111 protein-coding genes and 3 tRNA genes are annotated in these 115,343 nt (G+C 45.0%); 31 read left to right on the top strand and 83 right to left on the bottom strand.

Annotated features, from left to right (window positions below):
- The first annotated feature begins 43 nt into the window (after positions 1-43).
- Complete coding sequence (locus HFD99_RS11920) at positions 44-247, top strand: hypothetical protein (protein ID WP_123797066.1); 204 nt, start codon at positions 44-46, stop codon at positions 245-247.
- A 109-nt stretch (positions 248-356) separates the two neighbouring features.
- Here HFD99_RS11920 and fabV read toward each other — a convergent pair whose 3' ends face one another.
- Together fabV and HFD99_RS11910 are read right to left on the bottom strand one after the other, a co-directional pair.
- The gene (fabV, locus tag HFD99_RS11915; RefSeq protein WP_123797064.1) at positions 357-1,535 is read right to left on the bottom strand and encodes an enoyl-ACP reductase FabV; all 1,179 of its coding nucleotides are present in this window, start codon (positions 1,533-1,535) and stop codon (positions 357-359) included.
- A gap of 215 nt (positions 1,536-1,750) precedes the next feature.
- Complete coding sequence (locus HFD99_RS11910) at positions 1,751-2,107, bottom strand: winged helix-turn-helix transcriptional regulator (protein WP_017425873.1); 357 nt, start codon at positions 2,105-2,107, stop codon at positions 1,751-1,753.
- Positions 2,108-2,304: 197 nt separating this feature from the next.
- Here HFD99_RS11910 and HFD99_RS11905 point away from each other — a divergent pair, with 197 nt between their 5' ends.
- On the top strand, positions 2,305-2,835 hold the full coding sequence (locus HFD99_RS11905) for an NAD(P)H-dependent oxidoreductase (protein ID WP_123797129.1): 531 nt from the start codon (positions 2,305-2,307) through the stop codon (positions 2,833-2,835).
- Between the two features lie 92 nt (positions 2,836-2,927).
- Here HFD99_RS11905 and HFD99_RS11900 read toward each other — a convergent pair.
- A tRNA-Leu gene (locus tag HFD99_RS11900) sits at positions 2,928-3,012 on the bottom strand.
- Between the two features lie 379 nt (positions 3,013-3,391).
- Between HFD99_RS11900 and HFD99_RS11895 the strand changes: the two genes are divergently transcribed.
- Entirely contained in the window at positions 3,392-3,826 is a 435-nt protein-coding gene (locus HFD99_RS11895) for an N-acetyltransferase (RefSeq protein WP_123797062.1), read from the top strand.
- Between the two features lie 101 nt (positions 3,827-3,927).
- Here the strand turns inward: HFD99_RS11895 and HFD99_RS11890 are convergent, their stop codons facing one another.
- Together HFD99_RS11890 and HFD99_RS11885 are read right to left on the bottom strand one after the other, a co-directional pair.
- On the bottom strand, positions 3,928-4,437 hold the full coding sequence (locus HFD99_RS11890) for a GNAT family N-acetyltransferase (RefSeq protein WP_123797060.1): 510 nt from the start codon (positions 4,435-4,437) through the stop codon (positions 3,928-3,930).
- Between the two features lie 72 nt (positions 4,438-4,509).
- The gene (locus HFD99_RS11885) at positions 4,510-5,025 is read right to left on the bottom strand and encodes a hypothetical protein (RefSeq protein WP_090887418.1); all 516 of its coding nucleotides are present in this window, start codon (positions 5,023-5,025) and stop codon (positions 4,510-4,512) included.
- Positions 5,026-5,336: 311 nt separating this feature from the next.
- Between HFD99_RS11885 and HFD99_RS11880 the strand changes: the two genes are divergently transcribed.
- A complete protein-coding gene (locus tag HFD99_RS11880) occupies positions 5,337-5,834 on the top strand; it encodes a hypothetical protein (protein WP_104495881.1) in 498 nt (165 codons plus the stop codon).
- A gap of 198 nt (positions 5,835-6,032) precedes the next feature.
- Here HFD99_RS11880 and nspC read toward each other — a convergent pair whose 3' ends face one another.
- The 7 genes from nspC to HFD99_RS11845 form a co-directional block, all read right to left on the bottom strand.
- The gene (gene nspC / locus HFD99_RS11875) at positions 6,033-7,172 is read right to left on the bottom strand and encodes a carboxynorspermidine decarboxylase (protein WP_016819677.1); all 1,140 of its coding nucleotides are present in this window, start codon (positions 7,170-7,172) and stop codon (positions 6,033-6,035) included.
- 8 nt (positions 7,173-7,180) lie between these two features.
- On the bottom strand, positions 7,181-8,380 hold the full coding sequence (locus HFD99_RS11870; RefSeq protein WP_016819676.1) for a saccharopine dehydrogenase family protein: 1,200 nt from the start codon (positions 8,378-8,380) through the stop codon (positions 7,181-7,183).
- A 316-nt stretch (positions 8,381-8,696) separates the two neighbouring features.
- The gene (locus tag HFD99_RS11865) at positions 8,697-8,957 is read right to left on the bottom strand and encodes a bacteriocin immunity protein (RefSeq protein WP_123797058.1); all 261 of its coding nucleotides are present in this window, start codon (positions 8,955-8,957) and stop codon (positions 8,697-8,699) included.
- Positions 8,958-9,112: 155 nt separating this feature from the next.
- Entirely contained in the window at positions 9,113-10,993 is a 1,881-nt protein-coding gene (gene htpG / locus HFD99_RS11860) for a molecular chaperone HtpG (protein WP_013370428.1), read from the bottom strand.
- Positions 10,994-11,174: 181 nt separating this feature from the next.
- Entirely contained in the window at positions 11,175-11,798 is a 624-nt protein-coding gene (locus tag HFD99_RS11855) for an SMI1/KNR4 family protein (protein ID WP_016819673.1), read from the bottom strand.
- Between the two features lie 156 nt (positions 11,799-11,954).
- On the bottom strand, positions 11,955-13,268 hold the full coding sequence (locus HFD99_RS11850) for a PQQ-binding-like beta-propeller repeat protein (protein ID WP_039276995.1): 1,314 nt from the start codon (positions 13,266-13,268) through the stop codon (positions 11,955-11,957).
- Between the two features lie 55 nt (positions 13,269-13,323).
- A complete protein-coding gene (locus tag HFD99_RS11845) occupies positions 13,324-13,797 on the bottom strand; it encodes a hypothetical protein (RefSeq protein ID WP_039277373.1) in 474 nt (157 codons plus the stop codon).
- A 132-nt stretch (positions 13,798-13,929) separates the two neighbouring features.
- On the opposite strand from HFD99_RS11845, the gene HFD99_RS11840 reads away from it, so the two are divergent.
- Positions 13,930-15,063 (top strand): phosphodiester glycosidase family protein, encoded by a 1,134-nt coding sequence (locus HFD99_RS11840; protein ID WP_039276994.1) that lies wholly within the window; start codon positions 13,930-13,932, stop codon positions 15,061-15,063.
- A gap of 130 nt (positions 15,064-15,193) precedes the next feature.
- Here the strand turns inward: HFD99_RS11840 and HFD99_RS11835 are convergent, their stop codons facing one another.
- The 3 genes from HFD99_RS11835 to HFD99_RS11830 all read right to left on the bottom strand — a co-directional run bounded on the left by HFD99_RS11835 (position 15,194) and on the right by HFD99_RS11830 (position 16,540).
- The gene (locus HFD99_RS11835; protein ID WP_123797056.1) at positions 15,194-15,643 is read right to left on the bottom strand and encodes a DUF6386 family protein; all 450 of its coding nucleotides are present in this window, start codon (positions 15,641-15,643) and stop codon (positions 15,194-15,196) included.
- 224 nt (positions 15,644-15,867) lie between these two features.
- Complete coding sequence (locus tag HFD99_RS25685) at positions 15,868-15,966, bottom strand: hypothetical protein (RefSeq protein WP_014599622.1); 99 nt, start codon at positions 15,964-15,966, stop codon at positions 15,868-15,870.
- Positions 15,967-16,066: 100 nt separating this feature from the next.
- The gene (locus HFD99_RS11830; RefSeq protein ID WP_123797054.1) at positions 16,067-16,540 is read right to left on the bottom strand and encodes a hypothetical protein; all 474 of its coding nucleotides are present in this window, start codon (positions 16,538-16,540) and stop codon (positions 16,067-16,069) included.
- 150 nt (positions 16,541-16,690) lie between these two features.
- On the opposite strand from HFD99_RS11830, the gene HFD99_RS11825 reads away from it, so the two are divergent.
- The gene (locus HFD99_RS11825) at positions 16,691-17,029 is read left to right on the top strand and encodes a helix-turn-helix domain-containing protein (protein ID WP_016819667.1); all 339 of its coding nucleotides are present in this window, start codon (positions 16,691-16,693) and stop codon (positions 17,027-17,029) included.
- Positions 17,030-17,175: 146 nt separating this feature from the next.
- Here HFD99_RS11825 and HFD99_RS11820 read toward each other — a convergent pair whose 3' ends face one another.
- The 8 genes from HFD99_RS11820 to HFD99_RS11785 all read right to left on the bottom strand — a co-directional run bounded on the left by HFD99_RS11820 (position 17,176) and on the right by HFD99_RS11785 (position 25,307).
- Entirely contained in the window at positions 17,176-17,445 is a 270-nt protein-coding gene (locus HFD99_RS11820) for a YciI family protein (RefSeq protein WP_375761839.1), read from the bottom strand.
- A gap of 194 nt (positions 17,446-17,639) precedes the next feature.
- Positions 17,640-18,779: a 5-methyltetrahydropteroyltriglutamate--homocysteine S-methyltransferase gene (locus tag HFD99_RS11815; RefSeq protein ID WP_167440910.1), complete on the bottom strand. Its 1,140-nt coding sequence runs from the start codon at positions 18,777-18,779 to the stop codon at positions 17,640-17,642.
- 124 nt (positions 18,780-18,903) lie between these two features.
- Positions 18,904-19,806, bottom strand: a complete 903-nt coding sequence (locus tag HFD99_RS11810; RefSeq protein ID WP_090887435.1) for a LysR family transcriptional regulator — start codon at positions 19,804-19,806, stop codon at positions 18,904-18,906.
- Positions 19,807-19,941: 135 nt separating this feature from the next.
- The gene (locus HFD99_RS11805) at positions 19,942-21,351 is read right to left on the bottom strand and encodes a glycoside hydrolase family 1 protein (protein ID WP_123797051.1); all 1,410 of its coding nucleotides are present in this window, start codon (positions 21,349-21,351) and stop codon (positions 19,942-19,944) included.
- Positions 21,352-21,425: 74 nt separating this feature from the next.
- A complete protein-coding gene (locus tag HFD99_RS11800; RefSeq protein WP_123797049.1) occupies positions 21,426-23,306 on the bottom strand; it encodes a beta-glucoside-specific PTS transporter subunit IIABC in 1,881 nt (626 codons plus the stop codon).
- Between the two features lie 183 nt (positions 23,307-23,489).
- The gene (gene licT, locus HFD99_RS11795; RefSeq protein WP_167440909.1) at positions 23,490-24,347 is read right to left on the bottom strand and encodes a BglG family transcription antiterminator LicT; all 858 of its coding nucleotides are present in this window, start codon (positions 24,345-24,347) and stop codon (positions 23,490-23,492) included.
- 241 nt (positions 24,348-24,588) lie between these two features.
- Entirely contained in the window at positions 24,589-24,924 is a 336-nt protein-coding gene (locus HFD99_RS11790) for a carboxymuconolactone decarboxylase family protein (protein ID WP_016819660.1), read from the bottom strand.
- Positions 24,921-25,307, bottom strand: coding sequence for a tautomerase family protein (locus HFD99_RS11785; protein ID WP_039276992.1), 387 nt, complete (start codon positions 25,305-25,307; stop codon positions 24,921-24,923). Before HFD99_RS11785 ends, HFD99_RS11790 begins: the two co-directional genes overlap by 4 nt.
- A gap of 112 nt (positions 25,308-25,419) precedes the next feature.
- Between HFD99_RS11785 and HFD99_RS11780 the strand changes: the two genes are divergently transcribed.
- The gene (locus tag HFD99_RS11780; protein WP_039276990.1) at positions 25,420-26,310 is read left to right on the top strand and encodes a LysR family transcriptional regulator; all 891 of its coding nucleotides are present in this window, start codon (positions 25,420-25,422) and stop codon (positions 26,308-26,310) included.
- A 124-nt stretch (positions 26,311-26,434) separates the two neighbouring features.
- Here HFD99_RS11780 and HFD99_RS11775 read toward each other — a convergent pair whose 3' ends face one another.
- The 5 genes from HFD99_RS11775 to HFD99_RS11755 all read right to left on the bottom strand — a co-directional run bounded on the left by HFD99_RS11775 (position 26,435) and on the right by HFD99_RS11755 (position 31,591).
- Positions 26,435-28,363, bottom strand: a complete 1,929-nt coding sequence (locus HFD99_RS11775) for a PTS fructose transporter subunit IIABC (RefSeq protein WP_016819657.1) — start codon at positions 28,361-28,363, stop codon at positions 26,435-26,437.
- Positions 28,364-28,430: 67 nt separating this feature from the next.
- Positions 28,431-29,342, bottom strand: a complete 912-nt coding sequence (gene pfkB, locus HFD99_RS11770; protein WP_039276989.1) for a 1-phosphofructokinase — start codon at positions 29,340-29,342, stop codon at positions 28,431-28,433.
- Positions 29,343-29,344: 2 nt separating this feature from the next.
- Complete coding sequence (locus HFD99_RS11765) at positions 29,345-30,091, bottom strand: DeoR/GlpR family DNA-binding transcription regulator (RefSeq protein ID WP_016819655.1); 747 nt, start codon at positions 30,089-30,091, stop codon at positions 29,345-29,347.
- 233 nt (positions 30,092-30,324) lie between these two features.
- Positions 30,325-30,525, bottom strand: a complete 201-nt coding sequence (locus HFD99_RS11760) for a hypothetical protein (protein ID WP_019686859.1) — start codon at positions 30,523-30,525, stop codon at positions 30,325-30,327.
- Positions 30,509-31,591: an ankyrin repeat domain-containing protein gene (locus tag HFD99_RS11755; protein WP_039276988.1), complete on the bottom strand. Its 1,083-nt coding sequence runs from the start codon at positions 31,589-31,591 to the stop codon at positions 30,509-30,511. The genes HFD99_RS11760 and HFD99_RS11755 overlap by 17 nt, the downstream gene beginning before the upstream one ends.
- Positions 31,592-31,789: 198 nt before the next feature.
- On the opposite strand from HFD99_RS11755, the gene HFD99_RS11750 reads away from it, so the two are divergent.
- The 4 genes from HFD99_RS11750 (at position 31,790) to HFD99_RS11735 (ending at position 35,080) form a co-directional block, all read left to right on the top strand.
- A complete protein-coding gene (locus HFD99_RS11750) occupies positions 31,790-32,464 on the top strand; it encodes a Crp/Fnr family transcriptional regulator (RefSeq protein ID WP_039276986.1) in 675 nt (224 codons plus the stop codon).
- 75 nt (positions 32,465-32,539) lie between these two features.
- Positions 32,540-33,352 carry a DNA alkylation repair protein gene (locus tag HFD99_RS11745; RefSeq protein WP_016819651.1) on the top strand — a complete coding sequence of 271 codons (813 nt, stop codon included), beginning with the start codon at positions 32,540-32,542 and terminating at the stop codon, positions 33,350-33,352.
- Positions 33,353-33,441: 89 nt separating this feature from the next.
- The gene (locus tag HFD99_RS11740; RefSeq protein ID WP_017425900.1) at positions 33,442-33,852 is read left to right on the top strand and encodes a DUF4183 domain-containing protein; all 411 of its coding nucleotides are present in this window, start codon (positions 33,442-33,444) and stop codon (positions 33,850-33,852) included.
- 91 nt (positions 33,853-33,943) lie between these two features.
- A complete protein-coding gene (locus tag HFD99_RS11735; protein ID WP_016819649.1) occupies positions 33,944-35,080 on the top strand; it encodes a hypothetical protein in 1,137 nt (378 codons plus the stop codon).
- 124 nt (positions 35,081-35,204) lie between these two features.
- On the opposite strand, the gene HFD99_RS11730 is transcribed toward HFD99_RS11735, so the two are convergent.
- Positions 35,205-37,187: an AraC family transcriptional regulator gene (locus tag HFD99_RS11730; protein WP_039276979.1), complete on the bottom strand. Its 1,983-nt coding sequence runs from the start codon at positions 37,185-37,187 to the stop codon at positions 35,205-35,207.
- Between the two features lie 101 nt (positions 37,188-37,288).
- Positions 37,289-38,167: a radical SAM/SPASM domain-containing protein gene (locus HFD99_RS11725; protein ID WP_039276977.1), complete on the bottom strand. Its 879-nt coding sequence runs from the start codon at positions 38,165-38,167 to the stop codon at positions 37,289-37,291.
- Between the two features lie 169 nt (positions 38,168-38,336).
- On the opposite strand from HFD99_RS11725, the gene HFD99_RS11720 reads away from it, so the two are divergent.
- From HFD99_RS11720 to HFD99_RS11710, 3 genes are read left to right on the top strand one after another with little or no spacing between them, the layout of a single operon-like run.
- Positions 38,337-39,116, top strand: coding sequence for a helix-turn-helix domain-containing protein (locus tag HFD99_RS11720; RefSeq protein ID WP_039276974.1), 780 nt, complete (start codon positions 38,337-38,339; stop codon positions 39,114-39,116).
- Entirely contained in the window at positions 39,113-39,778 is a 666-nt protein-coding gene (locus HFD99_RS11715) for a GNAT family N-acetyltransferase (protein ID WP_039276971.1), read from the top strand. Before HFD99_RS11720 ends, HFD99_RS11715 begins: the two co-directional genes overlap by 4 nt.
- Positions 39,762-40,766 (top strand): alpha/beta hydrolase family protein, encoded by a 1,005-nt coding sequence (locus tag HFD99_RS11710; RefSeq protein ID WP_016819642.1) that lies wholly within the window; start codon positions 39,762-39,764, stop codon positions 40,764-40,766. Before HFD99_RS11715 ends, HFD99_RS11710 begins: the two co-directional genes overlap by 17 nt.
- Before the next feature lie 86 nt (positions 40,767-40,852).
- Here HFD99_RS11710 and HFD99_RS11705 read toward each other — a convergent pair.
- The 3 genes from HFD99_RS11705 to nrdR all read right to left on the bottom strand — a co-directional run bounded on the left by HFD99_RS11705 (position 40,853) and on the right by nrdR (position 41,610).
- Positions 40,853-40,925: transfer RNA gene (locus tag HFD99_RS11705), tRNA-Lys, on the bottom strand.
- An 11-nt stretch (positions 40,926-40,936) separates the two neighbouring features.
- A tRNA-Ala gene (locus HFD99_RS11700) sits at positions 40,937-41,012 on the bottom strand.
- A gap of 130 nt (positions 41,013-41,142) precedes the next feature.
- Positions 41,143-41,610 (bottom strand): transcriptional regulator NrdR, encoded by a 468-nt coding sequence (gene nrdR / locus HFD99_RS11695; protein WP_013370366.1) that lies wholly within the window; start codon positions 41,608-41,610, stop codon positions 41,143-41,145.
- Positions 41,611-41,715: 105 nt separating this feature from the next.
- Between nrdR and HFD99_RS11690 the strand changes: the two genes are divergently transcribed.
- On the top strand, positions 41,716-41,940 hold the full coding sequence (locus HFD99_RS11690) for an alpha/beta-type small acid-soluble spore protein (RefSeq protein WP_013309613.1): 225 nt from the start codon (positions 41,716-41,718) through the stop codon (positions 41,938-41,940).
- A gap of 119 nt (positions 41,941-42,059) precedes the next feature.
- Here HFD99_RS11690 and HFD99_RS11685 read toward each other — a convergent pair whose 3' ends face one another.
- The 15 genes from HFD99_RS11685 to citZ form a co-directional block, all read right to left on the bottom strand.
- A complete protein-coding gene (locus tag HFD99_RS11685) occupies positions 42,060-42,623 on the bottom strand; it encodes a lytic transglycosylase domain-containing protein (protein ID WP_019686848.1) in 564 nt (187 codons plus the stop codon).
- A complete protein-coding gene (gene coaE / locus HFD99_RS11680) occupies positions 42,620-43,216 on the bottom strand; it encodes a dephospho-CoA kinase (protein WP_016819640.1) in 597 nt (198 codons plus the stop codon). The genes HFD99_RS11685 and coaE overlap by 4 nt, the downstream gene beginning before the upstream one ends.
- Positions 43,217-43,226: 10 nt before the next feature.
- Positions 43,227-44,030 (bottom strand): MntP/YtaF family protein, encoded by an 804-nt coding sequence (locus tag HFD99_RS11675; protein ID WP_016819639.1) that lies wholly within the window; start codon positions 44,028-44,030, stop codon positions 43,227-43,229.
- Positions 44,031-44,141: 111 nt separating this feature from the next.
- Positions 44,142-44,972 carry a DNA-formamidopyrimidine glycosylase gene (gene mutM, locus HFD99_RS11670; protein WP_016819638.1) on the bottom strand — a complete coding sequence of 277 codons (831 nt, stop codon included), beginning with the start codon at positions 44,970-44,972 and terminating at the stop codon, positions 44,142-44,144.
- A 71-nt stretch (positions 44,973-45,043) separates the two neighbouring features.
- Positions 45,044-47,698, bottom strand: a complete 2,655-nt coding sequence (gene polA / locus HFD99_RS11665) for a DNA polymerase I (protein WP_123797045.1) — start codon at positions 47,696-47,698, stop codon at positions 45,044-45,046.
- 174 nt (positions 47,699-47,872) lie between these two features.
- Positions 47,873-48,532: a phosphate signaling complex protein PhoU gene (gene phoU, locus HFD99_RS11660; RefSeq protein ID WP_019686846.1), complete on the bottom strand. Its 660-nt coding sequence runs from the start codon at positions 48,530-48,532 to the stop codon at positions 47,873-47,875.
- Between the two features lie 40 nt (positions 48,533-48,572).
- Positions 48,573-49,331, bottom strand: coding sequence for a phosphate ABC transporter ATP-binding protein PstB (gene pstB, locus HFD99_RS11655; RefSeq protein WP_016819635.1), 759 nt, complete (start codon positions 49,329-49,331; stop codon positions 48,573-48,575).
- A 127-nt stretch (positions 49,332-49,458) separates the two neighbouring features.
- Positions 49,459-50,583, bottom strand: a complete 1,125-nt coding sequence (locus HFD99_RS11650) for a methyl-accepting chemotaxis protein (protein WP_123797044.1) — start codon at positions 50,581-50,583, stop codon at positions 49,459-49,461.
- A gap of 157 nt (positions 50,584-50,740) precedes the next feature.
- Positions 50,741-51,472, bottom strand: a complete 732-nt coding sequence (locus HFD99_RS11645) for a response regulator transcription factor (RefSeq protein WP_013370356.1) — start codon at positions 51,470-51,472, stop codon at positions 50,741-50,743.
- A gap of 128 nt (positions 51,473-51,600) precedes the next feature.
- Positions 51,601-53,403, bottom strand: coding sequence for a two-component system histidine kinase PnpS (pnpS, locus tag HFD99_RS11640; protein WP_039276963.1), 1,803 nt, complete (start codon positions 53,401-53,403; stop codon positions 51,601-51,603).
- 120 nt (positions 53,404-53,523) lie between these two features.
- Positions 53,524-54,393 carry an SDR family oxidoreductase gene (locus HFD99_RS11635; RefSeq protein ID WP_025364514.1) on the bottom strand — a complete coding sequence of 290 codons (870 nt, stop codon included), beginning with the start codon at positions 54,391-54,393 and terminating at the stop codon, positions 53,524-53,526.
- Positions 54,394-54,609: 216 nt separating this feature from the next.
- Positions 54,610-55,026 carry a hypothetical protein gene (locus tag HFD99_RS11630; RefSeq protein WP_017425909.1) on the bottom strand — a complete coding sequence of 139 codons (417 nt, stop codon included), beginning with the start codon at positions 55,024-55,026 and terminating at the stop codon, positions 54,610-54,612.
- Between the two features lie 386 nt (positions 55,027-55,412).
- The gene (gene mdh, locus HFD99_RS11625) at positions 55,413-56,354 is read right to left on the bottom strand and encodes a malate dehydrogenase (RefSeq protein ID WP_039276960.1); all 942 of its coding nucleotides are present in this window, start codon (positions 56,352-56,354) and stop codon (positions 55,413-55,415) included.
- Between the two features lie 16 nt (positions 56,355-56,370).
- Positions 56,371-57,666: an NADP-dependent isocitrate dehydrogenase gene (icd, locus tag HFD99_RS11620; protein WP_016819629.1), complete on the bottom strand. Its 1,296-nt coding sequence runs from the start codon at positions 57,664-57,666 to the stop codon at positions 56,371-56,373.
- A 147-nt stretch (positions 57,667-57,813) separates the two neighbouring features.
- The gene (citZ, locus tag HFD99_RS11615) at positions 57,814-58,926 is read right to left on the bottom strand and encodes a citrate synthase (protein ID WP_016819628.1); all 1,113 of its coding nucleotides are present in this window, start codon (positions 58,924-58,926) and stop codon (positions 57,814-57,816) included.
- 344 nt (positions 58,927-59,270) lie between these two features.
- On the opposite strand from citZ, the gene ytvI reads away from it, so the two are divergent.
- Positions 59,271-60,389: a sporulation integral membrane protein YtvI gene (gene ytvI, locus HFD99_RS11610; protein ID WP_123797041.1), complete on the top strand. Its 1,119-nt coding sequence runs from the start codon at positions 59,271-59,273 to the stop codon at positions 60,387-60,389.
- A gap of 29 nt (positions 60,390-60,418) precedes the next feature.
- Here the strand turns inward: ytvI and HFD99_RS11605 are convergent, their stop codons facing one another.
- From HFD99_RS11605 to HFD99_RS11575, 7 genes are all read right to left on the bottom strand, one after another.
- On the bottom strand, positions 60,419-60,817 hold the full coding sequence (locus tag HFD99_RS11605) for an FxsA family protein (protein ID WP_013370347.1): 399 nt from the start codon (positions 60,815-60,817) through the stop codon (positions 60,419-60,421).
- A complete protein-coding gene (locus tag HFD99_RS11600) occupies positions 60,814-61,332 on the bottom strand; it encodes an acyl-CoA thioesterase (protein WP_017425912.1) in 519 nt (172 codons plus the stop codon). Before HFD99_RS11600 ends, HFD99_RS11605 begins: the two co-directional genes overlap by 4 nt.
- Before the next feature lie 135 nt (positions 61,333-61,467).
- Positions 61,468-62,676, bottom strand: coding sequence for a pectate lyase (gene pelA / locus HFD99_RS11595; RefSeq protein ID WP_102997782.1), 1,209 nt, complete (start codon positions 62,674-62,676; stop codon positions 61,468-61,470).
- A 206-nt stretch (positions 62,677-62,882) separates the two neighbouring features.
- Entirely contained in the window at positions 62,883-63,725 is an 843-nt protein-coding gene (gene pstB, locus HFD99_RS11590) for a phosphate ABC transporter ATP-binding protein PstB (protein WP_016819624.1), read from the bottom strand.
- Between the two features lie 17 nt (positions 63,726-63,742).
- Complete coding sequence (pstA, locus tag HFD99_RS11585; protein ID WP_016819623.1) at positions 63,743-64,639, bottom strand: phosphate ABC transporter permease PstA; 897 nt, start codon at positions 64,637-64,639, stop codon at positions 63,743-63,745.
- Entirely contained in the window at positions 64,639-65,571 is a 933-nt protein-coding gene (gene pstC, locus HFD99_RS11580; protein ID WP_013370343.1) for a phosphate ABC transporter permease subunit PstC, read from the bottom strand. The genes pstA and pstC overlap by 1 nt, the downstream gene beginning before the upstream one ends.
- A 105-nt stretch (positions 65,572-65,676) precedes the next feature.
- Complete coding sequence (locus tag HFD99_RS11575; protein ID WP_016819622.1) at positions 65,677-66,600, bottom strand: phosphate ABC transporter substrate-binding protein; 924 nt, start codon at positions 66,598-66,600, stop codon at positions 65,677-65,679.
- A gap of 206 nt (positions 66,601-66,806) precedes the next feature.
- Between HFD99_RS11575 and HFD99_RS11570 the strand changes: the two genes are divergently transcribed.
- Positions 66,807-67,694: a LysR family transcriptional regulator gene (locus HFD99_RS11570; RefSeq protein ID WP_016819621.1), complete on the top strand. Its 888-nt coding sequence runs from the start codon at positions 66,807-66,809 to the stop codon at positions 67,692-67,694.
- A 95-nt stretch (positions 67,695-67,789) separates the two neighbouring features.
- Here the strand turns inward: HFD99_RS11570 and pyk are convergent, their stop codons facing one another.
- The 6 genes from pyk to HFD99_RS11540 form a co-directional block, all read right to left on the bottom strand.
- Positions 67,790-69,220 carry a pyruvate kinase gene (gene pyk / locus HFD99_RS11565; protein WP_016819620.1) on the bottom strand — a complete coding sequence of 477 codons (1,431 nt, stop codon included), beginning with the start codon at positions 69,218-69,220 and terminating at the stop codon, positions 67,790-67,792.
- Between the two features lie 125 nt (positions 69,221-69,345).
- Positions 69,346-70,329, bottom strand: a complete 984-nt coding sequence (locus HFD99_RS11560) for an acetyl-CoA carboxylase carboxyltransferase subunit alpha (protein ID WP_016819619.1) — start codon at positions 70,327-70,329, stop codon at positions 69,346-69,348.
- Entirely contained in the window at positions 70,330-71,223 is an 894-nt protein-coding gene (accD, locus tag HFD99_RS11555; RefSeq protein WP_016819618.1) for an acetyl-CoA carboxylase, carboxyltransferase subunit beta, read from the bottom strand. It lies immediately after the preceding gene.
- 180 nt (positions 71,224-71,403) lie between these two features.
- Positions 71,404-71,592 (bottom strand): hypothetical protein, encoded by a 189-nt coding sequence (locus HFD99_RS11550; RefSeq protein WP_007429680.1) that lies wholly within the window; start codon positions 71,590-71,592, stop codon positions 71,404-71,406.
- Between the two features lie 153 nt (positions 71,593-71,745).
- Positions 71,746-72,243, bottom strand: coding sequence for a phosphatidylglycerophosphatase A family protein (locus HFD99_RS11545; protein ID WP_025364511.1), 498 nt, complete (start codon positions 72,241-72,243; stop codon positions 71,746-71,748).
- A 168-nt stretch (positions 72,244-72,411) separates the two neighbouring features.
- Entirely contained in the window at positions 72,412-76,077 is a 3,666-nt protein-coding gene (locus HFD99_RS11540; protein ID WP_167440908.1) for a DNA polymerase III subunit alpha, read from the bottom strand.
- Between the two features lie 137 nt (positions 76,078-76,214).
- On the opposite strand from HFD99_RS11540, the gene HFD99_RS11535 reads away from it, so the two are divergent.
- Positions 76,215-76,544 carry a YtrH family sporulation protein gene (locus HFD99_RS11535; protein WP_013309582.1) on the top strand — a complete coding sequence of 110 codons (330 nt, stop codon included), beginning with the start codon at positions 76,215-76,217 and terminating at the stop codon, positions 76,542-76,544.
- 12 nt (positions 76,545-76,556) lie between these two features.
- Positions 76,557-77,054: a hypothetical protein gene (locus tag HFD99_RS11530; RefSeq protein WP_016819615.1), complete on the top strand. Its 498-nt coding sequence runs from the start codon at positions 76,557-76,559 to the stop codon at positions 77,052-77,054.
- A 44-nt stretch (positions 77,055-77,098) separates the two neighbouring features.
- Here HFD99_RS11530 and HFD99_RS11525 read toward each other — a convergent pair whose 3' ends face one another.
- The 3 genes from HFD99_RS11525 to HFD99_RS11515 form a co-directional block, all read right to left on the bottom strand.
- Positions 77,099-78,433: a DRTGG domain-containing protein gene (locus HFD99_RS11525; protein ID WP_029514974.1), complete on the bottom strand. Its 1,335-nt coding sequence runs from the start codon at positions 78,431-78,433 to the stop codon at positions 77,099-77,101.
- Positions 78,434-78,588: 155 nt separating this feature from the next.
- Positions 78,589-78,873, bottom strand: coding sequence for a hypothetical protein (locus HFD99_RS11520; protein WP_113050469.1), 285 nt, complete (start codon positions 78,871-78,873; stop codon positions 78,589-78,591).
- Between the two features lie 72 nt (positions 78,874-78,945).
- Complete coding sequence (locus tag HFD99_RS11515) at positions 78,946-79,290, bottom strand: YlbF family regulator (RefSeq protein WP_016819612.1); 345 nt, start codon at positions 79,288-79,290, stop codon at positions 78,946-78,948.
- Positions 79,291-79,452: 162 nt separating this feature from the next.
- On the opposite strand from HFD99_RS11515, the gene HFD99_RS11510 reads away from it, so the two are divergent.
- From HFD99_RS11510 to HFD99_RS11485, 6 genes are read left to right on the top strand one after another with little or no spacing between them, the layout of a single operon-like run.
- Entirely contained in the window at positions 79,453-80,832 is a 1,380-nt protein-coding gene (locus HFD99_RS11510) for a YheC/YheD family endospore coat-associated protein (RefSeq protein ID WP_016819611.1), read from the top strand.
- Between the two features lie 43 nt (positions 80,833-80,875).
- A complete protein-coding gene (locus HFD99_RS11505; RefSeq protein WP_025364509.1) occupies positions 80,876-82,030 on the top strand; it encodes a YheC/YheD family endospore coat-associated protein in 1,155 nt (384 codons plus the stop codon).
- A gap of 12 nt (positions 82,031-82,042) precedes the next feature.
- Positions 82,043-83,413, top strand: coding sequence for a YheC/YheD family endospore coat-associated protein (locus HFD99_RS11500; RefSeq protein WP_016819609.1), 1,371 nt, complete (start codon positions 82,043-82,045; stop codon positions 83,411-83,413).
- Positions 83,410-84,516, top strand: coding sequence for a YheC/YheD family endospore coat-associated protein (locus HFD99_RS11495; RefSeq protein ID WP_017425918.1), 1,107 nt, complete (start codon positions 83,410-83,412; stop codon positions 84,514-84,516). The genes HFD99_RS11500 and HFD99_RS11495 overlap by 4 nt, the downstream gene beginning before the upstream one ends.
- Positions 84,517-84,534: 18 nt before the next feature.
- Positions 84,535-85,050, top strand: a complete 516-nt coding sequence (locus HFD99_RS11490) for a GNAT family N-acetyltransferase (protein ID WP_016819607.1) — start codon at positions 84,535-84,537, stop codon at positions 85,048-85,050.
- Positions 85,032-86,210, top strand: coding sequence for a YheC/YheD family endospore coat-associated protein (locus HFD99_RS11485; protein ID WP_016819606.1), 1,179 nt, complete (start codon positions 85,032-85,034; stop codon positions 86,208-86,210). The genes HFD99_RS11490 and HFD99_RS11485 overlap by 19 nt, the downstream gene beginning before the upstream one ends.
- A 102-nt stretch (positions 86,211-86,312) precedes the next feature.
- On the opposite strand, the gene HFD99_RS11480 is transcribed toward HFD99_RS11485, so the two are convergent.
- The 3 genes from HFD99_RS11480 to HFD99_RS11470 all read right to left on the bottom strand — a co-directional run bounded on the left by HFD99_RS11480 (position 86,313) and on the right by HFD99_RS11470 (position 90,628).
- Positions 86,313-87,014, bottom strand: coding sequence for an HAD family hydrolase (locus HFD99_RS11480; protein WP_016819605.1), 702 nt, complete (start codon positions 87,012-87,014; stop codon positions 86,313-86,315).
- Between the two features lie 83 nt (positions 87,015-87,097).
- Positions 87,098-87,760 (bottom strand): class I SAM-dependent methyltransferase, encoded by a 663-nt coding sequence (locus tag HFD99_RS11475; RefSeq protein WP_016819604.1) that lies wholly within the window; start codon positions 87,758-87,760, stop codon positions 87,098-87,100.
- A 24-nt stretch (positions 87,761-87,784) separates the two neighbouring features.
- Positions 87,785-90,628: a bifunctional glycosyltransferase/class I SAM-dependent methyltransferase gene (locus HFD99_RS11470; protein ID WP_025364507.1), complete on the bottom strand. Its 2,844-nt coding sequence runs from the start codon at positions 90,626-90,628 to the stop codon at positions 87,785-87,787.
- A gap of 394 nt (positions 90,629-91,022) precedes the next feature.
- On the opposite strand from HFD99_RS11470, the gene HFD99_RS11465 reads away from it, so the two are divergent.
- The gene (locus HFD99_RS11465) at positions 91,023-92,096 is read left to right on the top strand and encodes a glycosyltransferase family 2 protein (protein ID WP_016819602.1); all 1,074 of its coding nucleotides are present in this window, start codon (positions 91,023-91,025) and stop codon (positions 92,094-92,096) included.
- Between the two features lie 162 nt (positions 92,097-92,258).
- Here HFD99_RS11465 and HFD99_RS11460 read toward each other — a convergent pair whose 3' ends face one another.
- The 7 genes from HFD99_RS11460 to HFD99_RS11430 form a co-directional block, all read right to left on the bottom strand.
- Positions 92,259-92,828: a manganese catalase family protein gene (locus HFD99_RS11460; protein WP_016819601.1), complete on the bottom strand. Its 570-nt coding sequence runs from the start codon at positions 92,826-92,828 to the stop codon at positions 92,259-92,261.
- A 40-nt stretch (positions 92,829-92,868) separates the two neighbouring features.
- Entirely contained in the window at positions 92,869-93,351 is a 483-nt protein-coding gene (locus HFD99_RS25680) for a spore coat protein CotJB (protein WP_025364506.1), read from the bottom strand.
- Between the two features lies 1 nt (position 93,352).
- Complete coding sequence (locus HFD99_RS11450; RefSeq protein WP_016819599.1) at positions 93,353-93,577, bottom strand: spore coat associated protein CotJA; 225 nt, start codon at positions 93,575-93,577, stop codon at positions 93,353-93,355.
- Positions 93,578-93,870: 293 nt separating this feature from the next.
- Complete coding sequence (locus HFD99_RS11445) at positions 93,871-95,229, bottom strand: hemolysin family protein (protein WP_025364505.1); 1,359 nt, start codon at positions 95,227-95,229, stop codon at positions 93,871-93,873.
- Between the two features lie 106 nt (positions 95,230-95,335).
- Entirely contained in the window at positions 95,336-96,466 is a 1,131-nt protein-coding gene (gene yfkAB / locus HFD99_RS11440; RefSeq protein ID WP_025364504.1) for a radical SAM/CxCxxxxC motif protein YfkAB, read from the bottom strand.
- 97 nt (positions 96,467-96,563) lie between these two features.
- Positions 96,564-97,724 carry an HD-GYP domain-containing protein gene (locus tag HFD99_RS11435; RefSeq protein WP_019686832.1) on the bottom strand — a complete coding sequence of 387 codons (1,161 nt, stop codon included), beginning with the start codon at positions 97,722-97,724 and terminating at the stop codon, positions 96,564-96,566.
- The gene (locus HFD99_RS11430; RefSeq protein WP_025364503.1) at positions 97,678-99,132 is read right to left on the bottom strand and encodes a bifunctional metallophosphatase/5'-nucleotidase; all 1,455 of its coding nucleotides are present in this window, start codon (positions 99,130-99,132) and stop codon (positions 97,678-97,680) included. Before HFD99_RS11430 ends, HFD99_RS11435 begins: the two co-directional genes overlap by 47 nt.
- Positions 99,133-99,405: 273 nt before the next feature.
- Between HFD99_RS11430 and HFD99_RS11425 the strand changes: the two genes are divergently transcribed.
- Positions 99,406-100,470, top strand: coding sequence for an HD-GYP domain-containing protein (locus HFD99_RS11425; RefSeq protein ID WP_019686830.1), 1,065 nt, complete (start codon positions 99,406-99,408; stop codon positions 100,468-100,470).
- A gap of 171 nt (positions 100,471-100,641) precedes the next feature.
- Here the strand turns inward: HFD99_RS11425 and HFD99_RS11420 are convergent, their stop codons facing one another.
- Positions 100,642-101,496 (bottom strand): manganese catalase family protein, encoded by an 855-nt coding sequence (locus HFD99_RS11420; protein WP_016819593.1) that lies wholly within the window; start codon positions 101,494-101,496, stop codon positions 100,642-100,644.
- 228 nt (positions 101,497-101,724) lie between these two features.
- Here HFD99_RS11420 and HFD99_RS11415 point away from each other — a divergent pair, with 228 nt between their 5' ends.
- Positions 101,725-102,564, top strand: a complete 840-nt coding sequence (locus HFD99_RS11415; RefSeq protein ID WP_016819592.1) for a manganese catalase family protein — start codon at positions 101,725-101,727, stop codon at positions 102,562-102,564.
- Between the two features lie 211 nt (positions 102,565-102,775).
- Here the strand turns inward: HFD99_RS11415 and HFD99_RS11410 are convergent, their stop codons facing one another.
- From HFD99_RS11410 to HFD99_RS11380, 7 genes are all read right to left on the bottom strand, one after another.
- Entirely contained in the window at positions 102,776-103,138 is a 363-nt protein-coding gene (locus HFD99_RS11410) for a YmaF family protein (RefSeq protein WP_016819591.1), read from the bottom strand.
- A 254-nt stretch (positions 103,139-103,392) separates the two neighbouring features.
- A complete protein-coding gene (gene sufB, locus HFD99_RS11405) occupies positions 103,393-104,790 on the bottom strand; it encodes a Fe-S cluster assembly protein SufB (protein WP_016819590.1) in 1,398 nt (465 codons plus the stop codon).
- 30 nt (positions 104,791-104,820) lie between these two features.
- Positions 104,821-105,243, bottom strand: a complete 423-nt coding sequence (gene sufU / locus HFD99_RS11400; RefSeq protein ID WP_013309555.1) for a Fe-S cluster assembly sulfur transfer protein SufU — start codon at positions 105,241-105,243, stop codon at positions 104,821-104,823.
- Positions 105,233-106,456 carry a cysteine desulfurase gene (locus HFD99_RS11395; protein ID WP_025364501.1) on the bottom strand — a complete coding sequence of 408 codons (1,224 nt, stop codon included), beginning with the start codon at positions 106,454-106,456 and terminating at the stop codon, positions 105,233-105,235. The genes sufU and HFD99_RS11395 overlap by 11 nt, the downstream gene beginning before the upstream one ends.
- Positions 106,453-107,757, bottom strand: a complete 1,305-nt coding sequence (gene sufD / locus HFD99_RS11390) for a Fe-S cluster assembly protein SufD (protein ID WP_019686826.1) — start codon at positions 107,755-107,757, stop codon at positions 106,453-106,455. Before sufD ends, HFD99_RS11395 begins: the two co-directional genes overlap by 4 nt.
- Before the next feature lie 23 nt (positions 107,758-107,780).
- A complete protein-coding gene (gene sufC, locus HFD99_RS11385; protein WP_017425928.1) occupies positions 107,781-108,563 on the bottom strand; it encodes a Fe-S cluster assembly ATPase SufC in 783 nt (260 codons plus the stop codon).
- A gap of 392 nt (positions 108,564-108,955) precedes the next feature.
- On the bottom strand, positions 108,956-109,426 hold the full coding sequence (locus tag HFD99_RS11380) for a Dps family protein (RefSeq protein WP_013309551.1): 471 nt from the start codon (positions 109,424-109,426) through the stop codon (positions 108,956-108,958).
- 309 nt (positions 109,427-109,735) lie between these two features.
- Between HFD99_RS11380 and mtnK the strand changes: the two genes are divergently transcribed.
- Both mtnK and mtnA read left to right on the top strand, forming a co-directional pair.
- Positions 109,736-110,968, top strand: a complete 1,233-nt coding sequence (mtnK, locus tag HFD99_RS11375) for an S-methyl-5-thioribose kinase (protein ID WP_025364500.1) — start codon at positions 109,736-109,738, stop codon at positions 110,966-110,968.
- Positions 110,965-112,074, top strand: coding sequence for an S-methyl-5-thioribose-1-phosphate isomerase (gene mtnA, locus HFD99_RS11370; protein WP_090887731.1), 1,110 nt, complete (start codon positions 110,965-110,967; stop codon positions 112,072-112,074). The genes mtnK and mtnA overlap by 4 nt, the downstream gene beginning before the upstream one ends.
- Positions 112,075-112,226: 152 nt before the next feature.
- Here mtnA and HFD99_RS11365 read toward each other — a convergent pair whose 3' ends face one another.
- The gene (locus HFD99_RS11365) at positions 112,227-112,529 is read right to left on the bottom strand and encodes a YunC family protein (protein WP_123797037.1); all 303 of its coding nucleotides are present in this window, start codon (positions 112,527-112,529) and stop codon (positions 112,227-112,229) included.
- Positions 112,530-113,637: 1,108 nt separating this feature from the next.
- On the opposite strand from HFD99_RS11365, the gene HFD99_RS11355 reads away from it, so the two are divergent.
- On the top strand, positions 113,638-115,110 hold the full coding sequence (locus HFD99_RS11355) for an amidase family protein (RefSeq protein ID WP_123797035.1): 1,473 nt from the start codon (positions 113,638-113,640) through the stop codon (positions 115,108-115,110).
- Positions 115,111-115,343 lie beyond the last annotated feature (233 nt).

Below are 115,343 nucleotides of genomic sequence, written 5' to 3'. Positions count from 1 at the left end.
TACAAGTTACGATTCAATTCAACCATTCGAAAGGAACAAGATTATGAAATTTGGAACAGATATTGCCTGTGCGCTCGGTTTACTGGCAGGTACAACGTTTGGCAGTGGGGTTGCTTTTTTGTTCGGCTGGCAAGCTTATCGTGCACTGACTTCTGTCACGGTTTTTGGCATTGCAGGGATTATCATTACCATTGCCGTTTTTCGCTTGCTGCACCGAAAGTCGCCTTCTACGTCCAATTCTCAATGAATTCTGTTGAAAGCCAGACCATTTTAATTTGACTGCATACATAAAAAAACGGGCCTCACAAGCCATTTGCAGCTTGAGAGTACCCGTTTTTGGTTTAGCACATTTTCACCTAAGTTGTGTGAACTTCTGGATCAACGTCCAATTCATAATCAATTTCATCAAAACCGAATCCAAACAATTGAAGGAAATCCAGACGATATTGCTCAAGATCACCCAGTTCGGATACGTTTTCGGTAGTGATCTCAGACCAAGCCGCTTTAACAGCTTGCTGCACATCCTCTCTCATTTCCCAGTTGTCCAGACGAATGCGTCCTTCATCGTCTGTTTCCACAGTGGACCCACTGTATAATGCCTCGAACAGACGTTGCGCCTGCTCAATACAACCCTCGTGCAGTCCCTTTTCTTTCATGACCTTAAACAGTAAGGAAATATACAGAGGCACAACAGGTATAGCCGAACTGGATTGTGTAACCAAAGCTTTATTCACTGAAACGTAGGCCTTCCCACGATAACGCTCCAGTTGCTTTGTTAACGTATGTGCTGTGGCTTCCAAATCATTTTTAGCTTGGCCAATGGTTCCTTTACGATAAATAGCCTCCGTAATCTCAGGACCAATATACGAGTAAGCCAGTGTGGTTACCCCTTCAGCCAGCAGGTCGGCTTCTTCCAACGCTTTTAACCACAGGGACCAATCCTCGCCACCCATGACCGTGATGGTGTTATCAATCTCCTCCTGCGTTGCTGGTTCAAGCGTAATTTCCGACACAACACCTGTGTTCGTATTCACCGTTTTATTCGTAAACGGCTGTCCAATGGGCTTGAGAACGGAATTAAAGGTTTCTCCCGTATCAGGATGTGTCCGTCGCGGTGAGGCGACACTATATACAATCAGGTCTACCTTGCCCAGCTTTTCTTTGACCAGCTTCAACGTCTCCTGCTTAATTTCATGGGAAAAAGCATCTCCATTAATGCTCTCCGCTATGTAGCCAGCCGCTCTGGCTGCTCTTTCAAAGGCCACTGTATTGTACCAGCCTGCCGAAGCCGTGCGTCCCTCTGAGGCAGGACGTTCAAAGGATACTCCTACGGTATCCGCTCCCATACCGAAGCTCGCAGCAATGCGGGAAGCCAGTCCATAACCTGTGGATGCTCCGATCACGAGTACCTTTTTAACTCCTTGTAGTGACGTGCTGTCTTTGATGTAGTCGATTTGACGATTAACGTGAGCCGCACATCCTGCAGGATGCGCAGTCGTACATATGAAACCACGAATTTTCGGTTTAATAATCATTGCAAGGGTCCCCCTACTTTGGCATTCATTTAATATTGATGGAATGGTTGTCCAGTCATAACTATATTACAAATCAGCTTATGGCTCAACATATAACATAGTCTTGAAGGTAAGTGATCAAATACTATGACACAGATATCCCCGAACTGCGACTCTACGCCAAAAAGAAAATCGCCGTAAACATCATAGTCTACAGCGCTCTTTAACTCCAATATTCATTTGGACTTATTTTCTAGCAATATCACATCTTCTCCTTTCTCTTGTCTTATTTTGATATTAGTCCTTCCCCAGGTACACATTAAATCAATAATTTCATTTGCTGTAATTCCATATTCCGTTATATAGTACTCCACTTTTGGAGGCATTTGATTATACACATGTCTGCCTATGATCCCATCCTTCTCAAGTTCACGAAGTTGCTGTATAAGAACCTTTTGAGAAATGCCTGCAATACTACGCTGTAATTCACTGGTCCTCTTTCTACCAGACATTAATAAGCATATGATTAAGGATTTCCACTTACCTCCGATGATCTCCAGTGTTGCTTCTATGCCTAAATTATATTGTTTCATACGACCACCTCTTCAAGACTAAAATAACTAAGTTTATCGAATTCATTTTATAATCACATATCTTCACTCTAAGTACCACGCACACTTTCAAGTAACTATATTACTTTATTGTGTGTATTTACATTTTTTATAGCCTACAGAATAATAATACGTATCCACAAAAAGCTAATGATGCGATGTAAGAAAGGTGATTGATGATGAAGACTCTCGTAATTTTAGCACACCCGAATATTGAAAATTCCAGAGTAAATCAAAGATGGAAACAAGAATTACTTCGATATTCCAATGAAATTACAATTCATGAAATTTATAAAGAGTATCCCAACTGGAAAATTGATGTTTTGAAAGAACAAAAGTTACTTGAAGCACACAGCAATATCATATTTCAGTTCCCTTTATACTGGTATAGTTACCCTCCTCTATTAAAAAAGTGGTTTGATGATGTTTTTGCCCATGGATGGGCTTATGGTTCAAAAGGTGATAAGTTAAAAGGAAAGAAGCTAGGGATCGCCATGTCGATTGGCGATAAAAAAGAAAACTACTTATCTACGGGTTCCGTTACATTTACGGTAGATGAAGTTATAGCCCCTTTTAAAGCAAGCGCAGTACATGTGGGCGCCGTAACATTACCCTATTTCGCTGTCTTCGGAGCCTCGTTTCAAGCAAGTGATGAAGACATTAACCAGAGTGCAAAAGATTATATTAAATATATATTCCAGCATAAATAAAATGGCTGTTTAATAGCACGCATCTTAACCATATAAAAACAGGCTCTTGGAGGCATTCAGCCAATCCAAGAACCTGTAATTGTTAGGTATAATGCGGTCGAGAGGACTCGAACCTCCACGGGGGGTTAGCCCACACGGACCTGAACCGTGCGCGTCTGCCAATTCCGCCACGACCGCATACTATGTATTGATGGCGATACTTTAATCGCCGTAATTAAAATTATATCTTGAATAGAGCTTAAAAGCAAGCCGATTTATATTATATTTTCTATGAATAATGCTAGTAAATATAAGAAAATCACTGGATATCACCAACCAGATATGGTAAGATGAACGCATCAGGAAAGGAGGTGCGTCAACATCAATAATCATATGTTGAGCGTATCCCTTACCCGGTCCGTTATTCTCTAATTTGCAGAGTTGACGGAGGCGCGGGATACGGATCAAGGCTTTAATTAAGCGCCACGGGTAAAAAGACCGTCTACGGACGGTCTTTTTTATTTCAGTATCATACTTAATATAGATAAGATTACATAATGTGAAAAGAGGCGTTACAATGTCAATTAGACCTGCGAAAGTAGAAGAGTTGAAAGAACTGGTAGCCATTTGGCTGGACGCTTCCGTAGAAGCCCACCATTTTATTGCTCGGGAGTATTGGACATCTAAAGCTGCCGAGATGGAGAACAAGTACCTTCCCCTCGCTCAGAACTACGTTATCATACAAGATGACCATACGATCGGCGGCTTCATTTCCATGATGGACGGATACTTGGCTGCTCTGTTTATACGGGTTGATTCTCAAAGAAAAGGCTATGGCAAATTACTATTAGATTGGGTTAAGAAGCAGCATGATGAGATTCAGCTAAAAGTGTACCAGTCCAACACGAAAGCATTTAACTTTTATACTAAAAATGGATTTGCGATACAAGAGGAATCTGTGGATGCTGAAACTGATGAGAAGGAATTTGTGATGATATGGACAAAACATTAATGATAATGAAGCACCTCTAGCTTTTTAGAGCAAAGGCTCCGCTCCCGTATCCATACGGAACAAGCAGAGCCTTTTACTTTTATCTACTACTGTCTAGTCTCTTATTTAAGCCCATAAACCTCGGTATATAAAATCTCTTTAAACGGAGTAAATTCCTGTTCAGACAGCGCACCTGGATAGCTCATAATTTGAAGCCGCAGATCCGTCTGTCCTTCTCTTAGAGGGGGCTGTACATATTCAAAATGGTTCAGATGGAATCCCATTCGTTCGTAAAAACCAATTCTTCTCCGTGACCATCCATCCACTGGAGGCTCAACCTCCAGCACTACCGGTTGGTCAGACTGTGATATAAATCTACCCATAAGCTTTTTGCCTAATCCGCCACCTCGTATACGGGAATCTACCGCGATATGCTCTACAAATTGAAAATGTTCAAATTCCCAGCCCGCCAAAAAAGCGACTATATTCCCCTGCTCATTTTTTTCAGTGATAATACGATAGCTAGGATGCTTCAATAAAGCCTTTTGAGCCTCAAATGTCCTGCATTCTGATGCTGGAAAAGAAGATTCCATAATCGCATATATTTCAGAAAAATCGTGTTCATTTATCATATATCCCTAGCTCCTTTACCTCTACATCCCCCCAACGACAACAGCCTGTCTTTCATTAAGAGAAAGAGGGGGTTAGACCTTGTTTAATTCCATAAGCGTCAGCAACACGTGTTCCAACAACTCTGAAATATCCTCCATCTGATCTTCGTTAATTTGCCTGGAAAATCGGAGTTCAATCCTGTTTTGGTATGTAGACGTCTTCTCTCCGTAAATCTGACTTAACGTTTGTACTGGTCGAAGTTCGGGCTTCCAAATGTCGGTCAGTATATTTTCAATCCGGCTGCATTGTGTCACAATCTCTCGAATCTTCATATCAAAATACAGCAACAAGCTACATCCCGGAGTTTGATCTTCCATTTCCAATATTTCTGCAGCCAGGTTGTTTAAATCCATCTTTAGTTGAAGCTCTGCCGTCACACCCGGCTGTTCTCTCAGGCTGAACTGTACGCCAAATTCACGGGACATTACCGACATCTCCAACCTATCGGTCCGCTGTGTAATGTTAATACGAGAATCCAGATTATCCAGATCGTAAACCGCATTTTCTATAGCTACTTTTAAATTATCAAAAACGGTCGGGTCGAACATGTGCAATTCACCTCTGCCTATCGTTACAATTTATTATCCAAGTCATGCCTAAGTATGTTCCTAATCTAAAGAGTATACCATATATATTTTCCTCCAAGAAACCTAACCTTTAAACAGATCCCTTAGAACAAACTTATAAACATACAAAGTGCAATCTTGTAACAAAATGTTCTATTATATCTATTTTATTGATAAATATTCCTTTTCATTATTCCAATTCCCTGGTTAATGATATACAATAAACTCGATCGTAATTACTAATATATTCATATAAATGAATATAATTCACAAAAAAGGAAGGAAATTTATCAATGAAAAAAATGTTGTTAACTTCATTAGGCCTGACACTTATGTTAAGTACTTCTGCCAGTGTCGCTTTAGCCGAAGAAGCAAATTCTGTACCAGTAGCAAAGGAATCAACTCTAACCTCTGTACTTGAATATAATGAACAGGAGCCAAATGATAGTTTTGAACAAGCTAACTATTTTTTTATAGGTGATGCTGTCATCGGTACCCTTGGTAAAGAGGTTCAAGGAGGCTGGGAAGCCTACGATGTATTTAAAATTAAGGTTTTTAGATCGAACGAAGTTCAGTTTATAATTGAAGGCGACAAATACCCTGATTCTTGGATGGAACTAACTCTTTACGATAGTAATGGTAAACGAATTAAACGTTCAAAAAACGCCCAATATTCTTTAAATGCTGATCTTGAAAAAGGTAAGGAATACTACCTAGCTGTCGATGTACCAGGACTTCAACCTGGAGGAAAGGTATTCGACTATAAAATCTCTACTGAAGTTATAAGGTAGCCTAAATAAATTTATGTAACTTTCCAAATAGTTAAATTATTATTTACTGCCTGCTGTTGTGTTGGATACATACAAAAGGCGCGTACAAAAATCAAAAAACTCTAACTATACCAAGAGCCTAGCCCTTTTTTTAAGGGGCTAGGCTCTTTTTTAAGATCATGCAATTGGTACACTCTGTTATTTCACATTACCCTTGTCTTACGACAAACGCGAGCTAAAGTCCTCGTAGGAGAACTGACGGATTACCTTGATGCCTTCTTCGTCATTGTAGCTGGCGATGGCTGGCAGGTTGACTCCGTTGAACATGTGGTTTTTGACCATCGTGTAATGGGCCATGTCGCAGAATACAAGCTTGTCTCCTGGCTTCAATGGTTCTTTAAAGGAATAGTCACCAATGACATCGCCGGCCAAGCAAGTAAGTCCACCGAGTCTGTAGGTATGTGCATATTCACCAGGCTTGCCTGCGCCAATGATGTTCGGGCGGTAAGGCATAGCCAGTACATCAGGCATATGACATTCAGCCGAAGTATCCAGAATGGCAATGTCCATTCCGTTCTTCATTGTATCCAATACAGTCGCAACCAGATATCCGGTGTTCAAGGCGATGGCTTCGCCTGGCTCAAGATAAACTTGCACACCGTATTTATCCTGAAAGTATTGAATACAACGCACCAGCGTGTCCAGGTCATAGTCTTCTCTGGTAATATGGTGACCGCCGCCGAAATTGAGCCATTTCATTTGCTTAATATATGGCCCAAATTTCTCATCCACGACTTTAATGGTGCGCTCAAGCGTATCAGAATTCTGTTCACACATCGTATGAAAATGAATACCGTCCACGCCATCCAGATCCTCAGGTCTAAAGTTAGCCAGAGTCACACCCATTCTGGAGTTGTTGTAGCAAGGATCATACAGCGGCGTTTCGATTTCCGAATATTCCGGATTTACTCGAATGCCGATGTCGATTTTTTTGGAAGTTACGCCTTGCACTCTGCTTTTGAAGCGTTTCAGTTGATCAAAGGAGTTGAAAACAATATGATCAACATACTCCAATAGCTCATCAAATTCACTGTCAACATAAGCAGGTGCGTATACGTGAACCTCCTTGTCCATTTTCTCGCGACCGAGTCTTGCTTCGAACAACGAGCTGGAGGTTACGCCTTTTAAGTATTTGCCAACCAGAGGAAAGGTCGAAAACATCGAAAAACCCTTAAGAGCGAGCAGAATACTGCAACCAGTCCGCTCTTGTACAGAATTCAAAACCTCAAGGTTTTTGACAAGAAGTCTTTCGTCAACAAGATAACAAGGTGATGGGAGTCCGGTAATATCAATATTCATCGCAGACCTCAATCAAGCAACGTTGGCGTAAAGTTCTCTTGCCATGGCAATCCGTGTTTATTTAGTGCTTCCATGAATGGATCTGGATCGAATTCCTCAACGTTGTAAACGCCTGGTTTTTTCCAGAGGCCTTTGATAATAAGCATTGCACCGATCATAGCCGGAACACCTGTTGTGTAAGAAATGGCTTGGGAGCCAACCTCTGCATAACATTCTTCATGATCACAAACATTGTAAACATAATAGGTTTTTGGCTTTCCATCTTTCACACCTTGGATGATGCAGCCAATGTTTGTTTTGCCTTTTGTTCTTGGTCCCAGAGAAGCCGGGTCCGGCAAAATAGCTTTCAGGAATTGCAGTGGAATGATTTGTTGCCCTTCATAATCAATAGGCTCAATCGAAGTCATGCCTACGTTTTGAAGTACGTTCAAATGATTCAGATAATTGTCCGAGAACGTCATCCAGAAACGGATTTTTTTCACGCCTTTAATATTCACTGCAAGAGATTCCAGTTCTTCATGGTACAAAAGATATATATTTTTCGGTCCAATTTCAGGCAGGTCGTATACCTTTTTCTCAGAAAGTGGCTCAGTTTCAATCCATTCTCCGTTTTCAAAGTAACGGCCTTTCGCTGTAATTTCACGAATATTGATTTCCGGATTAAAATTAGTTGCAAAAGGATATCCGTGGTCCCCTGCATTCGCATCCACAATATCAATCGTATGAATTTCATCAAAATAGTGCTTTTGAGCATAAGCCGTAAATACTCCAGTCACGCCTGGATCAAAACCGCTGCCCAGCAGAGCTGTAATTCCTGCTTTTTCGAATCTTTCTTTGTAGGCCCATTGCCAGCTGTATTCAAACTTCGGCGTATCCGGCGGTTCATAGTTCGCCGTATCAACGTAATGAACACCTGTCTCAAGGCAAGCATCCATTATCGTCAAATCCTGATAAGGGAGAGCCACATTGATAACTACATCCGGTTGAAAGCTTCGAATCAAGTCAATGACCATGTCGGTGTTGTCAGCATCAAGCTGAGCCGTTTGGATCTTCGTACGACCTCCACCCAGCTTCTCTTTAAGCGCATCGCATTTCTCAACAGTTCTGCTTGCGATACAAATTTCTTCAAATACATCTGGGTTTTGGCAACATTTATGCACCACAACGCTGGCCACGCCACCGGCGCCAATAATCAATGCTTTTCCCAAAATAAATAACCTCCTTATTCCATACGCTAATCGCTATTCATTCTTGCAAACAAAATGATTATAAAGACATCCCACCAAATAATCAAGAAAAACGACAATTTGCTGTGTCAAAATTCACAGGGGCATGTCACAAAAATTTTACAAACCCCAAAATTAGGCATAAATTCTCCGTAAAGCGAGCAAAAAGCAAACATTTCTCCATACATTACAGGGAAGCCAGCACACCTTTAACGGAAGTTTTCTTGAATATGATGCTCATAACCTTTAAAAAAATTATATTATCTTATTTTTTAACAAAAGACTACCCCTCCGCATGCTATGAAGAAGATTCATGAGGGGGTAGAATAATGGGCTGATAGCGTAATGCTTCATCTACAATCTCTGCCGCGCTCAAATCACGGTCATTCCAGTAGATCAAATTACTAATCCCCGGATGAGGTGTATTTTGCATGACTACGGTCAGCATGCTGTCGAGTTCCTCCTCTGTTCCCTCGCCTCTGATGATTTTTTCCACCAACTGTATAAGCTCACTTCGGCTTAAACTTTGGGGGTTCAATGGATCTCGATCCAGACTCATACAATCGCCCTCCTAGGTATTGAATAGTCGGCACAGTGCAAGGCCTTATGCTTCTACTATAAGCGTTATACGGCCTATTATGGAGCTTTAAGAAGTGTCATAAGAAATAAAGCCGCCCCCGGTGTGGGAACGGCTCTATATCGTAATAAAGCGTATTAAACCATGATTTTGCAAATATCGTTCGTGAATTCAACCGGATCTTGCAGTGGCAAGCCCTCGATCAGCAAAGCTTGATTGTACAGTAATGCCGTATAGAGGTTCACTTTCTCCTTATCCTCGGCAAAGGCTTCTTTCAAAGAGTTGAACACCGCATGGTTCACGTTGATTTCCAGCACTTTATTTGCTTTGACATCAGCGTTATTCGGCATGGCGTTCAAAATTTTCTCCATCTCAATAGTCACTTCGCCGTCAGCGGACAGACATACCGGATGTGTCTTCAAGCGCTTGGAGGCTTTAACACTGGATACTTTGCCTTCCAGCAAGCCCTTCATGTACTCGAACAACTCCTTGTTGTCGTTTTGTTCCGCTTCAGTTTCTTTCTCATTTTCGTCAGACTCAATGCCCAGATCGCCACTCGATACGGATTTGAATTCTTTCTCTTTATAGCTTAAGAGCATTTTAATAGCGAACTCATCAATATCATCAGTGAAGTACAAAATTTCGTAGCCTTTATCGGCCACCAATTCGGTCTGCGGTAGCTTTTCAATACGCTCATTGGACTCCCCGGAAGCATAATAAATATACTTTTGATCCTCTGGCATACGAGATACATATTCGTCCAAAGTAACCTGCTTTTTCTCTGTAGAAGAGTAGAACATAAGCAGATCCTGAAGGGTTTCTTTATGTCTGCCGTAATCGTTGTACACACCAAATTTCAATTGTCTTCCAAATGATTTGTAGAATTGATCATATTTCTCCCGATCATTTTTGAGCAGAGTCAACAGCTGGCCTTTAATTTTGCTTTCAATATTTTTGGCAATCAGCTTCAACTGACGATCATGCTGCAGCATTTCTCTCGAAATGTTGAGTGACAGGCTTTCGGAGTCAACCATACCTTTCACAAAGCTAAAATAATCCGGCAGCAGGTCAGGAGATTTTTCCATGATCAGCACACCGTTGGCATACAACTCAAGCCCTTTTTCATATTCCTTGGAGTAAAAATCAAACGGAATATTCTCAGGAATAAACAAAATCGCTTGGTACACTACCGCGCCATCCGCACTGACATGGATATGCTGGAGCGGCTTGTCGTAGCCATAGCGTTTTTCCGCGTAGAAATTTTGATAATCCTCGTCGGTTAGCTCGCTTTTATTTTTTCTCCAGATGGGCACCATGCTGTTAATACGCTGTTCTTCTTTGTAATCCTCAAACTCGTTGTCGCTTCCTTCTTTCAGACGCTTGCCTGTAACATCCATTTTAATCGGGTAGCGGATAAAGTCGGAGTATTTTTTAATAAGCGCTTTTAAACGGTACTCGTCCAAATATTCGTCGTAGGACTCATCCTCGGTGTTTTCCTTGATTTTCAGAACAATCTCGGTTCCGACCTCGTCCTTCTCAGCCGCCTCAATGGTATAACCGTCAGCACCTGTAGATTCCCATTTATAAGCAGTATCGCTTCCCAAAGCCTTGGTTGTTACTGTAACTACATCTGCTACCATGAAAGCTGAATAGAAGCCGACGCCGAATTGACCGATAATGTCATGACCATCCTTGGACTCATTTTCATTTTTGAATGCCAGTGAGCCACTTTTAGCAATGACGCCCAGGTTATTTTCCAGTTCTTCCTTGGTCATCCCAATCCCGGTATCACGCAGAGTTAGCGTTCTATGATCCTTATCGGCAATTACTTTAATATAATAATTCTCTTTGTCAAAGACTAATTGATCGTCAGTCAGTGCTTTGTAATAGATTTTGTCAATCGCATCACTTGCGTTGGAGATCAGCTCTCTTAGGAAAATTTCCTTTTGAGTGTAAATCGAGTTAATCATCATTTCGAGCAGACGCTTGGACTCAGCCTGAAACTGTTTTTTCTCCATTCGAATATCTCCTTTCAAATATAAACCTATGTAAGGCCAGCGGATAAGAGCTATGCAAACGATTCAGCTTTGTTAGCACTCCCATCATTCGAGTGCTAGCCTACCTTTTTTATAACATTCCTCATTTTTTATGTCAATATCTTGGTTAATCTGCATAGTAAAATTCCATTTCAGGGAATCGTTAGTGCCCGATTTGCTTAAACATAACGTTAAACATTTCGACAGTGGATGGAAACAGCCCCTGCACATGGGGAAGCAGGTTACTCCTAATCTGTAGCTCATCCTCATCCAAATGCCGGAGATCCTCGTGAAAGAACCAGACAATAGGATAATCGCCGTCCTTATGTCTGCTGCCTACATTTAAACATACAGGGCCTTGATCGTCTTCTGCAATGGCAAATGGAATATAGCCTGCTGACAACAAAGGTGACCATTGATCGATCAAATCATAAAATGCCTTTAAGCCTTGACCTGCTGGCAGACGTGGAAACTCTACAAACGTACAATCGCTCCAGTATACTCCCGGAATAGATTCATTATCGAATTGTAAAGATACATAATGGTAGGACATGATAAAATTCCTCAGCAGAAGCGGCAGCTCAAAATGGTATTTTTCTTCCATTTCCCGAACTTCCTGTTCTGTAATCTGTGAAGGAAGGGGCTTCCACTTGATCCATCCCTCCTCATCGACGTTCCCATCACGCATTTCGAACGGTACATTTTCTTCCACATCCATAAAAAAGGCTTCATCCATCTGTGCAAATAACTCCTTCATGGATGTGCGAATATCCGCTTTCTTGTCCATGTCCTCACACCTCTTTCCTTTTTATTCGCATTTTGCATCATAGATGTATGCCTCATGCGTCTCTATATGAGAATAGCATTGCAATCATATGCCACTATACTTTTTATGTTCAGCTTATCAGAACTTGCTTTTTTCACCATTTGCGGAATATTAGTATTACCAGCGCAATGGCTCATAGTTACGCCAGAGCAACCAACGCTCTATCTCGTGAATTGGAGCAGTGCCAATGGTATATTCATCCTTGGTACCATGCTGCAAATCAATCAAATGAAGCATACCGCCATACGTTCCAACCGCCAACATGCCTTCATCAGATGTAACTGCCAGTCCAGATATCGTACTTCCGACAAAATAGCGCCAAAGTTCACGTCCCTCTCGATCCATAAGACGGAGATATCCGTAGGCATCACCTAGAATAGCTCCTTGCGTCAGCGCTACTGCAGCGTATACTCGCATTTCTTCATTTATTATCGGCCATTCTTCCGTATTCTGAGCAAGTCCCTGCTCCACTTCGGCAACCAGCACCTGAATGGTGGCACCGTTGTAGAAATGACAGGCATTGTACCAGACATCCAGATCATCTTTGGAAAATAGAGCATAATGCGGATAGCTGGAGCTCGGCTCCCATGTATGCACCGTCTTATCCGTTAAGTCCATGAGCAAATGCTCACTCATCTGGCTTCCATAAGCGATCCAGCGTCCATCCTTCGACACAGCTCCATGCGCCATATCCGCAATCGTGTCTTCCAGCCCCAATTCTCTTCGTTCAGACGCCTTGGGATGGATCAAATCCACCTGATCACCAGCCAGCAAATAAACACCGTAACCGCAAACCAGCAACAGGCGCTGCCCATCGCCAAACGGAATCACTTCATCTAATATATCCTCAGGGTGTTCCTCATCCGCCAAGCATTCCAAGTCAGGAATAGATGCTTTTAAGCGGACACGTATATCCGTCCATTGAAAATGCGCTGTCTCTTCGCCTTCCAGGTTCTGGTCCGGGTGACGAATAATCCGAATCCCTTGTCCGTCCACCAGCGCAAAATAACTCCCGTCCGGCGAACAACCTACACGATGCAGTCCAGGGATTTGCCTGATTCCATCTTTCCCCGTCACATAGATCTTTCCGCGTTCCCGAGGACTGCCTGCATGCAGAATAACCTCATTGCTTCCATTCATAAATGCCATCGGTCTAACGGCTTGCAAGGCCTCTTCAAACGCTGGTGTAAGCGGCCAGGATGCAACCGGAATTTCCCGACGTAACTGCTCTGTTTCCCCTGCCTGATTCGCTTCCTGAATCATACGAAAAATATCTTTGGCCAGCTTAGAGCGTTCGTCCTGCTTTGGCTCTGGCTGCTCCTGCTGCCACTGGCTTTCCATACCGATTCTGACAAATTCGTTCACATCTGCGGCATACCTTTTTCCTTCCTGTCGCCACTGTGCTGCCAATTCATGATTCAACCAGCTCATTCTGCTCCCCCATTCCAGTCGTCTATGTATGCCCAGTTTGTTCTACAAGCTTTATTCATTCTGTTAGGTGGTTTCTCACCTTCGTCAACACAGACCACAGGTCTGTCACTGCTTTTACCTCCTCATAATCCAGGTAGGCATCGTACTTTTCGTAATATTTGACCGCCACAATCACCATCTGAATCGTCACTGGCTGTCTAGCAGCCTTAAGAACTTCTACAATACTTTCAAAGGTGGCCAGCTCAAACCAGGTTTGAACCTGACGATCTGATATCCATAGGGGAATATACTCGTCCTGTTCGTTGGTTGCGGCTGTACCGTCCTCTGCACATTCCTCCAGCCAATGCTCATCCAAATAATAAATGGGTGTTTGAACAGGGTCCTGATCCCATTGATCCACATTCACATATAACCAGTTATTATGCAGTTGCCCCACGCTGCGCACCAATTCCTGCAATCCTTCAAATACACGATAAGAAGGGCGCTCCCTGCGACGGTAATCCTCAAGTCTTGTCTCATACCTACTCATCTCCAGCCACCCCATTTTTGTATCATCCAAACACTCAAAATTCGCGTAACATACATTTATAACTCATAAAACCCGATATAAGTACAAGCACCTTGTCAATAGTTAAGACTACATAAGGAGATTGATCTATTCATGAAAAGAATCACCGCACTTATTATTCTGTCTATGCTCTTACTTGTAACCCCGATCTACGCTGCTGCACCAACACCTATGCTGGTTTATGTGGATCAGAGTAACCACTCCTTCATCCCGCTTCGCCTCCTAAACAGCTATGAAGGGATCACGTTTCACAGCAATCCAGCAGACAAAAAAATAGAAATTGCGCAAGGCAATACCCGGCTTACATTACTTACGGGACAATCTACTGCTAAAGTGAATGATCAAACGGTTCGTATGCAAAATGCACCTTTTACCGACAACGGCGCTACCTATGTACCCTTACAGTTCATCAGCCAACATCTAAACCTGCAAGTCTTATGGCTAAAAGAAAACTCAGCTGTGCGTATTACGCAAGGTACAACGTCTGTTACGCTTCCGGTACTTACCGGCAAGCTACCCGGAAGCACTACCCCCATCACGACAGCTCATAAAAGCTTCAAGGTTGGGTCTCGTGCCTTTTCCGCTAAGGTGGTCACCATCTCCATGCTCCATCCCAAGGTGAGTTTGGACGTAGCACTGGCGGGGGATACCCTTGGTAAAGTGGAAAACTTAAGCAGTCTCGCCAAACGCAATCAAGCGGTTGTAGCCATTAATGGCACATTCTTTGACGCCTATACCAAAAGCTCCTACAAGACACCTTACGGCTATCTGGTCAGCCATGGCAAGATGTTGAAAAAAAGCTCCGGCGATCAACGCACTGTCTTCACCTACGATGCTAACCATTTAGCCGAGCTCGTGTCGGGCTCTGCCTTTGAACAACGGTTAACAACCCAAGGTAGCGTCGAAGGTGCTCTTCAAGCTGGACCTCGTCTGGTCACGAACGGCCAGGTTTCCCTGAATGTCAAAGCCGAAGGCTTCAAGGACCCTAAAATATTAACAGGCGGCGGCGCCCGTAGCGCACTTGGAATTACTAGGGATCATAAGCTGATCCTCCTGACCACAAGCGGAGCGACTATTCCGCAGCTCGCCCAAATGATGAAGCAGGCTGGCGCTTATCAGGCTATGAATCTGGATGGCGGTGCTTCCAGCGGACTGTACTACAACGGCTCTTACCTCACCACACCCGGCCGCCAAATCAGCAACGCCATTATTGTAAAGTATCAATAGACGAATAAAGCGCTGTTCTCACGGATATACAAGCCGTGGGGATAGCCTTTTTCATTTTCCCAGTCACGGTTATTATAGATTCTCTGTGTTGAAGCGGCTTGCCTGATCCGTTACAGTTTGATCCTACAATCTACAATCGAATCAGACTGGTAAAGCTATTGCTGCCTTCGCTTCCTTTTTTAAAAGAAAGGTATATACGGTTATTTTCTCTGCTGGCCAAGCATTCATAAAGTCCGGGTTGCACAGATAGGAATGACCCTCCCCATACACAATCAGGTTCCAACTCACCACCTGTGACTTCTTCTCCTGCACCAATAAATATGTTTCCTGAGGGAACCTTCAAAAACAGCCGCACCATCGGCTGCTCGATATGATCTGCTATCACAACCTCATACGTCCCGTCCGCTCCTAGATTCAAAAAAGCAGCGTTTCCCGCATTTAACTCCCCTAGCTCGTCCTCTTCGATGGACCACCAATCAGGCTCATCGTTCAAGCGATGCTTCAGAGCTTGCGTATCAAATAGGCAAAGAGTCGCCGTGTCTGTCGTAAATTGAAATGGATTGATTGCCATGTTCATCATGCGATCCTCCTGATAATAGCCAGCGAATTTCCGTTTTTTCACGTCTTCCGCTATCCAAATTGCTATACACTTGAGGGAAATTATCCCTGTATGTAAAGTATAACAATGCTTGCAGGGCCAGACAACATACTAGCACTACCATCCATTCTGCATTAAAAAAGCCCTCCCTCACGCTGTCGTGAAAAAGGGCCGCTTTGTGAATTTTAAGAAATCTGAACCTGCTGTTAGATCAGAAAAGATTTGGTGATAATCACCAACAAAATGAACAATACCAAAATCGCGCCTGTGGATGTCCATGCTCCACCGTAACCTACTTCACCCATATCTAAATCCCTCCTTGCGTTAAAGCTTACTCTTATCGTATGTAGAAAAGCGGATAACGACAGGGCGAATCGGCAAGTTTATTTGCCATGGAGGGGCTTTTTAGAAAATGGCCTGATACGTTTCGGATAAATCAGTTATGACTCGGGATGACAACTGGCAGAGAATGTCGTCGGTTCTGCGCAGTATCCTGCTCACATCCTTCTGCTTCATCTTTTGAAGGAGCGGGTTTTCTAGCTGGGATGAAAGAAATTGAATGGTACCTATAAATACAACAACATCCAATCCCGGGTTGGTGTCAGTATGTAATAAGTGCAGCAAATCCGCCATGGACAAAAGTCCCGGAGGGGAAATGCTATTAGTTTCTTTCATATATAGAGCTTTTACCATGGAGGTTAACGCCCAGTCGCAGAGGATAATGCAGCATTGGAGTTGGTTATGCTTGTAAAGAATTTGAGCTAGTTTCATATGGTATTGGGCTAAGGTGTGGAAATCGGTTATGGAATGATGTAGGTGTTGTACGGGTCTGGGTGGTTGAGTGGGACTTGCAATATAGGTAGAAGGAGCTTCTTTCATATCTATTCCTCCAGAGAATTTAAAGAATAGTCTTATTATACTCCAAAGCAATACTTATAGATATAATTAATAACAAATATACGATTCTTAATCTCATGTTTACCCAAGAAAATCTTGTCTACACTTTTTAGTATGAAGGGGTGTAGATGTATGCTGGACAAAGAAGTGTTAAAGCTAGTTGGGGCTAGAATAAGAGTTTTACGCAAAGAAAAAGGTCTCTCGCAAGAAGCACTTGGGGAAAAAGGTGGATTTCATTTTACATACATTGGGCAGATTGAACGTGGAGAAAAGAATGTTTCCTTGATAAATGTAGCTAAAATTGCAAAAGCACTAGAAGTAAACTTAGTTCAGTTGTTTTCATATGTAAGCGAGGACCCCAAAATTGTGGAGTCTGATGAAGATATTATAGAAATTATTACAATGCTCAAAAAATCGAGTCCAGAGAAAGTACGTTTGGCGAGGAATGTGATACGGGAGATTATCAACTAAGAAGATTCTCAAAAATTGTGAGAGCAATCTCTTGGGGGAATAAAAAAAGGACTATACTTTTCATTTTCAGAAAATCATAGTCCTCATTTTCTATTTTAATATAAAAAAGGCACCTCGTTTTTTGTTCTGACCTTCTTAGATGGAATTTAACGCAACAGCCATTCCTTTATTGTCAATGTAGAAGAGCCATTTTGAATGAGTGGATCTAAATTTCCAATCTTTGTCGCCTCCTCAAGTGACGCTGCTTTTATTAAATAAGCGCCTCCCGTTCCATCACTAAATGGACCATACTTCTCAAGAAGTCCCTCTTTCTTCAACTTATCCAGATGGTCATAGTGTCCTTCGATATCATCCGCATTGAACTTGATTGTTCGTGTAGTAATTAATAAAAAGTAATTCACTGATTTCCCCTCCATATTTCTCTTGTAATAAAAAATATCTAGCGTTCCTTTAAGAAGATATTACAGCGTTCGCTAATGTAATAAAAGCCCTCAAAGATGAAATGCAACTTTAAGGGAATTTGATCAATTTTAACGGATTCTCAAACTAAAACACGCCCACAAAAAGGCGTGTTTTAGTCTCTCCAATTCAATTCCTCTAAACTAAACCCTTACTTCCAAATTTCGTCCGCAATCTCTTTTATGAAAGCAAGCTTTTTCCACTGCTGCTCTTCGGTCAGAATATTACCTTCTTCTGTCGAAGCAAAGCCGCATTGTGGGCTGAGGCAGATGTGGTTAATGTCCACGAATTGAGTCGCTTCCTTAATGCGGTTAATGACCGTCTGTTTGTCTTCCAGTTCACCTGTTTTGGAGGAAACGAGACCCAATACGACCTGTTTTTCATCTTTCAGATGCTTAAGCGGGGTGAAATCACCCGCACGGTCGGTATCGAATTCGAGATAGTAGCCGTCGATGTTATCGATGCCGAACAGGGTTTCGGCTACAGGCTCATAGCCGCCTGAAGATGCCCAGGTGGAATGGTAGTTACCACGGCATACGTGGGTTGTAACGACCAAATCGGCTGGAAGATCCTTCACGGCTTCCTGATTCACGCGAGCGAATAGCTTTTTGGTATCTTCCACATTTTCACCCGCATGCTGTCTAGCTTGCCAATAGTTTTTATCACAGAGCATGCCCCATGTGCAATCATCCAGTTGCAGGCTGCGGCAGCCTTCATTATACAGCGCTTGGATCACAGATTTGTAGGCTTTGGCAATGTCCGTCACCAGTTCATCCAGATTGCTGTAATACGTATCGGTCGTTTCTTTATTTTCTCCGCGCAGCAGCTCAGCCAGGAACTGCGCAGGTGCCGGAATCGTTTGGCGGGCGATAGCATCCTCTCCTGCGACTTGCTTCAGGAATTTGAAATCTTCAATGAAAGGATGATGAGAATGTCCGATTTTACCGGACAAGCGTGCGGTTTCCGCTCTTGTTTCCACACCTTGGAATTGGTAGCCGTTTGCAAGCTGTACCTTTTCCACGCCGTCCAGTCCCCACATAAAATCAAGATGCCACCAGGACCGTCTGAATTCACCATCCGTCAGAGCTTGAAGTCCTACGGATTTTTGCTTTTCGACCAGTTTGATAATTTCTTCATCTTCAATCTTTCGCAGCTCGTCCGCAGAGATTTCATTATTTTGAAATTGAATTCTGGCGTCTTTGATCGCTTGCGGGCGCAAAAAGCTGCCGACCATGTCATGTCTGAAAGGGGTCACTTTACGTTGGGATGCATTGTCAAGGATGCTGCTCATTAGGGTTATCTCCTTTTTCGCTTCAGTAGTGAAGTTGTTGTAAGAAAGATAACATACATTTTCAGCTATAAGGTAACTCCAATAAACTATAGCTAGTTATAGCCTAAGGCTATATCAAACTTTTTTATTCCCCTATCGCCTCATGCAACGCTTCTACATAGACAGTAGCCAGCTTGGAGAGCGCGACGTTTTTATGGCAAATCCATCCTACATTAATAGACTCATCACACTCCAGAGGGACGGAAATTATCTCGTTACCGTTCAGATCCGCACTAATTACCCCAGTAGAAATGGTATAGCCGTTCAAGCCAATAAGCAGATTAAAAAGGGTCGCCCGGTCATTAACATGAATGCTTTTGGGATGCGACAACGTACTCAGAATTTCCTCGGAGAAGTGAAAGGAATTGTACTCCCCTTGCTCAAAGGACAGGTATGGATAAGGATGAAGCTGGTCAATGGTCACGCTAGACTGCCGGGATAGCGGATTATTGGCACTGATAAAAATGTGCGGCTTGGCCGTAAACAGGCTGTTGAATTGCAGATTTGCATCTTTTAGCAGCTTGTTGATGACCTTGGCGTTAAATTCGTTCAGATACAGGATTCCGATCTCACTGCGCAGGCTTTTGACATCCTGTATGATTTCATGGGTTTTGGTCTCCCGCAAAGCCAGTTCATATTCATCCTGTCCATATAGATTCACCAGATTTACGAATGCATTTACTGCAAAAGCATAATGCTGCGTGGACACAGCAAAATGCTGTGGTGAAGGCTTGGCATCCAGATAGCGATTTTCCAGCAGCTCCGCCTGCTCAACAACCTGACGTGCATAACCGAGGAATTCCACGCCTTCTTTGGACAAAGAAATGCCTTTATTGGTACGTTCAAAAATGGTGATATGAATTTCTTCCTCCAGATCGCGAATCGCGTTCGACAGACTGGGCTGGGAAATGAACAACCGCTTCGCCGCCTCATTCATGGAGCCACGATTGGCAACCTCGATGACATATTTTAATTGTTGTAGGGTCAATGCATGATGTCCTTTCCGTTTGTGTTTCTTCTATTATATAATACATAATCACGCTTCTGGGCAAAGGGATAATAGAAACACCTCCTCAAAATGGTAACATCCATTTCAAGGAGGTGCTTTTCACTGCTTCTTTAGTTAACGAATTTCACCGTTTGTAGCGATCAGCTTTTGATACCAGTAGAAGCTTTGTTTACGAATGCGGCGCAGATCTTTGAGATCAAATTCCTCACGATCCACATAGATAAACCCGTAACGCTTACTGGAACCCTGGTGGGTACTCACAAGATCAATCGCAGACCACGGACAGAAGCCGAATACGTCTACGCCGTCTGTAATAGCCAATTGAATCTGCTCGATATGTTTCTTGAAGAAGTCAATACGATAAGGATCGTTTACTACATCCCCTTCTTCCAGCTTGTCAAATGCACCCAAGCCGTTCTCTGTCACGATTAAAGGCAAGTGGTAGCGAGAATATATTTGACGTAATGTACTTCTAAAACCGACCGGATCAATCTCCCAACCAAACTCTGTCTTTTGCAGGTTGGGGTTCACAGAGCCCCGGTATGCTCCGGGTTCACCCACAATTTCATGCTGATCGCCTGTATGTGAAAAATCATTTCCATCATCCAAACTTTCCCCTACGGTTTGAGAGGTATAGTAGTTAAAGGCGATAAAATCTGGATTTCCTTTCGCTAATATATCCATATCCCCTTCTTCAATAACAGGCTCATAGCCCTTCTCGACCAAATAGCTCCAGGCAATGTGGTTGTAGCGGCCAAATACAGCCATATCCAGGTAGAGCCAGTTGCGAATAGCTGCATAGTTGTCAGCTGCCAGCGTATCTTCCGGTTTGGAACTAGCTGGATAAATGACCCCAATATTCGGTGCTGGTCCAATTTTCGCATTAGGTAGCATGTCATGGCACAATACCATTGCCTTCGCCTGCGCAACTAACATATGATGATTTTGTTGATACAGTACCTTTTGTGGATTTTCCAGACTTGTATCCAATGTACCAATAGAACCAGGATGGAGAATCAGCATGTTTTGTTCGTTAATGGTTAGCCAGTATTTGACTCTGTCCCCAAAGTTCTCAAACAACGTTTTGGCATACTGCTCGAAGGCATCAATCGTTTCCCTTTTGGACCATCCGCCTTGTTGTTCAAGCGCATAGGGCAGATCAAAATGATACATAGTAACAATGGGTTCAATACCATATTTAATTAATTCGTCAATCAATGAGCTGTAAAATGCAATTCCCTTCGGATTGACTTCACCCGCGCCTTGTGGATAGATGCGTGTCCAAGCGATCGAGAAGCGATACGCCTTAAAGCCCATTTCAGCCATCAGAGCTACGTCCTCTTTGAACATATGGTAATGATCACTGGTTACCTTAAAATCAGTGACTCCTTCGACGTGGTTAGCCATGTCAATGACAGAGGGTCCTTTTCCATCTTCGTCCCATGCACCCTCTACTTGATAGGCGGAAGTAGAACCTCCCCAGAAGAAGTCTTCAGGAAATGCCTTCAATTGATTATGTTTCATGCTACAGTCCCTCCAGTTATCGTTATATCCTTCTGATTTCGCAATTCATGTACGTGAGGATGAGCTTTCCTGTATTACACCACCAAAGTTAGCAATACTTCATTTTTCTGAATCTGCTCCTGATTGGTCTCAAATACGTCCACTTTATGTTTCGTCAGTGTGACGATGACAGGCGTTACGATTTCGTACCCTGCTTCTATAATCTGCTCTCTGTCAAATTGGATTAACAAGTCCCCTTGTTTTACGATATCTCCCTCTTGAACGACCGGATTAAAATGCTTTCCTTTCAGCGCGACGGTGTTAATTCCGATATGAATTAATATCTCCGTACCCGCCTTGGAAGTCAAGCCGATGGCATGTCCTGTAGGGAACAGCGAGGTTACAACTCCATCAATAGGCGCTACGACCTCACCGACAGATGGTTCAATGGCTAAGCCTTTTCCCATTGCCCCTGTAGAAAATGCCGAATCATTCACTTGGCTCAGTGGTGTAGTCTTGCCTGTGATCGGGCTGTATATCGTTTCTTTCTTGATGTCAACAGCCTTAGTTGCTGTAACAGCTAGTAGAGGTTCTTCCGTCTTAGTGGTCTCAACGGTTGCTGCCGTCTCCCCCTTCACCTTGCTTTCATAGCCAAAAATAAGAGTCAGCACCGTGGCTACCGCGAACGAGCATGCGATGGCAATTACGTAAACCAAGGTCGGCGTATAGACCGGAATCGCAAAAATGTTGTGAAACACATAAGCCGTCATTTTCACTCCAAAATGTCCATTGATGGCACCGCCTATAGCCCCTGCGATAATGACAATTGGAATGACTCGTTTAAAGCGAAGCACCAGACCATACACAATCGGCTCTGTTACACCCGCCAGCAAACCTGTAATACTCGTGGAACCCGCAAGGGTTCTAAGTGTTTTATCTTTTTTCGCCTTCAGGAAGATACCGAATGCGACACCAATTTGAGCAAATACAGCCGCAGCCGCCATAGCCTCAATCGGATCACCGCCAACACCAATATTTTGAATCGTGATCGGGGTAAAGCCCCAGTGAAGTCCGAAGACGACCATAAAGGTCATAAAACCGCCAAGCACAATCCCTGACAAAATGCCGCTTACACCGATTAACCATGTCACACCCGAAGAAATCCAATCTCCTACTGTTGTACCAAACGGTCCGAATGCTATTGCAGATAAAGGAACCATAATCATTAAAGCCAACATCGGAACTAAAAACAGCTGCAAATCTTTAAGAATGATCTTCTTCAAAAACTTGTCTACCAACGCATAGATGCTGATAGATATGAATATCGGAAAAACACTCGCTGAGTAGTTCATCATGACCACCGGTATTCCCAAAAACGATACATCTGAGCCTTTGTCCATCAGTCCCGTAAAGTTGGGTTCCAGTAGAGCTGCACCGATCACACCAGCTACATAAGGATTCGCTTTCAGCTTTATACCGAGCGTAATTCCCAGTAAAATCGGCAAGAAGTAAAATACAGCATTCCCGGCAGCAGACAGGATCAGATAGGTATCACTTGTTGCAGACATCCAGCCTAGCAAGGTCAAAACCGTCAAGAGAGCTTTCAGCATCCCCGAGCCTGCCATCGCCGGAATCAACGGGGAGAAGCTGCCGGAAATGACTTCAAAGATTGTGGATATGACCGATGTCTTCTTTCCGCCGGATTCGTTAGTCGCTGAGCTGTCTGATCCAAAATCTCTGTTTTTCATAATCTCTGTATATACATAGGCAACATGGCTGCCAATCACGACTTGAAATTGTCCTCCGCTTTCAACAACAGTAATGACTCCCTCGTGTTTCTCAAGCGCTTCTCTTTCAGCTTTTCGTGAATCATTCAGGTCAAATCGGAGCCGTGTAGCACAATGGACAAGCCCATTAATATTTTCTTCTCCTCCAACGAGACGTACGATATCCTCGCCCATTTTCTTATGGTCCATGTTCATTCTCCTCTTGGGCAGATTGCCTGAAAACAAAAAAATACCTAAACGAAAGGCCTGCATGATCATAGAAAATGATCACTGCCATTCATTTAGGTATCGCCTGCTTATCAGTAACAATCCTTAAATTTAAGTTGTGAGCCTACTATAAAACACTCCGAAATCGTTTGCAAGCTTTTTTTTCTAAGCATCAGCCAAATCATTTCTGGAGGTTACACGCTGTATATGAATCGTCAAATACACTTTCTCGTCAATCGACATCGCACTTTCATGCTTTAATTCCAAGTATTGATTAATTAATTGGGTGCATTGAAAAGCCCTCTCGTATTTCTCTTTGACTTGGTCATACAAGAAGTTATCCCCTGATGCTAATTGCTCTTGTTCATTGCTCAGCAAGCGTTGGGCAAAGTACTGCAAATGTGTAATAAATCGCGAATAATTAAATGAGGTTTCATCCAGGGTAATTTGATAGTAATCGGTTACAATATTGAAAATGTCATCAATGACCTCTGTAATCTCAACCGTTTGTTTCATTCCCTGACCGTCTTGTCTTGCATTAACAAAATGCATGGCAATAAAGCTTGCTTCATGCTCATCCATTTGAATGCCAAATTGAGCATGAATAATGTCCAATGCATTCATACCTATCATAAATTCTTTTTTGTAAATTTTTTTGATCTGCCATAACAGTGAATTTTTAAGTCCCACGGATTTTCTATATCGAGAGATGGCAAATTGAATATGGTCAATCAACGAAATATAGATATTATCACTAAAAATATCTCCCATTTCTTTTTTGGCGCTGCCTACAATTTCATCCGCCACCTTCAAATACTCTACAGATGTCTCACCAATGAGATCAATTAATTTTCGCGGAATTTTATCGGATTTTAATACAAAGGTTTTTTCTATTTTTTCTTCATCGACCCTTTGTCCATTTTTCTTTTTAAAACCCAGACCGTTCCCTATGACAACAAACTCATGACCTACCTGATTTTCGGCCCGAATGACATTGTTGTTAAATATTTGCCGGATGATCATCTATCTGCTCACCTCATTGATGTAATAACAAAGTTGGAATAACAAAAAAACCAAATAACGACTAAGTCCATTAGTCATTATTTGGGTATCGCCTGCTTATCAGTAACAATCCCGAAGGACACTATGCCCCTCATTCAATTACTCTTACTATACCGCTTTCAAAGCAGAATAACAATACAATCATGCCAAAAAACCGCCAAACACTCGAAATCCCTGTGCTCAGCAGTTTTTAAGTTGATGCTTAACGTTCTTTTTCTTTGCAAAATATGTCTTTGGCAACCTGAACTGCTGAGGCTGCCCGCGGCCATCCTACGTAAAAGGCTAGCTGTGTAATGACCTCAATCAATTCTTCCTCCGAAATCCCGTTCTCCTTGGCCAGGTTCAGATGATAAGGAAGTTGATTCACATGCTCCCCCGCTACCAGAGCGGCAACTGTAATGAGACTCCGTTCCCTAAGAGATAGCTCACTTCTTCTCCATACATCTCCAAAAAGAACCTCCTCCGTATAGGTTACAAAAGCGGGTGCAAAATCACCTATCGTTTCCCGAACACTCGATCTGATTAATTTATGCTTCATAAAATCATCTGGGCAAGTCCGTTGCCAAAGGACCAATCCTCTAATTCAGTCTCCACCAGTGTCACAAATACATCCTCTGGTCTAGTCTTACATTCAATAGATATGAGTGCGGCTAACCTTTGGTAAAAACTCTTTTTTTGTTCCGTAGTTCTACCCGATCCCATCGTAATTTGGATATAAAGCAGCTTGTCTGTTCTGGATATATTCAAATAATCGGAACTATAATAAAACTCGCTCTGCTTATGAGCATGAAAAGCCTGAAAATAATCCTTGGGCGGGACCTGAAAATGTTCAATCAAAGCATTCATGATACAGCGGCTAATGCCAGGCAGCTCTTGCTCTGTGTATTGTTGCTCCAAATAACCTACTCGTACAAAAGGCATATTCATTCTCTCCTATCCGTTGGGATAAGATGATTGTACTCTCCTTATCTTCATCTGTATAATTGAAAATAATCATAAGCATATTCAATTTTATCGATGGAGATGAGTTTGTATGGATCTGAAAGAGTTAACTACGTTTCGTACTATTATTGAAGAAGGAACCTTCTCGAAAGCTGCCGCCAAATTAAACTACGCACAATCTACAGTCACGAACCAAATCCAAAGGCTAGAGAAAGAGCTGGGATTTCAGCTTTTTAAAAGAGGCTGGGATGCGGAATTAACCTCCTCAGGAAAAATATATGCCGAAGAGGTTGACGGACTTATACGGCATTGGAATTTTGTAACGGACCAGGCGAAATCGCTGAAAAAAGAAGAGATTGGCACGCTCCATATCGGTGTGCTTGAAACGGTAGCTACTACTGCACTGCCTTTGATTCTACGACAGTTTCGTGAGCATAAACCGAAAATCACATGCCATTTTACAGTGGGAAACACAGATGCACTCTCCAAAGCTTTGTTGGACGGTACATTGGATTTTGCAATCTCCGGCGAACCTCACTCCATTCCTTCCCTACATTTCGAACCTCTGTATCAAGAACAAATTGCTTTTATCGTGTCCCGTAGTCATCCCTTCGCGGCAAGAAATGAGCTTCAGCTCGAAGATCTGTATGAGTATCCGCTTATCGTCGGAGGTAAGAACTGCTTGTACCATATACGACTGGAGAAGGAGCTTTCGCGCTTCCCGGCGATGCCGTTTTTTTATACCGTTAGTCAAATCTCATATATACCTTCATTCGTACATACGATTTCTTCGGTTGGGGTGGTTCTGTCGTCAATGCCTTTGCAGAAGGACCTGGTCACCATCCCTCTCCAGTTAACAGACCCCAATATCCCCATCGGACTATTACAAAACAATCAGCACCCACAATACCTGACTTCGGCCCAAAGGCTGTTTATGCAGCTGGTTAAAAAAACAGTGGGGAATGACACCCGTTGGAGCTGAAAATATTATGAGCCCATAAAAAAACCGCTAAACACCTCGATATACGAGTGTTTAGCGGTTTTCCTATGATAAGACCAAGAGGAGTTCGGCTCCTCTTTTAATTTCTATACTCTTGTGATACTCGTTATTTCGTTTCAACTGGTTTTTTCCACAGTCCCAGAATGAGCGCGGAAATCACGGAGCCGATCGCCACTGCAAGCAAGAATAGCAACGCATGGTTGGCAAGAGCTGCTACAAAAATTCCGCCATGCGGAGCTGGAAGATTGATTTGCCAGAATTGCGTCAGACCGCCAGCGATCGCCGAGCCTACAATACAAGAGGTCAGGACTCGCAGAGGGTCAGCAGCTGCGAAAGGGATGGCCCCTTCTGTAATGAAGGACAATCCGAGTACATAGTTTGTCAAGCCAGACTTGCGTTCTTGCTCGGTAAATTTATTTTTAAAGAACGTCGAAGCTAGTGCGATCGCCAGTGGAGGCACCATACCGCCTGCCATAACAGCTGCCATCATAGCCCCGTTTGTGTTACCGCTGGAAGTAAAGACACCGATCGAAAATGCGTATGCTGCTTTGTTGAAAGGTCCGCCCATGTCGATCGACATCATTCCGCCCAGAATCAGACCCAAAATAACCGCATTACCAGTTCCCAAATTGTTCAGAACATTGACAAGCCACGTATTAATACCACCAAAAATTGGATCGAACAGGTAGAACATAATCGCGCCTGAAATTAGGAGTCCAAATACAGGGTATAACAAGATTGGTTTTAAACCGTCCAGAGCTTTCGGCAGACCTGCAAAAGCTTTACGCAGGAAAATAACTACATAACCGGCCATGAAACCAGCTGCCAGACCGCCAAGGAATCCTGCATTGGAGTTTACAGCCATCAAACCACCGACCATACCTGGCATCAGTGCCGGGCGGTCTCCAATGCTCATTGCGATAAATCCGGCCAGTATCGGAATCAGGAAGTGAAACGCACCTGTTCCTCCGCCAATCGTTTGCAGCAATTGGAATAGTACATTATCTTCTCCAGCCACTTGTTCGATCAAGAAGGAAATCGCTAACAAAATCCCCCCGCCGACAACGAATGGCAACATATGAGAAATCCCGTTCATTAAATCCTTGTAAATTTTACTGCCTACGCTGGTCTTCTCGGCTTTTGACTCTTCAGCGTTGCCTTTACCTTCACTACGGTAAATTGGCGCTTCGCCGTTCAGCGCTTTGCGAATCAGTTCTTCAGATTTACGGATACCGTCACTTACCGGTCTTTGCAATACAGGTTTACCGTCAAATCTGGCCATTTCAACCTTCTTGTCAGCTGCAACAATGACGCCTTTGGCACGACGGATTTCATCTGCTGTCAGTACGTTTTGTGCGCCTTCCGAGCCGTTCGTTTCTACCCGGATATTTACACCCATTTCTTTCGCTTTCTTAATGAGAGCGTCTTCAGCCATAAACGTGTGCGCAATGCCTGTAGGACAAGCGGTCACTGCAACTACAAACTCGTCAGAATCCGGGTTGCCAACGATAACGTCCGGCGTTTGCTGTGCTTTGGCTGCCTCTTTCTTGGCCTCTTTTGCTTTCTTGGCAGCTTCTTCTTCCGCCTGCTTAGTATCAAATAGCTCTGTTACTTCATCCGGTGTTTGTGTATTCATCAGCTTGTCGATGAAATCAGTATCAATGAGCAACCGAGAAAGGGCAGCCAGTGTGCGAAGATGTGTGTTTGCTGCTCCCTCTGGAGCTGCAATCATAAAGAATACCTTCGCGGGTTCACCGTCCAGCGATTCGAATTCTACGCCTTTACTGCTTTTGGCAAAAACGACGGTCGCTTCATTCACGGCTTTCGTCTTGGCATGCGGCATCGCAATACCACCGCCGATTCCAGTGCTGGATTCAGCTTCGCGTTTGTATATCATTTCTTTGAACAAGGCCCGGTCATTAATACGTCCACTTGCTTCGAGACTGGTGATGAGTTCCTCAATCGCCCCGTCCTTTGTCGTTGCCTGCAGGTCCATGATCATCGTTTCTTTAATCATCAGGTCTGTTATTCTCATTGTTCACACTCTCCTAAGTTCGATCAGCGTGTAGACACACGCATAATAAGCTCATGCTGTAGCCAGATTACCGTTTTGAAATCGTGACTTGCGGCCGTAATTGTTCAATTTTATCTCTCGTAGCCAGATCATCGGAGAACGCGGTTGCGCTTCCGGATGCCACTCCTGCACGGAAGGCTTCGATCGGATCGCCATGTAGAGCCAGCGTACCCACGAATCCAGCAATCATAGAATCACCTGCGCCTACAGAATTTTTCACCGTTCCTGCCGGTACATTTGCGTGATACACTTCATCTGCCGTAATGAACAAAGCCCCTTCTCCTGCCATGGAAATGAGTACATTTTTTGCACCTGCTTCCAGTAGTTTACGACCGTAAGTGACGATCTCCTCCTCAGAATGAATAGTTACGCCAAACAACTCAGCCAGCTCATGATGATTCGGCTTGATGAGCAGCGGTTTATGAACCAAGGCCTTCATCAGCGCCTCACCTGTGGTGTCGATAACGAATTCAGCCCCGGTTTGCTGACATACGCGAATCAGTCGCTCGTAGAAGTCCCCTCCAAGGGATGGCGGGATGCTTCCCGACAAGACGACAATGTCATTTTTCTGGAGACTCGCTAGCTTTTGCACCAATGCATCGGCTTCTTGCTCACGAATCGCAGGCCCCAAACCGTTAATTTCCGTTTCATCACCATGCTTGAGCTTAATATTGATCCGTGTGTCATCTTCGATCATTACAAAATCAGTTTTAATGGATTCTTCCCGCAATGTATCGTCGATAAACCTGCCTGTGAACCCTCCGAGAAAACCAATCGCCGTGCTGTCTGCCCCCAACTGGTTTAGTACACGTGATACATTAATTCCCTTGCCACCTGGCAGTTTTAAATCACGTTTCATCCGGTTCAAATCACCAAGCTTCAAATCGTCAACTTCCACGATATAATCAATGGAAGGGTTCAGCGTTACTGTATATATCATCGTTATCCCTCGATTATCTTAGTTTTCTGTGCGATGGATCGGCGTGAACGTTCCGGCACCGATTCAGTAATAAGGATAGCTTCCTTGAGTTCGAACAGTTTGGCGAAGGTTACTTCTCCAATTTTGCTGGAATCGGCCAACACATATGTTTTGCCGGACAGCTGGTGGGCACGCCGCTTGATCAGCGCCTCTTCAGGATCAGGAGTGGTATACCCCATCTCCACGTCTACCCCGTTCGTTCCCAGAAAGCACTTGTCGAATCGGAAATTGTCCAAATTCTGTAGGGCAATACTCCCGATTACGGCTTTGGTATGAATTTTCATCATCCCTCCCAGTAGATAGCTTCTAATTCGTTTGCTTACCAGTGCTTCTACGTGGGAGAGACCATTCGTCACGACCGTCACGTCTTTAGCTTCAATGTAAGGAATCATCGCCATCGTTGTTGTTCCCGCATCCAGATAGATACATTCACCATCCAAAATTTCTTTGGCTGCCATACGAGCGACTGCGTTTTTTTGTTGAACGTTTTTGAATGTTTTTTCTTCCATGCCAGGTTCCTGACTTTTCTGATTCAGCAAGGTTGCCCCGCCATGAATCCGCTTTAACAACTGACGGCCTTCAAGATCTATCAAATCACGCCGAATCGTTGACTCAGAAGCTCCCAAGAGATCAGCCAATTCCTGCAATTTTACAACACCGCGCTCTTGTAAGCGCTGTATTATTAACTTGTATCTTTCTTCCGTCAGCATCTTCATTCCCCCAACTGTTCTTATCGTACCACAAACCTAGCAAAAAACAATCATTTTTCTCCAAAAAGATTCAAAAAAATTCATTCCAACTTCATTTTTTTACAAAATGGTGAATTCCTGCTCCAATCAGCATGATTGCGTTTACATTTTAAAGAAAATTCAGCTACTTTTATGTAAATTCATTCTTCTTACATAGGAATTCAGCAGTAAACGTTCAAAAACGTTCTGACACTTTAATATGCCCCATCATATCCCTTGCTCCCTACGGTCTGGATTGCTGTAGCTGTAATTCTCGATTCTTCAGCCAGCAAATCATAAAACTTTCTTATGGCCTGGACGCGAGGGTCAGTGCTGCAAGCTTGGATTAACTCAACAAGAGCCATGACTGCGTGCATACCGCATTCATGGCTCACCTCATTAGGATAAATATTCACCCTCAATCATCTTCTCTAGATAATCTTCCGGCTGCGCAAGAAACTCAGCAAAGCTGCATACATCCGCATATTCTTGATGCTCCTCGTCATAATAACCAAGACACTTGTGCTTCGGATTCCACACCAAAAGGATATCCGAATAGTTATCTACGTTTAGAGACAATCGCAACAGCTTTTGCCGTCCCACCTTCATCTCAACCGTATCTATGAAAGAGAAGAACTCAACAAATTGGATACCTAAATCATTTTCTGGAAGATCCACACGGAGCTGATCTCCCATCAGAAAGGCTACAAGATCCTCAGGAAGCTTGTAGCTTTTTAAGGTATGTCGTTTATTCTCCAGATTATGAAACGCTGGTGGTTCCACAGACTTTAGATATTCGGCCATTTCCACGTTCTTATTGCTAACAGCAATCGTATATGCCCGATCTCCATCCTTTTCTGCCAGTGTCACATCAGCTCCATACTCTACCAGGTACTTAACCATCGCAAAATCATTATTTCGTGCTGCCACAGTTAAAGGAGTCGCTTTATAGGGATATACCGTATTAGGGGCATTGTAATTAATATCCGCATCATGCTCCAACAGTAGTGCCACGGTGTTCAGATCATGGTTACTAACTGCGTTGCGCAGCGTTGCCCCACCGTGCTGCTTTATATCGAGGCCAAGTTCGTGAATCAGCAAGATATTCTTTTTATTGCCATAATAGGCTTGCTCATAAGCACCGGCTTTGACCTGATTTTTCCCATCCAGCTTAGCACCATGGGCAACCACATAGCGGACAATCTCTTCTGAGCAGTAGCGAACAGCTGTTAAAAATGCAGGGCGATCTTTCGCATTGAGCTGAGCTCCCTGCTCCACCAACAGCTTCAACACATCCAATCGCTCGCAAATAAGCGCAAGGTCTAATGGACTTAACGTCGAATATTTGCTGAGTTTAATTTCTTGTTCGATATCCCAGCCTTCGGTCAGCGCTTGGCGTAATGCCGATATATTGCCTTCTACAATATGCATTGCGATTTTTGGAAGAACGTCAAATTTGCCGATATCTTTTAATTGGATCATCGTATACCCTCACTCTTTATGTATCTGCTATTCATGTACATCTATTTTATACCAATCTTCCGTTTACTTAAATCCGCCTGACTCCCCAGTTTATTTGCTCACTCTAATGCAAACAATTGAGAGTATAGGTGAATATGCCTTATAGAAGCTATAATTGTAGTTGATTCTTTATACTCGATGTAACGAAAAGGAGAACATATGAATAGCATTCAATACTTATCCCAATTCAATTTGCTGCATAGTCTCTCACGAGAAGATTTGATTGAAATGGATCAAATGACCTCCATTACGACTCTACCAAAAAATACATTTATTCAAACCCCAGATACCTTTTCCGAAGGGCTTTATTTTGTGAAGAAGGGAAAAGTACGTCTATATAAGCTAAATGCTGACGGGAAGCAATTTACTTTGGATATCCTCAATGAGGGGAATGTATTTGGTGAAATGGATATGATTTCATTAGGGACAAGGGATATGTATATAGAAACGATAGAAGAATGCGATATCTGCCGGATGGACAAAGACCGCTTTGAGCATTTTTTAATACAACATCCCCGGTTTATGATGAACATGATCAAGGTGCTAAGTGACCGAATCTCAGGAATGAGCAGTCTGGCCCAGCATTTAGCCTTGGGAAATTTACAGGATAAAATTTTATATGTTCTTTTAAAATTATGCGATCAATTTGCCCTTCAAAGGCATGATGAGTATTACAAAATTGATTTCCCGCTTTCTCACCAGGAAATAGCACATTTGGTTGGAGCCACCCGTGAGGCTGTAACAACCGCTCTACAGGAGCTCGTCAAAGAAAGGGTCATTAAGACCGGCTTTAAGACAATTTACATCCATCGCCAAAAGCTAGTGAAGTTGTAAGCTACATTACATCTTTCCTCCTGACAAAAGAATTATCGTATACCTACCAGCAAATATACGATATGGAGTGATGAAATGCTACACCGCAAAGGGGCTCGCAAAAGAACAGATATCCCTACTGATGTACTTCAATTGCTACAACAGGGACAACTTGAGACTGTGAATCTTACCGAATGGCTGGCTGTAGATCATATTCTACTTCTGCGGAACGCTCTTGATGAGTTTGGATTGCAGCGATCATTCAATGTCTTCTTGACTGAATTGGATCATCTGAAGGAAAAAAAGATCATGAAAATAATACCCGCAATAGCACAAGCATGGCTTCATGTGTTTGAACAACAAACGTTGGAAGAGCGTACTCGTATCTTTGACGCGATGGCCTCTCATCTTTCAGATAGCATTCGCTGCTGGGCTGCCTACATCATCGGGGTAGATTCCCGTTTAAGTCTAGAAGAAAAATTAGCTGGTATTCGACCATTTGCAGCAGATTCCCATTTCGGAGTACGTGAAATTGCCTGGATGGCAATGAGAGAACCTATATCCTTGCAACTGGATGAGGCGCTTGTGCTGTTAAACAGCTGGATGCGAAACAAGGATGCTAACATACGTCGTTTTGCTATAGAATTAACCCGGCCACAAGGCGTTTGGGCCAAACACATCCCTGAACTAAAAGAACATCCCGAGTTAGCCCTTCCACTTTTGGAAGTGGTTCAATCTGACCCAGTCAAATATGTTCAAGACTCGGTGGGCAATTGGCTGAATGATGCCAGCAAAACTAACCCAGAATGGGTAATTCAGGTATGTGATACATGGCTGTTGGCTTCAGATACAAAGGAAACGAAGCGAATAGTAACTCGGGCACAAAGAAGCTTGAACAAAATGAAATAATCTGGAGACTCCTCCCCATCCAATCCATAGCTAGAATATTTACATAAACTATGAGATACATCTGGAATATTAGGAATGGAGGAATTCCTATGTCTATTATCCGAATCTATCTGGAAGCAGACAGTGTTGTATCTGGGAACATTGCCATCACCACGAATATAAATGTCACTCCAATTGTCAATCGGTACACAGCCGTTGTTGTGCTCGGCAACATCCTAGGGGGAGTGACCACCATCCCGGCACAAAATTTTACGAATGATAGTGGGACTTCAGTTGCGGCAAACAGTCTGGTGGTTCCGACCAGTAACGGTTACTACAATGTATTCGTGAATGGAACGTTGCAGCGAGGCGGATTAACGACACTTTCTCCTACTAATCTAATCATAAATACTGGCTTGTTAGTTGGCGCTACCGTAGTTATTGAGGTGATCAATTTCAACACCAGCGCTTCCTCAACATCTGTCAACAACGTCACCGTAACGACCACAATAAGCGACTGAGCTACGTAAAACAGGACAAACGCCTCTTTTTTATAATTTAATAAAAGGGTAAAATTACCTTTATAAATATGAAACAAAGGGAGTTATTTCCATGCAATTCAGTTTTGCCTATTTTCGATTTTATATTATTGCACTTATAGCACTATTCATTCTTACCAGTTGCAATTCCAAAAATGCTGTAACTACAGTCCAAATGAATTCTAATGTAGACAATGCGACTCATAATACAGCCGTTGTGGACAAAGAAAGTCAACCTGTCCCACACGTCACAGAGTCGTCAGCTCATACCGTTACCTCGGATAAGGATCTTGTGGCTCTCACCATTCCCGCTGGCTGGCGTAAATTTAAACAAGGACAACTGGATTCAGTGCTTAGTGTTTGTGACAAAGAAAAAAAGAACGTAGGTCTGGTTTTCCGTGTCCCCAAGTCAGCTTTTGCAAATAATATGACGCTCGACGAATTCGTACAGCAACGTGAAGAAATCTCCGCACTGGGCCTAGAAAACTTTAAGGCTGTGGATACTACCCCAATCCAGATTGATTCCACAACCGCTAGAACAGCCGATTATAGTGGGAATTTCCAGGGCCAACAGGTCTATTACTTCAGTGCCATGTTTGAGAGCAAACAGCATTATCTTCAAGTATTGATCTATTCAAGGGGAGGCTCAGCTATAGAAAAACATCACAAATTTGCGACAATAGCCAGCTCCTTAAAAATATTAAGCGACTCACAAGTGGAGCCTGATCTTCGTTCAACAACTATTTTAAAAACTTTTAAAAGCGAAGATGCCCAGCAACGAATCCGTCTCCCTTATGTATGGAAGGCTGGTTTAATTCTTAATCCAGATGCGTTAATTCAAGCCTGGTATGAGAAAAACGATGCGTACATGGTGGTCATCAAGGATTGGAAATCTGAACTACCTTATGAGAAATCCTCAATGATCACATTAAAAGAATACGCTGAGTTTTCAGCTCAATTAGTACTTAAAAGGTCTGGAAAAGGGATAATATTGACGGGACCAATAAAGGTCAATATTAACGGGAATCAAGGCTTGCAATACGAAGTATGGACAGAGAACGATAAAGTGAAAGTTGTATATTTAATCACTTATTTGGAGCATATCGATTCTTTCTCTCAAATTATTTTTTGGACGAGAGCTGATTATTACGATAATCAAAAATCTGAATTTCAAAGATACACCAAAACATATAGAGAAGAAGAAATATAGACATGACAAAATCCGCCAAACACTTAGAAATCTTTGTGTAAAGCGGATTTTCTCTATGTGACTATCACAGCTTGAAATCCTAAAAACTTCTCCATATTAAAATGGAACTATATCACCTTAATTCTTATCTTTTGTGGGCTAATAAGAGATTAACTATAGTATCCAGTTGAAGCTCCAGCGAATAGGGATCTTCCATCACAAACTCATCCCCTTTATCGCTGAATGAACCGTACATGTACACCTGTCCTTTTTTTACAGCCGGAAGACCCTTCCATAGCTCGCTATGTAGAATCTGATTGGCCCCTTCATCTTCTGAGCCATATACAAAGATGTGATCTCCCATATACTCGGGTAAAACCTCAAGCGAAATATTTTCAAATCCTTCTTTCATATTCATTGCTTTCTTAGTGGGTGGCAGCTGTAGCATTTGATATATGGTTGGACTTCCGTAGTTACCGCCTTTCGCCGCTAAAACATAGATTGATTTATTGGCGACTTGTACGATCGAAACCGTCTCTCCATCTTTAATGATACCGTCAATTTTAATTCTAGCCTTTGCAACTTTCTTCTCATATTCAGCAATCCACTGCTCGGCTTCTTTCTGCTTACCAAATATTTCACTGATTCTGCGGAATTTATCCAGTGGTCCCGCTGTAGATTCACCCTCCCAATACGGCAGGAACACAGTCGTTCCTACTTTCTGGTAGCTGTCGATGTTCTTTTCAATTGAGCCGATAATTAAATCCGGTTGCAGTACGGTCAGTTCCTCCAAATCCATAGGAAAATCCCCGAGATCTTTGATTCCGGCTAACTTCTCTTTGGGATATCCCGATTGATCAATCCAAGCCTCATTCAACATAAAGCTTCTGACCCCTACAGGTATAATCCCCAGTTTTAAAAGATGACCCATATACTGATCCGATGCTACTCGTTTCGGGTTAGCAGGTACTTCCACATCGCCTTTTAGTGTCTTAACCGTTCTGGTCTGTGCTTGTACTGCCGCTTGTCCATCGCTGTTGGATGATGTCGCTGTATGATTGGCTTTCGTTTGCGAGCTTCCATTTGTATTCGTCGGAGCTGAGCAGGCTCCCAGCATCAATGATAAGCACAACATGATCATCATTGCTGTAATTTTGCCTCTTCCGTGCATGAATAAATCCCCTTCCGCATGATACCGATATTGATAATCAATATCAGTATAACGGGTGAAAGCTGTCCGCTGAAGGGCATATTTAAGCTTCGTTTGGGGCATATCCTGATCTTGCGCCTGGATATGCTGCTGCCGTTCTTTTTTGAATCGTACAGGAGATAGTCCCTTATATTTCTTGAAGCTGCGACTTAATGAATGAGCATCTGGATATCCCACACGCTCTGCGATCTCCTGCAAAGTGGCATCCGTCTGCATTAGCAGCTCTGCCGCTCGATTTGCCCGTATCTGGCCCAAGTAATGAATTGGACTGGTATGCATTTTACTTTTGAACAGCCTTGATAAATATCCGGTACTGCACTCTAGCTCCTCCGCAATGGACTCTAGTGTTATAGACCGACTAAAATGCTCACAAATATAAGTTACAGCTTGCGCTACCAAGTCAGGTTTAAGGGGCTGAATGCCTTGTCGATCCAATTGATGTAACAATTCGAAGACAAAATGATGAAATAAAGCTTTGACGTGCAGTTTACCAAGTCCCGATCCCTTATGCCATTCTTGCTCCAACAGCTTCACTTTATCATACAGGGGCAGCGGGTAATGAGGTGCGAAAGCATACTGATTCTGAAAAGGATTTCCCTTTTCCAGCAATTGTGCGATCTCCTTCCGACCAGGTAGGGCCAAAGTTGCCTTGTACAGAATGATGTAATATTCAAGCACATCCTCCGTCATGACGCTCAGGCACATTCCTTTTCCCCCATGCAGGACATGAAAACGATCCACCCTATGAACACTGTCATCTAACCATACCCGCGCACTTCCGCGTACAGTATATAAAAACGCACTGACCGGAAGTCTGTAGTTTCGCAATTCTTCCCCTTTATCCATTTTCTTATGGCGAACATCCATCACTTGTATAAACACATGATTCCACAATAAAATGTGTTCGTTCAACTTCATTACTACCGCTCACCCCCCATCCAAATATAAGAAAAAGCCCTGTAAAGGGCTATCTTTTTTTGTGAACCATTCAATTGTCGCTTGGATTTCCACCGATATGATTAGGTTCCAAATCGTTTGCGATACCCACACTTTCGGCACAACTCTTCCACTGCTTCTCTCTTGGAGAATCCAAAGTACAGACGGTTTGCACGCTCACCTTCCACGATCTCGGAAAATGTTTGCTCATGCACATTTCCTAAATTAATGACGCCTTCTCCATCAAGACAGCAAGGGACCACTGTTCCATCCACCAAAACCGCCGCTTGACTGCGAAGCGCATGACAAAAGCCTTTTCCGTCATCTTCTGGTGCACTCAGGCTAGGCCATTCAAATTCGTAGTCTTGATTCAAATATACATTGGGGGCGATTTTGACCCCACTGCCCGGCATTACTTTTTCTTCAATCCGATAGTCCAGCCCAAACTCTTGCTCCAATTGCTCCAGTGTCTCGCGGTTGCGCTGACGCTGCACATTAGTCAAATTGTCTTGAGTCAGGTTCCAGAGACGGAATGAAATAATGACATTGTGCTTCACAGCTTCTCTGACAAACGTGAAAATATGACCCAAATAACCTTCTCGATCCACAGAACCTTCATGCCCGTCAAAACTATGAAGAGAAAAGTTCATCTGCCGTAATGCCGGCTGACCAAGCAGCTTATGTCCGGTCTTCGGCAGCAAGGTACCATTGGTGGTAATGTTGACCTTTAAGCCTTTCTCATGCGCACTCTCCAGCAAAAGATCAATTTTGGGATGGAACAAAGGCTCTCCTTTGACATGCAGATAAATGTAATCCGTATGCGGCTTGACCTGATCAAGCACATTCCGAAAGACTTCCGGATCAATAAATTTTTTGACACGTTGTGTCTGAGGGCAAAAACTGCATGCAAGATTGCAAATGCTTGTTATCTCAATGTATACCTTCTTAAATGTCTTCAACATAATTTCCCCATTCTAACCTTCATCCTGAACATTTGGTTTATGCACACTAATCTTATGATTATAACGGGTTATGAACGAGAGGTAAACTCTGCGGATATTTTCTATTGACCTTAGGTCTGACCTAAGGTTTATAGTGAAGTTATTCAATTATCAAGAAGGAGACCTGTCATTGAAAAAACACATTACGATTAGTCAGCTTGCTCAGCTCATGAATGTATCTGTACATCAGCTGCGGTATTTTGAAGAAAAGGGTATCCTTTATCCGTTATACACAGATGAAAATCAATATCGAATGTACGGACTTCATGAAATTTATCAACTTTCCCATATTTTAATGCTACGTAAATTAAATATCCCTGTCGGTCAAATTGAAGAATGCATGACTTCCTACACGGCCGATGATTACAACCAGCTTTTAGAACATTCGTTACAGAAGGTACAGGATGAAATCGCTAACTTAAAGCTGCTCGAACAGTTTATTCATAAAGTGCTAAAAGAACATCATAACCTTACCCGGCAAAACAATGAGTATCGAATCAAGCTTTTGGATACTCGACATTTAAAGCTTTGGTTTGCATTGGAGAGTGATCAAGAACTCACGGCCAGGAATCTATTTGAGCAGCGGCCTGCACCACCACAATTATTTGAAAATGATCTACATTATCTATCTGATTCTGGACAGGTGAAACTATATTATGAAACGACATCAGGAGCATCTGATTATATTCTGGAAGAAGGCGGCTATCTTTATAAGCACTTCTCTGCCACTGAAGACGCTGAGATCGAACACCAAGTCCAACAACTGGAGCATTATGCGACCCAACATCAATATGAATGCCTAAGCAAGGTCATTGTGGTGGAAAAATCCTATCTATCCATATTCGACAGCAACGAGCTGCAATATGAGATTCAAGTAAAAATTTCTGATGTGCAGGAGGACGTTACATGAGTCCACAATCCTATGACATTGTTGCTTATCAAGAGCAAGACCATGAAGCCGTATGTAAGCTCTTAGTGGAATCGTTTAAGGCAAAATTTCAAGCTCTTGTTACTTTGGAGGATCAAGATATACAGCGTTTATTAATGCAGGTTTGGGTTCAACATCCTGATTCTACATCTGGGAAGCAATTTGTGGTTAAAGAGAACGAAGATGTTGTTGGTGTCCTTTCGCTCAAATGGAAGGCTCCCTCCTCTTCACTTCCTAAAACAAATCTCACTTCTTTGGCTTCGCTTATAATACAGTTTGGCTGCTTCAATGTATTTAAATTTTTGACAGGCATGTATGCGCTGGACTATAAACCTGCCATAGATGAGTGTTACATTGATCATTTGGCGATTCGCTCAAGTCATCGCAATCAAGGGATCGGGCGACGTTTTCTAGCTTTCGCACAGCAGTTTACGGTTGAATCCGGTTTCCATGCGTTGACACTTCATGTAGCACATCAGAACCGGCAGGCTATCCGCTTGTACCACAATCTAGCATTTGAAATTGAGCAGTCTCAATATAATTATTGGCGACATTTTTGGTTCAAGGAGCCTGTATGGCATCTAATGAGCTGGAAAGAACGAAACTGCATTCGAGGAGAGAACAGCATTGAAAAAAACATATAAACTTACCCTTGGTATTGCGGCAGGTCTGGCTGTTGCCTTGATATTGATTGTTTTATATCAAAATTCCTACAAGATGACGGAAGAAAAAATACAAATTGCAACTCCCAAAGGAGTATTAACAGGTACACTGGCTTTGCCTAAAAACTACTCGGGAAAGGTTGGATTGGTTGTTTTTGTCCATGGAGATGGTCCAATCAATGACACCTATGATGATGGATACAAACCACTGTGGGAAAGGTTTGCTTCTAAGGGGTATGCTTCCTTATCCCTGAATAAGCCCGGTATTAACCGCGCTCCAGGCGATTGGCTGGAGCAAAGTATGGAGGACCGGGCACAGGAGATTCGATATGCAGTTGACTGGGCCAAAACCTTACCGATGATTGATAAGCACAAAATCGGCCTTTGGGGAGCCAGTCAAGCAGGCTGGGTCATTCCGAAAATCGTTAAAGAGGAGCATGATATTGCATTCAGCATCCTTGTATCGCCGGCTGTGAATTGGATTACACAAGGGCAATTTAACACAAAAAAAGAGTTGGAACAAGCAGGAGCTAGCCCGCAGCAAATTAAAAAGAGACTGGACTACGACCATAAGGTTCTACAATTACTGAAAAATCATGCTTCCTATGAAGAATACCTAAGCATAGCCAGTCCTAACGATATCATTTCCAAAGAAAGATGGAGCTTTATAGGCAAAAATTTTCGTTCTGATTCTACGGAAGAATTAAGCTACTTTAAATCTCCTGTACTCTTGGTTCTGGCTGGGAAAGATATAAACGTAGATGTAAAAGACACTGAGCGAGTATATCGCCAAAAGATATCTCCAGACCTGCTGTCTGTTATTCATTTGCCAGAAGTTGACCATTCCATGATGAATGAACAAATCGCGCATTCCAAGTCCCTAACCTTCTTAACCGCCGTATTTGCCCCCAGACAATTGGTAAATGATGATTATCTACAAATTCTCGCCGATTATGTTAGTCAGCGTTAAGCTTGGAACTGCTGTATACTCTATTAGACCGGGAATAGATATATAAACAGCAAAAAAACGGCATTTCTGCCGTTTTTTTTAAAGGATGGACTCTCAGGGACTCGAACCCTGGACCAATTGATTAAGAGTCAACTGCTCTACCAACTGAGCTAAGAGTCCATATAAAATTATGGTGGAGCCTAGGGGGATCGAACCCCTGACCTCATCGCTGCCAGCGATGCGCTCTCCCAGCTGAGCTAAGGCCCCGTCTCATGTAAGTTAATTAACGTTTCAAGCGACTTCTATATCATATAAAATATTCGACCCTGTGTCAATACTTTTATAAAAAAAATATTAACATCTTCCCGCCACGGCCCTAAAAAGATACAGTCAGCGATCAGTCGCTGTCTGTATCTTTAGATAACAGTGTTTTCAGTTCCTTCATAAACATATTGATGTCTTTGAACTGCCGATAGACGGACGCAAAGCGTACGTAGGCCACTTCATCCACAGGATAGAGCTGTTCCATGACCAGCTCACCAATCTGCTGGCTATCCACCTCTGTGGCTGCCGTGTTGCGAATGGCGTTCTCCACCTGAGATACAATCAGATCGAGCTGCTCGACTGATACTGGACGCTTCTCACAGGCTCGAATGAGACCGCGCAGCATTTTATCACGGCTAAACTCTTCACGGCTGCCATCTTTTTTGATGACCATCAGTGGGGTCTCTTCCACCATTTCAAAGGTGGTAAAACGCCTGGCACACTGTTCGCATTCGCGGCGGCGTCGGATGGACTTATTATCATTCGCTGGTCGCGAATCCAACACTTTCGTGCCGTTGTAAGCGCAATACGGGCACTTCATAATCTCATCACTTCCTTTTTCCAATAAATTCCCGAAGCTTTTTAGTAATAATTTTGTCGAAACGGATCATAATATGTTTACCACGTCGCGAGGAGGTGAACAACAATGGCACAAGGAAACAATGGCAACTCCAACAACCTGGTAGTCAGCAGATCCTCCGGTGCTCTGGAGCAAATGAAATATGAAATCGCTCAAGAGCTGGGTATCAGCATTCCTCAAGATGGATACCAAGGTAACATGACTTCCTATGAGAACGGTTCGATCGGGGGCTACATCACAAAACGCCTCGTAACGATCGCCGAACAACAATTGGCAGGACAATACCAATAATCTCGGTAATAATGAAGAAGTAATACGAAAAAGTGTAGGGATAGGCTGCTAAAAACAGCCTGTCCTGCGCTTTTTTTCATTTTAAAGCGAAAAGGCTCATGTTGTCATTAACCTGTCACTTAAAACACATCATAAATTTTTGTATATTGCCTGTAGTAGTAGATGACTCGCTGTACATAATGCCGTGTCTCACCAAAAGGGATTTGCTTAATGGACTCTTCTTTGCCATCCCACACCCCCTGATCCAGCCATTCCTGAACTTTACCTGGACCAGCATTGTAAGCAGCTACGATGACCACAGGATTATCCTGAAACTTCATAGACAGGTTATGCAGATACCAGGTACCCAGCTCAATATTGGTGCCGGGCTCGTGCTTGACACTGTCCAGCGGGACCTTTTGAATCTGAGCACTCTCCATAATCCAATTGGCCGTGTTCGGCATAATCTGCATAAGCCCCAGCGCACCCTTGTGTGACTGCTTGCTGGTTTTAAAATTTGTTTCCACACGGATAATAGACGCCACCAAAAATGGGTCCACTTCATAGGTCTGTGAATACTGCCGAATCTCATCCTTATATTGAATCGGGTAAAACCAGGACATCCAATTCGAGTTGAGGAACAGAATCAGGACAAATCCGACAAACAAAATGAGCAGGACTCTTTTCTTACGTAAAATGTTCATGCAAGTCCCTTTCGCTGCCAAAACTGATCAATTTGCATCTGCGTCTCAGACTGTGTTCCGCTATTATCAATAACAATATCAGCTAAACTTTTTTTCTGCTCGATATCCATTTGTGCAGACAAACGAAGCTCGGCTTGCTCTTCTGTCAGACCGTCTCTGAGCATCAGACGTCGGAGCTGAACATCACGTGGTACATATACAACCATAATTTCCTCGTACAGGCTCTCCAGCCCAGACTCATACATTAACGGGATATCTGCCAAAACAAGCTTGTCCGGCTGCTCCCGTTCATAAGCTTCCATGCGCAGACGCATTTCCTCACGAATAGCAGGATGCGTAATATCGTTAAGTGCCTGTCGCTGTACAGGATCTCTGAATACAATCTCTCCCAGTCTTTTGCGGTGCAGGGTTCCGTCACTGTTCACTATAGCTTGTCCAAAATGCTGTATGACCGCCGCCAGCACAGGATGCCCCGGAAGCATAACTTCCCGGGCAATGGCATCTGCGTCGATCAGCAGCGCACCCTTGGCGACCAAAAGAGCCGACACGGTGCTTTTTCCGGTAGCGATCCCTCCGGTTAATCCGATATTCATGCTCTTCACCTCATAACAGCTTCAATATACCCATCATAATCAGTAATAATGCCGGCAATACGCCGAGCGCCTTCATAAATCGAAATGCTGACAGGAAGAACCCTGCCTTCATACCAGCAATCAAAAATACACCACTGAATAACGTAATAGCCAGCGCAGTAGACAGGGGCTGAAAACCAAGCATGGCTGCACCTAAGCCCGCTCCGAACGCATCGACCGATAATGCAATACCTAACCAAACCGCTTCGGTAGCAGATATACTGCCGGAACGGTCCATATCCGCAGCAGACGGGCTTCGAAGAATCCGAATAACAAGCCCCCATTTGCGGAACTCCAGCGAAAATAACGTTCGCTCCTCCTGCTGTAGCTCCAAAGAAGTCTCTGTCGATAGATCTCTTCCTGAGCTGGTTAGAGACTCTGTATTGGCATTCTCAGCACTTTTTTTCTCCGCAAGAGCTGATATATGCCCTGAATCTGAATCAACCTGTTCCGTAAGGTGCAGATCCCGAGGGACTTCCGCTGTTTCTTCCGTCAAATCTTCCTTGCGTTGCAGAGCCTGAATCAAAGAGTAACAGCCGATACAGATCAGAATGACAGCACCGAAAACCGTCGTATATACAGGAGACAGGACACGGGATAGTAATGCGCCGAGCTGCATGGATATGCCGATCACCAAACCTGAACATACGGAGATGATAGCAATCGACAACAATGGAATTTTCATTTTGCGCAGACCATATGTAACACCGACTCCGAAACTGTCCAAACTTAGCGCAAATGCCAGTAACAGCAGGGCTCCCCAATGATTAGCCACTCCAATTCCCTCCCATTGCGAAGGCTGGGCCTTACAGCAACCGACTCCCTTCGCAGTATTGGTACTTGGAACAATATATGAGAGGGGTGGGCTTGGGGTGACTGTGCCTGTTTAGCGCAAAGGCTGGCAGACCGGGCAATGATGTGTGCCACGTCCAGCTACGACGGATTTTTCGATCAATGTACCACAGTTAATACAAGGCTTCGCATTACGTCCATAAATTTGCAACTGATGCTGAAAATCACCCGTTTTGCCCTGTCCGTTAACGAATGATTTGATAGACGAGCCACCAACCTGAATCGACGCGCCCAGCGTGGAGACAATAGCTTCATGCAGTACGCGAAATTGGCTATCCGTTAGGCTTTTGGCTGGCTGTGCCGGATGAATCCCTGCCTTAAATAACGATTCATCTACATAAATATTCCCGATGCCTACCACATATGACTGGTTTAACAGCGCTGCCTTGATCGAAGTCGAACGAGTTCCAACAGCGGCACGCAGCATTTCAGGTGTAAAAGCCTCGTCCATCGGTTCCAAACCGAGTTTATTCAGCGGCTTTTCCAGCAAATCCTGTCCTGCCGGAAATAAGTGCATTGTACCAAATTGGCGCACATCCTGATAACGCAGCTCTGTACCATCTTTAAAATGAAAGATGACATGGGTATGCTTTTCCACAGGATCATCTTGTGAATACAATCCATAGCGTCCTTCCATTCGAAGATGGGAGACAAGCACTAGCCCGTCCAGCAAAATCCGCAGAAACTTACCGCGTCTTTCCACCCCAATAATCCGGTGGTCAGCCAATTCCATCGCAAATGCGTGGATATCATCGGGACGTTGGATAATACGCGGCAAATTTACGGTTACATGATCTATATGTTTATCGACGATTAGCTCGTTTAGTGTTCGTTTAATGGTTTCTACTTCCGGTAATTCCGGCATGATGTCTTCACCTCACCCTATATTATAACGGAAGCAACGTCAAATTGGGACTATCTACTCATTGAAATATCTTACTTGGCCTCATACCAATTGCTGCCATAGCTTACTTCCGCTTTAAGCGGCACAGCCAGCTTTAATGCAGCTTCCATGGTAGCGGGAACAAGCTCTTTCATCGTTTCCATTTCCTCAGGCGGAACCTCGAATACAAGCTCATCATGTACTTGTAACAGCATACGGCTGCGAAGATTGCGCTCACGCAGCGCTGCGTCCATCTGCACCATCGCCAGCTTGATAATATCGGCTGCGGTACCTTGAATCGGCGTATTCATCGCTGTACGCTCGGCGAACGAACGCTGGTTGAAATTGCTGGCGTTTATCTCTGGCAAATATCGTCTGCGTTCCAACAACGTTTTTACGTATCCATCCCTCTTCGCATCCTTCACAATATCATCCATGTAACGGCGAACACCCTGGAACACGTCAAAATACTGGTCGATAAAGCGAGCCGCTTCCTTCCGCGTAATATTCAAATTTTGCGACAGACCATAGTCACTAATCCCGTAAACAATCCCAAAGTTGACCGCCTTTGCAGAACGGCGCATATCGGAGTCTACAGCCTCTGCCGGTACACCGAACACATCGGATGCGGTCTTGGTATGGATATCCATATCGTGGACAAAAGCCTCTTTCAAACGCTCATCATCCGAAATATCAGCCAGCACCCGCAGCTCGATTTGTGAATAGTCTGCCGCCAAAATCGACCAGCCCGGCTCCGATGGCACAAATACTTTGCGAATTTTGCGTCCTTCTTCGAGACGGATCGGAATGTTTTGCAAATTCGGAAATTGACTACTCAAGCGTCCGGTTGCTGCAACCGTCTGCCGGAAATACGTGTGCACTTTACCTGTCTTCTCCGAAATTTCTTTAAGCAATCCTTCGACATACGTCGATTGAAGTTTGGCAATGGTGCGATATTGCAAAATGTTTTGCACAATATCATGATATGGCGCAAGCTTTTCCAGCACCTCTGCATCGGTCGAGTACCCGGTTTTTGTCTTTTTAATAACGGGCAGACCCAGCTTATCAAACAAAATCTCACCCAACTGCTTGGGCGAATTAAGATTGAACTCTACCCCTGCAATGCTGTAGATCTCACCCACCAACGTTGTAATCTGGGCTTCAAATTCTTTTCCCAAAGCGCGCAGTTCCTCTACATTCACCAAAATACCCTGCTTCTCCATATCCGCCAGAATGCGGGATAACGGCATCTCAAGCTCATGGAACAGCTTGTGCATTTCCGTTTTTTCCAGCTCCGCCTGCTGCACAGGTACCAACGCTTCGATCACCGCTGCCTTACGCGCCACATGATCGGATAGTACATCTACGTCAGGAACTTTATATTTAGCTCCTTTACCAAACACTTCGTCGTCTGGACGAATCGATGACAAGCCATACTTGGCTGCCAGCCCACTCAATGTCTGATTGGCGTCTGTCGGATCTAGCAAGTATCCGGCCAGCTGCACATCAAACTCAGCTCCAGCAAACTCAATTCCATGCCAGTGTAAAGCCAAGTCCGTACGATGCAGATCATGACCGCGTTTTTTGCGTTCAGGGTCGGCAAGCCACTCCCGAATAGGGGTAGCTGCATCACTTTGTAGAACTTCCAGTGTCATAAAAAACTGACGCCCTGTTGCGGCAAATATCAAGCATACAATCTCAGCATGATGCGGATTATCACCATGCGTCTCAACATGCAGCACATCTACGTTATTCAGCACTTCTACCAATTCGCTGATCCGCTGTTCATCCAGCACAGTCACGTCTGCTACGGCTTCCTCTACGCCGACTCCAGCACTGCCGACCTCGCCCGAAAAGGATAAACGCTCCAGCAGGGACTTGAACTCCAGCTTCGCCAAAGCTGGTCCAGCCGTCTCTGCCTGTAGCCCGCTGAAAACCACATCTTCCAGTTGCTTGTCCAACGTTACATCCCGATAAATGGTCGCCAAATCCTTGCTCATTCGTGCATCGTCAGCATGAGTCTCCACGCGTTCTTTCATTTTACCCTTCAGCTCATCCGTATGCGCCAGCACCTCTTCAACTGAACCATATTGATGCAGCAGCTTGAGCGCGGTTTTCTCACCCACGCCCGGAATACCAGGAATGTTATCCGACGTATCGCCCATTAGGCCCTTAAGGTCTATGATTTGCAGCGGCTTTAAGCCGTAACGTTCCTGAATCTGCTCAGGTCCATACGTTTCCACCTCGGTAACCCCTTTGCGGGTCAAGCCGACTGTGACATGGTCTGAAGCCAATTGAAGCATATCCTTGTCGCCGGTCACAACCAGCACATTAAAACCCGCTTCGTCCGCTGTTTTGGACAGGGTGCCTATAATATCGTCTGCCTCATAGCCATCCAGTTCAAATTGGGCAATGCCGAAGGCGGTCAATAGCTCTTTCAGCAGCGGAAATTGCTGGGACAGCTCCGGCGGCGTTTTCTCCCGTCCACCTTTGTAATCCTCGTACCCTTTATGGCGAAACGTAATTTTACCAGCATCAAACGCAACCAAAATATGCGTTGGTTTGTGCTCCTCCAAAAGCCGCAATAACATTGTCGTAAATCCGTACACCGCATTCGTCTGCTGTCCGCTTGAATTCGTCAACGGCGGCATAGCAAAAAACGCCCGGTATATGATACTGTTACCATCTATAAGCATGAGTTTATCCATTTCGCACCTCGCAAGTTCATCAATGCATTCGTAACGTTCTTACGTTTTACGCATTCCTCTTTCTATCTTAACATACAAGACTCTTTTTCAGAAAAAAACGGCTGTTTCCTAGCCAAATTTGCCTTTTGCTCAAGACAAATCTGGATTAGAAACAACCGCTATATACTAAAAGCCTTACTGGTTCAAATCTGGTCGCTCTCCTGTCACGAGATATACAGTGCTTTCACCGATATTCGTAGCATGGTCGCCAATGCGTTCAATATAACGTCCTACAAGCAGTTGCAGCATGGCTTGTGAAGCCTCTGCTGGCTTTTCTACCATAAATGCGTATAGATCGCTGATCATGTGGCTGTACAAGGAATCCACCCGATCATCCTCTTTAGCCATTTTGTAGGCCAGATCTGTATTTTCATCCAAATAGGATTTGATCGCATCGTCGATCATTTCTTTTACAATGGAAGCCATGTGTGGAATATCCACCAACGGCTTCATCGCCTGCTGTCCTTCCAAGCGAAGTGTGACCTTGGCAATATCAAGTGCCAAATCACCCATCCGTTCCAAATCACTGGAAATTTTAAATGCAACAATGATCCGGCGTAAATCCTTCGCTACCGGCTGCTGGGTAATAATGAGCTTGGAGCCCATATCCAGAATATTTTCTTCCATTGTATTGAGGGATGCATCATTTTTGACTACCTGCTGGGCCATTTCTGTATTTTTGGTCTGCAAACATTCAATAGCCTGATCGAGCGCCTTCGAAACGTGTGCACCCATTTCGCGCAGTACGGCTCTCAGTTCTTCTAATCCTTCATCAAAACCTTTTCTACGAATCATTTCGAAGTCACCCCTTCTCGCATAATCATCAAATTTGGCTTTAGCCAAAACGCCCGGAAATATAATCTTCCGTACGTGAATCCTGTGGCGTGGAAAACATCGCCTCTGTATCCGCTGCCTCTACTACAACCCCATTCAAAAAGAACGCAGTTCGACCAGACACACGCGCTGCCTGATGCATGTTATGCGTCACCATGACGATGGTATACGTGTCTCTTAATTCTTGAACCAGCTCTTCAATTTTCATCGTCGAGATCGGGTCCAGCGCAGATGTAGCCTCATCCATAAGTAAAATATCTGGCTGTACAGCAAGCGCCCGGGCAATACATAGCCGTTGTTGCTGTCCGCCGGACAAGCTCAGAGCAGAACGCTTGAGAAAATTTTTAACCTCTTCCCAAAGTGCTGCCTGCCGTAGGCTTTGCTCTACCAGTTCATCTAACTTGTCCTTTTGCCGAATTCCATGCAGACGCGGACCATAGGCCACGTTATCGTAAATGGATTTGGGAAACGGGTTAGGCTGTTGAAAAACCATTCCCACCTGTTTACGCAGCGTTTCTACTTCCATAGTATCGCCGTAAATATCCTGACCTGCGATGCTCACGGTGCCTTCAATACGCGTTCCCGGTATCATGTCATTCATCCGGTTTAGCGTACGCAGCAAGGTTGATTTTCCACAGCCGGATGGGCCGATGAAGGCTGTTACCGTTTTTTCAGGAATATCCAGGTTTATATGTTTCAGCGCGTGGAATTTTTCATAATACAAATTCAGCTTATCAATCCGGATTACGGAATCATTCATGGATTTATGATCTCCTTCGTGTTGCAGTTATGGTCCTCAAGCATTGCACCTGATTTGCACAATATGAAGATTATATAAGCTGTGTGTAAATTCAGTGTGGTGGATTTGTTAACGGTATGTAAAATGATCAAGAACTCAGCATGAGCTCAAGCTCCTGTGCTATTCCAGCTGCATTCAAGGCCGCTTCTTCTGCGGAACGGGACATTTCACTATTTTTAGCCTCTATTTCATCGACTGCCTGCAATAATTTGGCAAACGTTTGGGTTCCGGCAGATATAAATTTAGAGCCTGTATGAATCTGCTGCATACTCGTATCCGTCAGTTCAGCAGTGTCACGCAGCATTTGCTCAATATGAGTGAGTAAGCCGGTAATCTGTACAGAAAAAGCTTTGGTCTGGAGTGACATATTCCGAACCTCTTGAGACACAATCTGAAAGCCACGCCCGTGTTCGCCAGCATGGGCCGCTTCAATAGACGCATTGATCGCCAGCAATCCGCTGTGATCTGCCAATGCACGAATGGATGAGGCCATGCCCGCAATATCATTCAGCGATTGGGTTAAGGCTGTCATCTGCTCATGCTGGCGCTTCATTTGTTCCGTTACTGCATGATAAGAAAGCAGAACATCCTCCAGTTCCACTTTACCACGGCGGGATAATTCACTCATTGAGCGAGTTAGCTGCACACTGTCATCCGCCTCTTTCGCTGCATCCAAAACAGTCATCCGAATACGCTGGACTCCGTCATAGCTATGTCGAATCACATCGCCCCGATCTTCGTCTGCTTCTCTTTGCATTCGCTGAACGACAGACAGGATATCACGAATTGTGAGTACACCGAGTAATCTTGTCCCTTCCTTTATCAATAAACAATCGTAAAAACGCTGATCTTCACGCATCATCGCCTGTTCTACAATTTCCGTTGCTGGACTTTTCAAATCCACAATTAATGTATTCGGATCGGCAAATAGGGAAGCCGGTTTATCATAGAACAACGCCGCAGCGAACCTGCCCGTAAAATGACGATTGTATGCATCTCTCATGATAATGCCCAATGGAAGGTCATGTTTATCCACGACGATGACACAGGGGATATCTTCCTGTGCTTTCATGAGTGCTAACAGTTCTTTGCAAGACATATCCGTGCCAATGATCGGAACCTCCCGGCATGGCACATAGGTAGTAATCGGCTTGAACGTTTCACGTTCAATCACGGCAGTGGAACTCGGCTGGGTCTTTGGTTCCGTTATCATCGTTCTGAAGTCCCCTTTTTTTACTTACTTGGAGTGACGGGAACATCATATCGGTCATTTGTTGATTTTAATGGCTAGTTTTGTCAACGAAATGTAAAATCACAAAATGGACATAAAAGTTGCTGCTACGGCCTGGAAAGAGAAAAACGCTCCTCATTTATAACAAATGAGAAGCGCTTCTTTTTTTATTTACAACCAGCTTATACCCCACTCCGCGGATCGAATCAATATGAACCGAGTCAGGATCAAGCTCCAGCTTTTTACGTAAGGAGCTGACGTGTACATCCACCGTCCGTTGACCACCGATGTAGTCAAAGCCCCACACGGCATTCATTAGATCATCTCGAGTCAGGACGACACCCGGCTTGCGGGACAAATAGAGAAGTACTTCAAATTCCTTGGGTCTTAAGCTGATGGATTGACCTCCAAGAATGACTTCATATTTTTCAGGGTAGATTTCCAGCTCGCCCAGTTGAATTTTGGAGCCATCCTTCTGTTCAGACAGCACTCCCTCATCCCCTCCGGATGTTCTTCGCAGCACAGCCGTTACACGGGCCAACAGCTCAGAAACGCCAAAAGGCTTTGTGATGTAGTCATCAGCACCCGACTTCAGTCCTTGGACCACCTCAGCCTCCCCGTTTTTAGCGGTGAGAATAATGATAGGTGTCGTCAGCCCCTGATGGCGAAGTCTGCTCAGAATGTCCAGTCCATTCATTCCCGGCAGCATCAAATCCAGCAGGATCAAATCGTAGGATTCTCTGGAGGCTCTTTCAAACCCAGCACTGCCATGATCCTCCGTGTCCACTTCGAAACCTTCTTGTATCAAATTGTAGGATAGCAATCTGGCAAGCGTTGGTTCATCCTCAATAACCAGCAAACGTTGTCCCATTAATAACTTCATCTCCTGTTTACCTGTTAAAGGCGCATTAGTCAAAATCCTGAAATCTTTTCCATGCTCATGCGACACCCGTTTATTTTATCACGGCATTGTTAACACAATGTAAAAAATGTTATAGTTCATTCTTCCTGTTGCAATAACGGTAATTCAACGGTAAACGTCGTACCCAAACCAAGCTCGCTTTCAACCGAAAGTGTACCATGATGCAGATCAACCAGGTGCTTGACGATAGATAATCCCAACCCCGTTCCGCCCGAGTTGCGTGAGCGACCTTTGTCCACCCGATAAAAGCGCTCAAAGATACGTGGCAGGTCCTTTTTCGGTATCCCAATACCCGTATCACTGACTGTAAATACGACCTTTTCCGTGTCATGGTCTCGCTGTAGCGTTATAACCTTGATTTTTACCTTGCCGCCATCAAGTGTATAGTTAATGCCATTAGACAAAAGGTTCAGGAAAATCTGCTGAAGCTTATCTTCATCTGCCTCCATAAACAATTCATCCGGGATATCCATGTGCAGTGTAATCCTTTTCTTCGCTGCTACATTGTTCAGTTTCTCCAGCAATGATTCTATGAAAGAAGAGATATGAATTGGAGAGCAATCCAGCGGAGAGCGCTTGGACTCGATTTTGGAAAGCTCCAGAATATCGCCGATCAGTCGATTCAGTCGTTCGCTTTCGTCATATATAATTTGTAAAAAGGAACGGGCTGTTTCCTCATCTTTGACCCCGCCACCAAGCAATGTCTCGGCAAAACCCTTGACTGCGGCAATCGGTGTTTTTAGCTCATGAGAGACGTTTGCCACAAATTCGCTTCGCATATTTTCTAACCGTCGAATAGCTGTAATATCCTGCAAAAGGAACAGCATCCCCCGGTATCCCCCTTCATCCTCATACATAGGGACACCATCTAGCAAAACGAGTCGTTCCTCAGGGTTGTACAAATGCACCTCACCATGTAGCCTTTCTCGGCTTTGTATACTGCCCTCAATTAGCTTTGTGAGCTCATAGTGCTTCTTCAGTTCATGATACGGCTTGTCTGTCACCCGCTTACCCGCGACACCGAGCATACGCTCAGACTCACGGTTGACAAGCGCAATGCGTTCATTAGCATCGATCATCAGAATCCCGCCTGTCATATTACTCATGACGCTTTGCAGCAGATCCTCATTGTCACGAATCGTTTTCATTTGGTTTTGGAGGCTGTCAGCCATACGATTAATGGCTTCACCCAGTTGTCCTACCTCATCCCGGCGCTGTACGCCGACCCTTGCGTCATAATCCAGTCCTGAAATACGGTTGGCTACCCCTGTAATATGTTCAATGGGCGAGGTGAGGCTGCGAGCAATACGATAGCTCATCAGTCCAGCAGCAATAAACAGCAACACAAGACCAATCCCGATGGCCGTCCAGCCGCGCTGCATTCCCTCTTCCACCGCTTTCAGACTCATGGACAAACGGATATATCCGTCAAAGCCCTTCTCCGATACAACAGGCTCAGCGACGTATAGCATGTTTCGTTGCAAAGTTTCACTGTAGCGTATCGTCCGTCCGATTCCCTCCGACGTAGCTTGTCGTATTTCTTCACGCGATGCATGGTTTTCCATCTTGCGTGGATTGCTTAACGAATCACCCACCACCGTCCCGTCCTTACGAATGAAGGTCACTCGCGAATCGGTCAGATGGGCAATTTCCTTCGCCTTCTCAGAATAATAGGAGACATAATCCGTACTGGATAGGGCATCAGCATTAACAAATGGGAAAGTAGCGCGGAGCAAGTCAATCTCGCGGCCCATGTTCTCCTCTAGCACCTTCATATTCGAATTTTTGAAAATTTGTCCCATAGTGATTCCAGCAGCAAGGACAGATACGCCAATCAAAATCAGCATGATCAGGGTAAGCCTGAAACGAAACGATTTCATAGAAATTTGCCCATCCTTTTATGTAAGTTAATCTCATTCTACAGGCTACCTGCATTATGTTCCACCGTGAAAAGAAAAAAGGCCGGAGCAAAAGACTGCCCCAACCTTTTCTTTATCCTCTTACCCGTTTACAACTTCACCGCCATTGATATGAATAACCTGCCCGCTTACATAAGACGAATCGTCTGAAGCAAGGTACACATAAGCTGGCGCCAGTTCTTCCGGCTGACCCGGTCGCTTCATGGGCTGTGCTCCTCCAAATTCGCTGACCGTCTTGGCATCAAAGGTAGACGGGATTAACGGTGTCCAGATCGGCCCTGGGGCTACAGCGTTCACTCGAATACCTTGATCCGCCAAATTGAGTGATAGGGAACGAGTGAATGATGTGATTGCCCCTTTGGTGGAAGAATAATCAATGAGCGTCTTATTCCCAGCGTATGCGGTAATCGACGTTGTGTTGACGATCGCGCTCCCTTTCTTCAAATGCGGCAATGCCGCTTGTGTTAGGAAGAACATACCGAAGATATTCGTGCGGAAAGTGCGCTCCAGCTGTTCCTTGGTGATATCCTCCAGCTTTTGCTGTGGATGCTGCTCGGCCGCATTGTTCACGACGATATCAAGCTTGCCCAATTCGTTCACCGTCTGTTGCACCGCTTTTTTGGCAAATTGGTCATCTCCGATATCGCCAGGAATCAACACGCATTTGCGTCCTTCCTGTTCGACCTGACGTTTGGTTTCTTCCGCATCCTTATGCTCATTCAAGTAGACGATAGCTACATCCGCACCTTCTTTGGCATACGTGACAGCTACAGCCCGCCCAATTCCACTGTCTCCACCAGTAATCAGTGCAACTTTGCCTGTTAGCTTGCCAGCCGCTTTGTAAGTTGGTTTTTCAAATTGCGGTGCAGGCGTCATTTTGGACTCAATCCCCGGTTGCTGTTCCTGGTGCTGCGGGGGCAAGGTTTGCTGAGGTTGGTTGCTTTTAGCCATTGTACATTCTCCCTTCAAAATCAGATATTTTTTAGGATGCAACATTTGCATCCACTCTACTCCTGATTTACCACACAAACTTATCCGTTAAACGAAAAAAGAAAAATCCAGCTATGTGAGCACACAAAAAAACGACCTATGCTTATTCTGCACAGACCGTTTTTTCAACGTTAGCCGTTGTCATTATTCAATTCCAACCGCTCATAAAATGATTCATTAAATAATATGGCTGTATACCATTAAAAACGTAATTAAGATCATGAAAACGGCCAACAACGTACTGAACATTCGCACTTTACCAGCGTATTGCGTAATTGGCTGTTGGTTGCGAACTGCTTCCAGTGACAATCGTAATGGCTTACCCATAGCACCTGCGATACCAGAAATAGCAAGAAACAACAACAACACGACCACGATCCATGCTACCGAATAAGACTTCCAAGCAAAAATCATATAGATGCCGCTAATAAGCACAAGGATTAGTGCAAATTGCGCCAAACGGTTCAATAGCTGCACAGCCGATATCGTTCCCTCCTGCGCGCTTGGAGCCAATTTGTCGATTTTGCCCACGACGAAGGGAAGCAATAAATAAAAGCCCATTGCCAGTGATCCAATAATGTGAATAAAAAACATTCTTTATAACCTCCAATTCTTTGTTTTCTTACAAACTGATTTTTCCATAGAACGATCATATTCCAACGAATGACTAGCATCTTTGCAATGTTTTGGGACATGCTTTTCTATGTAACTATTAATGCATATGAACTCTATTATACCGGGGAAGTGGGTCAAAGCAAAGGATATGAGGGGGAAAGTTTCAACTCGGGTGGATGCTTGTCCGCAATCATTCCGTTCGCTCCGCTGGTGCCAGCAAATCCAAACTGAAACTTTCAATATTAAAAGAAAAGGAAGAAGACAATAGACTATTTAAAAATAAAAGAGGTGGCCGACAGCCATAACTATGACTTGTGGACACCTCTTTAAGTAAAAAAGTATACCGTTTTAGTAGCAAATCGTATTTATACGTTGACTATTTTAGTCACATTACGAACCGCTTCGGCAGATTGATCGAGCGCTGCTTTTTCTGCAACTGTCAATTCCAACTCGAACACTTTTTCGATGCCGTTCCCGCCAAGAAGTGTAGGTACACCGAGGAACAGGTCCTGATAGCCATACTCTCCTTCCAGGTAAGCAATGACTGGAATAATCCGTTTTTTATCTTTTACAATCGCTTCTGTCATTTGCGCAAGCGAAGCTGCTGGAGCATAATATGCGCTGCCATTACCCAATAGGTTAACGATCTCTCCGCCACCCACTCGTGTACGTTGTACAATCGCTTCGATACGTTCCTGAGAAATCAGGTTATCGATAGGTATACCTCCTACGCTGGAATAGCGTACGAGCGGTACCATATCATCACCATGCCCTCCCATAACGAAACCGCGCACGTCTTCAACCGAAACATTCAGTTCCTGGGCAATAAAGGTACAATACCGAGCCGTATCCAACACACCTGATTGGCCAATAACCCGATTTTTCGGGAAGCCAAGCGTTTGGTACGCCGTATAGGTCATAGCATCGACCGGATTACTCAGAATAATGACGATAGCATTAGGCGCGTACTTCTTCACATTCTCACATACGGATTTTATAATTCCTGCGTTCGTGTTGACCAAATCATCACGGCTCATCCCCGGCTTGCGCGCGATCCCGGCTGTAATAATGACGATATCCGAGTTGGCTGCATCCTCATAATTAGAAGTGCCCATGATCTGGGTGTCAAATCCCTGCACTGGACCAGCTTCCAAAATATCAAGTGCTTTGCCTTTAGTCGGATTCTCTAGTTGCGGAATATCAATGAGTACGATATCACCTAACTCCTTCTGAGCCAGCAGCAATGCGGTAGTGGCACCGGTAAAACCGGCGCCAACAATGGATATTTTTTTGCGTTGAATGGTCAAGTAGTATTCCCCTTCCTTACAGGTTACTAATAATAGTGTCCGCGAACTCGGAGCATTTCACCTGTGTAGCACCGTCCATCAGACGGGCAAAGTCATAAGTTACGATCTTTTTATTAATGGACGTCTCCAGCCCCTTGTAAATCAGGTCAGCTGCTTCTTTCCAGCCCAAATGTTCAAGCAGCATAACGCCGGACAGAATTACGGAACCAGGGTTCACTACGTCTTTGTCTGCATATTTTGGAGCTGTACCATGCGTAGCTTCAAAGATAGCATGCCCGGTTACATAGTTAATGTTTGCACCTGGCGCGATCCCAATTCCACCAACTTGAGCAGCCAAAGCATCGGACAGATAGTCCCCGTTCAGGTTCAGCGTAGCAATGACATCAAATTCAGAAGGACGAGTCAGCACTTGTTGAAGTGCAATATCAGCAATCGCATCCTTAATAATGATTTTGCCTGCATCTTCAGCTGCTTTTTGAGCTGCATTTGCCGCATCCTCACCTTCTTTTTCCTTGATGACATCATACTGAGCCCAAGTAAATACTTTATCTGCAAACTCTTGCTCAGCTACTTCATAACCCCAGTTTTTGAAGGCACCTTCGGTAAATTTCATAATGTTACCTTTGTGTACGAGCGTTACACTCTTGCGCCCATGGTCAACGGCATACTGAATAGCTGCCCGTACCAGACGCTTTGAACCCTCGGAGGAAACTGGCTTAATCCCAATTCCTGAGGTTTCAGGGAAACGGATCTTATTCACGCCCAGCTCTTGCTGAAGGAACTGAATTACCTTTTTCACGTCTTCAGACCCTTCGGCATATTCGATCCCTGCGTAAATATCTTCTGTATTCTCACGGAAAATGACCATGTCTACCAACTCAGGACGTTTTACTGGAGATGGGACACCGTTAAAGTAGCGAACAGGACGCAGGCATACGTATAAGTCCAGTTCTTGGCGCAATGCCACATTCAATGAACGGATACCACCGCCAATAGGTGTCGTAAGTGGACCTTTAATGGCTACAATATACTCACGGATGGCTTCCAAAGTATCGTTAGGGAGCCACTCGCCGTATGTATTGAAAGCTTTCTCACCAGCGAATACTTCATACCAGGCAATCTTTTTCGTGCCGTTATATGCTTTTTCTACAGCCGCGTCCAGTACGCGCTTGGAAGCTTTCCAGATGTCGCGACCTGTGCCGTCACCCTCGATAAACGGAATTACCGGATGATTTGGAACCTGCAGTTGACCGTTATCAATTGTAATTTTTTCGCCTTCAGTTGGGAGCTCAAACTTTTCAAATTTCGCCATAAGTTCCTTTTCCTCCTCAGATATGAATGGGTACAGGACGAAAGACATGATCTTTATCACAGACAAAAACGTATATCTCTCGCCGACCCTTCTATTGTACCTTATTTTTTAAATTCAGGGTATACAACCTCAATCTTCCTCCAAAGGTTAGCGCAGCTCTGGTGACACATATTTTTGATCCATCGGACCTGTGTATTCCGCACGCGGACGAATCAAGCGGTTATTTTCATACTGCTCCAAAATGTGTGCAGTCCACCCCGATACACGGCTTACAGCAAAGATAGGAGTAAACAGGTCCCTCTTGATACCCAACTGGGTATATACGGAGGCAGAATAAAAATCCACATTCGGCTTCAAGCCTTTTTGCCCTGTTACAATACTCTCAATTCGAACTGACATATCAAACAACGTAGTGTCGCCGTTCATTTCTCCCAGCTCGCGGGACATTTTGTGCAAATGTTTGGCACGCGGATCACCGTTTTTATAGACACGATGCCCAAAGCCCATAATTTTTTCGCGGTTATCCAGTTTGGCCTGAATATAGGAGTCCACCTGATCCAATCCGCCAATCTCCTCCAGTGTTTTAGCAACAGCCTCATTGGCCCCACCATGTAACGGTCCTTTTAAGGCCCCAATGGCAGACGTGATCCCGGAATAAATATCTGATAAAGTGGCTACCGTTACGCGCGCAGCAAAGGTCGAAGCATTCAATTCATGATCGGCATGCAGCACGAGAGCCTGATTGAACGCCTTAATAGCCGTCTCCTCCGGGTCCTTGCCAGTCAGCTGATACAAAAAGTTTTCAGCAATGGAAACACCTTTTTTAGGCGCAATTGGTTCCAAGCCTTCGCGTATACGCGCTATGGCTGCCACAATTGTGGGCAATTGCGCCTGAAGCTTGACGGTTTTGGTCACATTGGACTCTCTTGACATATCATCCGCCTCTGGGTCATACAAAGCAAGAGACGATACAGCTGACCTCAAGGCAGCCATCGTACTCAATTCTTTCGGGTATAACTTTAATTGAGTAATAATTTCATCCGGAATAGCAGCATATTCGCTTAACTGGCTGCGAAGCTCTTGCAATTGCTCTTGGTCAGGTAATTTTCCAAACCACAACAAATAAGCTACCTCTTCAAAATCGGCGTTAACAGCCAAATCATCAATGTTATAACCCCGGTACGTGAGAACGCCATCTACGATAGAGCTTATGGAGGAAGTGGTCGCTACGATCCCTTCCAGACCTTTAGTCGCTGTCATCGTTACATCTCTCCTTTGTAAAAACATTGTGAACGGACTTGCAATGTAAACATTTTCAAAAGTAAGATATGTCTTTTATTTAGCTGAGTAATGTTAACGCCATATGTCAATATTTAAACCTTCTTTCACTATACTGGATTTTGTCGTTTATGTGAACATTGAGGGCTATTCCAACACATTCAAATGTTTTATCGCATCTATAAAGAAATTTTTGAAACCCCTTACAAAATATATGCGTCCATTTGCACTTTTTTACATAGGTCTTGTCTTACCCTCCTCCCGCATAAGTATAGTAGAGCACTTCCTTTAAGGAGTGCCATCGAAAAGAAAGGAGTCGTGAGAGCTTGAGTCGGTTAATCTTGAATCGCATATTTCGTGCTCTATGGGTCGTAATCGTGATTGTAGCTCTGTTGCTGGGCATATATATGCTGTTCCCTCTCGTTTATCCTTTCCTATTCGCCTGGCTTGTGGCCTATGCTATGAACCCATTGGTCGTTTTTTTGCGTAACAAGGCTCGTATGCCACGTTGGGTGGCTGTCACGGTCTCCTTATTTGTATATTTAGGCGGAATCGCAATCATCCTGTCTGCTGCAATCACCCGAATGGTTCGAGAAATGATTAAGCTGGCCATGACTTTTGACGGGCATATCGAACGTTTTAAAAGCCTGTTTATTGATTGGACGCAAAGCGATTTAATCCAAAATATAATTATTGAAATCAACCATTTTATTCGGGATAATCCCGATTACCAACACACCATTAACAGCAATATTGATAAAACGACTCAAACCGTCAGTTCTGCTGTTACTACGCTAGTCGGTCAATTTTTTAATGGGGTTTTAAATTTGCTAACCTCTCTGCCTAATATGGGAGCTGTGCTAATGGTTATTGTATTAGCAGCCTTTTTTATTAGTAAGGATTGGGATCGACATAGTCGAATACTTTCGAATACGGTTCCTGATACGATCCGCAAACCATTGTCAGATATTTGGCACGATCTGCGTAAAGCATTGTACGGCTATTTGCGTGCACAGTTTATTATCATTTCCATTACCGCATTAACGGTTATCATTGGGCTGTTCATCTTGCGTGTGGAATCGGCCTTTACCATCGGTTTGATGATCGGGCTGGTGGATTTGTTACCTTATTTAGGGGTTGGCATTGTGATGATTCCGTGGACACTGTATGCGTATATGTCAGGGAATTTGGCACTAGGGGTTGGATTGTCGATCCTCTATGCCATCCTGTTGATTGGACGGCAGATCGTGGAGCCTAAGGTGCTGGCCAGCAGCGTGGGATTGAACCCGCTTCCCACCCTCATCGGTATGTTCATCGGGCTCAAGCTGTTTGGCGTTTTAGGACTCATTATCGGACCTGTATCACTCATCGTTCTTGATGCACTGAATCGTGCAAATGTCATTCAGGACTTGCGCAACTACATTCTTGCTGGAAGAGTCCGCTAGGTTATAGAGAGGGGACAACGGCAGCTCAGTCAAAACCGCCGAAACGTAATACTGCCGTTTTTCATTTTTTTCTCCAGCCACTTTAATAAAAAACGTCGGTACAATACTCGTGTTAAAGGAAACACCAACGTAAAACCAATAATATCCGTTATAAATCCAGGGATAAGCAGCAAGCTCCCGCCGAAAAACACACATAATCCATCCAGCATTTTACGGCCAGGCATTTGGCCACGGTTCATTTCATTTTTGGCATCGGCAATCACCTTTCGACCTTCAAATTGCATCATGGCAGCGCCAATCAAGGTCGTCAGAATAATGAGCAGAATAGTTTTCCCCGCTCCAATCCAGTGACTTACCCATATAAACCCGTACAGCTCCGCCAAAGGAATGAGCAGCAGCAACAGCCACAGACGTTTACGCATCATCATGACTTCTGTCCCTCCCCGCCTGTAAAAGCAGACCTTAACGCAGTGTACAACTCAGGCAGTGCCTGATCGAGCCGAACGGGCTTCCAGTCGGTATTCAACCACACATGTCGTGTCGATCCTGTGACCAGCAGTTCTCCCGGCAGCGTGTCAGCCTCTGTCCATACCTTTCCCACATTGTTTTGGTGCTCCTCATCCGTTACCCGTCGAACCTCATAAGTATAGTTCAGACGTAGTCTGGAGAAGTCCGTAATAGCGGTATAGATAGTAACTAAATCATCATATCGAGCAGGGCTCGCATATTTCGCATTGATTTCAATAACTGGCAGCAAAACTCCTCGATCTTCCATGCTCCGGTAGTTAAAGCCTGCCTGCCGAATCATTTCCGTACGCCCGATCTCAAACCAGTTTAAATAATTCGCATGATACACGACCCCCATCTGGTCGCTTTCCTGATAACGGACACGTAGAGGTGCGCCATACCATCGTAGTTGCGTTTGTTTCTCCTCTTGAGTCATACAAGCTCTCCTATCTTTGTGCATCTTTATCTCTATTTTGCCCTCTCTCCATTAAACCATATTTACCGCCTGGGAACAAAAAGAGGGCCGAACCATACGGCTCTCCCTCTCAAAGCATTTACAATGATGGCTTTATTATTGTGGCAACGGCTTGGACAGTTTATAATATCCACTTTCCGAAGCCAGTTTCAGTAAGCTCTTTGCCTGACTTCCCGCCCAGGCGTAACCAAGTCGTCTTTCTTCACTAATTTTCATGATGTCCGTATACTTTTTGCCATCTCGGTCTGAGAAGAAATACTTATTGTCCTCCACGTTGTAGAAACGATACCACATCACGCTTGATGCATCCTTTTGGAAAAACTCCGGACCTTGACGATTGTATTTCATGCCGTCGATCCGATTCGTGTCAAACCATTTCAAGGCACTCTGAGCTGCTTTTTTCACCTCAGTCGTCTGTGGTTGAGACATTAAGAATGCGGTAATGCCTACCGATTCCGTCGTTGTTTTGGAAGCAAGCTCGAATGCTCGCGCAGGCACAGATTCATAAGTAACCGGATCATGCTGTGCTCCCCAAATTGTTGGTGTGCCATTGTTTACAATTTGAGCTTTTAGTGTATACTGTACGCCTTTATTCAGAGCCTGCTGAAGTCTGGAGCGATATGTATTGTCAAGAATATCGCTATCAAACGGTTGTCTTTTGTTTACAATGTCATCTGCCAGTACCATCACTCTAACCATAGCATCATCGTTGTAAGTTGCGGCATCTGAGTAATTACCACGTTTAGGGTAAACCTGTGGCCAAGCGCCAGAGGAATATTGAGAGGTTAGTACGAAATCAATTGCTTTTTGTACACTGTTTTTAATGTCTTTGTTTTTAGTTTTTTTGTATACATCCGCTAAAAAGCGGATCTCGGTTGTCGTGGCCTCGTTATCAAACGTTCCGAGTTCAACACCATCCTTGCTCTTCCATGTAGAACGTGCTGCCTTGCCATCCCATTTGGATTTATAATTCTTTTCCATCGCTTTGAAGAATCCACCATGCGGCAATTGCCACGATACAATATTCAAAGCAAGCGTAGTGTCCTTGGATGTATTTCCTGTAGAAAATTTACTAAAATCACGATACTTATCCAGCAAACTACTCACATTCACACTAGCCAGTGGAACAACAGCATTTTTGTAAACGTTTGCATCATTGTATACGGCTTGGGTAACACTCGCACCTGCATCAGTCACATTCTGCTCAGCTGCTGCCCATGAAGGGCTAACAAGTCCAGTTGTTAGGGTAATAGCCATTCCAGAAAAAGCAATCCATTTGACAGATTTTTTAACGTTAAACTTCATTGCAAACCTCTCCTTTAATTGGATTGTGGTATTTCAAGAACTATTAAACACATGTATTATATGAAAATATAACCAAATAATCAATATATTTTATTATATACAAATGTAAGAGTTTACTAAACTAATAAAAAAACATCTTACCAATACTAGATTAGTAAGATGTTTATCATGTTTTATATCTATAACAAGTCGTCAATCTGGACGGCTTATCCAAAGCGACCCATGATATACTCTTGAGTCAACTCGTTTTCAGGATTGGTGAATATATCGTTTGTTTTCCCATGTTCCACCAAACTTCCAACATAAAAATAGGCAGTATAATCGGAAATTCGTGCAGCCTGCTGCATATTGTGCGTCACAATAACGATGCGCAGTTCTTTTTTCAATTCGGTAATAAGCTCTTCCACCTTGCCTGTAGACACAGGGTCCAGTGCGGAAGCTGGCTCGTCAAGCAACAGAATTTTCGGTTGAACGGAAAGTGCACGTGCAATACAAAGCCGCTGCTGTTGCCCGCCAGACAGAGCAAGAGCCGAATCGTGAAGACGATCCTTGACCTCATCCCATAATGCCGCCTTACGCAGGCTGCTTTCGACGATTTCATCGAGCTGCTTCTTTTTGCGCACTCCCCGGTATTTAGGACCGAACGCAATGTTATTATAAATCGATTTGTAAAAAGGGTTAGGCCGTTGCCACACCATGCCTATTTGCTGACGCAGCTTGATCACGTCCGTCTCAGGTGCCGTTAAATCCTGTCCGTCCATCCAAATATGTCCCGTTGTCGATGAAGACGCAATCTCATCATTCATTCGGTTAAGGGAACGCAAAAAAGTCGATTTACCACAGCCGGAAGGCCCAATCAGGGCGGTCACGGTCTGCTCTGGAAAAGCTAAGTTTACTTTTTTCACGGCCTCAAAGCTTCCGTAATAAATACTCAAATCCTCAGTACTGAACGGATGTGGCGCTTGCCCCGCAAGTTGTTCTGAACGCGTAGACTGAACGGATGTTGCTGGTGTGGCGGTTTTTGCCGTTCGTGTAATCACATGTTCCATTGTTCTCCATCCCCTTTCTAATCCATTCGTTTGGCAGCTGTCAACCGACGGTAAACGACTCTTCCGAACCATCTTGCACTCAAGTTGAAGACCAGAACGAGCAGCACCAATACCGCAGAAGCGCCTGCGGCGATATCTTTGGAGTCAGGAGCAATGCCTTCACTGTTGACCTTCCAAATATGAACAGCCAATGTTTCGGCAGGTCGCATCGGATTAATAGGCGATCTGGCATGCAATGGATTCCAATCGGTAAAATCAAGCGGCGGTGTACTCATCCCTGCTGTAAACAGCAATGCGGCGGCTTCCCCAAAAATACGGCCTGCGGCCAAGATGGTACCCGTAATCAAGCTTGGCAGCGCTGCTGGCAACAAAATGGAGGTAATGATTTTCCACTTGGACAATCCGAGCGCAAGTCCGGCTTCCTTTTGCTCCTTCGGTACAGCACGGAAAGCCTGCTCAGTTGTGCGAACCATCAGCGGCAGATTGAATACGGCTAGAGCCAGCGCCCCTGACAAGAGGGAAAAGCCAAAATTAAATGTATTGACGATGAGTAATAGTCCAAACAATCCAATGACGATCGACGGGAACGAGGACAATACTTCGACGACAAGTCGTATGAAGTCCGTAATTTTTCCCGGCTTTGCATATTGCGCCATGTAAATGCCGGCGCCCCAGCCAATTGGAATGGTGATAATCAAAGTTAAGATTAGCAAAAATACAGAATTAAACAGTTGCGGACCAATGCCGCCACCTGCACGTAACGTTTGCGGAGCACTGGTTAGAAAGTCAAAAGAAATATGACTGACTCCACGGGCCAAAATGAAGCCCAGCAATCCCACCAAAAGTGCAACAATGAACAAGGCGAAGAAACAGATTACAAATGTAGCGATCTTGTCGGTCGTTTTAGCTTTCATCAAACCCGGTTTCTCCTTTCAAGCAGCCTTACCAGCAGCACGAAAATAAATGTCATGAGCAGAAGAACAAGCGCCATACTCCAGAGTGCATTGTTATGAACGGAGCCCATCGCTGTGTTGCCCATGCTAAGAGTAATGACGCTGGTCAAGGTCGAAGCGGATTCCAGCAAGGAATGCGGTATGTGCGGAGCATTCCCGATGACCATCTGTACAGCCAACGCTTCTCCGAAGGCACGAGCCATCCCGAGAATAATTCCTGTTAAAAGAGCAGGCAGCAGCGTCGGGATAATAACACGGGCAATTGTCTGCCAGCGGGTAGCCCCCAATGCATAAGAGGATTCTCGCAGCCCCCCCGGCAGGGAAGACAACGCATCCGCCATAATACTCGTAATCGTCGGTAAAATCATAACCGACAACACAAGGCAACCTGCGAGAATACCGATGCCTTGTCCCCCGAACACGTTTCGCAGCAATGGGACGATTACGGTCAAGCCGACAAAGCCATAGACAACCGACGGAATGCCGGATAACAATTCAATGGCAGGCTGAAGGATACGTTTACCCGATTTCGGCACGATTTCCGTCATAAACAAAGCTGCGCACAAGCTAAGCGGACTGGCAATTAAGGCCGCTAGTATGGTTACGGCAAAAGAACCCGTAATGAACGGAAGCGCGCCGAAGGACTTGGGCTCGCCATCCGGGCTCCATTTGGTTCCAAAGAAAAATTCTCGCAGACTGACTCCATTCACCGCAAATGTAGCTACACCTTTGGAGGCAACAAAATATACGATGGAGACAATGACTGCAACTAAAAAAACGACACAAACCGACGTATAGATGCGGCCGGTCCATTCTTCCCAGTAATGTCTTTCTTTCATAACTCGGGATCGTTTATTCTGTTCCATGTATGCCTTCCCTTCAATTGGTTCCATACTGTAACTCCTTTAAGCGAAGAATAGAGGCCGGACGTTAGTCCGCCTCTTCTTCGTGAATATACTCGCGTTAGCTGCGTTCATCCGAACAGGAGATCGCTCTCCTTATTTCGTGATATTACCGTCAGCATCACGTTTCACTTGCATACCTGATACCGGGATGTATCCCAGGTCTACAACGTCTGCTTTTTGGATTTCATCAGACAGAATATAGTCCAGGAATGCTTTTACATGTTCTTTTGGCTCACCTTTAGTGTACATATGCTCATATGCCCACACTGGATATTTACCTTGTTCTACATTTTCAACGTTAGCTTCCACACCGTCGTACTTCAAAGCAGTAACTGTGTTGTCGATGTAGGACAGAGCCAGGTAACCAATCGCACCAGGTGTTTCAGCAATCAGCTTTTTCACAGTACCAGAGGAATCTTCCTGAATGGAGCCTGGCAGATCTTCTGTTTTTTGTCCCAGCGCGTATTTTTCAAAGGTTGCACGAGTACCGGAGCTACTTGGACGGTTCACGATCACGATTTTTTGATCTGCACCGCCAACTTCTTTCCAGTTCGTAATTTTACCTGTGAAGATTTGTACCAGTTGATCTTTTTTCAGGTCTGTTACGCCTACTTTAGGATTCGCTACCGCTGACATAGCTACAACAGCTACTTGGTGATCGACCAGCTCTTCTGCGCCGCTCTCCAGTTTTTCCTTTGCAAATACGTCAGAGTTACCGATATCCGCTTGTCCACCGGAAACTTGGGTCAAGCCAGTACCGCTACCGCCACCCTGCACTTGAACCGCAATGCCTTTATATTTATCGACAGCCATAAATTTTTGTCCCGCTTGCTCTACCAATGGTTGAAGTGCAGTGGAGCCAACAGCCAGAATGTTACCTGTCAGTTCAGCAGCTGCTTTATTGTCTGTTCCTGCAGCAGCGTCTCCTTGTGGTGCAGCATTGTTACCTGATCCGCAAGCTGCAAGTGCAAATACCATGGTGAGAGTCATCAGAATGAACGGCCATTTTTTCAACATTTTTTATTGTCCTCCCCTTAGTTAAGTGACGGTTTTTTATTTATGACCATCAACACTTTTACATTGTAGGCCCGGAATGTTAGACGAACGACTAGGTTTTGTAAAACAAATATAAAATATTGATAGACAAATTATTTTTCGGTATATAATTAATCTATAGTTTAAATTCACGCATAAATATCAAGTAAGGAGAGTTGTTCGGTTCTATGAATATTTTAAAATTGCGCATCTTAGTGCTGATCGATAAATACCATAAAGCGACGGAGGTGGCCGAAACTTTACAAATCAAACAGCCCACCGTCAGCTTTCATATGAAAAGTCTGGAAAAGGAAATGGGTGCGACTCTGTTCTCTCTCCAACAAGGCAGAATTATGCTAACCGAGGCTGGTAAAAAAATGTTGCCTTACGCAAAGCAGATTCTCTCTCTTGAGCAAGAGGCCCGACAAGCTGTAGATGAACAGACAGAAGAATCTCAGAGCCTCTTACATCTGGGCGCAGAGTCGATTTCAGGCATGTATCTTCTCCCAACTATCATGGCTGAATTTGCACAGCAATATCCAGAATGGCGTATTCAGTTAGAGATTCAATCTCCGGATGTAATCAAGCAGCTACTGAAAGAGGGGGATATTGATTTTGCTTTTCTCGACGATGGAGAATCTCTTCTGGAGAATACGGTGGCAGAACCAGTGGCTTCAGATCAGGTGGGGATTATCCGCTCTGCATCGGCTGAGACATCCAAGTCACTGGACATCAATGGGCTCGATACGCTGGACAAGCACATATGGGTAAAATATAGCGGGGCATCCGTTGTAGATTCCTATTCTTCGCTAATTAAATCCCATCTGGAAATCAACTCTTGGGAAGCAGTAAAGCAAGTGGTAAGTGGCGGTGACGCGCTTGCCTTCTTTCCTGCCTGCGGAGTTCGTAGCGAGGATCATACTGTCCCCTCGGTGGAATGGCTTCCTTTTCCCGAAGCTGACAAAAAAAAGAGCTATTATCAAATAAACATCGTGTATCAACAAGATACACATAGGAACATGATGCAACAGGCATTCCTTGATTTTATACGACGAGAAGGAATAAGAACTAGTTAACAAAAAAAGAGCATTCAGGTCTTATGGACCTGAATGCTCTTTTACTTATTGTAACGAGTAAATGCCATCCCTGTATTACTTTGCGGGGACTACAATTACGCTTGTGCTGGTACGCAGCTAATTTTGATCAGGTTCGTGGAACCGGAATCACCAAGAGGTACGCCCGCTGTAATCACAACCAAATCGCCCTCTTTAACGAGGCCAGATTTGCGACCACCTTCCAGCGCATTGTCAAACAGGCTGTCTGTTGTGTCAACGATGGGTCTGCCTTGTACTGCATGTACGCCCCAGATCAGAGCCAAACGGCGAACTGTTCTTTCCTGTGTTGTCACAGCGACAATCGGAGCTTCTGGACGGTATTTAGAGATCATACGCGCCGTTGTTCCGCTTTGTGTGGACGTCAGGATTGCTTTGGCATGCAGGTCAAGTGCAGAAATAGAAACGGATTGGCTGATTGCTTCTGTAATACTAATTTCTTGAGCCGTTCTTTGTTTTTTGAACAAATCGCGGTAGTTCAGAGAAGACTCAGCTTTTTCGGCAATACGTGACATGGTCAATACAGATTCTACCGGATATTTACCCGCAGCTGTTTCGCCGGACAGCATAATTGCATCTGTTCCGTCAAAAATAGCATTGGCTACGTCACTTGCTTCCGCACGAGTCGGACGCGGGTTACGTTGCATGGAATCCAGCATTTGTGTTGCTGTAATAACAGGCTTGCCAGCTACATTACATTTGTTAATCATCAATTTTTGCGCCAAAGGCACTTCTTCAGCAGGAATTTCCACACCGAGGTCACCACGGGCAACCATCAGACCATCCGAAGCTTCCAAAATTTCATCCAGGTTGTCAACACCTTGCTGATTTTCTATTTTGGAGATGATTTGAATGTGGCTTGCGTTGTGCTTCGCCAGCAATTCACGAATTTCCTGTACATCACTTGCTTTACGAACAAAAGAAGCCGCGATGAAATCAATGTCCTGCTCAATACCGAAAATGATATCATTCGCATCTTTCTCCGTAATACCAGGCAATGAGATAGCAACGCCTGGAACGTTAACGCCCTTCTTGCTTTTGATCGTTCCGCCATTGACAATGCGGCATTTGATTTCAGTGCCTGATACTTCAATAACGGTGAGTCCGATCAGACCATCGTCGATCAGAATGGTGGAGCCGGGCTCCACGTCCGAGGGAAGATCCTTGTACGTAATGGAGATACGATCTTGCGTACCGAGAATTTCTTCCGTTGTCAGCGTAATGAACTCGTCCTGAACAAGCTCAATAGGTTCAACTTCGAGCTTTCCTGTCCGGATTTCCGGCCCCTTCGTATCGAGCAAAATAGCAACATTTTTGTTAAGCTCCTTACAAGCTTGACGGATGTTTTTAATCCGGTTGCCATGCTCCTCGAAATCACCGTGAGAGAAATTCAGGCGGGCTACGTTCATACCAGCCATAATCAGTTTCTTCACATTTTCCAATGATTCACTGGAAGGACCGATGGTACATACAATCTTAGTTTTGCGCATTTGGGTTTTTCCTCCGTTTTCAAAGGTGCTACTCTTTATATCTTTTTCCAACAATTAAATCTACTACACTTTTTCCTATTTGTATAGGAAGTTCGTCATATTTATTGTTACCCGTTTCCAGCGTATTACAACATAGGTTCAGATTCCGAAGGTTTTAAGAAAGTATATTGTCCTATTTTCCGGAATTTTTGATACCTGTCTTCTCTCAATTCATCGCAGCTCATATTCGTAAGGTCTGCCAAATGACGTTCTAATAACTCCTTGATTGCGGCAGCAGTCACTTCATAGTTACGATGTGCGCCCCCTTTCGGCTCCGGCACAATATCCTCGATAATCTCCATGCGCAGAAGGTCATTAGCGGTGATCTTCATCGCTTCAGCTGCCTGATCTGCCTTAGAAGCATCTTTCCATAGAATCGAGGCTGCGCCGTTCGGAGAAATGGCCGAATAAATGGCGTGTTCCAGCATCAGCACACGGTTACCCACTGCAAACGCAAGCGCACCGCCGCTTCCACCCTCGCCGATGACCACACAAATAACAGGCACCGAAAGCTTTGCCATCTCCCGCAAATTGCGGGCAATCGCTTCCGATTGACCTCTCTCCTCTGCTGTATTACCCGGATAAGCGCCCTTCGTATCAATAAATGTAATAATAGGACGCTTAAATTTTTCAGCCTGCTGCATCAGCCGCAAGCCTTTACGGAATCCTTCTGGATGAGCACTACCAAAAAAGCGTGCAATGTTATCTTTCGTATCCTTACCACGTTGCTGACCAATGACGGTCACCGGAATACCATTTAGCTTGGCAATCCCGCCCACAACCGCCAGATCGTCTCCGAACAAGCGGTCGCCATGCAATTCAATAAAATCTGTAAACACCTGCTCGATCAAATCAAGGGACGTTGGTCTTTGATGATGACGAGCCAGATGCATCTTTTGCGATGCTGTAATGTTCGTGTATATTTCTTCTTCCATCTGGAGATAACGTTCTTCCAGACGGTTAATTTCATCTGTAAAATCAATTTGCTTGTCCTGTCCGAATTGCTTAAGTTCTTCGATCTTCTGTCGCATCTCGACCAGGGGCTTTTCATAAGGCAATTCGCCAGCCATTTATTCCTCCCCTTTCACACTGTGCAGATCAAGCAATTGCCCAAGGGTATCACGCAGTTCCTTGCGATGTACAACCATATCCAATTGTCCGTGCTGCAAATTAAATTCGGAAGTTTGGAAATCATCCGGCAGCTTCTGTCTGATCGTTTGCTCAATTACAATGCGACCTGCAAAACCAAATACAGCACCTGGCTCTGCAATAATAATATCTCCAAGCATAGCAAAGCTGGCGGAGACTCCACCTGTAGTCGGATCAGTGATCACAGAAATATAGAGCAATCCCTGCTCGTCCAGACGAGCGAGAGCAGCGCTTGTTTTGGCCATCTGCATCAGACTCAGAATACTTTCCTGCATACGTGCCCCACCGGATGTGGAGAAGATGATAAGCGGCAAGCGCTTGTCAATCGCCTGCTCAATGGCACGCGTAATTTTCTCTCCTACGACCGAGCCCATACTGCCTGTAAAAAAGTCAAAGCTCATCACCGCTACGACAACAGGATGCCCATGAATAAGGCCGTCGCCCGTAACGACAGCCTCGCGCAGGCCAGATTTCAGGGTCTGTTGCTCCAACTTACTTGCATATCCCGGAAAGTCCAGCGGATCAACCGAAATCATATCGGCATCATATTCCGTAAACGTGTCTTCGTCGAGCACCATGCGAATGCGATCCATTGCATTCAAACGCATATGGTATCCGCACACCGGACACACTTTCAAATTTTTCTCCAACTCTTTGCTGTATTGAATACTTCCACACTTGCCACATTTGGTCATAAGACCTTCGGGAATTTCCCGTTTGGGACGATCCGGCATGTCCGCTTGATCGCCGCTCAGCGCCCGTTCCGAAGGGATGGTCGCGTATTTACGCTTCTTTTGGAATAAATCTTTAAACACAACTACACCTCTCCAGCCGTTTATTTGTCAGCCGTAACCGATACAAGGTCCTCTGCCGTCGATGCGGCACCTCTAAGCATTATGTTCATACACACGTCAACGCCTGTTAATACAACATTACCGCCGATCGTGCATCCTTTGTTCCATTCATGCTGCTGTATCACTTCCGCCGTTCCGGACTCAAGGGCGCAAAATCGAATTAAGCACTTCCTGTATTTCTTCGACTTCACCCGAAGGCACAAGTATCTCAAACTGTTGCTTGGATGCACTGATGGCCCGGGTCTGCACCATAAAACCTTCTTCAGACAGTTTGAGCTTAATCATGTCAGCCAGTCTGGCCGTCGGTGCAATATATATCACCGTCCACATGCCTTGTTTCTACCCCCTAAGCCTCAAGTTTTGAGCCCATATAATAGACTCATGATAACATACCTTACTTTTTTCCCGCAACAAAAGCCCTCCTGATCATTCAAGTTCCGTCGGAGGGCCTAGATAATCATTAATTCTGTTTATTCAGGCCAATTAAACATCCAATGATGCAGGATAATGCTTGGCATGAAGGCTCCGATGGGCAATACGCGAAGAAGCGGCGGCAGCCAATCCGGCGACAAGATCGTCTAAAAACACATGAATACCACTGCCTTTTTGGTTCAGCTTATCGATAATTCCAATCTTTTCTTTATCCAGATAGCCAAAACTGGTCAAGCCAATCATGCCGTACACGCTCGTAATGCCAAGAGCCATTGTCTCGTCCACTCCATACAGCGGTTCGTCTGCCTCCATAATGGCTTGAAGTGGCTGGGGAAGAAGTTTTTTTTCGGCCAGCTCATCGAGTGCAATGCCTGTCAGCAGTGTATATTGTACCTCTCGCTTTTGCAAAACCGCTTTGACACTTTCTACACATTCTTCCATAGTCAAATGAGGATAATATTTTAGCTGAAGCTGAAAAACAATGTCCGCAATGGACTCGATCCGAATGCCTCTGCGATTTAACAAGGTTTCTGCATATTCATAGGACATAATTTCCCTCCCGCTTTCACCATGCAGTTCTAATTCTTCCACCGTGCGGGACCTAATGGTGCAGGACACGTGTTGAATCTCCTGTTCCGCCAGTTTTCCAAGTGTATGCGAAAGGGAAGGAAAATGTTCATTAAACCGTTACAATAAGGGCGGGTTGCTGTGTGTCTGTCATTTGACTTTCACGGTGCCTTCACCCAGCATCGACTCCATTCGATCAAAAAGCTGAGGAGAAGGCTTAATGCTGTAAGCATCACTCAACGCCAGCAGACGCTGGTTGCTCTCGTAAAAAAGTACGGTAGGCACAGCACCGGGATGCTCCTGTAGCAATGCCTTGAGGCTGACCAGCAAGCTGGCGTCCTCCTCGGCCTGGCGGGTGATTTTGACAAACACCCGCTGACGGGCGGACGCTTCCGAGCCGCGCGGGGAAGGCACCTGCTCACCGTAAGCCGCTTCGCCTCCGCGTTGTGAGGGGGCCGCTACGGGACGAGCCGCCTTCTGCTGCGGCGACGCTGATGGAGCGGCTGCTGAAGGCAAGGGCGACATACGCGGCGCTCTCCCGCCCGGACCGCCAGCAGCTGGCACGGATGTTGCAGTTGCTGCGGACGAACGCGCGCCGGTACGCCGGCGCTGAAGAAGCCTTGCCAACGCGTCTTCCGCCAGCGGGGCTGCCTCATCCGCAAGGAGCTTGAAGTGCTCGTCCTGCTGCTGCATCTTGGCACGTAGTGCAAGCAAGGCACCCTTTTCAATCCACTGCTGGCTTCGCTTCCATACCTCAGGAAACAGCACAACCTCACAGCGCTCAATCTGATCCTCTAGCTCAATGAAGGCCATGGCCTTTCCCTGCTTGGTCGTAATCGTCTTGAGTGACACCACCATGCCTGCGGTTACAATAACTGTTTCATCTGGCACGTCGCTCAGCTCCATCAGACGATCAGCTTGGCTGCTTTCCAGCAGCGACTCAAAATCATCTAGCGGATGCCCAGACAAATACAGTCCCAGCAGTTCGCGTTCCAGTTCTAATTGCTGGCTGGTACTAAATGGAGGTACATTGGGGTATTCAATATCCCAATTAGGCATTTCCACAAAGCCAAACATATCAATTTGCAAATCGTCACGTTCCTTGCGCCATTTGGCAGCTGCATCCACCGTTTCATCCAGCATGGCAAGCAACTGTGCCCGATGGCCTGTCAATGAATCAAATGCCCCTGCCTGAATGAGCGATTCAATCACTCTCTTATTACACACCCTCAAATCAACGCGTCGACAAAAATCGAGCAAGCTGTCGAAAGGGCGTTCCTTACGAACAGCAAGAATGCTTTCCATTGCTTGTGTGCCGACATTTTTAATGGCAGCCAGTCCAAAGCGGATATCACCCTGCTGTAATGGGGTAAACAGCACCCCACTCTCATTCACATCAGGCGGCAACACTGCGATATCCATACGACGGCATTCGACGACATATTCAGCCACTTTTCGATGACTTCCCATGACGGCCGTCAGCATGGAAGCCATGAATTGTACTGGATAATGGGCCTTAAGATAAGCCGTCTGGAATGCTAGCACACCATAAGCAGCTGCATGGGCACGCGGAAAACCGTAGTCAGCAAAACGGACAATCATATCGTAAACCCTGCCGGCTTCCTCCTCTGTGTACCCCTGTTTAATACTGCCTTCGACAAAATGACCACGCTCCAGATCCAGCACCTCGCGTTTTTTCTTAGACACCGCGCGGCGCAGCAGATCGGCCTCTCCCAAGGAAAAGCCAGCCATGCGCGATGCAATCTGCATGATTTGTTCCTGATACACAATAATACCGTACGTATCCTTTAAGATCGGTTCAAGATCAGGATGCGGATAAGAAACCTCAATCTGTCCGTGCTTAGCCTGTATGAAGTTGGGAATAAAACCCATCGGGCCCGGACGATACAAAGCCAGGACAGAAATGATATCCTCGAAAACACTCGGTTTCAAATCCTTGAGTACCCGGCGTATACCGGCCGACTCCAGCTGGAACACGCCTCCTGTATCCCCTTTGCCCAGCAAGTCATAGGTATGCGGGTCATCGTCGGGAACACGGCTAAAGTCAGGTGTTTCTCCATGCTGCTCCGCAACCCAGCGCATGCACCGTTCAATAATGGAGAGCGTACGTAGTCCAAGAAAATCCATTTTCAACAAACCGATGCGCTCCAGATTTTCCATTGAGTACTGCGTTAAAGGAACGCCTTCGCTCCCTTCTTGAAGCGGAACCGCATCGGTCAATGGAGTCCGCGAGATGACAACACCCGCCGCATGTGTCGAAGCATGGCGAGGCATTCCTTCTACTTTGATCGCCATATCCAGCAGTTCACGTGTCTTGGGCTTCGTTTCATACAGAGCCTTCAGCTCGGGGGTGATCTCCAGCGCATGCCGGATATTAATGCCGAGCTGCGCCGGGATCAACTTGGCCGCCTTGTCCACCTCGCCATACGGCACGTTCAATACACGGCCGACGTCACGGACTGCGGCTCTTGCCGCTAATGTCCCAAAGGTAATAATTTGCGCAACATGCTCATTTCCGTACTTCTGTACTACATAGTCGATAACCTCGTCACGGCGTTCATCGCTAAAATCAATATCTATATCTGGCATGCTGATCCGTTCAGGGTTCAGAAACCGTTCAAAGAGCAGATTGTATTTTATCGGATCGACATTCGTGATATTAAGCACATAGGCGACCAAACTACCGGCGGAGGAACCCCGTCCCGGACCGGTTGCAATCTTATGCTTATGAGCAAAAGCAATAAAATCCCATACAATCAAGAAATAATCGCTGAAACCCATACTGTCGATCGTATTTAATTCGTAGTTTAGCCGCTGGTCCAGTCTTTCCCGCTCCTCCGGCTGCTCCCATACAGGATCGCCTCCGTAGCGACGCTCTAGCCCTTGCATACACAGACTACGCAAATAGGACGAAGATGTCATGTCCTCTGGCAGCGGGCGATATTCAGGCAAAATCGATTGGCCGAATTCCAGCTCCAGCTCGCATTTTTCAGCAATACGCACCGTATTAGCGATGGCTTCTGCTACATGTGGAAATAAACGAGCCATGTCCTCTTGACTTTTCAGATACAACTGACGTGTTGGTATACGCAAGCGCTCCTCATCGTCAACTGTCTTCCCTGTCCCGATACAAATCAGAACGTCCTGGACATCAGCATCCGGCTCGGTTAAGTAATGCACGTCATTCGTCGCCACTAGCGGAATATCCAGTTCCTTCGCCAATGCGATCAATTGAGGATTTACGCGTTTTTGCTCCGACAGACCATGATCCTGAAGCTCCAGATAAAAATCTTCGCCAAAAATGCTACGGTATCGTTCGGCCGCACGTCGTGCTTCGGCTTCCCGACCATGCAGCAAATGCTGCGGCACTTCACCGCCCAAGCAAGCGCTCAAGCATATGATGCCTTCATGATGGGCAGCCAAAGCATCCATATCGATGCGCGGCTTATAGTGAAAACCCTCCAAATGGCCAATGGAGCACAACTTCATCAAATTTTGATAGCCTGTTTTATTTTTGGCGAGCAAAATTAAATGATATATGGGCTGATCCTTCCGGCTGCCACGCTCCTTGCGCGATCCTGCCGTCATATAAGCCTCACACCCGATAATCGGCTTAATGCCGTTCTCTACACATGCTCTATAAAAAGGAATGGCACCGTACATGACCCCATGATCTGTAAGAGCCAGCGCCTCCATTCCATAAGCTGATGCCTGTTTGACCAATTCCGCGGTACGAGCCGCGCCGTCCAGCAGGCTGTACTCGCTGTGAACATGCAAATGCACAAATGAACTCATGCGCTTCTCTTCCCTTCACCGCTTGATTTTCTTCAAACTATTTTATCATATCCACGTTAGTAGCGCCCATAGAATAAAAGTACAGACCCGGGCGGACAAGCGCGGTCCTGATTCGTATACCCAAGGAGGAAAAGAGCATGAGCACTTTTATATCCAAAGCGATTCTCGACTTCTTCATTGCCTTCGGCATCGTGCTCGGAGGAGCCATGCTCGGGGGAATGGGAGCTGTAGTATCGCTTCAGCCGCCTACCCAGACGATGCTGGAGGTTGCAGGAAGGATTAAAATATGGGCGCTTGCCGCCGCTGTGGGAGGAACGATGGACCCGATCCGGGTCATTGAGAGCAATATGTTGGATGGTAATTTGTCACCTGCCATTAAGCAGATATTGTATTTGATTTTCGCCTTTTTAGGCGCTCATATGGGTGCAGAGCTGGTCAAGTGGGTATGCGGCAACGGACGGCCGTGAGGTGAAACGACTATGAGAGTCCCTCCCTTTGAGCGCCTGCGCCCTTTTATGCAATTATCCTCCGTTTTTGTACTCGGTATGATTACGGGAGGATTGATCTACAATGCCATCTGGCATGCGAGCTTCAATCAGCTGTGGATGAACAACCAGGACCTTCAATTCCAGCTCCAGCAAGCTGAAGAGGACAACAAAACATTACGTAAATACAGCAAGCGCCAAACCGTCATCAAAGAAATCAAGCTGATTGCGGAGGAAGCCACGGCTGAAAAAATTGACTCTATTAATCTGAAAGAGCTTCTTCGCCGCGTCAGTCGTGACCTGGAGGTGCTGCGCGGCAGAGATATGTTCGAGATTGACTCTGACAGCAAGCTGGTACGTATGTTGCTGCACCAAAAAAAATACACCGTTCGTGACAAGGAGTATACAATCCAGGTCAAAACGATGCTTGTAATGGAAGGTGTGCTGCAAATCTGGCTGGAGGCCAAAGAAAGACTGCCTCAAAGCCACTAAGTCGATCTATTTAACTCCATCTTCTGCTCCAATCCAAAGGTGGATTAACCATGTTCAATGGATTGAAGGGTCATCACTGCTTTGCACACCAAATGATTTTCCCGAGAAATCGCAATTTCTAGCTTGCATGTGCGGCGACTCATCTCAAGCAGCAACGGACGAAGAACGACAGCATCCTCAATCTGTACTGGTCGAATAAAATAAGTCGTCAAATTATCCAGCACATAATCCTTGCCGCTCATATCTCTAGCCGCCCGGTAGCCCGCTTGTGTCATCACGTTGACCAGTACGCCTTCCGAGATCGTCCCTAAATTGGTAGCCATCTGTGGAATGATAAAGCCGCGAAAAAATAATGATCCGTCCTCATTACGCTCCTCAGCAAAACCGTTCCAGATCAACTGGTCGAACGTCTCGCCAAGTTGTGGCTGCTTTTGGGCGTTACGCAGCGCCTCCAGCACCTCACGCCGTGTAACGGACCCAAGCAGCTTACGGTTGCGGTCCACGACCGGCAAGTAATCTACACCTTCCCATGCCATCATTTGAGCAGCAGAAGCCAGCGAGGTCTGGTAAGTGACCGTAATTGGGTTACGGATCATACATTTATCCATCGTATGCTCAGGTTGAAGTCCTTCCACATCTTTACGGCTGACGATACCAATTAAACGATTCCATTCATCCACTATGGCAAAATGATGATATCCCGTGGTCGCTGATAGCTCTTCAAATTCGATCAGCGTGCTGTTGATTTTCAAGGTCAGCGTCTTCGGTTTGCTGGCCGCAATGTCTTCAATCAACATAATTTTCTTTTTGATCAAACGGTCAAATATCGCTCTATTAATCATAGAAGCCACGGTAAATGTATCATGACGCGAGGAAATAATCGGCAGGCTGATCTGGTCTGCAAGCTGCTTAACCTCCCGACTCGTACCGAACCCCCCTGTAATCAGCACACCTGCTCCTTGCTCTAATGCAAGCGAATGCGCATCCTCTCGGTTACCTACGATCAGCAAACTGCCTGCGTCAATATAACGAGCCATGGCTTCCTCACGCATCGCCCCGATCACATACTTGTGCAGCGGCTTCTCGAGCCCCTCGCTTCCGCCCAGCACATGTCCCTCTACAATATTCACAACATCCGCAAAGGTCAGCTGCTCAGACAAGCCGCGTGGACGCTTCTCCACTCGTACTGTTCCGATCCGTTCCTTGGTAATGACAATTCCCAAATTCTCTGCTTCTTTCACAGCCCGATAAGCCGTGCCTTCGCTAACGCTCATTTCTTTAGCCAACCTGCGTACAGAAATTTTGGAGCCTATTTTTAACTGCTCGATATGACGCAATAGCTGCTCATGCTTCGTAACTGTTTCATCTAGCCCGTCCAACTCTGTTACACCCCCAACGTTCAATCTGTATCATTCTGTATCTATTATACCACAAAACCCCTTTGTTTTAGACCCTTGTTATTAGGATATCTTTGCTTTGAAAATAACAAAAAAGCGGTCCCTTGTTACAAGAGACCGCTTCGTACTAGAAACACTTACAGCATTTTGCCTTTGTCAGCTTTGTTATCCCATTTCATCTGCCACTGCTGCATTTTGGCCCGTCGCACACGCTCCAGCGTTTTACGCTTTTCCTCATCTACACCCAGCAAAAAATGGAGGTTCGCTCCGATGACAAGCAACGCAAAAAGTACCCATACTATCCCAAAACCGTTGACCCAATTCAAACCACCTGCCAACGAGATGCGTGGTAATGCGACCAATACCATAGCCAATGCAATCAGTGTGTACAAACCGTGTTTCCATTTTTTAAATGAACCCAATCGTATCCCTTCCTCTCCCTGTGACTCTATGTATCTAGTCTATGAGAGGACAGGAAGGAATATGAGACAAACTTACAGAGATGAACCGTACAAATGTTGAAGACTGTCCGCAATAATCTTATTTACGTCCTCAATAATCACGCTCAAGCGACGTTCAGCGTCGAACAGACGACGGATGTTGAGGTTCAAGCTGAGTACCTCGAACATTTTTTCCATCTTTTCCATCTCTTCCTGTGCTGGCATATCGCCGCTCATCATCCGCTGTTGCACTTCCATTTGGCGTTCACGGAAATCGTCGAGCATTTTCTTGGCTTCTGGATCCGTTTCAATCAGCTTCATCGCTGACGTAATTTCCTCTACCTCTTTGCTTTCTTTCAATGCTTTTGCTAAATCATGGGCTTTGTCATAGATATTCATGATTGTTCATTCCTCCATTACAAGTTTTGTGTCAACATTTCACATTGTCCGTCAATCACCAAGGTATATATGTCCTCATATGATGAATCAGTGCTATTACAGCCCATTCACGTTTCCCGTTACTTTCAAGACATCAAGTTGCTGCCCGGAAGGAGATCCACGATGTCCATCAAAAAAACAACGATTCAAATCATCGGATCGGGCATCTTGCAGGATGACGTACTCATGGTCGGCGAGTCCCTGCTTCGCAAATGGAAAATATCCGCAGGCCACCCCGTTCAGCTCGCCTTCGGTTCGTTCCGCCAAGAGGTTACCGTCATATCGGTACCCCGATACAGCGGTCTACGCGTGGGAAGCGTACTGGCCCGAAAAATGGGGCTTCATGCCAGTCATGACAGTTGTAATCTGCGAGTAACCTACAGCCGAGGCCGCCGGACACTTCGAGTGGGCCCACTTATTAGCGTGCTGGTTAGTCGGGACTATCCCGAACAACCCGACAAGCCTTTCGGGTCGATCACCCTGTTCTGCCGTGAACTAGTCGGGGAATGCCGCAGACAAGGAGCATATGTGTATTTCTTCACCCCGGAGCATATCGGAAGTCAGCCCGGGCGAGTTCAGGGATGGGTGTATGACGGAGGCTGGAAAAAGACGGTCATGCCTGCCGGCGATGTCGTCAATAACCGGCTTACCTCCCGTAAACTCGAGAACAGAACTAGCGTACAGCATTTCATGAAAGAAGTAAAATCGCAGTACGGCACGGCCTTTTTTAATGAAAAGTTTTTGGATAAGAATGAAGTGTTTGATGCACTCAAATCGAATTCTTCCCTACGCAAGTATTTACCCGAGTCCCACTTGCTGCAAACCTTTGCCGTTTTCAAAAAAATGTGCACCCAGTATCCCTCTGTTTTTCTCAAACCCGTGCGCGGAAGCCTTGGTAAAGGCATTATGCGCATTAACAAGCAAACCGATGGTACCTTTTCGGTGCTATCCACAACAGCGGGCACACCCCGAAAGCAAACGTACGCCAACGTCGATAAACTGTACAAAAGCTTAGCGGGAAAAATGAAATCGACACGCTTTCAGCTGCAACAGGGCCTTACCTTGATTGATCACGGTAAACGTCCGGTCGATTTTCGCGCGCTTGTACAAAAAAATGCGTCTGGAACCTGGACCGTAACATCCATTGTCGCTCGGATCGCCGGAGGCAGCCACTTTGTATCCAATCTGGCAAGAGGCGGTACGCTCAGTACAGTCAAGGAAGCACTGGCCAAAACCACGCTGCCCGCAACTGTTAAATCGAATGGTCTTACCTCTCTCAAAACAGCAGCACTGGATATCGCAAGCGGAGTAGAAAAGGCAATTCCCGCCCATTTCGCGGAATTTGGTATTGATTTGGCGATTGACAGCACGGGGCGTATCTGGTTGCTGGAGGTCAATTCCAAACCATCAAAAAATGACAATACGCCGTTAAACGATCAGAAAACCCGCCCGTCCGTAAAAAAAATGATTGAATACTGCTGTTATTCAGCCGGATTCAAATGAATCCATCTCTTCCAGAGTCCGGCTGCCAAAGGAGCTGTTGTCGGTGTCTCTTGTTATGCCAGGCATGCTGGGCGTGCTTGTTAGCCGAAAGCATGACGCTACTCCCCCTATTACCGAAGCCGATTTCTGCCGCAGGCTAAGCTTGTTGGGCAAGCGCTCTGGTATTAGCGTAATGGCGTTTACCGCCGAAGGAGTTTCACCTGAAGATCATTCCATACGGGGTTATGTTTATCGTGCTGGAGTATGGACATTTGGCCGCTTTCCCTTGCCGGATATTGTTTATAACCGCTGTCTCCATATCCATGAGAGCCAGGATGTCAAGCGCACACTGGGAGACATAGCGGAGCAAAAGTCGCGCAAGCTTATCTACTGGTCGCGTAACTTGCCTGGCAAATGGCAGGTGTATCGCGCTCTGCATACGGTAGATAAAGTACGGCCCTTTGTACCGCCTACGGCCCCATACCGGGATACGACCCAGCTTGTGGAGTGGCTGCAACGCCATTCGGAGCTATTTATGAAACCACAGTCCGGAACACATGGCAAGGGCACGCTGTATCTCCGGCTGGCGGAAGGAGGTCAGGGACTGTACGTACAAGGCAGGAACTCCCAAAACCGCCCGTTCCGTCGCTTGTTTACTGAATTGGATGCAGGATTGTCATGGATTGACGGTATTGCACACAAACGCGCCTATATCGTGCAGCCTTATTTGAAATTAACAAGCCAAAGCAATCATCCCTTTGATGTTCGCGCACTCATGCAAAAGGACGGCAACGGCTGTTGGCGCCTGACGGGCTTTGCCGTGAGGGAAGGCAGAAAAGGAACTCTGACTTCCAATCTGCACGGTGGGGGCGAAGCCCATCCGGCAGAGCCTTACCTTCGTGAACAATTTGGTGTGGACAGCACACGTCTCATCATCGGACAGATGATAGAGCTGTCCTTGACCATTGCCGGGGCGTTGGAGGAACGCTATGGCCGCCTTGGCGAGTTGGGAATTGATTATGGTATTGACCGGAGCGGGAATATCTGGCTGTTGGAGGTTAATTCCCGCCCTGGCCGGGCCTCTTTTTTTCAGACTCGTCAGCCAGAGTGCGCTTTTCGGTCGGTCAACCGCCCGCTCGAATATGCTCGATATTTAATGACCCATTCCAAAGCGACAGGGCCAAAGGGCGCGGGCGCCTCCCTTGAACATACGGTATAGGAGGATAAACAGATGAGTTTAACGCATTGCAATGTGCATTTCTCACAGCAGCCCGACAAGGTGGCGTATATATCCACTGCCTTGTTGAAAAGCCTTAAGTTATCTGGAGCCAAGTCCATTCGTCTGCGACTTGGCAAGGATCAGATTCCCGCAACAGTAAAACCCATTCAGAAGGCGGGACGTCATCTATACTTGACCTCCGGCTTGCGCAACGCAATCCGTGTTCCCAAAAGCGGGTCTATTTATTTGCGGAATCTGGACGGAGATGTTCAGCTTGGACCGTTGATTGGAGTATTGTCTGATGCTACTAACTCCACCACCCGCCCTTTCGGATCACGCACAGGCTTTATTAAACAACTTTTGAAGGAAGGCAGCAAAAAATCTTATATTTTTGCCTTCACCCCACGGGATATCAACTGGCAAAATGATACGATTAACGGCTATTTCCTGTCATCCAGCGGGGAGTTTACACGTAAACTCGTACCTCTGCCGGACGTAATTTATAATCGTTTGCCGAGCCGCCGCTCAGATTTTTCCCCAGCGATTAATCAACTACGCGAACGCTTTTCCCGCAAACGAATTCCTTTCTTTAACTGGAGCTTTTTCAATAAATCCGATATCTATCATCTGCTGGAAAATAATCCAGAGGTTAACCGTTATGTCCCTGAATCCTATATGAATCCCAGCTCTGAACGTATCCGAGGTATGCTAGAGCGGCATCAATTTGCTTATTATAAGCCTAGTAGCGGCAGTCTGGGCAAAGGAATCTATCGTCTGTCCTATGTCCCCAAACAAGGATACTATGTGAGGTATCGGAAGAAAAATAGCAATGTACTGCTGCGGTTTACCACTTTTAACTCCATGCTGCGGATGCTTCACTCCAATAAGGGACAGACGCTAAAAGGCTACGTCATTCAGCAGGGCATTCAACTAATCGAGATTGATAATTGCCCGATTGATTTCCGGTTTCATATGCACAAAGACGGCAATAACCAATGGGTCGTCGTTGGCATTGGAGCCAAAAAAGCCGGACGTGGCAGTGTCACGACTCATATCAAAAACGGCGGTTCCCTGATGACACCCGAGCAAGCGCTCGGTCGGGTATTCGGAGACCGAGCGGGTGAAGTGCTTCAACGTGCCAAGAATGTAGCAGTTACGCTAGCAGAAGCCATTGAATATCACCACCAGCATCTACTGGGTGAAATCGGGTTCGACCTGGGCATTGATCAGGATGAAAAGGTATGGATGTTTGAAGCCAATTCTAAGCCAGGTCGATCCATTTTTCAGCATCCATCGTTGCGTGCGGAGGGTAAAGCATCCGTGGAGCATATTTTGGACCACTGTCTTTACCTCAGTAAATTCCGCAGAAAAGAGGAACTATGAATACCCGGGCGGAGCAAAAACCAGTTGTTGCTGTATTGACAGTGCACGACGATGAACAATTTTTCAAGGGAAATCAGCGAAACTTCAGGGATATTCTAGAAACGGGAACGCGCATGGGGTATCAGGTGTACATTGTTACTGTCAGGGACTTGAAGCTGGCAGATGAAACAGTGAAGGGCTACATCTACAACAAAAACTCACAGATATGGGAGGAACAAGATTTCCCATCTCCACAGGTCATTTATAATCGTATCCCCAACCGTAATTATGAACTTAAAACTTCTGTGCGCGCAAAGCTGGATGAAATTTCACATGCCTCAGGCGTTGAGCTGTACAATCCGGGCTTTTTTAACAAATGGGAACTGTTCAAATGGCTCCGTACCTCGGAATCCACTCGTCAGCTTGTTCCAATTACCAAACGGTTGAGCAACCTGTCTTCCTTAGGAAAAATGCTGTCTGCATATCCATACCTGTATCTCAAACCGGAAAACGGTAAGGCCGGAAAGGGAATTATGATTCTCAGATTCAACCCTGAGCATCTGATGGCATACAGGTTGACCATTCAACATGACAAAAAAAGCATAACCTACCGATCTGTATCCTTGTCTCGGTTATGGGGACGTATTCGCCGAGAAACAGGCAACTCGCCTTATATCATTCAGCAGGGTATCGATCTGGCAACCTATCAGAAAAAGCCCTTCGATTTGCGGCTTCTGGTGCAAAAAAATGCCCGTGGCGCATGGAGCATTACCGGAGTAGGCGCCAGACTAGCGGGTAAGGGAAGTATTACAACACATGTTCCGCGTGGGGGAAGTGTGGAGGATCCGTTCAAGCTGCTATCCTCAATCTTTGGACCTGAGGACAGCACAGATTTGCTGGATAAGGTTAAAAGTACGGCCATTCAGATTGCACGTCAAATTGAACGCGCATCCGGTCTTTCTCACGGTGAAATGTCTATGGATTTGGGCGTAGACACACTCGGGACCCTCTGGTTTTTTGAAGCCAATGCCAAACCGATGAAATTCGACGAGCCCGAAATCCGTCAAAAATCACTTAGACGTATATTTCAATACAGCTCCTTTTTGGCCGAACGAATGAAATAATCTCAAGGAAGTGGAATCATGCCGCAAATTAGCGATGTTCAACATTTGCCTGCCCGGAGTTGGGTACTAAGACGACGACAGTTGCTGTTTCTGGCTCGCAGTTCGGGCGGCATGCGCATTACTCGCAATGCTCTGCGGCAGTTGGCTGTTTTAACGCCGGAGCAATTGAACACCCCTGGCTCCTCCCTCCTGTGCGCATATGTGCGCACGGAGAAGGGGCTACGGATTGCGGGATTTTCCCTCGCTCTGAATTATGGGAAGGATGCTTGCATCGTGATTGTTCGTCCGCTTTACCGGGGCCGCAGACTGGGCGCTAGACTGCTGTCCGCCCAGCTCCAACAGCTGCGCCGTCTGACGTGCAGCGTAGCCACCGACAATATGGCCAGTCTCAAAACCTGTTTCGGCGCTGGACTTATTGCGCATGAAATGACGACTGGACCGACGGGAAAGCCCACGCTGATATTTTGTGGGGAGTTGTCCGAAGATGAGCAGACGGCAGAGGAAGGTGGAATGCTGTGCCAAAACCTGTCCTAGGCATCATGACTTTGTATTTGAACAGTAAGAAGCAACTGGAGGAACGTGACATATATGAACGCATGATCGCAGAAGGCAAAAGGCTGGGGCTGGATATGTATGTATTCACTCCTGCGGATGTCCATAAGGATCGCAGACTGCTCCTTGCACAAATTTATGATCCACATAGCGGTAAATGGACTCGAAAATGGCGAGAATTTCCGGATATGATTTTCGACCGCTGCCGAGTGCAGCGCAGTGAGCGGTATCGTCAATTAAAGAAATTCCGATTGCAGTATACAGACCTTGTTTATTTAAACCGACCGCTGAGCAATAAATGGGCCATTCATCAGCAGCTTGCGAGAAAGGCTGCCTTTCGCCCCCATCTGCCTGCAACAGAGCCGTTCGATGGATTTCATAGTGTAAAGCGAATGCTCAAACAGAATTCACTAGTATACCTCAAGCCAATTAACGGCACAGGAGGCCGCGGCATTTTACGCATTGAGCCTGTTAACAAGCAGAGTGGCCTGTATCTGATTGAGGGACGCAATCGCAAGCGCCATATTATTCCCCAGCAACGGGTACGTCTGGATCGTCTGGAGCCGCGTCTGAGTAGCTGGAACATGGATAACTACATTGTTCAGGAAGGCATTCCTGTGCAGTTGCCGAATGGCAGGGTCCATGATTACCGTATGCTGGTACAGAAAAATAGCCAGGGAGTATGGGAGCTAACGGGATGTGCCGGGCGCATCGGGGCACATCGGAGTGTCACTTCCAACCTGCATGGCGGAGGCAAGGCAGTACCGATGAAGCAATTGCTGACGCAATGGATTCGTGATGAAGGCCACAGAGAGAAAATCATCAAGCAAGGGGAAAAGCTCGGACTGGACATTGCTGCATATCTGGAAGAAAGCTATGGGGCATTATGTGAGCTTGCGCTCGATTTGGCAATTAATAAGGACGGTCATATCTACGTGCTTGAGGTCAACCCGAAGCCGGCTCGCGAGGTATTTTCACGCATTGGCGAAAAAGAAACCTATCGTCGTGCCATCACCAAACCTATGGAATATGCCCTATGGGTCTACCACACTCAGATTAATCCGAAGCCGCAGGCAGAACAAAAAGCAGAAGAACAAACAGAAGATAAGACAGAAAGTAAAGCAAAGGAAGGCTCCGCCTAAGTGGCTGCCTTCCTTTGTTTTGTTATCTGCTTAACATCGTTTGCATGTATTATTTATATGGTACGCCACAGCGATTTATAACTCTTATCTGCGTTTTCACCGTTACTCGGCGTTTTTATAAAGCGTAAGCAACTGCGTAAAGTCTGTAATAATCGCATCGGACCCTTCCAACTCATCATTCACACCAAATCCAGCATAAGCACAGCCGATCACCGTCTGTCCGTTCTTTTTGCCAGCTTCCACATCTGAGGAACGATCTCCTACCATCCATACATTCGAAATATCGTGCTTGCTCAACAGAATTTCTAGCAAATTCACTTTGGAAAGCGTACTGTATTCCCCAGCGCTGTACAGTCCTTCAAAAATAGGAACCATTTCATACGCTGCAGCGATCCCCTTTACATAATCCTCCAGCCCGTTACTGGCTACGAATAATCGGACACCTTGCTCATGAAGTGCCTGAAGTGTTTCTTTTACATGTGGATACAGAGCATGACTTCCATTCTTCAATCCCTCCAGCTCCAGCTGAAGCAACAACTCGTCCGCTCTTCTGTGAGCCGCTTCACTGGCTTCTGGCATCACTCTTCTCCAGATTTCATCCAGCAGCATACCCAAACTATTCAAAATAAGCTCCTCGGGAGGAGTCTCTCCTTCATAAAGCCCTTCGGCGCGCAGCGTATCAAACAGCTTGTGGTACGCAGGAAGCAATAGCGTCTCTGTCTGAAAAAGCGTACCGTCCATATCAAATACCATAGCCTCAGGTTTCTTCAACACAGGTGCATTGTTCATGTAGTTATCAGTCATTCCTTTCCTATGTAAGTTTACACTCCAACCCCTCTCATGATAAGCAATAAGAGAGGTCTGTGTAAACCTCATTGCGCATACCGTTAACTCTTATATTTTTTTAGAACAGTCCTAAAACAATGTAAACCGCCCCACATATCTGTGTGTAAAGCCCCCCGTGGAAGCTTAAGATCCACCCCACTCCAATACGAAAACCCCGCCTCTTCTATCCACTGTTCCATCGCTGAAAGGTCCACTGTAGGATAATCAAATGTCAGTAAAAGCATTCCGTCATCCCTTAACGTTCGGTGAAATTCACGCAAGGCTGCCAAAGATTCATCGGGGGTTAAGTGCTCCAACACTGATATACATACAATTTTGTCAAAACTGGCATCCTCATAGGGCAGAGCAGTTAAATTGGCATGTGCGGAGTGGAGCCGAACCGGTAAAATCTCCTGAATGCGCTCAGCAGCCTCCTCCCCAATATCCCGCCGCACCTCAGCCAAGATGGCATCTACAGAAACGATGCGTATATCCAAATCGCAGGCATAAACCTGAGCGCAACGGCGGGCAAGCTCGAATTTGAACGGGTGCGGTATTCCACAAGCCGCGTCCAATACTGTATCTTGCCCGGACATAAATTGGAGACACCACTCATACTCATAGGGACGACTCCACCAGCTTTGAGGGAGTCTGTAAATCATATTGGACGAATTGGGATCAGAATATACAAAAAAGCGAGACAGATACGGGTCAGCCATATTCATGAATGTAGCCTCCTTTGGAGATGTTTAGATTACTCTTGCTACACAGCATAATTCATGACCCCGTTTCTCACCTTGAAGCTTAGCCAACAATCCCATTTGCTCTGTAAAGGCAAGCTCACCGTACAAAGGATGTGCTTGCAGCAAGGCATCCAAACCAGCAGGAAGCTGGCGGGTGAACAAAGCCACCGGGCGCAAGCCGGACTTTTCCAGCAAGAGCGTCAGTGTATGATCCGAATAATGGTACAAATGATCTTCCTCCGTAAATAAAGGCGAGTGAACGCCATAGGCCTCGTTGGTAAACGAGTTTTTATTGGGGACCGTAATATATAACGTTCCATCAGGTTGAAGCTGATCACGCAAATCCGTCAAAAATGTGATCGGGTCCGCGATATGCTCCAGTACATGCCAGCATGCGATGGCTTCGTATTGGTGCTCCAGAGGTAAGTCCGCTTCTTCCTCTAAACTTTCAGTCTCAATCGCTTCCTGATCTTTATAATCTTGGTTAATTTCTAGAGATTGTTGAATTTGAGCATCTAGCTCTGTTTCACCGTTCCAATAACCCGGTAATAATTCCACCTCATATTTGCATTTGGCATAGGCACGCGAGTCACTGGACGGCTCAATGCCCACTGCATTCCAGCCAGCTTGAAGGGCAGCATGGATAAATTCTCCGGTGCCTGAGCCAATCTCAAGCAATTTTCCTTTTCTGGGACTGAACATATCGAGCAACATAAGTCCAAAAAGAGCATGATCCCCATAGGTGGACGTCGCCGCACTATCCCGCATAGCAACCCAATCGGCATTATAAATCTCTGCTATCATTTCCTCAGACTGAATATGATCTACATCCTTACGAAAAACCAATCCACAGGAGCCGCATCCCATCAAGGTAAAGCGTTGATAATCATGAAATACTACCGTGTCAGATGAGCCACACAGTTTGCATTTTACACTCTGCTCTGCTCCTTTCCCCTTCTCCGTAGCATAAAAGGTGTCCTTGGCTTCACTTTTTATTTGTAGTTCGGGTTTGTTCATGACCTGTACACTGGCCACCTTGGCGACATCCAAGGCGTTCACCTGATGGTCAGGTTCATATTCTGATGTAGGTTCTTTTTCTGTATTTTTGTTGTCCTGATCCACCCAGAGCGTGAGTCGTGGATTCGGGTCCAAAATGGATTCATATTGCTCTTTCCATCCATAACGAGCACTTGGGTCAAGCAGCTGGTACCGCTCAAATTTAGCCATGCGAATAGCAGGTGTATACCATCCCCAATGCTGAATACGGTAGTTGCTGATCTCAGTGGGAAGGTCAAGTACATTTTCGGGTAATCTCCCACAGTGCAAGGACTGCTCCTTCCATTTATAAGGGAACCCCTCTTTATAGCGAATTAAAAAAGGACGGTAATACCGATGAGCCTGCCAATAGTCATCATCACGGTAATGCGTCGAAGACCACATATCAAACAACCTGAAACAAATCGTATCCGCTTTCGTTCCCGCTAACAAAGAATGTACCCCTTGGGCAAAGCGGGATTCGAACATTTCGTCAGCATCCATGCTTAATATCCATTCGGGAGAAGAAGCCAATGTCTCTCTCCACTGCTGCTTTCGAAGTTCGACTTCATTGATAAAAGAGGGTGTTTCATTGCGGATCAGACGCAGAGGGATTCCTTGTAAGATTTCCCGGCACAACGCTCCGCTATCGTCATGACTACCATCATCAATAATGACTGCTTCATCAATGTATTCCCGGTGACTCAGCAGCACGTCTGTAAGCTTGCGATCTGCCTCATTGCATACCGTCATGGTCAGCGTCAATTTAGGATTAGAGACAGGCGGTGTATAAAGCTCACTTTGTCGTGGACCAGTGAACGCCGGGGGTACAACAAACGAATCTGCCGTGTACTTGGCAAAGACAGCAGTTTCGCGGAGATCATCGGGTATAACTGGAGGTTCATTGAATTTAGGGGTTCTTGACGATGCTGGACGATTGAAGGCTGGAGAGCTTGGAGAAATATCGGAGTGTTCCGCATGTGTTACATGCTCTGGGCGGTTCGATGTAAAGTACTTTAGGGTGAATAATAGCTGTTCTGCCTTCATTCGATCGGCTTCCCGATATAGATGCATTGCCGGATAGTGTGTGTCTACAAAAAGTGGAAATCCAAATGCAGCCGCTCGAATACAAAAATGTCGATCTTCTCCCCAATAAGAAACGTTTTTGATTTTACCAAAATGAATCCCTGCTTCCAGCGCCCGTCTGCGGATTAAGGTACACGCGCCTAGACCACCCACCTCATACAAACCTGGAACATGCAACTGGTGTATAAAATGCAACTCACGTTGCGCTCGCTCCTCTGCCGACAACACTTCGCCATCTTCACGATGGAACAAGTTATATTCATCACTAACCCACACTTGAGGCAATAGTGGTCCTTCCGGTTGCCAGCGTGTCCAGAAAATCTCTGATACAATATCCTTCTCCGTCTCCACCAGCCTGCACAAGGTACGGGAATGGAGAACCAGGTCTGAATCGACCAGAAACAACGCGTCATAATTGTGCTGAAGTGCATAATCAATAAGACGATTTTTAAATCCAGCCACTTTCCAGACAAGAGCAGGCGGCCAATAATGAGTGTGCTCATCACTTCGGGTTTCCACTTGCTGCGAGCCTGTTAACAAGGGTAAAACCCGTCCCGGAAGTCGATTGGAAAAGTCAACTAGCCACTGGCTTGAAATCGGATTGTCATTATCATCGACAAACAAATAATCCGGTAGCACGTCAGGTGCCTCCAGACGCTCCAATGCTTGAAGGAACAAAGACAAAATTTCCGGCTTCTGGTGCACCGGGCTGCCGATTAGTATACGCATGTGTCAACGCCTCCATCAGGCGGAAGCCTCATAACCATTCCCCCTCCATGTCCTAACGCATACCATAATTGCGACCAAGTGATATGGGAGTGAGCGTGGTATGAATGGACTTACACCTGGAAATATCAATGAAAACGACATCAATACAAAATACAATTTCCCCACTCAACGATAAAACCCATCCTGTCGCACATCCTAAACCGGAACGTCACCCACATCTTCAATCCATACCCTTCCCCCAAACATCCAGCTTTGATTTTCTAATTTATTAGAGCAGAACTGAATTTATGATCATCATATCCCCTTTACATGTTCAAGCCGAATTACTACATAATGAGCAAGCTATCCTAATAAAATGGAAATTATACCAAGTTTTTTGGGAGGGACTAAGAGCATGGTGACTGTCAGCTTATGTATGATTGTCAAAAACGAAGAAGAAGCCCTTCATACCTGTCTGAAATCAGTCCATGACCTGGTGGATGAAATCATTATCGTTGATACTGGATCTACCGATAGAACCCAAGAGGTCGCTGCATCATTCAACGCTCGGATATACAACTTTGAGTGGTGCGATGATTTCTCCGCTGCCCGTAATTATGCGTTTGATCAGGCCACGCAAGAATATCAATTTTGGCTGGATGCCGATGACATACTGGAAGAAAAAGATCGACTATCCTTTCTCAACTGGAAAAAACAAGCCACCCTCTCTTATGACAGCATTACAATGGATTATGTGCTATCCGTAGATGAACAAGGACAGCCGTTGTATAAGCTCAAAAGAAACCGAATTGTACGGCGTGATCGCAGATTCAGATGGACCGGATTTGTTCACGAGTTCCTGAATGTAACAGGCAGCATCTTTCATAGTAATATGGCGGTGACTCATAACAAAACACGAGCTTATACTGCTCGTAATTTGCACATATATCTCAAGCATCGGGAGCAGGGCACCGTATTTTCTGAACGAGATCACTACTACTTCGCCAATGAATTATATGATAACGGACGCACACTAGAAGCCATTCAGCAGTACGAACATTATCTAGGGCTAAATCAAGGATGGATAGAAGATCGGATTGCTGCTTGCTTTAAGCTTGCGGATTGCTACGGTCGTCAAGCACAAAAACAGGAGCAACGGATGGCACTGCTCCGCACACTTACCCTCGATGTACCACGCGCCCAATTCTGCTGTGCTTTCGGCAATTTGTTCATTGAAGATGAGCAGTATGCTCAAGCCATTTATTGGTTTCGTCAGGCGACGCTGATTGAGCCCCCGCAAAATGTGATGGCCTTAACCAATTCGTCGTACTATACCTGGTTTCCACACTTGCAATTATGTCTCTGTTATGACCGAATCGGTGACATCGAAAAAGCAAAATCGCATCATCGCATAGCCCAGTTGCACCATCCTACTCATCCAAGTGTTTTATATAACGAGCAGTATTTTGCACAGCTAGACCAAAAATAATATTCTGTTGAGCGCCATTAAAAAAGTCGATTTCTTTTGTAGAAAATCGACTTTATTAGCTACAATCTGCTTTGTTTACAAGTTACTAGTTTTATAGATAGAAAAGGCCACCTGCACGTGATGCTTGCAGATGGCCTTTCCTATTCGTCATACAAGACTCCTTCAGAACACCTTTTTCCGGTCTCTTTCTCCCTTCAAAATTTCTACTGACTCACGGAAACGCAACGAATGAATCACCTCACGTTCACGCAGAAACTTCAAACTATCCTGCAAATCCACATCGTCTGTCAAATCAATCAGCCACTGATATGTAGCTCGCGCCTTTTCCTCTGCCGCAATATCCTCATACAGATCAGCAATCGGGTCACCTTTAGCTTGGATATAGGCCGCTGTAAAAGGCACTCCGGAAGCGTTTTGGTAAAATAACGCATGGTCGTGTGCCGCATAATATTCGCCTAGACCGGCTGCCTCCATTTGCTCCACACTCGCATCCTTGGTGAGCTTGTAAATCATAGTCGCAATCATCTCGAGGTGCGCAAATTCCTCCGTGCCGATGTCATTGAGTACACCGATCACTTTATCGGGAATCGTATACCGCTGATTCAGATAGCGCAATGCCGCTGCCAGCTCGCCATCCGCTCCGCCATACTGCTCCATCAGCAGTTTAGCCATATGAGGATCACATTTGCTGACACGTACGGGATATTGCAGTTTTTTCTCATATACCCACATTTATGTTCCTCCTTTATACAAAAGGTTGTCGATTCCCTACCTATACCTGCCACGGCCAAGGTGATTGGCTCCACTCCCAAGGATACTTGGAATAGGCACGACCAAAATTCTGTAAGGGTCCATATAGGAGTTGATACTCGTTAGCAATCGCCGTTCTTTCCTGTGTCAGCTTGTTGAACTGTTCGATGGCCTGCAAATCATCCGGGTGTGTATCCAGATACAAATTCAGTTCCACCAGCACAAAATCCACCGCTTGGAGCTTCTCCAATAGCGCATAAAACTGGGCATCAACCGGCTTAGTTTGAGGCGCATAGGCTTGGGGCGTATAACCTTGGATCGGTTCTCTGGGTTGACTATAGTCCTGGGCTTGATTTTGATACTGGTTCTGATATTGATATTGGTTCTGGTATTGATATGAATTTGAATAAGGGCTTTGAGACTGATTCGGCTGTTGATGTCCACCCTCAGGCTGATTTGGCTGTTGGAATTGATTTGGGGACTGACCCTGATTTGGATTCTCCATTTTATTCGCCTCCCCCCTGGTTTCTCCTAGGCTCATAAGGACTGTAAAGCAATGGCCATAGCGTTCCTTTCGTCAGTGCTTCCTCTGGACTGAATTGTGGCAGACCAGGGGGCTGAAATTGTATAAACAAGTTTGGCGGGAGCACATAAGTCTTGCACAGAACGGGCGGACACGGATCGAACGGGCCGACAAACGGGGCATACTGACCTTGCTGTGGAAATTTCACGGGCCGGGACCTCCTTTAATTGATCCATCTGCTTTACTATTCAACATATGCCGCATCGCCCAAGTCTCGAACAAAAAAATAACGGATACAAATTTTTGTTCAAAGAAATAAACTATAGAACTGCTGCTCAAACTGATTATGGCATCCTCCCCGCTATCTATATTTCGATTGAATTGCAGTAGTAACTAACTCAAAAAGAGCCTTTAAAACCACGGTAACGTGGATTTAAAGGCTCTTTCTTTCAGCACTCTATATAACTACATATCTGAACTAGTCATGGCTATCTCTGTGGATTAGGATTCCTCATCGTTAGAAAGCTCATCTTCAATGACAGGCTCAGTTTTACGGTGGATTTTCACTCTCATAATGCGAAGCCTTGTTGCTTCCTCCACTTCAAAGGTCAGATTATAAAACTCTATTTTCTTCCCTTTCACCGGACTGCCTTCCAATTCCTTGAACAGCCAGCCTCCGATGGAATCCACTTCGTCGTCTTCAATGTTCACTCCAGTTAAATCATTCACATCCTCAATGAGCATACGACCGTCCACAGAGATAAAGTCTTCCTTCATTTCCACGCTTGAACGTTCATCCTCAAACTCATCATAGAGATCCCCGACGATTTCCTCCAGAATTTCCTCCGCTGTCAGCAGACCGGCGGTTCCACCGTATTCATCCACCACGAGAGTCATTTGGGAATGCTTTTTCTGCATAAGGCGTAGCACATGACTTACTTCCATGGACTCAGGCACATTCAGAATAGGACGCACCACCGAGGCCAGATCCAGTTGCTCACCCTGCTCAGCTAACAGAAGATCCGTAATATGGACAAAACCGATAATCTGATCTTTATCTTCAACCGCTACCGGGTATCGGGAATGCTTGGTCTCACTGATAATCTTCAAATTTTCCTTAAACGACAAATTCGTGTACAAGCAATCCATATCTGTACGCGGCAACATGATTTCACGAGCAAGCAAGTCGGAAAAATCAAAGATATTATCCATCAGCTTGATTTCATCCTTATCGATTACACCGCTCTTGGCGCTCTGATTCATCAATATACGGATCTCTTCCTCAGAATGTGCCGCTTCGGCTTCACTCGCCGGCTGAATGCCGAATGCCCGTAACAACATGTTTGCGGCAGCATTTAACACCCAGATTACAGGTAGAAAAACCTTATAAAAAAGCAGCAAGGGCGCCGATAAAAACAACGCCACACCTTCAGTCTTTTGAATCGCCAAAGACTTGGGAGCCAGTTCGCCCAATACAATATGCAAAAAAGTAATGACGCAAAATCCGACGACAACGGATACCGTTGTAATCAGTGTACCGTCAGTTACACCGAGTTTGTGCATGAGTGGCTCTATCAGGTAGCCGGATATTGCTGGCTCACCAATCCAGCCTAGCCCCAATGAAGCCAGCGTAATGCCCAATTGGGTGGCAGACAGATAAGCATCCAACTTTTGGTTCACCTTCAGCGCATAGCCTGCCAGGCGATGACCCTCACTTTGGAGCTGCGTCAATCGGGATTGGCGCATTTTGACCAGCGAAAACTCTGCGGCCACAAAAACACCGTTTAGAAAGACAAGCAGCAGTACCAAGAAGAGATTCACCCCTAGCAATCCCCAATGAAACTCGGTATGACCATCCAATACGAACTCCCCATTTCTTTAGTTAGCATTTTGCACCATTCGACTTGTAAGTTATTCAATTCAGTATTTATGATCGGAAACTGTAATTAGAATCATGTAAAAATGCTTATAATTGCAAAGCTTTTCTTGATTTAAAGTCTACACCCTTGTAATACATATCTGCTACGAGTAGATTCGGTCCGCAACACGCAGCCGCATCACAATGACAGTTCACGGTCTGATTCAGCGGATGCTCATTCAGCCATTCACCGAAAATATTATCTAGACTGTTTTCCTGAATGTTTCCGAAAGCTGGAATGTCTGCAAAATCCGTCACATATACGCTACCCGTGAACATATTCACATTTACACGGTTTCTTCCGTCTGGATCATTACGTACCGTAATATTCGGTTCTTGTCGCAAACGGCGAAGCAATTTACGGTCTTCCTCACGCTCTGAACAAGCAAAGAACGGTAGGGTACCAAATAACATCCACATGTCCTGATTTCGTACATCCAGCAGTTTATCAATCGAGTTTCGCATATCGTCAAGGGACAGTACAGGCAAGGCAGAAGCAAAATTCGACGCGTACATCGGGTGAACCTCATGCCGGCGGCATCCCATTTCGTTGATCAACTGATGAATGCCTCCTAGCTTCGTGTGTGTCCGATAATTAATCATGGACTCAGCTGAAATGAACATTCCCATTTCGCTCAATTTGCGTGCATTCTCTATCATTTTTTCATACAGGCGCACAGCACCCGCGCGTGGAGTCGGACGTCCGGTATTTGCAAATCCCACTTCATAAAAATCGTCAGCATTTAAATAATTAAACGATATATGCATGACATCCAGATACGGAAGCATCTTCTCATATCTTCGGATATCCAATGTCAGATTGGAGTTGATTTGCGAACGAATACCGCGCTCTTTAGCATACTTCAACAGTGGAGCGATCACATCGTCCACTGTTTTATCAAGCAAAGCAGGTTCTCCGCCTGTAATACTTATTGTCTCCAGATGCTCAACTTCATCCAGGCGCTTCAGCATCAGATCTAAAGGAAGGAAAGGGGCCTCCTTCATAACCAGCATGTCACCGACAGCGCAATGCTCACAGCGCATATTACATAAATGTGTTACGGTCATTTCCACACTTGTAAGCAAATGACGACCATGCGTACGCAGTGAGACAATCGGGTCCCACGGATCATACGTTGGCGATATTTGGGGTAGCGTGTTATCTTGTAGAACTGTCATTATGTTTTCACCTTATTTCTGTTATTAACCTCAAAAGACGTATAATTATCATATCATGATGTGTAAAGTGTCTGCATGCTTTCTTCCACATCCTCTGCTAATCTACGTGAACTCCTCCGAAAGGACCGGTAGCTGCACCCAATGTGTTTGTAATCATAACCGAAAGGGATACGGACAAATCCACATCATAAGGCGCCTTCAGTTCCTGTCCATCCTGGTCTCTTACAATACGAATGACAGGCCTTTGCGGGATTTTGGGGTGTATACGCACTACGACTCCCTCTTCCCCTGTGTTGAGCACCACAGAGAGCCCCAGAGGATAAATAGCTACACAGTCACGAAAGGCTTCCAGCATCCGCTGCTCATACAGCGTTCCTGCCCCGGCGTATAGCACCTCCATCGCTTCATAAGGCAGCAAAGCCTGCTTGTATATTCGACTTGCCGTCATCGCGTCATACGAGTCCGCCAGACCGATCCATTTCGCATATTCGTGGATTTGGTCCTTTTTCCAACCATGTGGGTATCCACTGCCGTCAATACGCTCATGATGCTGTAATGCACAATGAGCTGACAGCAAGGGAATCCCGGGTTCGTCTTTAAGTAGCTTATAGCCGATCACTGTATGTGTTTTCATATGCTCGTATTCCTCGTCCGTCAATTTACCCGGCTTATAGAGCACTTGAGGTGAAATCTTCATTTTACCGATATCGTGCAGTAATGAACCTATCCCTAGCTCCATGAGCTGGTTATTATCGTAGCCATTGGATATCCCCAGGACTAGTGAATACAAGCATACATTCAAAGAATGATGATACAAATCCTGATCCGCGGCCCCGATATCCATCAACATTATGATGGCATCCTGGCGGCCTCCAATATCGTCCAGAATGGATTCCATTACCTTATAAAAAGACTTGCCAAAATATTTGTGCTTATGATCTACGGAGTAGGATGACAAACCCTGAAACTGCTTTTTGATTTCCTGTAGCGCCGCCGCCCTGGTCTGTTCATGGATCATCTCGGGTATGACGATATCTTCTGTCACTGCATCCTCAATGTATACATATCCAATTCCGACTTGGCCTAGACGTTCAATCAATCGCGAAGTAAGCTCAACACCTTCCGAGAGCAGCACCATTCCATTTTCATTGTATATTTTTTTGCCCAGCTTCATGCCGGCTCTCAATAATGTAACAGGTACCAGTCGCAGCTTAATCCTCTCCCGATTGTTTTGATACCTGAAGCCACCTAGCTGCAAAACATTCTTCCATCGCGCCCGGACGCTTCAACTCCATTTCAATCAAATCCCGTAAAAATTCTGGAAGCATAAATTGGAGATCTGTTCCGTTCGCAAGCACCTTATAGCCTGCTTTGAAAGTGAACATATCCAACGTGCCCACTGTGTATTCCTCATCTTCTTCCAAGGGTTGACCCGCTACACGAATGTCCGTCACTTTTTCATAAGGAGCACGGTCCGGATCATACTGAATGGTCAACCCTTCCACACACATGGTGCCAAGTACTTTGCCTCTAAAGCCAAAGCCGGTCATGGGCTTGTCTGTAAATTCAGGCAGCAGGGACTGCTCCAGTGCCAACCGAATGTCTCTTCCCCGCAACTTCATAACACAGGGATTAATCGGCGATGGGCATAAGGAATGTAGTATTCCTTTGCTAATATCTCCTTGAGGCAACGGACCAAGCAGTTGACCTGCATTGACGAGGGCAATTTTAGTGCCTGTAAAATGGGATACCGATTGTGCCAGCAAATTCCCGAAAGGGGACTCCTCATTATAGGCGATCTCCAATTCCCGATCCGTTACTGCCACCGTGCTCTCCATGGCGCGTTCTGCTTGTCTGCGATGCAACACAATGGCCGATGCCACTTTTTCGTCCAGCAGCGTCTGATTCACAGGAACTACGCCGCCTGAGGTAACTCGAAACGGTTCAAGACTATGGTTACGGGTTAGTGTCACTTCACCGAGCAACGTTCCGAACTTCCCGGCCCCACATAGAACGGTGTTCCCGATCTGAAGCGGTTCCTCCAGCACATGGTGGGTGTGACCACCAAGGATAACGTCAATCTCAGGAAACTGGGACGCTAATTTCTCATCAGAGGGTAAACCCAGGTGAGACATCACGACCACCACATCCACCTGCTTTCTGAGTGCCGCGATCTGCTTCCCCAGCACCTCAAACGGATCGAGCACATCCCAGCCCAACAATTGATAAAACTCTGTAAAAGGAGCCGTCACACCTAGTAAACCGATCTTGATTCCTGCTTTGTTCAAAATAACGGATTCCTTCATCCACGAAGGATTCCTCCCCGTAGCACGCTCTGTCAGATTGCCACATACAACTGGACAATGAATGCCTGCATATGCCTGTTCAATCATATCCGAGGTAAAAGTCAGTCCCTCATTATTACCGATCGTAATTGCATCGTATCCTGTCAGATTAATCACATCCACATTTGCCCCACCGAGCGTTCCTTCCGTTTCGGGGGCCATCCGATCCATGTGGTCTCCTATGTCCAGCACAAGAAGCGCATCCCCTGATGCAGCTCTTCGTTCATTGATCATCGCGGCTATCGAAGGCATACTGCCAAAATGACTATGGATATCATTGGTATGCAAAATGGTCAACGTTTGCCGAGTCGTCATCTCCATAACCGCCCTCCTCTATATTTTATATATCGACTTTGGAGCTTCTAATGTTTAAGCATACCATGTTATTTAGCAATATGGTACATATGAGGTGGACATAGATAGTGAAAATCATTGACATTACCTTCTATATGTAACTCAGAGGTGACGGGTCCTTGGGACCTATTTTACAGCTTGGAATAATAGTAAATTAGTCGTTGTCATCCCATATAATTCTTGATATATTAAGTTTGTTTCGTATTTTCGACAAATTTACGACAATAAGGAGGTTAGCGCATGAGAGTTCACGTTACCGATGCCAAGCCGGGCGATCGCCTCAAATCCGATACATACAATGGGCATGGTGTGCCTGTCATGATACAGGGCACCGAGCTTCAGCATGACGATATTTCCAAGCTCATTATGCACGGTGTCGATTATATTGACATTGATGCTGGTTCTGCGAGCATTCCGGCTGGCTTTGCCCCCGATGTTCCAGCTTCCCCCGAGTCCCTCAAACGCGCCGTTCCCCTCATAGAGCAGACGATCAGCGGCTTTGAAAGCATGTTCCTCGAAGCTTCCTCAACTGGAAAATTTGATGAATATCGAGTTGATGAGCTGTTCGGTCCTCTCGTTTCAGAACTGGCTCGTCAAAAAGATGTCGTATCTCTGCTGTTAATTATGGAACGGGGAGATCACTATACTTATAATCATTCTCTCCAAGTAGGTATACTGTCATATTACATTGCCACTTGGCTAGGATATACAGAGGAAGAGGCATATGCCGCTGGTAAAGCTGGATATTTACACGATATAGGCAAGTCCATGATACCGGATGAGATTTTGAACAAACCGGGTAAACTGACACCTGAAGAATTTCATGAGATGAAAAAGCATTCTCTGTATGGCTATGATATTATTCGCAATTCAACCAGCGATGAGATTTCAGCAATCGTCGCCTTGCAGCATCACGAGCGCGAAGACGGAAGTGGGTACCCCCATGGACTGTTCAAGGAAGAAATTCATCCTTTTGCCAGCATAACAGCTGTTGCCGACGTATACAGCGCGATGATTTCCAATCGTGTGTATCAGACGAAGCAGGAGTTGCTCACTGTATTACGCGAGCTGCACAGTATGAGTTTTGGACATCTAAATCCAGAAACTACCCAAGTGTTTATCAGACATATGCTACCGAATTTTATTAATAAGCAAGTTCTATTGACTACAGGCCAGACAGGAACCATTATTCTGAACAATCCTGTGGATTACTTCAGACCGTTAGTAAGAATTAACGACGATGAATATATAGATTTATCCAGGGAACGCCATGTATCCATTGATGAGATTTATCTGGAATCCTGATCTGCCACTGCCACCCGGCGTTACTTTGTTTGTATGGAATGATTGTTCGAAGCATAGGTTACACGAATGAAAAGAGACTGTCCTTAATCCGTAGGTTTTCCCTACAAAGGACAGCCTCTTTTTGTGTTACGGACATAAGCCTAGTTACTATCTGTATTTATATATTTAATCCTAGGAATTAAGATCTTGTAGACCTGGGCTATGTTCATTAGGCAATTCAGGCATATACGGAAGAGGAAAGCCTTCTGGAGGGTCAATGACATTCAAATCCCCACCGTTTCTGCTTGGAGTTTGCCCATTGAATATTTCTCCAATACGGGTAGAATCCAATCGAAAATTAAACTGTGCATTGTGAAAGCCCATTTCAACATACTTCCGGCATTCTGGATACTTGTTAATATCGTAGTTTGGAACCGGGAACAATTTTCCCCAATCCACTCCAAGTGTCTCTAATGCTTTGGCAAATGCATTTTGATGAGCATTATCCCGTACAATCAAAAAAGCCAATGTTTCCCGGAATGTTTTGTTCGAGCTCATTTCGTAAATTCGAGATTTTTGCAGAACCCCTGTAGATTCGAGTACGAGATTATCAAGCAAATCACTAATCAGATTACCGTGGGAATAGACATAACTACCTAACCAAGGATTACCACTTGCATCAACGGGTAAGGAACTTTGAGCTCCCATAATAAAATGATGAGGATTGGCATGTTTTATCGCTTCATCCAAAGGAGCATGATCAACTCCAGCATCGCCGGCTTGGTCTTCACCTGAGCCAGTCAGAAGTTGATTTATGGTATGTTGGACCAGTTCAACATGACTAAGCTCCTCTAGGAAAACTCCTCGAATCAAATCCCTATATTGAACAGCATTACCACGAAAATTATTACTTTGAAAGAAAAACTGCATCATGGTACGCATTTCTCCAAATCGACCACCCAATACCTCCTGAATCACTTTTGCAGCAGCTGGGTCGGGTTTATCAGGTACTATTAAGTTAATTAAATCTTCTTTATAAAAATACAATACCAAAACCCCCTTAGAGTTTTATTTTGAAGTGAAACATATGCTACCCTTTTTTATCATTTTTATACAAGTCAAAGAACCAGAAAAGTTATTTTCATGAAGGCTCCTATCATTCTAGTAGAATTAGGGGATTTTATGGTTAGGCAGATCCTTCGTTTTGTTGCGCATTGAATAGGTTAATATAGCTTGGATTCACTAAACTGCTTTTAACCTATAGGAGGACTAATTATGTTTAGACATCAAAAAGAGTTGCAGTTCGAAGTGAAAGTAGAGCGACCTGACCCTCTATTTGCCCGACAGGTACAAGAAGTTTTGGGAGGCCAATTTGGAGAAATGACCGTGATGATGCAATATTTGTTTCAAGGGTTTAACTGTCGCGGTGATGAAAAATATAAAGATATGTTAATGGATATTGGAACAGAAGAAATAGGACATGTGGAGATGCTGTGTGCTTTAATTAGTCAATTACTTGATGGGGCTAAACCAGAAGATCAGGAGCAAGCTGCCAAAGACCCTGTTACAGCTGCCATTATGGGAGGAATTAACCCGCAGCACCTGCTGGTCAGCGGTCTTGGTGGATTGCCTACTAATTCCAATGGAGTTCCATGGAATGGTTCTTACATTGTGGCTAGTGGCAATCTTTTGGCAGATATGCGGTCCAACCTGCATGCAGAGAGCCAAGGTCGATTGCAGGTAGCCAGACTATATCATATGACGCAAGACGAAAGCGTTAGGGCTACATTACGGAAAATGCTAGCACGCGACCGCTATCATCAATATCAATGGATGGCGGCAATTCAAGAATTAGAAGAAAAAAATGGTGTTGTGGTACCGGCTTCCTTCCCTCCTGAAGCAGAGCAAGAATCTCAGCCTGAAGCATATGAGTTTTGGAACTTGTCAGAAGGCGAAGAATCTAGTGAAGGTCTGTGGGCAACAGGAAGTGCGCCGGATGGAACCGGGAGCTATGTATACATCTCTAACCCCATTGCCAAAGGACAGATCTATAATGCCAAAATACCAGCAACCGAGTTGCATCATGACTTAGACCATAAAACTTCAGATAAATAAATATGTAGAAGCGAGCTGTCCCAACTTTTGGGGCGGCTTTGGCTTTTTGTCGACCTATTAAGGATCTGTAAACCCACTTCAAACGTAAACACGTATTTACAAGTAACCAAAAAAAATAGAAGAAGACGAACTTAAAAAGTTCGCCTCCTATACTAGCAGGAGATCCGAGTCGGTACACAAACGGCCTCTGCTTCAGTCAAACCATCGTTCATTAAACAAGAGGTTCCTCAATCAATGTTGCGAAATTAAACTGGTGTACATGACCATCATTTAATGTAGTTTGGCCCGTAACGAAATGTACGTGTTTTCCATTTCCGACTGGAATAGCTGGTCCTGTTCTAATCCTTCTCAGATTATGAAAATGGTTCACAAAATCAGTTTTCGTAAGATCAATTTCGTGGACATGACTTCTTCCAACTCGAATCGCTTGCCCAGTAACACCTGCAAAGCGGTGGTTATGTCGGTCTGCGCCTGCTTCAGCCAGTTTGGTACTACCTTCAAATTCATGTACATGCCTCTGTGTCTGTTTAGCTGAGATTGTTTTCTTCTTGACTACAGGTTTATTCTTCTGCATCCGTTGCCTGCCTCCTTATGTTTATGTCGCTCACAACATCCTATTAAGCAAACATACATAAGTGCTAGGCAACTATTGCGGTCCTAACAATAAATTTTTGGTTTCACATGGCATTAGAAAAAAAGAAGAAGACGAACTTAAAAAGTTCGCCTTCTACATTAAAAGGAAATTCGAGTCGGCACAAAATCGGCATGACTCGGATTAAACAGCTTTAATTACCTCAAGTACCTTGTCTCACCAAGAGTTACCGCGTTTTAACCAATACTGCCTTCCATTTCGAACTTGATCAAGCGGTTCATTTCTACCGCATATTCCATCGGTAGTTCTTTGGTGAACGGCTCAATGAAGCCCATAACGATCATTTGTGTTGCCTCAGCTTCGGTCAGACCACGGCTCATCAGATAGAAGAGTTGATCTTCCGATACTTTGGACACCGTTGCTTCGTGCTCAAGTGTAATATCGTCATTCATGATCTCATTATAAGGAATAGTATCTGAAGTTGACTGATTATCCAAAATCAACGTATCACACTTAATATTCGATTTTGCACCTTGAGCCTGACGACCAAAGGAAGCTAATCCGCGATACGTTACTTTACCACCGTGCTTACTGATCGATTTGGATACAATGGTGGATGTAGTATCTGGTGCCAAGTGGATCATTTTCGCACCTGCATCCTGATGCTGGCCTTTGCCTGCAACAGCGATGGACAAGACCATCCCTTTCGCTCCACGACCTTTCAGTACAACGGCAGGATACTTCATTGTCAGCTTGGAACCGATGTTGCCATCAACCCATTCCATCGTTGCATTTTCTTCAGCAACCGCACGTTTAGTTACCAGGTTGTAAATGTTTGGTGCCCAGTTCTGAATCGTTGTGTAACGAACGCGTGCGTTTTTCTTACAAATAATTTCAACCACAGCACTATGCAGCGAGTTCGTGCTGTAAATTGGAGCTGTACAGCCTTCTACATAATGCACAAAGCTGTCTTCGTCAGCAATAATGAGCGTACGCTCAAATTGACCCATGTTTTCCGAGTTGATACGGAAGTAAGCCTGCAATGGAACTTCACATTTCACACCTTTAGGCACGTAGATAAAGCTACCGCCTGACCATACCGCACTGTTCAGGGCCGCAAACTTATTGTCCGCAGGAGGTACGACTGTGGCAAAATACTCTTTCAAAATCTCAGGATGCTCACGCAACGCTGTATCGGTATCCATGAAAATGACACCCTGCTCTTCCAGATCCTTTTGCATGCTGTGGTAGACAACCTCGGATTCATACTGCGCAGATACACCAGCCAAAAACTTTTGTTCCGCTTCAGGAATCCCCAGTTTATCAAAGGTTTCCTTAATTTCTGTAGGAACCTCTTCCCACGTTTTCCCTTGCTTCTCGGAAGGTCTTACATAGTACTGGATATCATCGAAATCCAGTTCATCCATGTCTCCGCCCCATTTTGGCATTGGCATTTTTTCAAATTGCTTCAATGCTTTCAGACGGAACTCCAACATCCAATCCGGTTCACCCTTAATTTTGGAGATTTCCTTTACAATTTCCGGAGTGAGACCCTTACCTGTTTGGAAAATGGACTTGTGCTCGTCACGAAAGCCATACTTATACTCTTCCATTTCCGGTGCTTTCTTGGCCATGTTTCTCAAACCTCCTCTGTTCTATTTAAATTATTTATCTTCGTCAATCCCTTTGCGCAGCGCGTTCCAAGCCAATGTCGCACATTTAATGCGAGCCGGGAACTTATTGACCCCTGACAAAGCTTCCAATTCTTCATAATCATCAAATTCGACCGCTTCGCCCTTCATCAGAGAGGAGAAGCGACTCGCCATATCCAAGGCCTGATCAATCGTTTTTCCTTTGACCGCTTCTGTCATCATCGAAGCCGAGGACATACTAATCGAGCAGCCTTCACCTGTAAAACGGGCATCCTCGACTACGCCGTCTTTCGTTTTGAGTTGAAGGGATATCCGGTCACCACACGTAGGATTATTCAAATCCACCGTAACAGCATCGTCCTCAAAACGTCCGCGATTGCGCGGATTTTTATAATGATCCATAATCACGCGTCGGTACAAGTCATCAAGTTGCATCGCCAAAATACTCCTTCGTTTGGATTAAGGCGCTGACCAGAGCGTCGATATCCTCTTCCGTGTTATAGAGGTAAAAGCTGGCACGTGCAGTTGCACTGGCTTTCAACCAGCGCATCAATGGCTGGCAGCAATGATGGCCCGCACGTATGGCCACCCCTTTGCTATCCAGTACAGTAGCTACATCATGCGGATGCACATCATCCAAGTTGAATGTTACAAGCCCGACATGACGTTCAGCAGGTCCATAGATCGTCAAACCCTCCACTTCACGGAGACGTTTGAGTGCATAATTCGTTAGACGGCTCTCATGCTGTGCAATGGCGTCTAGTCCGATGCTTTCCAGAAAATCAATGGCAGCTCCCAAGCCAACTGCCCCAGCAATAATCGGGGTGCCACCTTCGAATTTCCAAGGTAGCTCCTTCCATGTGGATTCATACAATCCCACATCGTCGATCATTTCACCGCCAAACTCAACGGGCTCCATGTTTTCCAGCAACGCCTTCTTGCCGTAGAGTGCACCAATTCCTGTAGGAGCACACATTTTGTGACCAGAGAAAGCATAAAAATCAGCATCTATGTCTTGCACGTCTACTTTCATATGTGGCGTACTTTGTGCACCGTCGACAACGATAACTGCACCTTTGCGATGTGCAATAGCAGCAATCTCTTTGACCGGATTCACAACGCCAAGCACATTGGAGACATGCGCAATCGCAACAATTTTTGTGTGTTCTGTGACGGTTTTCTCCACGTCTGCAAGATCAACGCTACCGTCCTCTTGAAGCGGAATATATTTTAAAGTCGCACCCGTGGCTTTGGCTACCTGTTGCCACGGAATCAGATTACTGTGATGTTCCATCGGAGTGATGACAATTTCATCACCCTCCTTACAGTTAGCTCTACCGTAAGAAGAAGCCACCAGATTCAGCGCGGTTGTTGTCCCGCGTGTAAAAATGATTTCCTGACTGCGCTTGGCATTCAGAAAACGGGCTACCTTCTCCCTCGCACCTTCATAAGCATCCGTAGCACGGCTACCCAAGGTATGCACACCACGGTGTACATTCGAATTATCAAACTCGTAATAATGCTTGATCGCCTCGATGACCGCTAGCGGCTTTTGCGAAGTGGCCGCATTATCCAAATAAACCAGCGGATGACCGTTAATCTCCTGATGTAAAATCGGGAATTGTTCACGGATCAATGCAGTGTTCATTGGCCTAACTTCCTTTCAACAAGGCTTTGCAGCTGATGTTGAAGTCCTTCGAGCGGAATTTCAGATACGACAGGTGCCAGGAAGCCATAAATAATCAATCGTTCAGCTTCTGCACGGCTAATTCCGCGGGACATCAAGTAATACACTTGCTCACGGTTAACCTGACCAACCGAGGCTGCGTGTCCAGCCGTTACATCATCTTCATCAATCAACAGGATCGGGTTAGCGTCACCACGTGCTTTCGGGCTGAGCATCAGTACACGCTCCGTTTGCTGACCGTCTGCTTTGGTAGCGCCTTTTTCAATTTTCGTAATTCCGTTAATGATGGAAGATGCTTCTTCACGCATAACTGCGCGTGTAATCATCTGACTAGCGGAATTTTTACCAAAATGCTGTGCTTGTGTCGTATAGTTCAGCTTTTGTGAACCAGAACCTACAGCAATAACCTTGGCATCCGAGTTGGAGCCATTGCCTTTGAGCACAGACATGGTATTGCTCGCTGTATTGCCGTTGTTCATTTCGCCTACAATCCATTCGATAGCAGCGTCATTTCCGAGCGTGGCACGACGAATGGAAATATCCGTTACTTGCTCTCCAAACTGATGCACTGTCGCGTAGCGTACTTTAGCGCCTGCATTCGCAACCACTTCTACCGCACCGTTATGAAGAACAGGTGCCGCCAGATCTGCAGATACATAGTTGTCTACGTACGTCACGGAACTATGGTTTTCAGCTATGAGCAGCACATGCGGCGCAAAAGTTGCAGTCGCATCATCCGTGAGGAACACAGCTTGAAGCGGTACGTTCAGTTCTACATTTTTAGGCACATAAGCAAATACTCCACCGTTCCAGAGTGCTGCATGCAATGCCGACAATGAATTTTCTTCAGCCTTAATAACAGTGTTCAGATGAGCTTTGACCAAATCAGCATGCTCTTTGACCGCCGTTTGCAAATCCGTGAAAATAACACCTTGCGCTGCCAGTTCCTCGCTCAGCTTCACGTATACCGCACCGGAGTTGCGCTGGATGATCAGACCGCCCTCCTGTTGTTCTTTGACCAGATCAGCAATGGCTGCAGGAACCTGACCTACAGATGCAATGACCTCGCTCAATTTATGTTGACCGTAGTCGTTTAAATTCCAACGTTCGATTTTTGTTTTTTCAAATACCGGAAGCTCCAGTTGGCCTGCAAGCTCAAGTGCTTTTTGTCTGTCTTCGACCAGCCAAGATGGCTCGCCATTACGTTCGGACAGAACACGCAGTTGCTCGGAATCTACCGGAAGGATTGTTTGTGTTGTCATCAGTTTTCCTCCTCGCTTCCGGCTTACGCCTCTTGTCCTACAGTTTCATCAACGATACCCAGCTCTTCCTTGATCCAGTCGTAACCGTCCGCTTCCAGACGCTCAGCAAGCTCAGGACCACCGGATTTAACGATACGTCCTTGCATCATTACGTGTACATAATCTGGTTTGATGTAGTTCAACAGACGTTGGTAGTGAGTAATCACAAGGAAGCCACGGTCTTCAGAACGCATAGCATTTACACCGTTAGCTACGATTCTCAAAGCATCGATATCCAGACCGGAGTCAATTTCGTCCAGAACGACAATTTTGGGATCAAGCATCATCATTTGCAGAATTTCATTCCGCTTTTTCTCACCACCGGAAAAACCTTCGTTCAGGTAACGGTGAGCAAACTCAGGATTCATTTCAAGCTCTTTCATTTTGCCTTCCATTTGGCGGATAAACTTAATCAGGGAAATCTCTTGTCCTTCTTCACGGCGCGCGTTGATAGCACTACGCAAAAAGTCGGAGTTTGTTACCCCTGCAATTTCACTTGGATACTGCATCGCCAGGAACAATCCTGCACGTGCACGCTCATCCACTTCCATATCCAGCACGTCTTCTCCATCCAAAGTTACTTTGCCATCTGTGACTTCATATTTAGGATGACCCATCAAAGCAGATGCGAGCGTACTTTTACCCGTTCCGTTAGGACCCATGATGGCGTGGATTTCTCCGCCCTTCATTTCGAGGTTAATCCCCTTCAAAATTTCTTTACCTTCAATGGTCGCTTTGAGACCTTCAATCTTAAAGTTTGTAGCCATATTCGCAATACCCTCCAAAAAATGTAGTGTGGTGTCGAAATCAGAAAGATATTTAAACAGGGGAGCCCCCTGATTTCAAGCAAATGTAATAATTAAAAATTTATTTATAATCATTCTAAACTGATTCTCAATGATTCTCAAGTTATTTTATAATAAATATCTTTAAGGGTGCAACCAACAGACGCACGTTATCCACCTTTCTTCATAAAATGTTCATCCTACCAATCACACAAATGGCAAAATACATCCTTCGAATGATTACATAGTTATAGTGTAGTACAAAAACCATGGGATACATAATCTCTTTTTTAGCCATAAAAACGCTACTGACAGCTTGACGTCAGTAGCGTTTTACATGTAAAGGGGTTATTTTAGTGCGAAAGCCTGATGAGTTAGCCCAAATAAGAGCGAAGCATCCACATGTGTTTCTCCAAATCTGCTTTGTAGCCGATCAACAAATCTGCAGTAGGCTGGTCGGAATTACTTTCCGCCAATTCGATACCTTCCTGAAACTCCTCACATACCGTCGCAAAATCCTCAATCAGGGTTTGCACCATTTTTGGAGCATCTTCATTACCGGTAGCCTCTTGAATTGAGGACAGCTCCAGGTATTCCTTCAATGTTGCGGAAGGAGAACCTTTCAAGGCAAGCAAGCGCTCGGCAATCTCATCCATTTTCAATGTCACTTCATTGTATAATTCTTCGAATTTAACATGGAGTGTATAAAAGCTGGAGCCTTTCACGTACCAGTGATAGTTATGAATTTTTACATATAACACATTGAGGTTAGCGACTTGACGGTTTAAAAGTTCCTCCACCGATTTGGTTTGCGTATTTTTCGAGTTACTTGTTGTTTTAGCCATCATAAATCCCTTCCTTTTTCATCAAATTGACTTTCAGAAGCGTTTACGTATTCATCACCGTCCCTGCTGACGGTAAGACGCCAGCGGGCATTTGAATATCACCTGCCGGACGTCTGTTTCATATTTACCCTTTCTATACAGAGACGAAACAAAAAGAAGAAGCCCACCTCTTCCAATCCATCATAAAAAAAATGTACAAAAATTCAGTGATTTTCGTTATACTTTCTCTATCCTATCAAAATACTTGGTTTAATATTGTGATGTTTTTTCTTACCATTTACATGTGCGCAATTTACGGAGGTGACCTCATTGTCCAAATATCATCCCTTAACGACCGAAGAAGCAATCGAATTCGTGAAGAACATTCCCGGATTTTTTAGCCAGGAAGCTCATCTGGAATGCCGAGAAATCGGCGATGGCAACTTAAATCTGGTTTTTCATATTACAGATTCCAAATCTAACAAGAGTATCATTGCCAAGCAGGCACTTCCCTATGTAAAAATTGTGGGTGAATCCTGGCCGTTGTCGCTGGATCGCGCCCGTATTGAACGCGAGGCACTTCAGCAGGAGCACCAGCTTTGCCCCGAATTGGTTCCTGCGGTACTAGGCTATGACGATGAGCTTGCGTTAACCGTGATGGAGGATCTTAGCTCACACACAATCATGCGCAAGGGACTAATTGAAGGCAACACATACCCTCTTTTTGCTAATCATATTGGGGAATTTCTGGCACGCACGCTCTTTTTCACCTCAGATTTGGGCATGAATCAGCAGGCTAAAAAAGAGCTGGTTAAACGCTTTATAAACCCTGAACTCTGCAAAATAACTGAGGATCTGATTTTGGATGAACCCTACCGATTTTCAGATAATAACAACTATGGTATGTACATTGAAGACGAAGCAGAGGCACTCCGTACAGATCAGATCCTTCATCTGGAAGTAGCTTTGCTGCGAGAAAAGTTTATGACACGAACAGAAGCACTGCTACACGGCGACCTCCATACAGGTAGTATTTTTGTAACAGCTGAATCGACTAAAGTCATTGATCCTGAATTTGCCTATTACGGCCCCATGGGGTTTGATATCGGAGCGGTCATCGCCAATCTGCTGTTGAACTACGCAGCACAGCCCGGATGGACTTCTAGCGAGACGGCGCTAAAGGAACGACGTGACTGGCTCCTGGAGACCGTCATTCAAGTATGGGAGCAGTTTGAGAGCAGGTTTCGTACACTGTGGAACGAGCACGTCACCGATCATTTGGCACGTACACCCGGATATCAGGACTTATACCTCCAGAAAGTACTGCAAGATACGATTGGCTTTGCAGGGTGCAAAGTGATCCGCCGGATCATCAGCCTGTCGCATGTGGCGGATATCGATACCATTGCCGATCCTGATATCAAGGAAGCTGCGGAACGTCTCGCGTTATCGATCGGAAAAGCCTTGGTTCTCCGCAATCGCGAGCTTCATTCGATCCGGGAACTAGAAGACATTGTTCGGACAGCAACAGCGACCCAAAATAAAGGAGCATCACGCATATGAGTGAAAATAAAGAATCTCTTCCCGCATCCTCCCATGAAGCAACTGTGTCTGGACAGGCTCTAACTTCACTGGTGTGGAAGGGAAACCACTTGTCCATGCTGGATCAGCGTCTACTGCCCGAAAAGATAGTCATGCTGGATTTATTCACCACCGAAGAAGTGTGGGATGGCATCCATGCCATGAAGGTACGGGGCGCCCCCGCCATCGGGATGGCCGCAGCCTACGGTGTGGTGCTGGGGGCTACCTCCTATCGCGGCAATGACGCTGCTGAGTGGCTGGAGCATGTACACGCGGTGTGCAGACATTTGGCTACCTCACGGCCGACTGCCGTAAATCTGTTCTGGGCTCTGGACCGCATGAAGAAGCGAGCCGGCGAACTCGTCACAGAGGCTGAGGTGGGCCAGATCGAAGACTGGAATGCAGGGCTGGAGCGTGAAGCTATAGCCATTCAGGCAGAGGATGAAGAAGTTTGCCGCCTAATCGGCATCCATGCTTTACCTCTGTTCAAGGATGGGATGGGCGTACTCACTCATTGCAACGCAGGCGGCTTGGCAACAGCGAAATACGGAACAGCGCTCGCGCCTATGTATTTGGCTCAGGAAAACGGAATCCACCTGAAAGTATTTGCTGACGAAACCCGCCCCGTATTGCAGGGTGCGCGTCTGACCGCCTTTGAGCTTCAGCAGGCAGGCATAGATGTCACCCTGCTCTGTGACAATATGGCAGGCATGGTGATGTCTAAAGGATGGGTGCAAGCTGTCATTGTCGGTACAGACAGAGTCGCCGCTAATGGGGATGTGGCCAACAAAATCGGCACCTATAGCCTGGCAGTGTTGGCGAAGGCGCATGGTATACCTTTTTACGTTGCTTCGCCACTATCTACCATTGATTTACAGACCGCTACAGGCGCAGATATTCCGATTGAGGAGCGTTCTGCGGAGGAAGTTACCGAGAGCTTTGGCAAAAGAACTGCCCCACAAGGTATCAAAGTCTACAACCCGGCTTTCGACGTTACACCACATGAGTACATTACCGCCATCATTACCGAAAAAGGAATTGTCCAAGCCCCCTTTAGCGAGAACCTTACCGCTTTGTTTGCCGATTAATTGTTCTTGCAGGTTATACACTTCGTATATAATTCAAATAGTTCCACTCGATAGAATGAAAAATTTCACAGAAAAAACCGGAGCTGTAGCGCCCGGTTTTTTCTGTGAAATTTTTCTTTTTTGCTTTTATCCAACAACTATTACTAGGCTTCTTACACCAGTTTCAATAATGCTTCATAGCCTGGCATCCCTGGCTTAATTCCAAGTTGCTCAGCTTCCGTCGTCACTGACTCCATTGGTGCTTCCAACAGTTCCTTTAGTGTTTTTACCCCTACAGCACGTGCGGCCAGAATTTTCCGATCCGCCAGTCGTTCATTGAGCAATCCGACATCCAGCGCACCACACATGATGTAACCACGGGAGTTGGAGATCGTCAACAGCGTTGTTTTAGGCAGTTTGACCTCGACTCCGGTAAATGTATGCTCACCCACTTGAATGGGTTCCATGTGTATCATGGTTATTACATGCACCTCCTCTTTGTTCATCCGGGATATTTTATGCGGCATTTGCAGGTGGGTGTGGACACCCGTGGATACATTCAAAATTTTAGGAGGATGATGTATGTACAGCAAAACAGGCGACATTAAAAAGACTAGACGAATCGTTCCATCTAGTCTCTATGATCATCGTTAATGTTCTAGCTCTGTGCTTTATTCACACTTCTTTAAGTACTGTGGCGGTACAAAGTCGGCAAGCCAAACACCATGGTTGGCTTTATAAAACTTCACTTGATTAGCTAATGCCTTTGCTGTGTCGACTTCGAGGATCACGAGTTGAAAGTTACTTCGTTTAACTAACCGTGTAATTGAAGATTCTCCTTTTTAACATCGTCTCTTAATTCTAGGGTAGATGAGAATTTTCCTTTTATCAGATGGATTGCTATGAAAAAAAGCCTACTCTCATTTTATTATCAAAGGAGCAAGCTTGGTTCATATTATTGAATTACTTTATGATTCAAATGTCATCTTATCGGGAAATATCCCCCCTTCTTTAACGAAGCAACGTGCCATCCGCTGTGCAGCCCTATCAAAATAAAATTTATTTGAATGACTCGGATCTGGTAAAGGTTCAATTTCAGAGAATAACTTAGTCTCTTTGTTCAATTGAATTTTCCCCATAATGTGTTCATTAGGGCCATATCTATAAATAACTACATTCTCATCTTCATGTTCTTTTAAAAAGTAAAACAAATGCTCCCATTATAAAATCTCCTCTACTCTATTTCCCATGGACGACCCGACCTTACCGCAGCTTTATGAGCAGTCTCATAGTCTGTTTTAAATATACCCTCAAATCTGGATTCAAACAATTCATGGTTAAGCAAATCTATATCTTTTTCTGTTTGTAATCCTTTTTTGTAATCTGTCCCATACTTGAGCTATTTCGTAATCAGAGTTATCACATATACCGTAGGCACTTCCATAGACCGACTATAAGCAGAATATGAAGCGATAACGGTTATAGCAGGGAGTTCCAACATATGGTAGTATAGAAGATAGTATACAAAGCATAGATTTCATGTGATTTCTAATAGAAAAGTTCATCATTGGAAGGAGCAACTAAATGGAACCTAATTTTAAACTTAAGAATCTAAATGGTGAGGAAGTAACCATTTTTGAATTGCAAGAAGCAATGGGAAAAGGGGAGGTTACTTCTAGGGAACTTGTTATGTACTACATGTATCGTATTGCAACACACGACCAGAGTGGTCAAAATATAAATTCTATAATGGAAATCAACCCAGATGCGATTTTTATTGCAGAAGCCCTAGACAAAGAAAGAAAAACAAGAGGAATTAGAGGGTATTTACATGGTATACCTGTTTTGTTGAAAGAAAATATTGAAACAAAGGACAAAATGCGGACGAGTGCAGGAGCGTTGGCACTGGAAAACAACATTAGCGAAACGGATGCCTTTCTTGTAAAAAAACTTAGAGAAGCTGGAGCCATTATCCTTGGAAAAACAAACATGACTGAATTGGCAAACGGCGTATCCTCAAAAATGTGGGCAGGTTACAGTTCTAAAGGCGGACAAGTATTAAATCCATACGGTGACTTTTTCGTGGGTGGGTCAAGTTCTGGTTCTGCTGTAGCTGTGGCGTCAAATTTTACAAGTGTTGCAGTTGGAACGGAAACTTCAGCATCAATTTTAAGTCCAGCTATTCAAAACTCGATTGTTGGTATAAAGCCTACAGTTGGGCTTATAAGTCGTACAGGTATAATACCTTATTCCTATTCTCAAGATACCGCTGGAGCAATTGCAAGGACCGTATCAGATGCGTCAATCTTACTTAGTGTACTTGCAGGTAAAGACGATAATGACCCTGCTACATGGAAAAATGATGATACGATTGACTATTCAACTTACTTAGACAAGAATGGCTTAGAAGGGGCGAAAATTGGGGTTTATAGAGATGTACCATTAGAGCAATTTCGTGACCCTGACGAATATGATAAAATATTATTTAATAATACTGTAGAGGAACTAACAAAAGCGGGAGCAATCGTCATTGAAGACATTGAAATGCCAGCCTTCGATAGGAAATGGAATTGGAACAAGTTGAATAACGAATTTAAGCATGGTCTTGATAACTTTCTCCGAAACCTTCCACAAAGTATGCCTGTACATACATTTAGTGAATTGGTTGAGTGGAACGAAAAAAACTCCGAGAAGGCTTTGAAATATGGACAAGATTTACTGAAGAACCGTCAACATTTAGTGAATCCATTGAAGAATCCGAACTATATATTAGAATCTTTAACTGATTTATATTATTCCCAGAATGAAGGCATAGATTATGCCATAGCGAAATACGGATTGGATGCAATTATGTTTCCATCATATGTGGGAGCAGAAATTTGTGCAAGGGCAGGGTATCCATCAGTAGCTGTTCCCGCTGGCTTCAAAGACAACGGCAGACCATTTGGAGTTACGTTTGCAGGAAAGGCATTTAGTGAACCTATGCTAATTCGTATAGCATTTGCATATGAACAACGAACAAAACATAGAAAAAAGCCGTTACTCAGTTATAAGTAAAAGAGAAGTTCCATGCAAAGAAACCACTCCATTGTAAGGAGTGGCTTTGTCTTTATATAGAGGTATATTTTGTGGTCAAATTGTACTTTGTGTTTAAATACACTACGGTACGGTGAACCGTATCATATATTCAAATATCATGGCTACGCCATACTGCCCGTTAGAATTCCTGTAAAACGAATAATCTGGTCTTTGCACAAAAACGAGCGCCTCGGTACGATGGGGTTACGTCA

The sequence above is a fragment of the Paenibacillus sp. EKM301P genome (assembly GCF_011800295.1).
Taxonomy (GTDB): domain Bacteria; phylum Bacillota; class Bacilli; order Paenibacillales; family Paenibacillaceae; genus Paenibacillus; species Paenibacillus polymyxa.
The sequence above is the reverse complement of the archived record's forward strand: the minus strand, read 5'-3'. Positions and strand labels throughout refer to the sequence as shown.

Coding starts and splice junctions, on each gene's coding strand:
- HFD99_RS11920 (WP_123797066.1), top strand. CDS start 44: ATGAAATTTGGAACAGATATTGCCTGTGCGCTCGGTTTACTGGCAGGT.
- fabV (WP_123797064.1), bottom strand. CDS start 1,535: ATGATTATTAAACCGAAAATTCGTGGTTTCATATGTACGACTGCGCAT.
- HFD99_RS11910 (WP_017425873.1), bottom strand. CDS start 2,107: ATGAAACAATATAATTTAGGCATAGAAGCAACACTGGAGATCATCGGA.
- HFD99_RS11905 (WP_123797129.1), top strand. CDS start 2,305: ATGAAGACTCTCGTAATTTTAGCACACCCGAATATTGAAAATTCCAGA.
- HFD99_RS11895 (WP_123797062.1), top strand. CDS start 3,392: ATGTCAATTAGACCTGCGAAAGTAGAAGAGTTGAAAGAACTGGTAGCC.
- HFD99_RS11890 (WP_123797060.1), bottom strand. CDS start 4,437: ATGATAAATGAACACGATTTTTCTGAAATATATGCGATTATGGAATCT.
- HFD99_RS11885 (WP_090887418.1), bottom strand. CDS start 5,025: ATGTTCGACCCGACCGTTTTTGATAATTTAAAAGTAGCTATAGAAAAT.
- HFD99_RS11880 (WP_104495881.1), top strand. CDS start 5,337: ATGAAAAAAATGTTGTTAACTTCATTAGGCCTGACACTTATGTTAAGT.
- nspC (WP_016819677.1), bottom strand. CDS start 7,172: ATGAATATTGATATTACCGGACTCCCATCACCTTGTTATCTTGTTGAC.
- HFD99_RS11865 (WP_123797058.1), bottom strand. CDS start 8,957: ATGAGTCTGGATCGAGATCCATTGAACCCCCAAAGTTTAAGCCGAAGT.
- htpG (WP_013370428.1), bottom strand. CDS start 10,993: ATGGAGAAAAAACAGTTTCAGGCTGAGTCCAAGCGTCTGCTCGAAATG.
- HFD99_RS11855 (WP_016819673.1), bottom strand. CDS start 11,798: ATGGACAAGAAAGCGGATATTCGCACATCCATGAAGGAGTTATTTGCA.
- HFD99_RS11850 (WP_039276995.1), bottom strand. CDS start 13,268: ATGAGCTGGTTGAATCATGAATTGGCAGCACAGTGGCGACAGGAAGGA.
- HFD99_RS11845 (WP_039277373.1), bottom strand. CDS start 13,797: ATGAGTAGGTATGAGACAAGACTTGAGGATTACCGTCGCAGGGAGCGC.
- HFD99_RS11840 (WP_039276994.1), top strand. CDS start 13,930: ATGAAAAGAATCACCGCACTTATTATTCTGTCTATGCTCTTACTTGTA.
- HFD99_RS11835 (WP_123797056.1), bottom strand. CDS start 15,643: ATGATGAACATGGCAATCAATCCATTTCAATTTACGACAGACACGGCG.
- HFD99_RS25685 (WP_014599622.1), bottom strand. CDS start 15,966: ATGGGTGAAGTAGGTTACGGTGGAGCATGGACATCCACAGGCGCGATT.
- HFD99_RS11830 (WP_123797054.1), bottom strand. CDS start 16,540: ATGAAAGAAGCTCCTTCTACCTATATTGCAAGTCCCACTCAACCACCC.
- HFD99_RS11825 (WP_016819667.1), top strand. CDS start 16,691: ATGCTGGACAAAGAAGTGTTAAAGCTAGTTGGGGCTAGAATAAGAGTT.
- HFD99_RS11820 (WP_375761839.1), bottom strand. CDS start 17,445: ATGGAGGGGAAATCAGTGAATTACTTTTTATTAATTACTACACGAACA.
- HFD99_RS11815 (WP_167440910.1), bottom strand. CDS start 18,779: ATGAGCAGCATCCTTGACAATGCATCCCAACGTAAAGTGACCCCTTTC.
- HFD99_RS11805 (WP_123797051.1), bottom strand. CDS start 21,351: ATGAAACATAATCAATTGAAGGCATTTCCTGAAGACTTCTTCTGGGGA.
- HFD99_RS11800 (WP_123797049.1), bottom strand. CDS start 23,306: ATGGACCATAAGAAAATGGGCGAGGATATCGTACGTCTCGTTGGAGGA.
- licT (WP_167440909.1), bottom strand. CDS start 24,347: ATGATCATCCGGCAAATATTTAACAACAATGTCATTCGGGCCGAAAAT.
- HFD99_RS11790 (WP_016819660.1), bottom strand. CDS start 24,924: ATGAAGCATAAATTAATCAGATCGAGTGTTCGGGAAACGATAGGTGAT.
- HFD99_RS11785 (WP_039276992.1), bottom strand. CDS start 25,307: ATGCCTTTTGTACGAGTAGGTTATTTGGAGCAACAATACACAGAGCAA.
- HFD99_RS11780 (WP_039276990.1), top strand. CDS start 25,420: ATGGATCTGAAAGAGTTAACTACGTTTCGTACTATTATTGAAGAAGGA.
- HFD99_RS11775 (WP_016819657.1), bottom strand. CDS start 28,363: ATGAGAATAACAGACCTGATGATTAAAGAAACGATGATCATGGACCTG.
- pfkB (WP_039276989.1), bottom strand. CDS start 29,342: ATGATATATACAGTAACGCTGAACCCTTCCATTGATTATATCGTGGAA.
- HFD99_RS11765 (WP_016819655.1), bottom strand. CDS start 30,091: ATGCTGACGGAAGAAAGATACAAGTTAATAATACAGCGCTTACAAGAG.
- HFD99_RS11755 (WP_039276988.1), bottom strand. CDS start 31,591: ATGATCCAATTAAAAGATATCGGCAAATTTGACGTTCTTCCAAAAATC.
- HFD99_RS11750 (WP_039276986.1), top strand. CDS start 31,790: ATGAATAGCATTCAATACTTATCCCAATTCAATTTGCTGCATAGTCTC.
- HFD99_RS11745 (WP_016819651.1), top strand. CDS start 32,540: ATGCTACACCGCAAAGGGGCTCGCAAAAGAACAGATATCCCTACTGAT.
- HFD99_RS11740 (WP_017425900.1), top strand. CDS start 33,442: ATGTCTATTATCCGAATCTATCTGGAAGCAGACAGTGTTGTATCTGGG.
- HFD99_RS11735 (WP_016819649.1), top strand. CDS start 33,944: ATGCAATTCAGTTTTGCCTATTTTCGATTTTATATTATTGCACTTATA.
- HFD99_RS11730 (WP_039276979.1), bottom strand. CDS start 37,187: ATGAAGTTGAACGAACACATTTTATTGTGGAATCATGTGTTTATACAA.
- HFD99_RS11725 (WP_039276977.1), bottom strand. CDS start 38,167: ATGTTGAAGACATTTAAGAAGGTATACATTGAGATAACAAGCATTTGC.
- HFD99_RS11715 (WP_039276971.1), top strand. CDS start 39,113: ATGAGTCCACAATCCTATGACATTGTTGCTTATCAAGAGCAAGACCAT.
- nrdR (WP_013370366.1), bottom strand. CDS start 41,610: ATGAAGTGCCCGTATTGCGCTTACAACGGCACGAAAGTGTTGGATTCG.
- HFD99_RS11690 (WP_013309613.1), top strand. CDS start 41,716: ATGGCACAAGGAAACAATGGCAACTCCAACAACCTGGTAGTCAGCAGA.
- HFD99_RS11685 (WP_019686848.1), bottom strand. CDS start 42,623: ATGAACATTTTACGTAAGAAAAGAGTCCTGCTCATTTTGTTTGTCGGA.
- coaE (WP_016819640.1), bottom strand. CDS start 43,216: ATGAATATCGGATTAACCGGAGGGATCGCTACCGGAAAAAGCACCGTG.
- mutM (WP_016819638.1), bottom strand. CDS start 44,972: ATGCCGGAATTACCGGAAGTAGAAACCATTAAACGAACACTAAACGAG.
- polA (WP_123797045.1), bottom strand. CDS start 47,698: ATGGATAAACTCATGCTTATAGATGGTAACAGTATCATATACCGGGCG.
- phoU (WP_019686846.1), bottom strand. CDS start 48,532: ATGATTCGTAGAAAAGGTTTTGATGAAGGATTAGAAGAACTGAGAGCC.
- pstB (WP_016819635.1), bottom strand. CDS start 49,331: ATGAATGATTCCGTAATCCGGATTGATAAGCTGAATTTGTATTATGAA.
- HFD99_RS11650 (WP_123797044.1), bottom strand. CDS start 50,583: ATGATAACGGAACCAAAGACCCAGCCGAGTTCCACTGCCGTGATTGAA.
- HFD99_RS11645 (WP_013370356.1), bottom strand. CDS start 51,472: ATGGGACAACGTTTGCTGGTTATTGAGGATGAACCAACGCTTGCCAGA.
- pnpS (WP_039276963.1), bottom strand. CDS start 53,403: ATGAAATCGTTTCGTTTCAGGCTTACCCTGATCATGCTGATTTTGATT.
- HFD99_RS11635 (WP_025364514.1), bottom strand. CDS start 54,393: ATGGCTAAAAGCAACCAACCTCAGCAAACCTTGCCCCCGCAGCACCAG.
- HFD99_RS11630 (WP_017425909.1), bottom strand. CDS start 55,026: ATGTTTTTTATTCACATTATTGGATCACTGGCAATGGGCTTTTATTTA.
- icd (WP_016819629.1), bottom strand. CDS start 57,666: ATGGCGAAATTTGAAAAGTTTGAGCTCCCAACTGAAGGCGAAAAAATT.
- citZ (WP_016819628.1), bottom strand. CDS start 58,926: ATGACAGCGACTAAAGGTCTGGAAGGGATCGTAGCGACCACTTCCTCC.
- HFD99_RS11605 (WP_013370347.1), bottom strand. CDS start 60,817: ATGATGATGCGTAAACGTCTGTGGCTGTTGCTGCTGCTCATTCCTTTG.
- HFD99_RS11600 (WP_017425912.1), bottom strand. CDS start 61,332: ATGACTCAAGAGGAGAAACAAACGCAACTACGATGGTATGGCGCACCT.
- pelA (WP_102997782.1), bottom strand. CDS start 62,676: ATGAAGTTTAACGTTAAAAAATCTGTCAAATGGATTGCTTTTTCTGGA.
- pstB (WP_016819624.1), bottom strand. CDS start 63,725: ATGGAACATGTGATTACACGAACGGCAAAAACCGCCACACCAGCAACA.
- pstA (WP_016819623.1), bottom strand. CDS start 64,639: ATGAAAGCTAAAACGACCGACAAGATCGCTACATTTGTAATCTGTTTC.
- pstC (WP_013370343.1), bottom strand. CDS start 65,571: ATGGAACCAATTGAAGGGAAGGCATACATGGAACAGAATAAACGATCC.
- HFD99_RS11575 (WP_016819622.1), bottom strand. CDS start 66,600: ATGTTGAAAAAATGGCCGTTCATTCTGATGACTCTCACCATGGTATTT.
- HFD99_RS11570 (WP_016819621.1), top strand. CDS start 66,807: ATGAATATTTTAAAATTGCGCATCTTAGTGCTGATCGATAAATACCAT.
- pyk (WP_016819620.1), bottom strand. CDS start 69,220: ATGCGCAAAACTAAGATTGTATGTACCATCGGTCCTTCCAGTGAATCA.
- HFD99_RS11560 (WP_016819619.1), bottom strand. CDS start 70,329: ATGGCTGGCGAATTGCCTTATGAAAAGCCCCTGGTCGAGATGCGACAG.
- HFD99_RS11550 (WP_007429680.1), bottom strand. CDS start 71,592: ATGTGGACGGTGATATATATTGCACCGACGGCCAGACTGGCTGACATG.
- HFD99_RS11545 (WP_025364511.1), bottom strand. CDS start 72,243: ATGTCCTATGAATATGCAGAAACCTTGTTAAATCGCAGAGGCATTCGG.
- HFD99_RS11540 (WP_167440908.1), bottom strand. CDS start 76,077: ATGAGTTCATTTGTGCATTTGCATGTTCACAGCGAGTACAGCCTGCTG.
- HFD99_RS11535 (WP_013309582.1), top strand. CDS start 76,215: ATGAGCACTTTTATATCCAAAGCGATTCTCGACTTCTTCATTGCCTTC.
- HFD99_RS11530 (WP_016819615.1), top strand. CDS start 76,557: ATGAGAGTCCCTCCCTTTGAGCGCCTGCGCCCTTTTATGCAATTATCC.
- HFD99_RS11515 (WP_016819612.1), bottom strand. CDS start 79,290: ATGAATATCTATGACAAAGCCCATGATTTAGCAAAAGCATTGAAAGAA.
- HFD99_RS11510 (WP_016819611.1), top strand. CDS start 79,453: ATGTCCATCAAAAAAACAACGATTCAAATCATCGGATCGGGCATCTTG.
- HFD99_RS11500 (WP_016819609.1), top strand. CDS start 82,043: ATGAGTTTAACGCATTGCAATGTGCATTTCTCACAGCAGCCCGACAAG.
- HFD99_RS11495 (WP_017425918.1), top strand. CDS start 83,410: ATGAATACCCGGGCGGAGCAAAAACCAGTTGTTGCTGTATTGACAGTG.
- HFD99_RS11490 (WP_016819607.1), top strand. CDS start 84,535: ATGCCGCAAATTAGCGATGTTCAACATTTGCCTGCCCGGAGTTGGGTA.
- HFD99_RS11480 (WP_016819605.1), bottom strand. CDS start 87,014: ATGACTGATAACTACATGAACAATGCACCTGTGTTGAAGAAACCTGAG.
- HFD99_RS11475 (WP_016819604.1), bottom strand. CDS start 87,760: ATGAATATGGCTGACCCGTATCTGTCTCGCTTTTTTGTATATTCTGAT.
- HFD99_RS11470 (WP_025364507.1), bottom strand. CDS start 90,628: ATGCGTATACTAATCGGCAGCCCGGTGCACCAGAAGCCGGAAATTTTG.
- HFD99_RS11465 (WP_016819602.1), top strand. CDS start 91,023: ATGGTGACTGTCAGCTTATGTATGATTGTCAAAAACGAAGAAGAAGCC.
- HFD99_RS11460 (WP_016819601.1), bottom strand. CDS start 92,828: ATGTGGGTATATGAGAAAAAACTGCAATATCCCGTACGTGTCAGCAAA.
- HFD99_RS25680 (WP_025364506.1), bottom strand. CDS start 93,351: ATGGAGAATCCAAATCAGGGTCAGTCCCCAAATCAATTCCAACAGCCA.
- yfkAB (WP_025364504.1), bottom strand. CDS start 96,466: ATGACAGTTCTACAAGATAACACGCTACCCCAAATATCGCCAACGTAT.
- HFD99_RS11430 (WP_025364503.1), bottom strand. CDS start 99,132: ATGGAGATGACGACTCGGCAAACGTTGACCATTTTGCATACCAATGAT.
- HFD99_RS11425 (WP_019686830.1), top strand. CDS start 99,406: ATGAGAGTTCACGTTACCGATGCCAAGCCGGGCGATCGCCTCAAATCC.
- HFD99_RS11415 (WP_016819592.1), top strand. CDS start 101,725: ATGTTTAGACATCAAAAAGAGTTGCAGTTCGAAGTGAAAGTAGAGCGA.
- HFD99_RS11410 (WP_016819591.1), bottom strand. CDS start 103,138: ATGCAGAAGAATAAACCTGTAGTCAAGAAGAAAACAATCTCAGCTAAA.
- sufB (WP_016819590.1), bottom strand. CDS start 104,790: ATGGCCAAGAAAGCACCGGAAATGGAAGAGTATAAGTATGGCTTTCGT.
- sufU (WP_013309555.1), bottom strand. CDS start 105,243: ATGCAACTTGATGACTTGTACCGACGCGTGATTATGGATCATTATAAA.
- HFD99_RS11395 (WP_025364501.1), bottom strand. CDS start 106,456: ATGAACACTGCATTGATCCGTGAACAATTCCCGATTTTACATCAGGAG.
- sufD (WP_019686826.1), bottom strand. CDS start 107,757: ATGACAACACAAACAATCCTTCCGGTAGATTCCGAGCAACTGCGTGTT.
- sufC (WP_017425928.1), bottom strand. CDS start 108,563: ATGGCTACAAACTTTAAGATTGAAGGTCTCAAAGCGACCATTGAAGGT.
- HFD99_RS11380 (WP_013309551.1), bottom strand. CDS start 109,426: ATGGCTAAAACAACAAGTAACTCGAAAAATACGCAAACCAAATCGGTG.
- mtnA (WP_090887731.1), top strand. CDS start 110,965: ATGAGTGAAAATAAAGAATCTCTTCCCGCATCCTCCCATGAAGCAACT.
- HFD99_RS11365 (WP_123797037.1), bottom strand. CDS start 112,529: ATGATACACATGGAACCCATTCAAGTGGGTGAGCATACATTTACCGGA.
- HFD99_RS11355 (WP_123797035.1), top strand. CDS start 113,638: ATGGAACCTAATTTTAAACTTAAGAATCTAAATGGTGAGGAAGTAACC.